This is a genomic window from Aquisalibacillus elongatus, assembly GCF_003843875.1.
In the GTDB taxonomy this organism is placed as follows: domain Bacteria; phylum Bacillota; class Bacilli; order Bacillales; family Alkalibacillaceae; genus Aquisalibacillus; species Aquisalibacillus elongatus.
Genome location: NZ_RKRF01000008.1, coordinates 346,030 through 461,372 on the forward strand (window position 1 = coordinate 346,030; position 115,343 = coordinate 461,372).

At 37.9% G+C, this 115,343-nt stretch carries 113 protein-coding genes and 1 riboswitch (2 of these 114 only partly in view); of the genes, 91 read left to right on the forward strand and 22 right to left on the reverse strand.

Going from position 1 to position 115,343, the window contains the following annotated elements:
* From EDC24_RS06840 to EDC24_RS06920, 17 genes are all read left to right on the forward strand, one after another.
* A protein-coding gene (locus EDC24_RS06840; protein WP_170158493.1) for a flippase crosses the window boundary here: on the forward strand, window positions 1-166 show its final stretch. The gene continues 1,124 nt to the left of window position 1, outside the view; the window shows 166 of its 1,290 coding nt (coding positions 1,125-1,290); its start codon lies beyond the left edge, outside the window; the stop codon is at window positions 164-166.
* Window positions 167-1,336, forward strand: coding sequence for a glycosyltransferase (locus EDC24_RS06845; protein WP_124221005.1), 1,170 nt, complete (start codon window positions 167-169; stop codon window positions 1,334-1,336).
* A 286-nt stretch (window positions 1,337-1,622) separates the two neighbouring features.
* A complete protein-coding gene (locus tag EDC24_RS06850) occupies window positions 1,623-2,606 on the forward strand; it encodes an O-antigen ligase family protein (protein ID WP_170158494.1) in 984 nt (327 codons plus the stop codon).
* Between the two features lie 21 nt (window positions 2,607-2,627).
* Window positions 2,628-3,719 (forward strand): glycosyltransferase family 4 protein, encoded by a 1,092-nt coding sequence (locus tag EDC24_RS06855; protein ID WP_124221009.1) that lies wholly within the window; start codon window positions 2,628-2,630, stop codon window positions 3,717-3,719.
* A 16-nt stretch (window positions 3,720-3,735) separates the two neighbouring features.
* Window positions 3,736-4,815 (forward strand): non-hydrolyzing UDP-N-acetylglucosamine 2-epimerase, encoded by a 1,080-nt coding sequence (wecB, locus tag EDC24_RS06860; protein ID WP_124221010.1) that lies wholly within the window; start codon window positions 3,736-3,738, stop codon window positions 4,813-4,815.
* Between the two features lie 15 nt (window positions 4,816-4,830).
* Window positions 4,831-6,081 carry a glycosyltransferase family 4 protein gene (locus EDC24_RS06865; RefSeq protein ID WP_124221012.1) on the forward strand — a complete coding sequence of 417 codons (1,251 nt, stop codon included), beginning with the start codon at window positions 4,831-4,833 and terminating at the stop codon, window positions 6,079-6,081.
* Window positions 6,082-6,094: 13 nt separating this feature from the next.
* Entirely contained in the window at window positions 6,095-6,670 is a 576-nt protein-coding gene (locus EDC24_RS06870; protein ID WP_124221014.1) for an N-acetyltransferase, read from the forward strand.
* 1 nt (window position 6,671) lies between these two features.
* Window positions 6,672-7,784 carry a DegT/DnrJ/EryC1/StrS family aminotransferase gene (locus EDC24_RS06875; RefSeq protein WP_211342343.1) on the forward strand — a complete coding sequence of 371 codons (1,113 nt, stop codon included), beginning with the start codon at window positions 6,672-6,674 and terminating at the stop codon, window positions 7,782-7,784.
* Window positions 7,777-8,364, forward strand: coding sequence for a sugar transferase (locus EDC24_RS06880; RefSeq protein WP_124221018.1), 588 nt, complete (start codon window positions 7,777-7,779; stop codon window positions 8,362-8,364). Before EDC24_RS06875 ends, EDC24_RS06880 begins: the two co-directional genes overlap by 8 nt.
* The gene (locus tag EDC24_RS06885) at window positions 8,357-8,881 is read left to right on the forward strand and encodes a GNAT family N-acetyltransferase (RefSeq protein ID WP_170158495.1); all 525 of its coding nucleotides are present in this window, start codon (window positions 8,357-8,359) and stop codon (window positions 8,879-8,881) included. The genes EDC24_RS06880 and EDC24_RS06885 overlap by 8 nt, the downstream gene beginning before the upstream one ends.
* Window positions 8,874-9,824, forward strand: coding sequence for a 1-aminocyclopropane-1-carboxylate deaminase/D-cysteine desulfhydrase (locus tag EDC24_RS06890; protein WP_124221022.1), 951 nt, complete (start codon window positions 8,874-8,876; stop codon window positions 9,822-9,824). Before EDC24_RS06885 ends, EDC24_RS06890 begins: the two co-directional genes overlap by 8 nt.
* Before the next feature lie 4 nt (window positions 9,825-9,828).
* A complete protein-coding gene (locus EDC24_RS06895) occupies window positions 9,829-10,797 on the forward strand; it encodes an ATP-grasp domain-containing protein (RefSeq protein WP_170158496.1) in 969 nt (322 codons plus the stop codon).
* Between the two features lie 18 nt (window positions 10,798-10,815).
* Window positions 10,816-11,952 (forward strand): aminotransferase class I/II-fold pyridoxal phosphate-dependent enzyme, encoded by a 1,137-nt coding sequence (locus tag EDC24_RS06900; protein ID WP_124221026.1) that lies wholly within the window; start codon window positions 10,816-10,818, stop codon window positions 11,950-11,952.
* Window positions 11,953-12,035: 83 nt separating this feature from the next.
* Window positions 12,036-14,525, forward strand: a complete 2,490-nt coding sequence (locus EDC24_RS06905; RefSeq protein ID WP_124221028.1) for a M14 family zinc carboxypeptidase — start codon at window positions 12,036-12,038, stop codon at window positions 14,523-14,525.
* A 112-nt stretch (window positions 14,526-14,637) separates the two neighbouring features.
* Window positions 14,638-15,516 (forward strand): UTP--glucose-1-phosphate uridylyltransferase GalU, encoded by an 879-nt coding sequence (gene galU, locus EDC24_RS06910; RefSeq protein ID WP_124221030.1) that lies wholly within the window; start codon window positions 14,638-14,640, stop codon window positions 15,514-15,516.
* 22 nt (window positions 15,517-15,538) lie between these two features.
* Window positions 15,539-17,260, forward strand: a complete 1,722-nt coding sequence (locus EDC24_RS06915) for a phospho-sugar mutase (protein WP_170158497.1) — start codon at window positions 15,539-15,541, stop codon at window positions 17,258-17,260.
* Window positions 17,261-17,425: 165 nt separating this feature from the next.
* Window positions 17,426-17,938, forward strand: a complete 513-nt coding sequence (locus EDC24_RS06920; RefSeq protein WP_124221032.1) for a DUF1643 domain-containing protein — start codon at window positions 17,426-17,428, stop codon at window positions 17,936-17,938.
* 138 nt (window positions 17,939-18,076) lie between these two features.
* On the opposite strand, the gene EDC24_RS06925 is transcribed toward EDC24_RS06920, so the two are convergent.
* Both EDC24_RS06925 and EDC24_RS06930 read right to left on the reverse strand, forming a co-directional pair.
* The gene (locus tag EDC24_RS06925) at window positions 18,077-19,603 is read right to left on the reverse strand and encodes a class I adenylate-forming enzyme family protein (RefSeq protein WP_124221034.1); all 1,527 of its coding nucleotides are present in this window, start codon (window positions 19,601-19,603) and stop codon (window positions 18,077-18,079) included.
* A 20-nt stretch (window positions 19,604-19,623) separates the two neighbouring features.
* Window positions 19,624-20,970, reverse strand: a complete 1,347-nt coding sequence (locus EDC24_RS06930; RefSeq protein ID WP_124221036.1) for a short-chain fatty acid transporter — start codon at window positions 20,968-20,970, stop codon at window positions 19,624-19,626.
* 107 nt (window positions 20,971-21,077) lie between these two features.
* Between EDC24_RS06930 and EDC24_RS06935 the strand changes: the two genes are divergently transcribed.
* Window positions 21,078-21,671, forward strand: a complete 594-nt coding sequence (locus tag EDC24_RS06935) for a TetR/AcrR family transcriptional regulator (RefSeq protein ID WP_124221038.1) — start codon at window positions 21,078-21,080, stop codon at window positions 21,669-21,671.
* 35 nt (window positions 21,672-21,706) lie between these two features.
* Here the strand turns inward: EDC24_RS06935 and EDC24_RS06940 are convergent, their stop codons facing one another.
* Window positions 21,707-22,201 (reverse strand): sigma-70 family RNA polymerase sigma factor, encoded by a 495-nt coding sequence (locus EDC24_RS06940; RefSeq protein ID WP_124221040.1) that lies wholly within the window; start codon window positions 22,199-22,201, stop codon window positions 21,707-21,709.
* Between the two features lie 228 nt (window positions 22,202-22,429).
* A complete protein-coding gene (locus EDC24_RS06945) occupies window positions 22,430-22,966 on the reverse strand; it encodes a ribonuclease H-like YkuK family protein (RefSeq protein WP_124221042.1) in 537 nt (178 codons plus the stop codon).
* Between the two features lie 221 nt (window positions 22,967-23,187).
* Here EDC24_RS06945 and EDC24_RS06950 point away from each other — a divergent pair, with 221 nt between their 5' ends.
* Window positions 23,188-24,303 carry a M20 peptidase aminoacylase family protein gene (locus EDC24_RS06950; RefSeq protein WP_124221044.1) on the forward strand — a complete coding sequence of 372 codons (1,116 nt, stop codon included), beginning with the start codon at window positions 23,188-23,190 and terminating at the stop codon, window positions 24,301-24,303.
* Window positions 24,304-24,349: 46 nt separating this feature from the next.
* On the opposite strand, the gene EDC24_RS06955 is transcribed toward EDC24_RS06950, so the two are convergent.
* The 4 genes from EDC24_RS06955 to EDC24_RS06970 all read right to left on the reverse strand — a co-directional run bounded on the left by EDC24_RS06955 (window position 24,350) and on the right by EDC24_RS06970 (window position 28,668).
* On the reverse strand, window positions 24,350-24,838 hold the full coding sequence (locus EDC24_RS06955) for an Lrp/AsnC family transcriptional regulator (protein WP_124221046.1): 489 nt from the start codon (window positions 24,836-24,838) through the stop codon (window positions 24,350-24,352).
* A 72-nt stretch (window positions 24,839-24,910) separates the two neighbouring features.
* A complete protein-coding gene (locus EDC24_RS06960; RefSeq protein WP_124221515.1) occupies window positions 24,911-25,945 on the reverse strand; it encodes a ketopantoate reductase family protein in 1,035 nt (344 codons plus the stop codon).
* An 18-nt stretch (window positions 25,946-25,963) separates the two neighbouring features.
* Complete coding sequence (locus tag EDC24_RS06965) at window positions 25,964-26,974, reverse strand: NADH:flavin oxidoreductase/NADH oxidase (protein WP_124221048.1); 1,011 nt, start codon at window positions 26,972-26,974, stop codon at window positions 25,964-25,966.
* A 14-nt stretch (window positions 26,975-26,988) separates the two neighbouring features.
* Window positions 26,989-28,668: a M28 family peptidase gene (locus EDC24_RS06970; RefSeq protein WP_124221050.1), complete on the reverse strand. Its 1,680-nt coding sequence runs from the start codon at window positions 28,666-28,668 to the stop codon at window positions 26,989-26,991.
* Between the two features lie 201 nt (window positions 28,669-28,869).
* On the opposite strand from EDC24_RS06970, the gene EDC24_RS15400 reads away from it, so the two are divergent.
* Entirely contained in the window at window positions 28,870-28,992 is a 123-nt protein-coding gene (locus tag EDC24_RS15400; protein ID WP_281274503.1) for a hypothetical protein, read from the forward strand.
* The gene (locus EDC24_RS06975; RefSeq protein ID WP_124221052.1) at window positions 28,992-30,464 is read left to right on the forward strand and encodes a sodium/proline symporter; all 1,473 of its coding nucleotides are present in this window, start codon (window positions 28,992-28,994) and stop codon (window positions 30,462-30,464) included. Before EDC24_RS15400 ends, EDC24_RS06975 begins: the two co-directional genes overlap by 1 nt.
* Before the next feature lie 89 nt (window positions 30,465-30,553).
* Here EDC24_RS06975 and EDC24_RS06980 read toward each other — a convergent pair whose 3' ends face one another.
* Window positions 30,554-31,594, reverse strand: coding sequence for an SDR family oxidoreductase (locus EDC24_RS06980; protein WP_124221053.1), 1,041 nt, complete (start codon window positions 31,592-31,594; stop codon window positions 30,554-30,556).
* 287 nt (window positions 31,595-31,881) lie between these two features.
* On the opposite strand from EDC24_RS06980, the gene EDC24_RS06985 reads away from it, so the two are divergent.
* The 4 genes from EDC24_RS06985 to EDC24_RS07000 all read left to right on the forward strand — a co-directional run bounded on the left by EDC24_RS06985 (window position 31,882) and on the right by EDC24_RS07000 (window position 35,475).
* Complete coding sequence (locus EDC24_RS06985) at window positions 31,882-33,015, forward strand: O-antigen ligase family protein (protein ID WP_170158498.1); 1,134 nt, start codon at window positions 31,882-31,884, stop codon at window positions 33,013-33,015.
* Between the two features lie 184 nt (window positions 33,016-33,199).
* Window positions 33,200-33,526 (forward strand): DUF2628 domain-containing protein, encoded by a 327-nt coding sequence (locus EDC24_RS06990; protein WP_124221057.1) that lies wholly within the window; start codon window positions 33,200-33,202, stop codon window positions 33,524-33,526.
* Window positions 33,527-33,714: 188 nt separating this feature from the next.
* A complete protein-coding gene (locus tag EDC24_RS06995) occupies window positions 33,715-34,698 on the forward strand; it encodes a Gfo/Idh/MocA family protein (RefSeq protein WP_124221059.1) in 984 nt (327 codons plus the stop codon).
* 492 nt (window positions 34,699-35,190) lie between these two features.
* A complete protein-coding gene (locus tag EDC24_RS07000) occupies window positions 35,191-35,475 on the forward strand; it encodes a DUF6241 domain-containing protein (RefSeq protein WP_170158499.1) in 285 nt (94 codons plus the stop codon).
* A gap of 49 nt (window positions 35,476-35,524) precedes the next feature.
* On the opposite strand, the gene EDC24_RS07005 is transcribed toward EDC24_RS07000, so the two are convergent.
* Window positions 35,525-36,301 (reverse strand): zinc ribbon domain-containing protein, encoded by a 777-nt coding sequence (locus EDC24_RS07005; RefSeq protein ID WP_124221063.1) that lies wholly within the window; start codon window positions 36,299-36,301, stop codon window positions 35,525-35,527.
* A gap of 140 nt (window positions 36,302-36,441) precedes the next feature.
* Here EDC24_RS07005 and EDC24_RS07010 point away from each other — a divergent pair, with 140 nt between their 5' ends.
* Window positions 36,442-37,356 (forward strand): DMT family transporter, encoded by a 915-nt coding sequence (locus tag EDC24_RS07010; RefSeq protein ID WP_124221065.1) that lies wholly within the window; start codon window positions 36,442-36,444, stop codon window positions 37,354-37,356.
* 157 nt (window positions 37,357-37,513) lie between these two features.
* Here the strand turns inward: EDC24_RS07010 and EDC24_RS07015 are convergent, their stop codons facing one another.
* Entirely contained in the window at window positions 37,514-38,503 is a 990-nt protein-coding gene (locus EDC24_RS07015; protein ID WP_124221067.1) for a nuclease-related domain-containing protein, read from the reverse strand.
* 369 nt (window positions 38,504-38,872) lie between these two features.
* Here EDC24_RS07015 and panD point away from each other — a divergent pair, with 369 nt between their 5' ends.
* The 21 genes from panD to nfsA all read left to right on the forward strand — a co-directional run bounded on the left by panD (window position 38,873) and on the right by nfsA (window position 57,294).
* Entirely contained in the window at window positions 38,873-39,268 is a 396-nt protein-coding gene (panD, locus tag EDC24_RS07020; protein WP_124221069.1) for an aspartate 1-decarboxylase, read from the forward strand.
* A 162-nt stretch (window positions 39,269-39,430) separates the two neighbouring features.
* A complete protein-coding gene (locus EDC24_RS07025; protein WP_124221071.1) occupies window positions 39,431-40,024 on the forward strand; it encodes a KpsF/GutQ family sugar-phosphate isomerase in 594 nt (197 codons plus the stop codon).
* Window positions 40,025-40,038: 14 nt separating this feature from the next.
* Complete coding sequence (rbsK, locus tag EDC24_RS07030) at window positions 40,039-40,980, forward strand: ribokinase (protein WP_245998009.1); 942 nt, start codon at window positions 40,039-40,041, stop codon at window positions 40,978-40,980.
* A 110-nt stretch (window positions 40,981-41,090) separates the two neighbouring features.
* Window positions 41,091-42,143 carry a sialic acid TRAP transporter substrate-binding protein SiaP gene (locus EDC24_RS07035; RefSeq protein ID WP_124221073.1) on the forward strand — a complete coding sequence of 351 codons (1,053 nt, stop codon included), beginning with the start codon at window positions 41,091-41,093 and terminating at the stop codon, window positions 42,141-42,143.
* A gap of 50 nt (window positions 42,144-42,193) precedes the next feature.
* Window positions 42,194-42,676, forward strand: a complete 483-nt coding sequence (locus tag EDC24_RS07040) for a TRAP transporter small permease (protein WP_124221075.1) — start codon at window positions 42,194-42,196, stop codon at window positions 42,674-42,676.
* Between the two features lie 33 nt (window positions 42,677-42,709).
* On the forward strand, window positions 42,710-43,993 hold the full coding sequence (locus EDC24_RS07045) for a TRAP transporter large permease (RefSeq protein ID WP_124221077.1): 1,284 nt from the start codon (window positions 42,710-42,712) through the stop codon (window positions 43,991-43,993).
* A gap of 13 nt (window positions 43,994-44,006) precedes the next feature.
* Entirely contained in the window at window positions 44,007-44,924 is a 918-nt protein-coding gene (locus tag EDC24_RS07050) for a dihydrodipicolinate synthase family protein (RefSeq protein WP_124221079.1), read from the forward strand.
* 26 nt (window positions 44,925-44,950) lie between these two features.
* Complete coding sequence (locus EDC24_RS07055; protein WP_124221081.1) at window positions 44,951-45,946, forward strand: LacI family DNA-binding transcriptional regulator; 996 nt, start codon at window positions 44,951-44,953, stop codon at window positions 45,944-45,946.
* 107 nt (window positions 45,947-46,053) lie between these two features.
* Entirely contained in the window at window positions 46,054-46,374 is a 321-nt protein-coding gene (locus EDC24_RS07060; protein WP_124221083.1) for a DUF3870 domain-containing protein, read from the forward strand.
* Between the two features lie 234 nt (window positions 46,375-46,608).
* The gene (locus EDC24_RS07065; protein WP_211342344.1) at window positions 46,609-47,481 is read left to right on the forward strand and encodes a 3-hydroxyacyl-CoA dehydrogenase NAD-binding domain-containing protein; all 873 of its coding nucleotides are present in this window, start codon (window positions 46,609-46,611) and stop codon (window positions 47,479-47,481) included.
* Window positions 47,482-47,499: 18 nt separating this feature from the next.
* Window positions 47,500-48,837 (forward strand): short-chain fatty acid transporter, encoded by a 1,338-nt coding sequence (locus EDC24_RS07070; protein WP_124221085.1) that lies wholly within the window; start codon window positions 47,500-47,502, stop codon window positions 48,835-48,837.
* 25 nt (window positions 48,838-48,862) lie between these two features.
* Window positions 48,863-49,549, forward strand: a complete 687-nt coding sequence (locus tag EDC24_RS07075) for a CoA transferase subunit A (RefSeq protein WP_124221087.1) — start codon at window positions 48,863-48,865, stop codon at window positions 49,547-49,549.
* A complete protein-coding gene (locus EDC24_RS07080; protein WP_124221089.1) occupies window positions 49,542-50,180 on the forward strand; it encodes a 3-oxoacid CoA-transferase subunit B in 639 nt (212 codons plus the stop codon). The genes EDC24_RS07075 and EDC24_RS07080 overlap by 8 nt, the downstream gene beginning before the upstream one ends.
* Window positions 50,181-50,190: 10 nt before the next feature.
* On the forward strand, window positions 50,191-51,390 hold the full coding sequence (locus tag EDC24_RS07085; RefSeq protein WP_124221091.1) for a thiolase family protein: 1,200 nt from the start codon (window positions 50,191-50,193) through the stop codon (window positions 51,388-51,390).
* A 17-nt stretch (window positions 51,391-51,407) separates the two neighbouring features.
* A complete protein-coding gene (locus EDC24_RS07090) occupies window positions 51,408-52,454 on the forward strand; it encodes a zinc-dependent alcohol dehydrogenase (RefSeq protein ID WP_124221093.1) in 1,047 nt (348 codons plus the stop codon).
* 13 nt (window positions 52,455-52,467) lie between these two features.
* The gene (locus tag EDC24_RS07095) at window positions 52,468-53,148 is read left to right on the forward strand and encodes a cyclase family protein (RefSeq protein ID WP_170158500.1); all 681 of its coding nucleotides are present in this window, start codon (window positions 52,468-52,470) and stop codon (window positions 53,146-53,148) included.
* 19 nt (window positions 53,149-53,167) lie between these two features.
* Window positions 53,168-53,893, forward strand: a complete 726-nt coding sequence (locus tag EDC24_RS07100) for a carboxymuconolactone decarboxylase family protein (protein ID WP_170158501.1) — start codon at window positions 53,168-53,170, stop codon at window positions 53,891-53,893.
* A gap of 24 nt (window positions 53,894-53,917) precedes the next feature.
* The gene (locus EDC24_RS07105) at window positions 53,918-54,385 is read left to right on the forward strand and encodes a DUF3237 domain-containing protein (protein WP_124221099.1); all 468 of its coding nucleotides are present in this window, start codon (window positions 53,918-53,920) and stop codon (window positions 54,383-54,385) included.
* A gap of 12 nt (window positions 54,386-54,397) precedes the next feature.
* Window positions 54,398-55,216 carry an alpha/beta hydrolase gene (locus EDC24_RS07110; RefSeq protein ID WP_124221101.1) on the forward strand — a complete coding sequence of 273 codons (819 nt, stop codon included), beginning with the start codon at window positions 54,398-54,400 and terminating at the stop codon, window positions 55,214-55,216.
* A gap of 80 nt (window positions 55,217-55,296) precedes the next feature.
* Window positions 55,297-56,385 carry a M14 family metallopeptidase gene (locus EDC24_RS07115; protein ID WP_170158502.1) on the forward strand — a complete coding sequence of 363 codons (1,089 nt, stop codon included), beginning with the start codon at window positions 55,297-55,299 and terminating at the stop codon, window positions 56,383-56,385.
* A 171-nt stretch (window positions 56,386-56,556) separates the two neighbouring features.
* Window positions 56,557-57,294 (forward strand): oxygen-insensitive NADPH nitroreductase, encoded by a 738-nt coding sequence (gene nfsA, locus EDC24_RS07120; protein WP_124221105.1) that lies wholly within the window; start codon window positions 56,557-56,559, stop codon window positions 57,292-57,294.
* Between the two features lie 370 nt (window positions 57,295-57,664).
* Here the strand turns inward: nfsA and EDC24_RS07125 are convergent, their stop codons facing one another.
* Both EDC24_RS07125 and EDC24_RS07130 read right to left on the reverse strand, forming a co-directional pair.
* Window positions 57,665-59,023: a hypothetical protein gene (locus EDC24_RS07125; RefSeq protein ID WP_124221107.1), complete on the reverse strand. Its 1,359-nt coding sequence runs from the start codon at window positions 59,021-59,023 to the stop codon at window positions 57,665-57,667.
* An 82-nt stretch (window positions 59,024-59,105) separates the two neighbouring features.
* Window positions 59,106-59,834, reverse strand: a complete 729-nt coding sequence (locus EDC24_RS07130; RefSeq protein WP_124221109.1) for a Crp/Fnr family transcriptional regulator — start codon at window positions 59,832-59,834, stop codon at window positions 59,106-59,108.
* Window positions 59,835-59,960: 126 nt separating this feature from the next.
* A riboswitch (cyclic di-GMP riboswitch) is annotated at window positions 59,961-60,049 on the forward strand.
* A 22-nt stretch (window positions 60,050-60,071) separates the two neighbouring features.
* Between EDC24_RS07130 and EDC24_RS07135 the strand changes: the two genes are divergently transcribed.
* From EDC24_RS07135 to EDC24_RS07145, 3 genes are all read left to right on the forward strand, one after another.
* Complete coding sequence (locus EDC24_RS07135; RefSeq protein WP_124221111.1) at window positions 60,072-60,197, forward strand: anti-repressor SinI family protein; 126 nt, start codon at window positions 60,072-60,074, stop codon at window positions 60,195-60,197.
* Window positions 60,198-60,286: 89 nt separating this feature from the next.
* A complete protein-coding gene (locus EDC24_RS07140; protein ID WP_124221113.1) occupies window positions 60,287-61,228 on the forward strand; it encodes a nucleoside hydrolase in 942 nt (313 codons plus the stop codon).
* Between the two features lie 73 nt (window positions 61,229-61,301).
* Window positions 61,302-61,823: a hypothetical protein gene (locus EDC24_RS07145; RefSeq protein ID WP_124221115.1), complete on the forward strand. Its 522-nt coding sequence runs from the start codon at window positions 61,302-61,304 to the stop codon at window positions 61,821-61,823.
* Window positions 61,824-61,990: 167 nt separating this feature from the next.
* On the opposite strand, the gene EDC24_RS07150 is transcribed toward EDC24_RS07145, so the two are convergent.
* Window positions 61,991-62,644, reverse strand: coding sequence for a peroxiredoxin (locus EDC24_RS07150; RefSeq protein WP_124221117.1), 654 nt, complete (start codon window positions 62,642-62,644; stop codon window positions 61,991-61,993).
* Window positions 62,645-62,829: 185 nt separating this feature from the next.
* Between EDC24_RS07150 and EDC24_RS07155 the strand changes: the two genes are divergently transcribed.
* Complete coding sequence (locus EDC24_RS07155) at window positions 62,830-63,081, forward strand: DUF2188 domain-containing protein (RefSeq protein ID WP_124221118.1); 252 nt, start codon at window positions 62,830-62,832, stop codon at window positions 63,079-63,081.
* Window positions 63,082-63,108: 27 nt separating this feature from the next.
* Here EDC24_RS07155 and EDC24_RS07160 read toward each other — a convergent pair whose 3' ends face one another.
* Window positions 63,109-63,312 (reverse strand): zinc ribbon domain-containing protein, encoded by a 204-nt coding sequence (locus EDC24_RS07160; protein ID WP_211342346.1) that lies wholly within the window; start codon window positions 63,310-63,312, stop codon window positions 63,109-63,111.
* Window positions 63,313-63,473: 161 nt separating this feature from the next.
* On the opposite strand from EDC24_RS07160, the gene EDC24_RS07165 reads away from it, so the two are divergent.
* From EDC24_RS07165 to EDC24_RS07185, 5 genes are all read left to right on the forward strand, one after another.
* On the forward strand, window positions 63,474-64,175 hold the full coding sequence (locus EDC24_RS07165; protein ID WP_124221121.1) for an N-acetylmannosamine-6-phosphate 2-epimerase: 702 nt from the start codon (window positions 63,474-63,476) through the stop codon (window positions 64,173-64,175).
* 27 nt (window positions 64,176-64,202) lie between these two features.
* Window positions 64,203-66,038: a glycoside hydrolase family protein gene (locus EDC24_RS07170; protein WP_124221123.1), complete on the forward strand. Its 1,836-nt coding sequence runs from the start codon at window positions 64,203-64,205 to the stop codon at window positions 66,036-66,038.
* A gap of 19 nt (window positions 66,039-66,057) precedes the next feature.
* Window positions 66,058-67,377 (forward strand): ABC transporter substrate-binding protein, encoded by a 1,320-nt coding sequence (locus EDC24_RS07175; protein ID WP_124221125.1) that lies wholly within the window; start codon window positions 66,058-66,060, stop codon window positions 67,375-67,377.
* 105 nt (window positions 67,378-67,482) lie between these two features.
* Window positions 67,483-68,361 (forward strand): carbohydrate ABC transporter permease, encoded by an 879-nt coding sequence (locus tag EDC24_RS07180; protein WP_170158503.1) that lies wholly within the window; start codon window positions 67,483-67,485, stop codon window positions 68,359-68,361.
* Complete coding sequence (locus tag EDC24_RS07185; RefSeq protein ID WP_124221129.1) at window positions 68,358-69,188, forward strand: carbohydrate ABC transporter permease; 831 nt, start codon at window positions 68,358-68,360, stop codon at window positions 69,186-69,188. Before EDC24_RS07180 ends, EDC24_RS07185 begins: the two co-directional genes overlap by 4 nt.
* Before the next feature lie 264 nt (window positions 69,189-69,452).
* On the opposite strand, the gene EDC24_RS07190 is transcribed toward EDC24_RS07185, so the two are convergent.
* On the reverse strand, window positions 69,453-70,100 hold the full coding sequence (locus EDC24_RS07190; RefSeq protein ID WP_124221131.1) for a YesL family protein: 648 nt from the start codon (window positions 70,098-70,100) through the stop codon (window positions 69,453-69,455).
* A gap of 304 nt (window positions 70,101-70,404) precedes the next feature.
* Here EDC24_RS07190 and EDC24_RS07195 point away from each other — a divergent pair, with 304 nt between their 5' ends.
* The 4 genes from EDC24_RS07195 (at window position 70,405) to EDC24_RS07210 (ending at window position 74,472) form a co-directional block, all read left to right on the forward strand.
* The gene (locus EDC24_RS07195) at window positions 70,405-71,712 is read left to right on the forward strand and encodes a sugar ABC transporter substrate-binding protein (RefSeq protein ID WP_124221134.1); all 1,308 of its coding nucleotides are present in this window, start codon (window positions 70,405-70,407) and stop codon (window positions 71,710-71,712) included.
* An 82-nt stretch (window positions 71,713-71,794) separates the two neighbouring features.
* Entirely contained in the window at window positions 71,795-72,751 is a 957-nt protein-coding gene (locus EDC24_RS07200; RefSeq protein WP_124221136.1) for a carbohydrate ABC transporter permease, read from the forward strand.
* 34 nt (window positions 72,752-72,785) lie between these two features.
* Complete coding sequence (locus EDC24_RS07205) at window positions 72,786-73,589, forward strand: carbohydrate ABC transporter permease (RefSeq protein ID WP_124221138.1); 804 nt, start codon at window positions 72,786-72,788, stop codon at window positions 73,587-73,589.
* Between the two features lie 19 nt (window positions 73,590-73,608).
* A complete protein-coding gene (locus EDC24_RS07210; RefSeq protein WP_124221139.1) occupies window positions 73,609-74,472 on the forward strand; it encodes a Gfo/Idh/MocA family protein in 864 nt (287 codons plus the stop codon).
* Between the two features lies 1 nt (window position 74,473).
* Here the strand turns inward: EDC24_RS07210 and EDC24_RS07215 are convergent, their stop codons facing one another.
* A complete protein-coding gene (locus tag EDC24_RS07215) occupies window positions 74,474-75,832 on the reverse strand; it encodes a helix-turn-helix domain-containing protein (RefSeq protein WP_124221141.1) in 1,359 nt (452 codons plus the stop codon).
* A 101-nt stretch (window positions 75,833-75,933) separates the two neighbouring features.
* Between EDC24_RS07215 and EDC24_RS07220 the strand changes: the two genes are divergently transcribed.
* The 15 genes from EDC24_RS07220 to EDC24_RS07290 are packed head-to-tail and all read left to right on the forward strand — an operon-like array spanning window position 75,934 to window position 90,929.
* Complete coding sequence (locus tag EDC24_RS07220) at window positions 75,934-76,950, forward strand: NAD-dependent epimerase/dehydratase family protein (RefSeq protein ID WP_124221143.1); 1,017 nt, start codon at window positions 75,934-75,936, stop codon at window positions 76,948-76,950.
* Window positions 76,951-78,003 carry a dihydrodipicolinate synthase family protein gene (locus EDC24_RS07225; RefSeq protein ID WP_211342347.1) on the forward strand — a complete coding sequence of 351 codons (1,053 nt, stop codon included), beginning with the start codon at window positions 76,951-76,953 and terminating at the stop codon, window positions 78,001-78,003.
* A gap of 22 nt (window positions 78,004-78,025) precedes the next feature.
* Window positions 78,026-79,018: a zinc-dependent alcohol dehydrogenase gene (locus tag EDC24_RS07230; RefSeq protein WP_124221145.1), complete on the forward strand. Its 993-nt coding sequence runs from the start codon at window positions 78,026-78,028 to the stop codon at window positions 79,016-79,018.
* A gap of 19 nt (window positions 79,019-79,037) precedes the next feature.
* Window positions 79,038-80,093 (forward strand): Gfo/Idh/MocA family protein, encoded by a 1,056-nt coding sequence (locus EDC24_RS07235; RefSeq protein ID WP_124221147.1) that lies wholly within the window; start codon window positions 79,038-79,040, stop codon window positions 80,091-80,093.
* A 38-nt stretch (window positions 80,094-80,131) separates the two neighbouring features.
* Window positions 80,132-81,190: a Gfo/Idh/MocA family protein gene (locus tag EDC24_RS07240; RefSeq protein ID WP_211342348.1), complete on the forward strand. Its 1,059-nt coding sequence runs from the start codon at window positions 80,132-80,134 to the stop codon at window positions 81,188-81,190.
* Window positions 81,190-82,779: an FAD-dependent oxidoreductase gene (locus EDC24_RS07245; protein WP_211342349.1), complete on the forward strand. Its 1,590-nt coding sequence runs from the start codon at window positions 81,190-81,192 to the stop codon at window positions 82,777-82,779. Before EDC24_RS07240 ends, EDC24_RS07245 begins: the two co-directional genes overlap by 1 nt.
* Window positions 82,763-83,596: a sugar phosphate isomerase/epimerase family protein gene (locus EDC24_RS07250; protein WP_124221153.1), complete on the forward strand. Its 834-nt coding sequence runs from the start codon at window positions 82,763-82,765 to the stop codon at window positions 83,594-83,596. The genes EDC24_RS07245 and EDC24_RS07250 overlap by 17 nt, the downstream gene beginning before the upstream one ends.
* Window positions 83,597-83,608: 12 nt before the next feature.
* Window positions 83,609-84,232: a hypothetical protein gene (locus tag EDC24_RS07255; protein WP_124221155.1), complete on the forward strand. Its 624-nt coding sequence runs from the start codon at window positions 83,609-83,611 to the stop codon at window positions 84,230-84,232.
* Window positions 84,229-85,215, forward strand: a complete 987-nt coding sequence (locus EDC24_RS07260; RefSeq protein WP_124221157.1) for a Gfo/Idh/MocA family protein — start codon at window positions 84,229-84,231, stop codon at window positions 85,213-85,215. Before EDC24_RS07255 ends, EDC24_RS07260 begins: the two co-directional genes overlap by 4 nt.
* Window positions 85,216-85,223: 8 nt before the next feature.
* A complete protein-coding gene (locus EDC24_RS07265; RefSeq protein WP_124221159.1) occupies window positions 85,224-86,090 on the forward strand; it encodes an ROK family protein in 867 nt (288 codons plus the stop codon).
* Between the two features lie 11 nt (window positions 86,091-86,101).
* Window positions 86,102-87,235: an N-acetylglucosamine-6-phosphate deacetylase gene (nagA, locus tag EDC24_RS07270; RefSeq protein WP_124221161.1), complete on the forward strand. Its 1,134-nt coding sequence runs from the start codon at window positions 86,102-86,104 to the stop codon at window positions 87,233-87,235.
* Between the two features lie 12 nt (window positions 87,236-87,247).
* The gene (locus EDC24_RS07275) at window positions 87,248-88,078 is read left to right on the forward strand and encodes a MurR/RpiR family transcriptional regulator (RefSeq protein ID WP_124221163.1); all 831 of its coding nucleotides are present in this window, start codon (window positions 87,248-87,250) and stop codon (window positions 88,076-88,078) included.
* Window positions 88,079-88,099: 21 nt separating this feature from the next.
* A complete protein-coding gene (gene nagA / locus EDC24_RS07280) occupies window positions 88,100-89,266 on the forward strand; it encodes an N-acetylglucosamine-6-phosphate deacetylase (protein WP_124221165.1) in 1,167 nt (388 codons plus the stop codon).
* Between the two features lie 8 nt (window positions 89,267-89,274).
* Window positions 89,275-90,015, forward strand: a complete 741-nt coding sequence (gene nagB, locus EDC24_RS07285) for a glucosamine-6-phosphate deaminase (RefSeq protein ID WP_124221166.1) — start codon at window positions 89,275-89,277, stop codon at window positions 90,013-90,015.
* 14 nt (window positions 90,016-90,029) lie between these two features.
* A complete protein-coding gene (locus EDC24_RS07290; protein WP_170158504.1) occupies window positions 90,030-90,929 on the forward strand; it encodes an ROK family protein in 900 nt (299 codons plus the stop codon).
* A 62-nt stretch (window positions 90,930-90,991) separates the two neighbouring features.
* Here the strand turns inward: EDC24_RS07290 and EDC24_RS07295 are convergent, their stop codons facing one another.
* Window positions 90,992-92,962 carry a WD40 repeat domain-containing protein gene (locus tag EDC24_RS07295; protein WP_124221169.1) on the reverse strand — a complete coding sequence of 657 codons (1,971 nt, stop codon included), beginning with the start codon at window positions 92,960-92,962 and terminating at the stop codon, window positions 90,992-90,994.
* A gap of 304 nt (window positions 92,963-93,266) precedes the next feature.
* Window positions 93,267-95,015 carry a glycoside hydrolase family 13 protein gene (locus EDC24_RS07300; protein ID WP_124221170.1) on the reverse strand — a complete coding sequence of 583 codons (1,749 nt, stop codon included), beginning with the start codon at window positions 95,013-95,015 and terminating at the stop codon, window positions 93,267-93,269.
* A 265-nt stretch (window positions 95,016-95,280) separates the two neighbouring features.
* Here EDC24_RS07300 and EDC24_RS07305 point away from each other — a divergent pair, with 265 nt between their 5' ends.
* From EDC24_RS07305 to EDC24_RS07360, 12 genes are all read left to right on the forward strand, one after another.
* On the forward strand, window positions 95,281-96,597 hold the full coding sequence (locus tag EDC24_RS07305; protein ID WP_124221171.1) for a sugar ABC transporter substrate-binding protein: 1,317 nt from the start codon (window positions 95,281-95,283) through the stop codon (window positions 96,595-96,597).
* 92 nt (window positions 96,598-96,689) lie between these two features.
* A complete protein-coding gene (locus tag EDC24_RS07310; RefSeq protein WP_124221173.1) occupies window positions 96,690-97,982 on the forward strand; it encodes a carbohydrate ABC transporter permease in 1,293 nt (430 codons plus the stop codon).
* 1 nt (window position 97,983) lies between these two features.
* Window positions 97,984-98,826 (forward strand): sugar ABC transporter permease, encoded by an 843-nt coding sequence (locus EDC24_RS07315; RefSeq protein WP_124221175.1) that lies wholly within the window; start codon window positions 97,984-97,986, stop codon window positions 98,824-98,826.
* An 81-nt stretch (window positions 98,827-98,907) separates the two neighbouring features.
* On the forward strand, window positions 98,908-101,268 hold the full coding sequence (locus EDC24_RS07320; protein WP_124221177.1) for a glycoside hydrolase family 31 protein: 2,361 nt from the start codon (window positions 98,908-98,910) through the stop codon (window positions 101,266-101,268).
* Window positions 101,269-101,287: 19 nt separating this feature from the next.
* Window positions 101,288-102,313 carry a LacI family DNA-binding transcriptional regulator gene (locus EDC24_RS07325; RefSeq protein WP_124221179.1) on the forward strand — a complete coding sequence of 342 codons (1,026 nt, stop codon included), beginning with the start codon at window positions 101,288-101,290 and terminating at the stop codon, window positions 102,311-102,313.
* 133 nt (window positions 102,314-102,446) lie between these two features.
* Complete coding sequence (locus tag EDC24_RS07330) at window positions 102,447-104,063, forward strand: gamma-glutamyltransferase family protein (protein ID WP_124221181.1); 1,617 nt, start codon at window positions 102,447-102,449, stop codon at window positions 104,061-104,063.
* A 157-nt stretch (window positions 104,064-104,220) separates the two neighbouring features.
* Window positions 104,221-105,237: a LacI family DNA-binding transcriptional regulator gene (locus tag EDC24_RS07335; protein ID WP_170158505.1), complete on the forward strand. Its 1,017-nt coding sequence runs from the start codon at window positions 104,221-104,223 to the stop codon at window positions 105,235-105,237.
* Window positions 105,221-105,910, forward strand: a complete 690-nt coding sequence (gene rpiA, locus EDC24_RS07340) for a ribose-5-phosphate isomerase RpiA (RefSeq protein WP_124221185.1) — start codon at window positions 105,221-105,223, stop codon at window positions 105,908-105,910. Before EDC24_RS07335 ends, rpiA begins: the two co-directional genes overlap by 17 nt.
* Window positions 105,907-106,872 (forward strand): sugar kinase, encoded by a 966-nt coding sequence (locus EDC24_RS07345; RefSeq protein ID WP_124221187.1) that lies wholly within the window; start codon window positions 105,907-105,909, stop codon window positions 106,870-106,872. Before rpiA ends, EDC24_RS07345 begins: the two co-directional genes overlap by 4 nt.
* Window positions 106,873-106,884: 12 nt before the next feature.
* Window positions 106,885-107,877: a C-terminal binding protein gene (locus tag EDC24_RS07350; RefSeq protein WP_124221189.1), complete on the forward strand. Its 993-nt coding sequence runs from the start codon at window positions 106,885-106,887 to the stop codon at window positions 107,875-107,877.
* A gap of 105 nt (window positions 107,878-107,982) precedes the next feature.
* Complete coding sequence (locus EDC24_RS07355) at window positions 107,983-108,546, forward strand: chromate transporter (RefSeq protein ID WP_124221191.1); 564 nt, start codon at window positions 107,983-107,985, stop codon at window positions 108,544-108,546.
* Window positions 108,543-109,076 carry a chromate transporter gene (locus EDC24_RS07360; RefSeq protein ID WP_124221193.1) on the forward strand — a complete coding sequence of 178 codons (534 nt, stop codon included), beginning with the start codon at window positions 108,543-108,545 and terminating at the stop codon, window positions 109,074-109,076. The genes EDC24_RS07355 and EDC24_RS07360 overlap by 4 nt, the downstream gene beginning before the upstream one ends.
* Window positions 109,077-109,118: 42 nt before the next feature.
* On the opposite strand, the gene EDC24_RS07365 is transcribed toward EDC24_RS07360, so the two are convergent.
* Window positions 109,119-109,502 (reverse strand): VOC family protein, encoded by a 384-nt coding sequence (locus tag EDC24_RS07365; RefSeq protein ID WP_124221195.1) that lies wholly within the window; start codon window positions 109,500-109,502, stop codon window positions 109,119-109,121.
* A gap of 90 nt (window positions 109,503-109,592) precedes the next feature.
* On the opposite strand from EDC24_RS07365, the gene EDC24_RS07370 reads away from it, so the two are divergent.
* The 3 genes from EDC24_RS07370 (at window position 109,593) to EDC24_RS07380 (ending at window position 112,121) form a co-directional block, all read left to right on the forward strand.
* A complete protein-coding gene (locus EDC24_RS07370; RefSeq protein ID WP_124221197.1) occupies window positions 109,593-110,258 on the forward strand; it encodes an RNA polymerase sigma factor in 666 nt (221 codons plus the stop codon).
* A 162-nt stretch (window positions 110,259-110,420) separates the two neighbouring features.
* Entirely contained in the window at window positions 110,421-111,248 is an 828-nt protein-coding gene (locus tag EDC24_RS07375; RefSeq protein WP_124221199.1) for an aldo/keto reductase, read from the forward strand.
* 24 nt (window positions 111,249-111,272) lie between these two features.
* Window positions 111,273-112,121 carry a fumarylacetoacetate hydrolase family protein gene (locus tag EDC24_RS07380; RefSeq protein ID WP_245998012.1) on the forward strand — a complete coding sequence of 283 codons (849 nt, stop codon included), beginning with the start codon at window positions 111,273-111,275 and terminating at the stop codon, window positions 112,119-112,121.
* Window positions 112,122-112,184: 63 nt separating this feature from the next.
* On the opposite strand, the gene EDC24_RS07385 is transcribed toward EDC24_RS07380, so the two are convergent.
* Window positions 112,185-113,651 carry a gluconokinase gene (locus EDC24_RS07385; protein WP_124221201.1) on the reverse strand — a complete coding sequence of 489 codons (1,467 nt, stop codon included), beginning with the start codon at window positions 113,649-113,651 and terminating at the stop codon, window positions 112,185-112,187.
* 12 nt (window positions 113,652-113,663) lie between these two features.
* Window positions 113,664-114,515: a MurR/RpiR family transcriptional regulator gene (locus tag EDC24_RS07390; protein ID WP_124221203.1), complete on the reverse strand. Its 852-nt coding sequence runs from the start codon at window positions 114,513-114,515 to the stop codon at window positions 113,664-113,666.
* A gap of 187 nt (window positions 114,516-114,702) precedes the next feature.
* Between EDC24_RS07390 and gnd the strand changes: the two genes are divergently transcribed.
* Window positions 114,703-115,343: the 5' portion of a phosphogluconate dehydrogenase (NAD(+)-dependent, decarboxylating) gene (gnd, locus tag EDC24_RS07395; RefSeq protein WP_124221205.1), read on the forward strand. Its footprint extends 259 nt past the window's final position; the window shows 641 of its 900 coding nt (coding positions 1-641); its start codon is at window positions 114,703-114,705; the stop codon falls past the right edge of the window.

Consider the following 115,343-nt stretch of genomic DNA (forward strand, 5'->3'; position numbering starts at 1 on the left):
TGGTGCTGCTGTAGCTACTTCTATTACTTACAGCATAAATTGGTTAGTGAAAATTGTAATTTTTAATAGAATTTCTAAGTTACCACTTAAAGAATTATTGCTCTTGAAAAAGTCAGATATCTTTCTTTTAATAAATTTCTTAAAAAGAGTAAGAAAGGTGAAGTAAATGCATGTATTCGTAATCCCATCATGGTATCCAACCAAGGAGAATCCAATTCGTGGCGTGTTTTTCAAGGAACAGTCACATGCGTTACAAAAAGAAGGTGTTGAAGTTACTGTACTTCACTCTGATTTGTTCAGCATAAAAAAAATTAGAAATAAATCATTACATAAAGGTACAAATAAAATTATTTATAATGATGAAGATGGCTTACCCACTTACCGTTATGATAGTTTTAATTTCTTACCTAGAATTCCATATTTTCAATTAATTAAACACTCAAAACAAATAAGGAAAGCTTATGATGAAGCGGTAAAAAAACATGGTAAACCTGATGTCATCCATGCTCACTCTTGTATTTGGGGTGGAATAGTAGCATCGAAAATTGCAGAAAAGGAAAATATTCCTTTAGTAATTACGGAGCATTCCACAGCTTTCTCGAGAGGTTTAATAAGAAAATATCAAAAGCCAATGATTAAATCTGCCCTTAATAAAGCTAAAGAAATAATAGCAGTGGGACCTGGTTTAAAAAAAGAATTATCACATTATATAGATGAAAATAAAATCAAAATAATTCCTAACATCGTTAATACCGAATTGTTTAAACCCAATACTACGCCTAATAAAGAAAAAGAGTATTTCACGTTTTTCTCTGTGGGGTTACTTACACACAAAAAAGGAATGGATTTATTAATTATAGCTTTTGCAAATGCTTTTGATGAAAAGGAAAATGTAAGACTAAGGATCGGAGGAGATGGAGAAGAACTTAATAATTTAAAAAACTTAGCAAAACAATTAAAAGTTGATCACAAAATAAGCTTCTTGGGCAGACTTGATAGAAATCAAGTTGTTGATGAAATGCAAAACTGTGATGTGTTCGCACTGGCTAGTCGTCATGAAACCTTTGGTGTTGTGTACATTGAAGCCTTGGCTTGTGGAAAGCCAATACTTGCAACGAAAAGTGGAGGTCCTGACTTTATTGTTAATGAAGAAAACGGCCTGTTATCAAACGTAGGAGATATTAATGAATTAGAGGGACATTTCAAGAGAATGTATTCAAATTATCCATATTATAGTTCAGATAAAATAAGAGAAAATTGCATTAATAATTACAGTGGACATGTTGTGGCGAAAAATATTCTTGCGATATATAGTAGTATAGGAAAGGTTAATTAACTATATGGTACAGCACAACATACGAGAGTATAAGACATTTAAAATATTCTTATATAGTATTATATTTTCATTACTGTTAACACCTTCGATCAGAATTCTCCCAATTGCTTTTAGATTTGAAGACCTTATCATAATTATATTTTTAGGTTATATTTTCATAAATTTAACTATAAAAAGAAGATATAATATTACTTTCAGTTCGCGCCACATATTATTATTTTCTTTCTATTTTTTTATTACGATCTCGATTAGTTTGGGTATTATTAAAGGGTATAGCAATTCATTAATGGAGTTTACTGAATTTGTGAAACTATTTAAATACATAATTATCTATACTATAGCATTTTCCTACTTTCAAATTGTAAAGGATTATGAAGGTGAGAAACAAAATACCTTTAATTTTATATTTAGCCTTTCTGTTATTTTATTCATTATCTCTCTACAACAATATTTTAATGTATTTAATTTAAACGAAATTTATATTAAGTCTGTAGCACCTACACAATTTGAAACACTGATTGATAATTACCCAAACCCAAGACCGGTAGGAATGGTAGGGAATCCAAATGAGCTGGGTTATTTATTTGTAATTATTTCCTTGTTAACATTATATATTTTGTTAAAAGGTAAATTTAGGTATATATATTTACTTTATTTTGGCTTAAATGTTTTAGGGGTTTTCTTAACTTTGTCACGTTCATCTCTGGTGGCTTTGTTAGTTGGAATTACAGTATTGATTTTTTTAATGGTTTTTAAAAATTATCTAATTTTAAATTTGTATAAGTTTAAAAGGTTAATAATGCTTTTCACAATTTCAATAATTATTTTAGTTATCACTATATTATTTACGGATTTTCAAGAAAAAATTTTATGGCGTTTTGGAGCATTATTGGAAATTTCTAATGATAATAGTTGGAATGCTAGGGTAGACCACTGGTCTGAAAATCTAAAACTACTTAAAGACAATGTTTTGTTAGGTGTGGGACCACTAAGTAGAGCGGAATTAAAATATGCAGCTGATAATGAGTGGTTACTTTTATTAAGATCTTATGGGGTTATAGGAACAATTTATTTTATTATGTTGTTTTTTGTTCCTCATATCAATAGTTATAAAACTGAATATAGAGCTTTAATTCTATCAATTTTATTATCAGCATCTGTATATATGTTACCTGTCGCTGTATTTAATTCTTTAGTAATTATGCCATTTGTATTAATAATTTTAAGTATAAATGATAAACCGGTTAAGAAATTAATAGTTAAAATTTAAATGTTATTGTGAGGTTATTATATGAAAGTATGCCATTTAACATCAGTGCATCAATATAACGACATTAGGATATCTATAAAAGAATGTAAATCATTAGTTGATTCAGGGTATAATGTCACTTTAATAGCACCAAATACAAAAGAAACTGATTTTCAAGGGATTAAGGTGCACGGTCTGACTAATTTTAGTAAAAGTAAAGTTAAAAGAATTAGAAATTTTACTAAAAAAGTTTTTCAGGCAGCGATAAATGTTGATGCTGATATATATCATTTTCATGATCCGGAATTAATACCAGTAGGTTTAAAGTTAAAGCGTAGAGGAAAAAAAGTTGTTTACGATGTTCACGAAGATGTCCCAAGACAAATTTTAACTAAGTATTGGATTCCTAAACTTTTACGGAGGCTACTATCTGTTATTTTTGAGAAATATGAAAATAAATCATCGAAGAAATTTGATGCATTAGTTACTGCTACACCTTTTATAGATAACAGATTTGATAAAATAGGCTGCAAAACTATAAATGTTAATAATTATCCTAAGTTAAATGAATTACATTCTCCAAGTAGCGAGTTACCAAAGGATATAGCAGTATCATATATTGGTGGTATAACTAAGAGTAGAGGGATAGAAATTATTGTATCAGGTATGGAAAATGTTAAGGGAAGCCTATTTTTAGCAGGTAATTTTAGTAATAATCAACTTTATGAAAGTATATCGAACTATAATGGATGGAGTAATGTAAATTATTTAGGTCAAATAGACAGAAATAAAGTGAAAGAGGTACTAAGTAAGTCTGTAGCTGGCCTTGTCTTGTTTGATCCTTCTCCAAATCATATTAATGCTCAACCTAATAAGATGTTCGAGTATATGTCAGCAGGGATTCCTGTTATAGCTTCAAACTTCCCACTTTGGAAAGAAATTATTGAAGAAAATAATTGTGGCATATGTGTTGATCCTCTAAATGTTAATCAAGTAGCTGAAGCTATTCAATGGGTTACTGATAATCCGACTCAGGCGAAACAAATGGGGATGAACGGGCGAGAGGCTATCGAAAAGTACTATAATTGGGAACAAGAATCAGAAAAACTGCTAGATCTTTATAATAATTTGTAGATTAGAAGGTGATAATATGAAGTTAGTAACAATAGCTGGAACTAGACCACAGTTAGTAAAAGTAGCAGCTGTTTCTAGGGAACTAAGAAAGACATTTAATGAAATTTTGGTAAATACAGGGCAACATTATGATTATAATATGGCTGGTATATTCTTTGAACAATTAGATATTCCTAAACCTGATTATGATTTAGGTGTTGGCTCTATGTCTCATGGGAAACAAACAGGGAATATGTTAATAAAAATTGAAGAGGCAATTGAAAAAGAAATACCGGATGGTGTGATTGTTTATGGTGATACTAACTCAACTATAGCAGGAGCTCTAGTCGCTAGTAAACTACACATACCTGTATTTCATATTGAGGCGGGATTAAGAAGCTATAATAAAAAAATGCCTGAAGAGATTAACAGAATTATGACGGATCATATCAGTAATCTACTATTTGCTCCAACATCTTCAGCTGTAGAGAATTTAGAAAAAGAAAATATATTAAGACATGTTCATCAAGTTGGTGATGTTATGTATGATGCTGTTTTATACAATATGGAAATTGCAGAACAACATCATTCAATAGAGCAATATGATCTGAAACCTAACCATTTTATTCTTGGCACCATACACAGGGCCGAAAACACAGATGATCGAGAGAGAATGCGAGGTATTATAAAGGGATTAATAAATTTAAACGATAAAGTTTTCTTACCTCTTCACCCTAGAACTAGAAAAAAATTAGAAGAATATGAATTAATGACAGAATTAGTTTCTGCAGAAAATGTCATCTTGTCAGAACCTGTTTCTTATTTAGAGATGCTATTATTAGAAAAACACGCTAAAGCAATTGTAACTGATTCTGGTGGTGTTCAAAAAGAAGCTTATTTTGCGAAAGTGCCATGTTATACCGTTAGAGATGAAACCGAATGGGTTGAAACTGTAGAAGCGGGTTGGAATCAGTTAGTTAATCCATCACAACAAGACTTGTCTCATTTAATTAACAATTTTAATTCAGTAAATTATAGAGGCGATTTGTATGGTGATGGTAATGCAAGTAAAAAAATCACTAAAGAAATACAAAATTATTTAAGAGAAATGTTATAGGATAGGTGTGAATTGATGAACTTATGGATTTTTAACCACCATGCAGGAGAAAGTGGAAGACATCCTAGTTTTTCTTATTATTTAAACAAAAAGGGTGTGAATGTAACTCTTTTTTCATCTAGTTTTATCCATAATTCTTATACTGAGATTAAAGAATATAATAGTCTTGAATATTTTAAAACTGAGGAAAAAGATGGTTATAAAAGAGTATATATTAAAACTCCAAGGTACCATAACAATGGGGCTAAAAGACTTTGGAATCAAATAATGTTTGCATATAGAAGCTTTAAAGCAAGTAAAGTTCTTTTAAAAAATAAAGATAAGCCTGAAGTTATAGTCGGGTCTTCAGTTCATTTATTTACTGGTTTAAGTGCTTATTACTTGTCCAGAAAAGTAGGTTCAAAATTTGTATTTGAAATTAGAGATGTTTGGCCTCAAACGTTAGTAGATCTGGGTGCATTAAAGGAAAAGTCACTAGTTACAAAAATATTTAGAAGTATAGAAAAGTTTTTATATAATAAAGCAGATAAAATAATTTCTGTACTACCTCATGGTTATAGACATATATCAAAGTATGGAATATCGAGAGATAAAGTCATTTATATTCCTAATGGGATTGATTTAAAATCTAGTAATAAGAAGGTTGGTTTTTTAGCCGAAGAGCCTAAGTCATTTTTTGAAAGCAATAGCAAGAAATTTATTATAACGTTTACTGGCGCACATGGACTTGCCAATGGTTTGAAAACTGTTGTAAGGGCGGCAAGTGAGCTAGAAAAAATGGAAGAAAATAAACATATTAAATCTCATATATTATTAGTAGGAGATGGCCCAGAAAAAAATAATCTTATTGAGTTAGCTAAGCAACTTAATTTGAAAAATATTACTTTCTTAAATAAAGTTAATAAAGATCAAGTTCCACATATTTTGCAACATTCAGATGTTTGTTTATTTCACTTAAAGTCTACTCCAGTATTTAAATATGGATTGAGTTCAAATAAGTTATTTGATTACATGAACAGTGGCAAACCAATGATTTTTGCGGCCGATACTAGCTATGATTTTGCTGAAGAAGCCCAGAATGGTATTAGTATACCCGCTGAATCCCCTAAACAAATAGCAGAAAGTATTCTTGAGTTGAAAAGAAAAATGCCAGAAGAGTTATATGAAATGGGGCAGAACGGAAAAAAGTTTGTTACTAGTAAACATGATTTAGAAAAGCTTGCTGACGGTGTATTAGAAGTCTGTGAAACAATTACTAGAAAATGAAGGGGGGTTAGGAATGTCTTATTTTATTCATGAATCAAGTTATTTAGATACTGGTGCTGAAGTAGGGGTTAATACTAAAGTATGGCATTATACACATATTATGTCACATGCTCATATAGGTGAAAATTGTAATCTCGGCCAAAACGTATTTATCGGTAATAATGTGAAAGTTGGAAACGGAGTGAAAATACAAAATAACGTTTCTATTTATGAAGGTGTCGAATTAGAAGACTATGTTTTTTGTGGTCCTAGTATGGTATTTACTAATGATATGAATCCTAGAGCCGCTTTTCCGAAGGATCCAAAAGAAGGGTATTTAAGAACATTAGTGAAAAAAGGCGCAAGCATTGGTGCAAATGCAACTGTCGTCTGTGGAAATACCATTGGAAAATGGGCGTTTATTGCAGCAGGAGCTGTGGTTAATAAGGATGTCCCGGATTTTGCGGTTATGGCAGGGGTACCTGCTAAACAAATTGGGTGGATGTGTAAATGTGGGACAAAAATAGATATTGATAATAACAGCCATTGTTCAGCTTGTAATAGAGAGTATGAGGTGGTTGATAATAGACTAGTTGAAAAGGGTGAATGAAATGAATATACCTTTGTTTACGACTGAAGAAGAAACTAAATTATTAAAAGAAGAAATCTTAAATGAAGTTGAAAGAGTAATAGATTCAGGCAAATTTATCATGGGACCTGATGTAACTGAATTTGAAAATGAAGTCTCAACATATTTAGGAATTAAGCATGCAATAGGTGTTAATTCGGGTACAGATGCGCTTGTCATTGGCCTCAAAGCAGCAGGGATAGGAGTAGGAGATGAAGTCATTACTACTTCTTTTACTTTTTTTGCAACTGCTGAAGCTATTTCACAGGTGGGTGCTAAACCTGTATTTGTAGATGTTGAAGAAGATTCTTATAATATTGATGTTTCATTAATTGAGAAGCAAGTTAATGAAAATACCAAAGCTGTCATACCAGTGCATTTATATGGTCATGCAGTAGATATGGATCCGTTAATGAATATTGCAGACAAGTATGACCTTAAAATAGTTGAAGATGTTGCACAGGCCTTTGGTTCGGATTATAAAGGAAGTAAGGTAGGTACTATAGGTGATGTTGGCTGTTTTTCATTTTTTCCCACTAAGAACTTAGGTGCGTACGGTGATGGAGGTCTAATTACTACTAATAGTGATGAGATTGCTGAGATAGCTAAAATGTTACGTGTTCATGGATCAAAGAAAAAGTATCATAATGAAATTCTTGGTTTTAATTCAAGGTTGGATTCAATACAAGCAGCAATTTTAAGGGTAAAGTTACGAAGAATTGATGAGTGGAATGAAGGTAGAAAGAGAGTTGCAAATAAATATATAGAAATTTTGGATGGTAATGAAAATGTTGTATTACCTAAAAGTAAATATTACACAAACCATGTATTTCACCAATTCACAATAAGGGTTAAGAATGGAATGAGGGATTCTCTGCAAAATCATTTAAAGGATGAAGGTATTTCTACTATGATTTATTATCCTGTGCCTGTACACGAGCTTCCACTGTATAATCATGATATCAACCTTCCAATCACAAATAAACTGAAGGACGATGCCTTAAGCTTGCCTATTTATCCGCATATGAGTGATGAAATAGTTGAAAAAGTTGTCTCGAAGATTATCAATTATTTGAGAAGTGATTCTTATGTATAGAAATTTCGGGAAAAGAGTATTTGACTCTTTCTTCTGTTTACTATTAATTATTCCAATTTCCTTGATTACAGTATTCATTTCAATTGCTATCAAAATAGACACAAAAGGCCCTGTTTTCTTTAAACAAGAAAGACTAGGATTAATGGGAAATGTTTTTAAAGTCTATAAATTCAGGACAATGGTACAAAATGCGGAGAGTATTGGAACGGGTATTTATACAAATGATCAAGATCCAAGAATTACAAAGATTGGACATATTCTTAGAAAAACAAGTTTGGATGAACTTCCGCAACTACTTAACATATTAAAAGGGGAAATGAGTTTCATTGGCCCAAGACCACCTGTACCTTACCACCCTTATAAGTATGAAGATTATTCTGAAATACAAAAGAAAAGGTTTGATGTTAAACCAGGAATTACAGGTATGGCCCAGGCATATGGTAGAAACTCATTAACCTGGGATGAGAGAATTGAGTATGATGTCGAGTATGTAAATAAGATGTCTTTGATTCTTGATTTGAAGATAATTTTAAAAACTTTTACATCTGTGGTTAGGAAAGAAGGGGTTTACCGTGGATAGAATTAAATTAAGGTATTTTAATAAATCTGATATAGATTTGAAAGTTAAATGGATCAATGATCCTGAGATAAATGAATATCTACATTATGATATTCCTTTATGTAAAGATAGAACCCTTAATTGGTATAATAAGATTATTGGAAACCAAACAAGAGAAGATTTTGTTTATGAAGTTGCTGATGAAACTGTAAATAAAACAATTGGTTTAATTGGACTATTAAATATTGATAATAAAAATGCTAAAGCAGAGTTTTATATAGTAAATGGAGAAAAAGAGTACTGGGGGAAAGGTCTGGCCCAAAAAGCTAGTAAGGAATTTTTAACGAAAATGTTTTTGAAACATAGACTTAATAAAATATATTTATACACAGAGGTTAACAATAAGGGTGCTCAAAAATTGTTTGAAAAGATTGGTTTTGTAAAAGAAGGATTACTAAAAGAAGACCTAATTTTTATGGGAGAAAAGGTTGATAGGTACACTTATTCTATATTTAGAAAGGACTTTCTAGATGGTTAAGGTAAAAACCCCTTCACCAATTGATTATCTGAATGCAATAAGTAGTAAAAATAACATTTATATTAAACGCGATGACTTAACTGATATTTCATTGGGCGGTAACAAAGCACGTAAATTGCAACTATTCATGAAAGATGCTATTGGTCAGCAATCTGATTGTATTGTAACCTATGGTGGCGCACAATCTAACCATTGCAGAATCACAGCCGCATTTGCTAGACAATGCGGTTTTAAAGTTGTATTAGTTTTATCTGAGCCTGCAGAAGAACAAAAATTTAATGGTAATTATTTTCTGTATGATTTATTTGACTCAGAAATTGTTTGGACAAAAGTTAATGAAGTCCCTGAAACAATTAAGAAAACTTTAGATGAATTAAAGGATAAAGGCTATCGACCATACTTTATTCAAGGTGGAGGACATGGCAATTTAGGTACTCATGCATACAAGCTAGCTTTTGATGAAATTGTTAGTTATGAAAGAGAACATAACTTAAGTTTTGATTACATATTTCATGCTTCTGGCACAGGGACCACACAAGCAGGATTAGAAGTTGGTAAATTATTATATGGACATCAAACACAAATAAGAGGAGTTAGTGTTGCGAGAAATAAAACAAGAGGAAATGATGTAATTATGAATAGTATTGCAGACTATTGTGATGCTTATAATATAGATAAAACCCTTATTTCCAAACATATAAATTTTGATGACAAATATGTTGGCAACGGGTATGCGGATATTTACCCTGAAATATTAAATACTATTAAAAAAGTAGCACAAGAAACTACAATACTATTAGATCCTGTTTATACTGGTAAAGCCTTTTACGGTATGTTGGATACTATAAAAAAAGAAAATCTAGAAAATAAGAATATATTATTTTTGCATACTGGAGGAACTCCTCTTCTGTTTAACTATGCACATTTGTTCAAGGAGATGTAGAGAGATGAATATATTAGCATCGAGCGCAGGAAGACGTGCGAAAGTTATAGATTATTTTAGACAAACTTTAGGTGTACAAGATAGTATCATTGCTGCAGATTGTGACATCAACGCTCCTGCACTGTATTTCGCTGATGATTACGAGATAATACCAAGAATAGATGACCCAAATTATTTGGACAAACTTATAGAGGTGTGCCAAAAACATCACATTGATGCAGTGTTCTCGTTAATTGATCCTGAATTAGAAGTACTAGCAAAAAATAAAGAAAAATTTGAAGAAATTAATGTAACTCTAATATTATCTCCGTTAGAAATGATTGTTAAAAGTTTTGATAAACAAAAGACTTATGATTATTTATCAGATGTCGGTGTTCCATCCGTTCCAACTTATAGTTCGATTGAAGAGGTTATTCAACAACTAGAATTCGGAAGAATTTGTTTCCCATTAGTTATTAAACCTGGTAAAGGTAGTGCAAGTATAGGTATTCAAACTGTGCATAATTTAGATGACTTGAATTTTATTTTCTCAAAAGAAAATGGTTTAATTATTCAGCCTTATTATAAACATAAGGAGTTTGGTGTAGATACATACGTCGATATGATTACAGGTGAATTAACTGATATTTTTATTAAAGAAAAAGTCAAAATGAGATCTGGTGAAACGGATAAATCAGTGTCTGTTAATAATCTTGATATTGTTGATCTAGTCAAGAATTTTGTTGAAAAGACAGATTTTATAGGTCCACTAGACCTTGATATCTTTGAATATGCTGATAGTTACTACATCTCTGAAATAAACCCTCGTTTTGGAGGTGGGTATCCTCATGCATATGAAATGGGATCTAACTTTCCGCAGTATATAATCAATAATGTATCTGGTAAAAGCAATAAGTCATTCAGTGAGTACCAATACGATCAAGGTTATACGCTGCTTAAATATGATGAAGTTATCTTAAAAAAGTTTTTATAAAAGTGAGTGAAAATGATTATGAGTAAAGTATATTTATCATCACCACACATGTCAGGTAATGAACAAAAATATATACAGGAAGCGTTTGATTTAAATTGGATTGCGCCGCTTGGGAATAATGTGAATGGTTTTGAGCGTGAGTTAGCTGAATATAATTCTATGGAACATGCTGCTGTTGTGTCTTCTGGGACAGCGGCTATTCATTTGGCATTGAGATTGTTAGATATAGGGCCATCTGACAATGTTTTTGTCTCTTCATTGACGTTTGTGGCGACGGTTAATCCCGTGTTATATGAGGGAGCAAACCCTGTATTTATTGATTCAGAGGCGGACACTTGGAATATGTCGCCTGAGGCGTTAAAGCGAGCTTTTGTTGATGCGGAAAGAGAAGGGACTCTACCGAAAGCTGTTATTGTTGTGAACCTATACGGTCAGAGTGCCAAAATGGATGAGATTATGGATATCTGTGATGAATATGGTGTTCCGGTTATTGAAGATGCAGCCGAGTCTTTAGGTAGTGAGTATAAAGGTCAGAAGAGTGGGACCTTTGGTAAGTTTGGGGTTTACTCATTTAATGGGAACAAAATTATTACGACTTCTGGGGGCGGTGCCCTAGTTTCAAATGATGATGAAGCGATTCAGAAGGCACGTTTTTTATCTACACAGGCACGTGATCCAGCGCCTCATTATGAGCATAGTGAAGTAGGATATAATTATCGAATGAGTAATATTGTTGCAGGTGTCGGACGTGGTCAGCTTGAGGTATTAGATGAGAGAGTGAATCAACGTCGAGCGGTTTTTGATAGATACTATGAAGCTTTCAAAGTTATTGATGGTTTTGAATTTCAGCCTGAATTAGAAGGCACGTTTTCTAATCGATGGTTAACAGCTTTGACTGTCGATCCTAAAAAGGCGGGGATTACTAGGGATGATATTATTAATGCGCTAGATGAACACAATATTGAAGCGCGCCCGGTTTGGAAGCCAATGCATTTGCAGCCTTTATTTGAAGGGTGTTCATACTATACTCATAACCAAGATGTATCTAAGCAGTTATTTGAGAATGGTTTATGTTTACCTTCTGGTTCAAATATGAGTCAAGACGTTCAAGAAAAAATTATTCAAATAATAAGAGATTTAATACCAGCTAACTAGTTTTTAGTTGGTATTTTTTGTATAACGCTGTAGAAAAAAGTTCGAATTTGTTTTACTATTAAATATAAAGGGGGGAAGTTTTATTGTATAAGAAATTAGGGGTTTTGTTTTCGGTTGTATTATGTGTCGTCATGCTAACATCTGTTGAACATACTTATTCAGAGAGTGAGTCGTTAGAGGGTGTCGCTTTAGAAGATCAGACTTATGTTTATCAGAATAAGAGTAAAGATTCGAAACAGTTAAAGGGGTATAACTCAGGTTCCATTTTGAAGTTTAAAAACCAAGAAGGTAATTGGTATACTGCTGTCGTTATACTTAACAACGAACGTGTTTCAGGTTATATACATAAAGAAGATGTTGATGTCATTACAACTGAGCAAAAGGATTTAACTGGTTATTCGGTTAATCATACGAAAGTCTATCAATCTCCTACTAAGAATGATGATCATTGGAAGAGTTATGCTAAGGGAGAGAAGTTGTATTATAAGACTTTCAGTGAACAATGGTACGAAGCAACGGTTTATGTGAATGGTGAACCTAAAACAGGCTATATTCATGTGGGTGATGTGGACGAGCCGACGCAAGAGCCGACATCGTTATCAGGTGTTGGGGTTAAAAAGCCTACGACAGTTTATGACTCACCTAATTCTAATTCTGATGCGTTAAAGACTTATCCATCTGGTAGTTTTCTTAAGTTTGAAACGTTTATTGAAGGTTGGTATAAGGCTACAGTATACTTGAATCATAAACCACACACAGGTTACATCAAGGCTTCGGATGTTGATTTTCCTACTGACCAGCCTGAAAATCTATCTGGTGTAGGTGTTAAAAGCCCAACCAAAGTCTATGCATTGCCAAATGCTAGTTCCGACGTCTTGAAGAGTTATCAGTCAGGCAGTATATTAAAGTATCAAACATTTATAGATGGATGGTACAAAGCTACTGTCTATTTGAATCATGAACCGCATACAGGGTATATTAAAGCATCTGATGTCGAAGAACCTGTTGATCAAGTAGAGGATTTAACCGGGTTTGTCGTAAAAAACCAAGCGCATGTATATTCTAAATTAAATCGTTCTAGTGATACTCTTAAAAGCTATGGACAGGGTGAAAAGTTATATTTTCAAACGTTTACTCAAAATTGGTATAAGGCAACAGTTTATTTAAACCACAAGGCACATACTGGGTATATTCATAAGAGTGATGTTGAGATACCAGTTGAAGATCAGAAGAACCTTAAGGGCTATGGATACGATGGTACGACTCATGTCTATTCGAAACCTAGTAAACAATCATCGCCTTTAAAATCGTATCGTGAAGGTAGTCTATTATACTATCGTTCATTTATGGATCAGTGGTATGAGGCAACAGTTTATTTAGACGGTCAAGCACATACTGGTTATATACATCGTCATGATGTTATTGATCACCAAGCGGAACAAGAGGATTTATCGGGTTATGCAATCAATGAATCTACTTACGTATACAAAGGAACATCTAGAAATTCTAAGAAACTAAAAGGCTACTCGTATGGTTCCAAACTAAAGTTTAAGTCGTTTACTAAGAATTGGTATGAAGCGACGGTCTATTTGAACCATGAACCACATACAGGTTATATCCACAAAAATGATGTCACATTAGGCGAGATCAATCCTAAGTCTGTAGTGAATCCTAAAACGAAGTATTCTTATCAACAGATGATTAAGGATATTAATGAGTTGGAGTCGATGTATCCTGGGTTAGTGAGTTCTAGTGTGATTGGTCAGTCATATGATGGTCGCGATCTTTATACTGTGAAAGTTGGTAACGGGTCGACAAAAGTACACATTAACGCATCGACTCATGCACGAGAATGGATGACGACGAATCTAGTGATGGATCAAATTGATACTTACAGTCAAGCCTATGTGAGGAATAGCAAAGTTGATGGTTACAATGTGAGGGATTTACTGAATAAGGTGAGTATCTACTATGTTCCGATGGTGAATCCAGATGGTGTAATGTTGGTTCAAGAAGGCGCTGGTGCTGTTAGCAATTCTTCTGAAGTGATTGATATTAATGGTGGTAGTAAGGACTTCTCAGCATGGAAAGCGAATGCAAGAGGAGTCGATTTAAATCGAAATTACACGAGTTTGTGGGATAATGTGAAGAACGACCCGGGTGAACCGTCACCTACGAATTTCAAAGGTTATGAGCCGATGAGTGAGCCTGAAGTTCAAGCGTTATCACAATATGTCGATTTGCAAAATTTTGATACAGCGATAGCGTATCATTCATCTGGTGAGATTATTTATTGGGACACGTTAGCAGAAGGTGAATTGAAAGAGGATTCGAGAGATATTGCGGATCGTTTAAGTGATAAGACAAGTTACCCTTTATCCATGACAGAAGGAGTTTCAGGTGGTCATTTTACCGATTGGTTCTTATTTAATGAATTTTCACCTAACTTCACGTTAGAGATTTCCCCATTTGTTGGGCCACAACCTGTACCGCTAAACAATTACGATCGAATTTGGGGACAGAATGATTCGGTTGGATTGATTTTGGCAGAGGAAGCTTTAAAGTTAGATTAAAACATTGATGCAACCGGTCATTAATTGGCCGGTTTTATTTATTTTAAGTTCTTGGTTATGGTAAAATTTGATTATGTAATGTACTTGGAAATGGATACGGAGGCGCACTAGCATGAAGAAAATTAGAAAAGCCATCATTCCTGCGGCTGGTTTAGGAACAAGATTTTTACCAGCGACCAAAGCGATGCCTAAAGAAATGTTACCAATTGTGGATAAACCCACCATACAATATATAGTGGAAGAAGCGATTGATTCTGGGATAGAAGATATAATTATTGTGACCGGTAAGGGTAAGAGAGCCATAGAAGATCATTTCGATAAGAATTATGAGCTGGAAAGTAACCTTATGCAGAAGGGGAAACATGAGTTGCTAAAGAAGGTCGAATACCCTTCGAATGTTGACATTCATTATATTCGACAGAAGGAACCGCTAGGCTTAGGTCATGCTGTTTGGTGTGCAAGGAAATTTATTGGAGAAGATCCTTTTGCGGTTCTATTAGGTGATGACATTGTACAAGCTGAAAAGCCGTGTTTGAAACAAATGATCGAACAGTATGAAGCTACTGAACGGTCAGTTATTGGTGTTCAGAATGTGCCTGTTGATGAAACACATCGTTATGGTATTGTGTCTTATTCTGAACAAGATGGTCGTCGGTATAAGGTGGACTCTTTAGTTGAGAAGCCTAAACCTGGCACGGCACCTTCTAATTTGGCTATTATGGGACGTTATATTTTAACACCTGAAATTTTTGGCTATCTTGATCAACAAGAACGTGGTGCAGGTGGGGAAATCCAATTAACTGATGCGATTCAGAAGATGAATGAAGAACAACCCATTTTAGCTTACGATTTTGAAGGCAAACGTTACGATGTGGGTGAGAAGTTAGGTTATATTAAAACGACCATTGATTTAGCGTTAGAGAATCCAGAGATCAAAGATGAGTTATACGATTATTTAAAGCACAAGCTTGATGTGAAAATGACGCCATAAATATTGAGAAGTAGGTGATTGGGTGAGTTGGGAAGAAGATTTTGAACGTTGGAATAACAAAGCTGATTTAGATTCAGCATTAAAACATAAATTATTAGACATGAAAGAGGATGAATTGGAAGAAGCTTTTCATAAAACGCTTGAATTCGGCACCGGCGGCATGCGTGGTGTACTTGGGCCTGGGACGAATCGGATGAACATTTATACAGTCCGGAAAGTGGCTAAAGGTTTAGCTTCGTACATTGAGTCGCAGTCTGGTGTTTTGAAAGAACAAGGTGTAGTTGTGGCTTATGATTCGCGTTATATGTCGAAGGAATTCGCGATTGAGACGGCTAAGGTTTTAGGTGTACATAATATTCCGACTTATGTGTTTACGTCGTTAAGACCAACGCCAGAGTTGTCGTTTGCGGTTCGTCATTTAGGGACAGCTGCTGGTGTAATGATTACGGCGAGTCATAATCCGCCTGAGTATAATGGGTATAAAGTTTATAACGAGACTGGTGGGCAACTGCCACCGAAGCAGGCGGATGAGATGATTGCGAAAGTGAATGCGGTTGAGGATGAGCTTGAGATTGATGTCGTTTCGCAGCAAGAGTTAGAAGATGCTGGGTTGTTGCGTTGGGTTGATGAAGGCGTGGATCAGGCTTATCTTGAAGAGTTGAAGTCAATAACTTTTAATTCAGATGTGATTCGTTCTCATGCTGACAAATTAGGTATTGTTTTCACACCATTACACGGAACAGCTAATGAGGTGGTTCAGGCAGGACTGAAGCAAGTTGGATTTAGTCAAGTTCATGTGGTTGAAGAGCAAGCGAAGGCAGATCCTGAGTTTTCAACGGTCAAGTCACCAAATCCTGAGGAACACCAAGCGTTTGAACTAGCAATTGAAAAAGGTGAAGCGGTTCAGGCGGATATTTTAGTTGGGACGGATCCAGATGCAGATCGATTAGGTGTTGCGGTTAAGGATGAGTCAGGAGAGTATAAGGTTTTAACAGGGAATCAATTAGGAGCTTTGATGTTGGATTATATTTTATCTAATCATGAAACCTTACCTGAGAATCCGATTATGATTAAGACGATTGTGACTTCAGAACTTGGACGAGCGGTAGCTGATGATTATGGTGTAGAAACGTTAGATGTATTGACTGGATTCAAGTTTATTAGTGAGAAGATTGAAGAGTTTAACCAACAGAAGACCTATCAGTTTATGTTTGGATATGAAGAGAGTTATGGTTATTTAATTAAGGATTTTTCACGTGATAAGGATGCTGTGCAGTCTACTGTATTGGCTTGTGAGATGGCGGCTTTTTATAGATCCCAAGGGAAGACATTATTTGATGCATTAGATGATTTGTATCAACGATTGGGGTATTATATTGAAGACTTGCATTCCTTGAAATTAGAGGGGCTAGAAGGCTCTAAGCAAATTGATAGTATTATGCAAGAATATCGAGAAAGTCGTCTTGAGGAAGTGGCAGGTCTTAACGTTAAGGCCTTTGAAGATTACGATGCTGGTAAAAGGACATTACTTCCGTCTGGAGAGACTGAAGATATTGATTTACCTAAGTCTAATGTGGTTAAGTTTAAGTTGGAACAAGATTGCTGGTTCTGTTTACGTCCTTCTGGTACTGAGCCAAAGTTGAAGTTTTATTTTGGGGTTAAAGGTGAGACATATCAAGATGCTGAAAAAATATTATCAAAGTTAAAAAGTGAAGTATTAGACAAAAATAATGTAACAACTTAGTTCTCATAGAGATTAATTGGTAATAACCTACTAGCCTTTTAAACGGTTGGTAGGTTTTTTGTGTTTCTAAAAGGTCATCAGTAGGGTGCAAACCAATTATACATTTATTCTACTCCTGGCTCATAACATTTAATATAGTTTCTTTAATGGGATGGAGTGGTTACTTTGAATAAGGAGTATAAAGTGTGTATAGAATCAAGTGCTGTATTTGATGAAGATGAAATGTATCGGTACAAGTTGTCGAGGGTGTGGGATGAGGAGAAACCGAGAGCGGTATTGGTATTATGGAATCCGAGCACTGCTGATCATTACAAAAATGATTTAACGGTTAATAGTTGTATAAACTATTTTATTGATCATGGCTATGGATCGATGGATTTAGTGAACTTGTTTGCTGCTAGGTGTACGAAACCGAATCAATTGAAAAGTTTTAACGACCCAATCGGAGTTGATAATAATTATTATATCAGTGAAAGCTTAAAGCAAGCTGACTTGATTCTGCTAGGTTGGGGAAGTTGTACTGGTAGTCAGATGAAAAAGAAACGTGCTGTGGAAGTATTGCAAATGATTAGACCTTATAAGGACATATGTTATTGTTTTGGATTTGTAGGTGATCATGACCCTAAACATCCTAAAATTATTGCTAAAGAGGATTATTTGCAAGGATATTTTTCATAGATGGTTTTAAAATCGAATTGTATGAGTTTTCCTTTTTTTGTTTTAATAGTCTTGAAAATCTACGGTATAGTCAGGGATTTTCAAAACCATAAAAGGGTCCCAAGTGATTAACACTCACTTGGGACGTAATAAGTCGCGTTAGCGATTTTGTTCTTTATTTCTAAGTAAATGTTTCTGTATCTTTCCAATCGAAGTTCTTGGAAAATCATCCACAAAAAGTATTTCTTCTGGGATTTTAAATTCGGCTAATCTTTCTTTAGAGAATTCGATAATATCCTCTTTAGTTAGGTTTTGGTTTTCAGTTTGTATATAGGCTACGACTTTTTCCTCTCTAATTTCATCTGGTTCACCAATGACGGCGCAGTGCACAATGTCAGGATATTCGTAAAGTTGGTTTTCAATTTCGACAGATGATATGTTTTCACCCGCTCGTTTTATTAAGTCTTTATTTCGATCGACAAACCAAATAAAACCTTCTTCATTCATGTAGCCATAATCACCCGTATAAAGCCATCCATTTCGAAGACTTCTATCTGTTTCCTCTTTGTTTTTATAATAGCCTTTCATAAGGGAAGGGCTTTTGATGACGATTTCACCTACTTCGTAAGCCTCACATTCATATCCTTCTTGATGAATAATCTTTACTTCTTGACCGAGTCCAGGTTTACCAATCGATAGAATTCCGGTATTTGGGTCTACAGGCATTTCTTCGTATAGGGGTGTCGTGATGTTGGTTGTGATGGATTCAGTCATGCCATACCATTGGAACAGTTTAATATTAAAACGTTCTTGGAACTCATCAATTTCATTTTTATTAACAAAAAGCCCGTAGCCTATTTGTCTGATGTTATGTTGTTCTTCGGCAGGGTGTTTTGGTAACCTTAATAGAATTTTTATGATGGTAGCTACAAAACTTGAGACGGTTGGATTGTATTTTTGTACCGTATCCCAAAATGTATTGGCGCTAAATTTCTCAAGAAGTATGATTGATCCCCCAACGACTAACGTCGCCATGGATGTATAGTATTGGGAGTTAACGTGAAACAATGGAAGAAAAATCAAATATCGGTCATCACTTGTTAATTGCTGATAAAGTACAGAAGAATGACCGGCATATAAATAATTTTCATGTGTAATTAATACACCCTTTGGTTTTGAAGTCGTTCCAGATGTATAACAGATTGAACATACATCGTGCGCGTTCACTTCATCATTATGATTTTCTTCACTTTCTAACGAAATATCCTCAGTTAGGTTTTTATTATTTTCATGGTAAAAATATAAATGTTGCTTTTCCATGACATTAAGGTGATCAGAATCAACCAAATCAGAATCATAGAATATCCCCTTGCTTTCAGAGTGCTCAAGGAAGTACTCTAGTTCTCTTGGTGTTGATGCTGTATTGATTGGTAGTAGAATTGCCCCAATGGCTGCACAACCAAACCATACATCATAAAAGAACGGTTGGTTCTTTAACATAACGGCTACGACATCGCCTTTTTGAATGTCTTGTTTTTTGAACCAAGAAGCTAATTGATTGGCTCTTTTTAACATGTCTGAATAGGAGATGATTTGATCTTCATAATAAAGAAATGTCTTTGCTTCGTACTTTTTAGCTTGCTTATTTAAGTAATCATAGATAGATAAATTTCCGTGAGTTAACATTTAGACTCCTCCTTGACTTTTTAGTAAAGAAAGATAGGAAGAACAGTGACAATTATTGAAGTTACAATAAATAAGAGAATCATTGATACTAAACAATAGCCCCAAATATCTTTTAATCCTAACTTAGCTAAACCTAAAGCTGGTAAAACGAAAAATGGCTGTAATAAGTTCGTTGTGACGTCTCCAATTGAGACGGTATTAACGACTACTTCGGCTGGTAAATTAAATGTTTGTAATGCTTCTACTAAAATAGGACCTTGAATTTGCCATTGTCCGCCAGCAGAAGGGACAAATACATTTACAATTGCTGCCGATAAGAAACTAAAGAATGGGAATGTCACACCATTAGCTATAGAAGCAAAGCTTTCAGCAATAACGGTAATTAACCCAGAACCGATCATCATTCCCATAATCCCTGCATAAAAAGGGAACTGTAGTAAAATTCCTGAAGCGGAAGGCATCCCGTCAGTAATCGCATTCATATAACTAGCTGGTGTTCCGTGTAAGGCTAAACCAAGCATGATGAATGTAAAGTTCATGATATTTAATTCTAAATTAAACCCACCGTTATTAATCATATATAGGATAAGCCACAAAAAGCCTAGTAACACTAACGCATAGTTAATGATTCTACTGTTATTCAATTTATCTGCAAATGTGGTATGGGTAGTTGTTGCACTTATTTCTTCTAAAGATTCTTCATCTTCTTTATTATGTTGATAAGGAACGACATCTTCTTTCTTAGGTGCCATTTTTATATAGGCAAATAATACAACAGCTAGACCAATAAAGGCAGTCAATAACATCATTGGGCTAAATGTAGTTTGTGAAAGTGGGATAAGACCAATTTCATCTTGAAGTGAGTGATCTGGGGTGTTGACAAGTAGCGGCGCTGTTAAGGAAATGCTTGCTGGTAAAATGGCAATAGTACCTGTATAAGCTGCAGCTATTAAGATACGAAAGTCGGCTTCTTGTACACGCTTGGCAACTTCAATAGCGAATAATGTACCAAATACAAAGCCTAGCCCCCAACTTAAATAACCTGTTGCGGCTGCTGCTAAAATAACCGTTATAATGGCTGATTTTTGGGTTTTAGGTTTTGAGGCTAGTTTAATTAATAGATTATGAACTAAAGGAGCCTTTACAAGAGCATAACCAGTAATTAAAATTAGAATCATCTGAGTCGTAAATGCTAAAAAATCCCAAAAACCACCGTACCAGTATGTAGTCATGTCAAATAAGTTTTCCCCGGTGACTGTCATACCTAGGATTAAAGTTATAAATGTGAGTAAGATAGCAAAGATAAAAGCACTAGGTAAATAGTTTTCAATACCTACTTTAAATTTTTGAGAGATGGATCTTAACATAATAATTTTCTCCTTTCCTGTTAACGCTTACATAATTATTAATTAATATTCTACAGACTATAGTCTCTTTGTCAATATGTTTATAATATTCTGAAAAGGGTGATGTTATGAATCGTCGTCAGCACAAGGCAAGTTTAACGAAAAAGAAAATTTCTGATGCAGCCATTAAATTGTTTGAAGAAAAAGGTTTTCGTAATGTAACAGTGGATGAAATTGTTCAAGTCACAGGAACGTCAAAGGGAGCATTTTACACACATTTTAAGAGTAAGCACGAAGTTTTCTTTGATAAATTTAAAGAAATCGACCGTTATTATGAAGAGGTTTTACTAGATTTTGTTAAAGAAGAGGAATTTAGTATAGAAAAGCTTAGGATATTTCTAAGATTACAAATGAAATATATTCAAGAAGATTTAGGGTGGGATGTTACTAGAACTATTTATGAAAATGAGCTAGATCCATCACGTAAGAGTTACTTTTTAATGGAGGATCGGCCTTTATATAGGATTCTGACCAATATCTTTGATGAAGGGCAAAAAAACGGAGAGTTCAGAAATGATATTAGCACAGAAAAAATGGTGATGGTTTGTTTAAGGGTGATGAGAGGGATCCTTTATGATTGGAGTATTAATGAAGGAGCTTATTCTTTAGAAGAAGAACAGGAATTGTTGTTTTCTACAATGATAAATGGGTTAGAGGCTTAGTCTATTTCGGCGGGGAGTAATCCCCGCCGTTTGTTTCATCTATAGTTAACTAATAAAGTTTTTAACTTTTTCTTCACTCCTCTACTCCAACCTTTTACGGTGTCTATGTTTGTGCATTCTTCTTGGGCGATCATTTTAATAGTTTTACTTTCGATAAAGCGCTTTTGAACATATGTCCATTCATGATCCTTTAAGTGGTTACGTATTGATTGCCACAAATAAGGATCAAAATGTTCGAACTCAGATGGTGTGTAGCTGTAGTCGTAGATGTCGTCCCACACCACTTCGTTTTCTATGACTCGGGAGCGTTTTCTAACTTCATCAATTAGGCGGCTTTTGATGGTAATGTACGCGAGTTTACCAAACGTGTCTCGGTCATTGTATTTCCGGTAAGTTTCATATAAAGCATCCAACCCAATTTGGTAGAATTCGCCTTCCTTGTCACGAATGTTTAATCGGTGGATTAAATGATAGATCATTGGATTGTATTGATCTATGACTTTACTGAAATCATGATCGGTTGTATACAATTTCTCTCCCCCTCAAATCAAAGGGGCCGGCCCGTAAAAAGGATAGAACGTTCATCCAATTACTATTATAAAACTTTTCTGACATTTGTCATCTAAAATTTACAAAAAATATAAAAATTTAATTGTTTTTACCCGGAATATTGCTATGTGTTCGTTGTGGTTATAAGAAAAAATTGTGAAAACACTAAATGTTTTTGGAGAATTACTAGAAATTTTTTATATGTAATTTTATTTCGTATACCGATTCGCATAACTACTCGCCACAAACGCATCTGGTTTGATCTTAGGCTCAGCGCCCATGGATTCTATGCGTGCAACCATTTCATTAATGAAGCGTCTTGTTTTATTACGTTTGCCGGCGCCGATATCGATGTGACCTTCAATGGTGAACGTTGCGCCCTTGTCGACATAAGGGAGGACGATCTCATACATTGCGTCTTTACGCTCTTGGGTGAACATTGTGAATATGGTTTCCGTGAATGAGGTTTCGAAGGAAATTTTTTCGTGTAGGTTGGTGATTTTTCGTGGGATGACGTTCTTCTGATAGCACGCCCATACGCCTTTGCCTTCACATTGAATGACGATGCCTGTGATAAAGGATGTGTAGCCTTGGTGAACCTGTGAGTCGGTTCCGATGATGAGTTTGAAGTTGCCATCAGGATTCCGTCGCATGAATTTCAGGATGTGATTAAAGACTTGTTCAAATGTCATGTGTTGTTCTTTGAGGTTTTTGAATGTGTAGTTATGGAGCTGGTAGTTAAACATAACGAACGACCTTTCTCAACAGAGGTTTGTCATTATTATAAACGGTTATTAATATTTTATGAAGACAGATCGAAAGGTTGTAGGCAAAGTTAATAATGTATCGAAAGCAACGTAATATTGATGTTTTTGAAATATAAATTGTTTATTTTTTAAATTTTATAATTTATTCGTTTTCAGTTACAATAATAGAAATACTTCTTAGAAGAAAGGGTCTTTCTATAATGGAAAAAGAAAATTTTACTCAAAAGCTTAATGATATTTTTAATCATCTTCATCAAAATGCTGAAATTAGTCATGAGGAAACTGAAACGACGCAATTTATCTATAATCAGTTAAAACAGTATGATTGTAGGATTACTACATTTGAGAATCAAACGGGTCTGTATGCTGATATTGGTCAAGGTTCACCTGTTGTTGCCGTTCGAGCTGATATTGATGCTCTTTGGCAAGAGATTAATGGTCAATTCCAGGCTAATCACTCTTGTGGGCATGATGCTCATATGACGATTGTGCTTGGGACCTTTATGCAATTAGTGGATCAACAGGATCAGTTGAATGGAACGGTCCGTTTTATTTTTCAACCAGCTGAGGAGAAGGGGACGGGTGCCCTGCAAATGGTTGAACAGTCAGCGGTTGATGGTGTTGATTATTTGTATGGCATGCATTTGCGACCAATACAAGAGTTAACAAATGGCCGATATGCGCCGGCGATTCGTCATGGGGCTTCGCGTTTTGTTTCTGGTGTGATCACGGGAGAGGATGCACATGGTGCTAGGCCTCATTTAAATTCAAATGCCATTCAAATTGGCGCGGAATTAGTTCAGTTAATCAATAATATTCATTTAGATCCGATGATTCCTCATTCTATGAAAGTTACATCGTTTCATAGTGGGGGCAAGAGTACAAACATTATTCCTGGTAAAGCGGAGTTTTCAATTGATATGAGGGCTCAATCGAACGAGTTAATGGACGAGATGCAACAACAATTGGAGTCCACGGTGTCATCACTTGCTAAATTACGTAATGTTGGTATCGATTTGTCTATTGGAGCCAATCTACCAGCAGCGTTAATTAATGATGATGCCCATGATCATATGGAAAAAGCTATTGCCGACGTTGTGGGGGAAGAGCATCTCCATCCGATGATTACAACGACAGGCGGGGATGATTTTCATTTTTACAGTATTAAACGTCCGGAATTAAAAGCGACAATGCTAGCGATTGGGTGTGACCTTAAGCCAGGATTGCATCATCCATATATGACGTTTAATCATGATGTGATTCCTGAAGCGTCTGATATTTTAACTCGAGCTATTTTGAATACTTTAGGAGAATAATAAAACTCCCTAGGCAATTGAATGTTGCCTAGGGAGTTTTTGCTTACTACTCATTAAGGTTAACGCCAGTACCCCAATCGTAAGTTTGTTTATGAATTTCGAATAACATGTGTGTATCTAAGGATTCCACACCATCGATCACGCCGATTTGTTTACGTAGTATGTCATAGAATTCTGTGTTAGTAGGGGTGATCACTTGAACGAATAGATCGTATTTACCACCGGAACCTGCGATGAATCGTGCTTCTGGTATTTGTTTTATTTTTTCCACGATGGAATCATAATGATTAAAGTCGATGGAAAGGCCGACGAAGGCAACGGTTCCCATTCCCGTCATGAATGGATTGACGACACCGACTACTTTAATAAAATTTTGGTCGGTTAATCGTTGGATTCGGTTTCGTACTGTACTAGCTGTCGTATCTAATTGGTCTGCTAATTCCGTATAAGACACACGCCCGTCTCGTTGCAAGGCTTTTACGATTTGGTTATCTAATTCATCTAATGTGAATTCTTCACTGATTTCTCCGAACATGTAAAAACTCCTTACATTCTTGTTTTATCTTGTTACCTTTATTTTACAACATCCTTTGGGCGAATACGATGGCTATTTTTGTTTGGATAGAGATTTTAACGTATCAATATTCTCCCAGCTCATCTCGCGGCGGCCTTCTTCTAAGTCAATAATCGTATCTAGTACTTTCTGAGTTAGGGTCATGTCGATTCCGCAAGCTTCCCCTTGTTCAATGACAGGAGATAAGTGAAATGGAACTTCAGTTTTCCGTTTACGAACTGCCAGATCTCTCCAAATACCACTCTTGACTTTCTTATAAGTTCTAAGTCTAGCTACAAGTCTATCAAATTGTTCATGAATCGCTTCCCAATCTCGATTTTCATTACCTGGGTAAACCGTCTTTGGCTCCCAGTTGTCAAAAGGCATTGGTTCAATATCTAGTTGTTGTGCAACGCGAAGTACTTCAGATGCCAATTCAACGAACATCTCACGGTTATCATGTGGATCAATGATGTCTGCCATTTTCTCATCAACGGTGGCAGTAGCGGTTAGAATTGCACCATAAGCAAGCTTACTCCATAGGTATCCCCAGATGTTGTCTGTAATCTGTGCATCGCCCCATGCTAGAAGGCGTTGTTGAATTTCTTTGATCCTTGGCGTTGTTTCACCGTTTAGTTCACCGATATACATACTGCCAACGCCACCATATTGAATTAGGCCAGGTTCTTGGTAGTCTGCGAATAAATTGACGAAACTCCCGATGGTCCGTTCTTGTCCGATTTTTTCTGAGATTACTTCTTCAGTTAGTCCATTTTGCATCGAGATGACGACAGATTGATCTGTTAATAGTGATTTGAAACTATCGACAGCTTGAGCCGTGTGTTGAGCTTTCACTGCTAAAATGACCACATCTAAAGGCTCTTGGCGATCGACTAATTCATCGACTGTCAAAGCTTTCACTTCGGTGTTAAATTCACTTTCGACGGTTTCAATGGTTAGTCCGTTTTGTTTCATCACATTAATGTGGTCTTCGTTAATATCAACTAAAGTGACGTCTTCACCTGCTTTGGCAAGATAAGCGCCAACGACACCACCAATAGCTCCAGCTCCAATGATTGTAAATTTCATCATTCATTCTCCTCTCAATTAATAACCAACATTATAGACGCCTGGAAGGTTAAAGTCATAGCCTAATTGTTCGGCTGCTTCTTTCGGCCAGTATGGTTGACGTAACAAGCCTCGGCCGATTGCGACCATATCAGCTTGTTCGTTTTTAATGACATTGTTCGCTAGTTCAGGGTCTTCTAAGGCTCCAACACTGATGACAGGGATTTGGAACTCTTTACGAATAGTCTCTGCGTACTCAATCTGATAACCAGGATACGTCTCAGGGCGATTCGGTGAATTTCCGCCTGTACTCACATCAAACGCATCTACACCTGCTTCAATGAAAGTAGGGATAAATTGCTTGATGTGGTCAAAATCATAGCCATCTTCGCCGTATTCAACTGCTGAGATTCTTAGGATGAGAGGCATGGATTCTGGCATATTAGCTCTGACTTCACGAATGACTTCTAATGGAAAGCGATCGTATGCACCATATTCGTCATCGCGATGATTACTACGCGGCGATAAAAATTGATGCAATAGATAACCATGAGCGCCGTGAAGTTCAATGACATCAAATCCAGCGTCAACAGCTAGTTGGGTACTTTGACCGAACTTTTTAACCAATTCTTTAACTTCATTGGTCGTTAATTCTCTAGGGACTGGAGTGTCTTCGGAGAATGGAACCGGACTAGGTCCTACAATGTCCTCATCTTCAATTTTTGATTTACGTCCTGCGTGTGCTATTTGAATGGCACTTTTAGAACCGTATCGCTTAATGGATTGGTTGATTTGTTGATAAGCCTTTACGTGATTGTCATTCCAAAGGCCAAGGCAATTTTCAGTAATGCGGCCATTGGATTCAATGTTCGTCATCTCATAACAAACCAGGCCTACACCGCCGACAGCTCGACTAGTTAAGTGAACGTGATGCCAATCGTCTGGTGTCCCATCATTGGTTTGAACTTGGTACTGACACATTGGTGAAAGCATCACGCGGTTTGGGATTGTCACGCCTTTTAATTCAATTGGGTCGAATAAATTGTTCATGTTAATCTCTCCTTTTAATGAAAGCTATTGATGATTGTTTCTACTTCTTTTAATTGAAATTCTAGTTCATTTATAATTCTTTGAACTTTTGTTTTTGAAAAGAAATACTCGTTTGAACTAGGGTCGAGTGTGATCAGTCGATCAACCTCGAGTAATGCAGGCACCTTTGGTAAAGAAAATAGGGTGTCATAATCAAATACGGATGATTGTACATAATTGAATGGTACTAGTTTTCTAGACAGTTTCATATTTAATTGATTATATTGATCGACTGAAAGCTCTTCTTGTTCTACTTTTAATCGTTCTTCTATTTTGCAGAGTTTCTTTACTAAGTGTTGTAGACTAATAGAGCTTTGCAATTTCTCAGACCATGTCTGTAGTCCGTCTCTAATATCCTCAATCGCAGCCAACTGATTAATGGGCAGTTTTGGTTTCGTCAATAATTGGTGAATGGAATGAACATACACTTGGCAGTCACGCTCTAAAAAGGCTGGATCAATTTTATCCACTAAGTCTTCGGGTGTGTGCCACCACCAGCCAAAGCCTGTTGATTTTCCAGATTGGCCAAACATTTCTTCGTGTACAGTCATGTTAGAACTGTCAGTAGGTGGTTGCTCTGATAACCCCATATATAATGAAGGGATACCAATGCCCCAAAATGATTGGTCGCCAGCTTTTCCGTATCGTTTTCCTTCGAATTGTTGACCTGTTAATTCGCCAACAGAATGAGTGGCAATATCTTTTGTTTCTGCCATGCAGTTTGCTTGTGTTAAAACAGTGGCATTCTGACCGCCAACTGAGTCTATATTGACGTGGGCTACGCAATGCTCATATAGCTCTAGCCAATGTTGGTCCGCGTAATAAGCACTTCCGGCATAACGGCCGTGCGAGTGTCCTGACCAAAAGGCAAGTCTGAGGTTTCGCTTGAGTTCATCTCGATGTTCGTTCGTAATTCTTGCGACTTCTAACATGGTGGCATTAGCGGTACCATTATCCATTGCACCATAATGCCAAGAGTCGACATGTCCACTGAATAGAATAAAGTCTTCTTGATCTCCTTTAGATTCTATATCTACCGTTAATAGTGGAATTTTTCTAATTCTTGTATCGACTTGGGTTTGCAAATAGGCTTCGTGATTGGAATCTGCAAGTTGGATTAATCGTTCGCCAGTTTCTTTAGTTACTGAAATAACTGGTATCGTAGGAAAATCATCCATTTTCTCAGGCGTCGGATTTCCCCAAACGGGTGATACAATCATTTCGTATGTGAGTGAAGTGTTAATAAAAATGGCTGCAGCAAACCCTAGTTTTTGCAAGTTTCTGACCGTACCAGGAGCAGCTAGCCCATGGATGATCGCAATTTTCCCATTTTGATCGTCTAGGGAAGATAGTTGGTTCTTGTTAATAAATTTTAAAGGAGCTGTTAATCCAGGCTCACTTGGTGCCATTGAATGCGTGATGCATTGGAACTCCTCGCCGTTTACAACTAAATTTGCACTCTTCGGCAGGCTAATGAACGCATCGTGTTCGATTAGTTCTGGCTTTAAGCCATAAGAGGATAATGTTTCATATATATATTGGAAAGCTTTTAACTCTTCGCGTGTACCAGATAACCGCTCATATTGGGCAATCTGTCGTGTGTGTTCCATTAAGTCGTCTTGTTGAACACTCTCTACCCATTCAGTAACTGACATAAGCTCATCCCCTTCTAAAAAAAGTAATTATTTAGCTATTATTTTTTGTATTCTATCATATAATTTGCAAAAAATTAATGATTTTGAAATTAATTATAATATTTTTGATAAAATTTAAAATTTATAGTTTACATTGCAAAATTTTCTGATTATAATGAAAATCAATTCGACAAATAATGGACAAGAAAGGGCTGAGGACATATGTTAGGTTGGACATTTACTGCATGGCTAGTCGTGTTCATCATTCCAGCGTTAATTACTGGATTTTCGATTGTATATTATGTGCTAGGAAAAAATGAGCAGCAAGAGGAGGATGAATCCTGATGGATTGGATGATCATTCTACCTATCGTTGTTTATGTTCTGATCTTAGTTGGAATTGGAGCTTATTCTTATAAATTCACCGGAACACGTGAAGGTTTCCACTTAGGTGGAAGGGAAATCGGGAGCTGGGTAACCGCTATTAGTTATGCGTTCTCTGGTATGAGTGCTTTTGTATTAATCGGATTTGTTGGTATGGTCTATGCACTTGGGCCATCATCATTTTACACATTAATTGGTTATAATATCGGGTTTGCATTTTCTTATATCGTGATTGCGAAACGTCTTCGTAACTATTCGGAGATCCTAGATGCTTACACTTATACGGATTATTTCGTTAAACGTGTAAGAGGGAACCCTCACTTAATCAGAGCGATTTCTGCTATTTCGATTCTTGTGTTTATGTCAGTATATGTTGGTTCTCAACTAGCAGCAGGTGGTATGACGATTGAGACAGTGTTTAATTTTGAGCCAACAACAGCTATTATCATTGCAGGAATTGTGGTCACGGCTTACTGTTTATTTGGAGGTTTTGCCGGTGTTTCCATCACGGACTACTTCCAAGGGATCATTGTAGTAATAGGTACAGCTATTTTAGGTATTTATATGATTAATTACGCTGGCGGATGGTCCGCTGTAGTAGAAGAAGTTAAAAATCAAGATCCAGCATTGGTAACAGGCGGGCTAGGTGCGACTGGTTCGACATTATTAGGGCTGATTTTTGGTTATCTAACACTAGGTGTAGCCATTATTGGTCGTCCTCATGATACGATTCGTTTCTTTGCGATTAGCAGTTCATCCGAAGTTAGAAAGTCATTTGCGATTACATTGACGGCTCTAACGATTACCTATTGGGGAGCATTCCTTGTGGGTTATGCTGGACGCGTCATCTACCCAGCGATTGATAACCCAGAATATATTTTCCCGATGGCGTTAGTTGATCTAACGCACCCGCTTTTTGGAGGATTTATGATTGCGGTCTTCTTAGGACTTTTAATGTCAACTTCTGATTCGCAGTTATTATCTTCAGGTTCAACTTTCGGGGAAGACGTCTACAGAAAATACATTAATAAGAATGCTTCAGATCGACAAATTTTGATTGTGACGCGTTTGTTTATAGCAATCGTTGGGCTTCTATCAACTGTGGTCGCAGTGACAAGTTCTGAGTCCATTTTCTGGATTACGGTTTATGCCTCAGCAGGACTCGCGGCAACATTCGCACCTGTATTAGTCTTCTCTCTATACTGGGATAAACTGACGAATGCCGGTGCTGTAGCTGGGATGCTATCAGGGTTCTTGACAGTCGTATTGTGGGACAATCTAGCGCCAGATTTACCATTTATTATGACTGAAGCGGTACCTGCTGTTGTCATTTCGTCTATCTTAATCTATGTTGTAAGTAAGTTGACTCATCAGCCCGAAATAGAAACGGTACAAAAAGAGTTGAAAGAAGCGAAGAAGGTTTGGAAGAAATAAAGAGAAACTAGATAAAAAGAAGTGTCAAATAACCGTTAAAATAAAAAATCGTGGGGCATTAGTTAGCTCCACGATTTTTTCTATTTAACTTAACTATTAATAAACCCTTTAACAATCCGTTCCAGCATTTCTCGATCCATGTTGAGCGGCTCATATCCATTCTCTTGGAACAGGTTCTGAGTGTTGCGGTCTTGAAATGTGACCGAGTTGTTCAAGTACTCCTTAAACACTTCAATCGGCTTGTTCATGTTGACCTCTTCTTGCGTGAGCAGGTGCTCATCTTCGTAAGGGATGAGTTCGATCTGATCGAAGTCAAGGCTTTTGACAATGGCTTCGAAAGTGGTTTTGTTTTTGGGTGGATCTGGGTTTGTGATGTTGTATACAGTCTCGGGCTCACCGTGTTGTAAGCCTAAATAGAGAGCGCTCACCACATAATCCACTGGGACCAAGTTTGATACGGCGTCTTCGTTAAGAAGTAGCCTGTATTTTTGATTGGTTTTGCTGCGCTGGGCCTTTTTCTTTAATATTTGGATTGTACGAATGATGCCGTATAAGCCGAACGTCGAATTGGCCTCGCCAGTCGATGAGTCGCCGATGATGATCGATGGTCGCATGATGAGAACGTCGAATTCGTTTTTATATGACATGACGGCGTGTTCGGCCTTGGCTTTTGTTTCTTCGTATGAGTTGCGGAACTCCTGGGTTTCAGGGTACAGTTCCTCGACGCCAGTTTCTCTTGTGCCTAGTGTGTAGGCGGTGCTGACGTGGATGAAGCGTTTGACGTTAATTTTTTTTGCGAAATTCAGGGCGTTTTTTGTGCCGTTTACGTTGATGTGAAATAGGTCCTCCCGTATTGATTCGTCAAAAGACAGCAGAGCTGCGGTATGATAAATAGCGTCAATTTTGCCTGTTAATGCTTGTCGAGTTTCGTTTGATAAGCCTAGTTTTTCCTCTGTAAGTTCCCCAATTAAGAAGTTGATTTGGTTTTTATAGGAATTTAGGTTTTCTAATAATGTATCAGCTTTGGCCTCACTCCGCACAAGTAAATCGAGCTCGTGTCCGTCTTGGAGAAGCTTTTCGGCTAATTTTTCACCTAAAAATCCAGTTGACCCTGTAATTAAAATGCGCATAAGATCTCTCCCGTAGATGGTTTGCTGTGATAATTATAACGAGTCGTGGAAGGTTGTACAATTAAAAACTAGTAGAGTATCGTGGTATATTGAATTATTAGACAATTAGGAATAAAATATGGTTAGGACTAAAGGGGGAGATTGAGGTGTATAGTCGCTGGTTTACGTGGATTTTGACGGGTTTTCTCGTACTATTCCCGTTGATGGTTTGGCCTTATTTTAATATTACATACTCGACATTACTTAAATACTTGTACTTATTGGGACTTGTGTTCGTGTTTTGGGTCGTGATTGGTGTTAAATCACTGTTTAGAACGATTGATGTGCCAGTGTTTAGAAGCAGGGCAGAGCAGTTGGCGTTGCTGTTTTTGCTGTTGGCTGGCGTGGCGACTTACTTCTCGGTCGAACCCGTGCCATCGATTGTTGGACAGGAGTATAAGTTTTTAGGGTTGTTTGCGTGGGTTAGTTTTATTTCGGTTTTTGTTTTTGTGTATCATTTTATTCCTGCGGAGAATCACCTACGATTGATTCAGTTGATTGTGGTGGCTTCAATCCCCGTTGCGTTGTACGGCATTTTTCAGCATTTTTGGATTAACTTGTTGTTGGAAGAGCCTATTGAAAGCACGTTTATTAAAAGCTGGGCGTTTTTCGACAATAGTAATCATTTTGGGACGTATGCCATGCTGATGTTGATGCTGTTGTTTGTTGTATATATGTTGAGTCAAAAACGCGTGTCTTCGGTCATGTGGATTGTCGTGGGTGTCGTGATTTTTGTTGCTCTGTTATATTCAGGTTCTAGGTCTGGTTGGTTAGGGTTGTTTGCTGGCGCCTTGTTGATCACGGGACATCTCGTATTTCGGATGAAGTATTTGCTTAAGCGCTGGGTTGTAATGATGGCTGTCCTGTTCGTGACGATGCTTGTGGTTAATTTTTCCGAGGGGAATTTTATTTTAGATCGGTTTATCAGTATCGGGGAAGAGGCTCAGCAGATTGTCGAACCAGACGAAGAGCAGGAGCCACCTGCTAGATGGAGTTTTTGGACAACTTCTGTTGGCCTGATGGGTGAGAATTTCTGGACAGGTACTGGGCCAAGTACGTTTAATACCGTTTACTATGATGCAATTGGCGTAGAAGATGGCCTTCATGATAACTCGCACAATGAGTTTGTCGAGATTGGATTGACGTTAGGTGTCCCGGCGCTGGTTGTTTACCTGATGTTTATTGGACTCGTTTTGTGGCGTGGTGTTCAGTACGTTCGGACGGCAGAGGGTTCGGAGAAGATTCTGGTCGTCTTGTTGCTGGCCGCGGTTGTGGCTTATTTGGTTAAGGTGATGTTTAATGTGAGTGTGATTCCTGTTGCGCCGTTTTTCTTTGTGGTGTTGGGGGTTGTTTGGAGGAGGAGTGTTTTTGGAAAAGAGTGACCAAATTATTGAGGAACTTTTATTATAGCCAAATCGACTTCGTATATGGGGATTCCTAAGGTAGATTACAACTAATTTTAAAGATTGTTCTTAAAGTTTCGACAATAACATACATTTTCTTGAAAACGTTAAAATTTACTAGTAAAATAGACTTAATCAAATTTAATAGTAGGAGGTGGGACTTATGCACGGCATTTTAGAGAATGATAAAGGTTTACAAAAAGAAGTTAAAATAGGATTTAGCTGGACAACATTGTTCTTTGGTTTTTTCCCTGCTCTTTTTAGAGGGGATTTAAAGTGGGGAGCTATTATATTTCTTACTAGTCTATTCATCGGAATTATAACAATGGGTATTGGAACATGGGTGCCAGGAGTAGTTTTTGCATTTATTTATAATAAGCTCTACATAAAAGAGTTAATTGAAAAAGATTACGTTCCTGCTAATGAACAAACTAGACAGGCATTAGTTTCTAATGGGATCATTACACAAACCGCTCAAGAAACTGCTTAACCAATGATGATCAAAGCATGAGTACATTTTTCCGTACTCGTGCTTTTTTATTTGATAGTTTGATAAGAAATTTGACATGTACTATAAGCATCAGGTTTATAAGATTAATGAAATTTTACCTTCAGAAGTGGAATTTTCAGCATAATCTAGTAAAATTTTATCTAATAGAACTTTAGGAAGGTGATTATATGGTTAAGTTTGGAATTATCAGCACAGCAAATATTGCACGGAAGGCCTTGATCCCAGCAATGATGCGAGCAGAACATGCTGAGGTTGTGGCAATCTCGAGCGGTAGCGGTAAGGCTCAAGCGGTGGCGGACGAGTTCGGGATTCCGAAGGCGTATGATCGGTATGAGGGTGTGCTTGAGGATCCTGATGTAGAAGCGGTTTATATTCCGTTGCCGAATCATTTGCATAAGGAGTGGGTGTTCAAGGCTGCTGAGGCTGGCAAGCATATTTTATGTGAGAAGCCGGCTGGGTTGAATGCGGATGAGATGGTTGAGATGGAAGCGGCTTGTGAGAAACATGGTGTGAAGTTCATGGAGGCATTTATGTATCAGTTCCACGCGCAGCACGAGCGGGTGAAGGAGCTTGTGGCAGCTGGTGAGATTGGCGACGTGAAACTGATGCGAGCGAGCTTTTCGTTTCCGCTTAGGAATCCGGATGGGAATATTCGAGTGGATGCGGAAAAAGGAGGCGGCAGCGTGTATGACGTCGGGAGCTATTGCTTGCATACGTTTCAGAACATTTTAGATGATGAGGTTGCTGACGTGTTTGTGCAGGGCGATGTGAGCCCGGAGTTCAAGGTGGACATGTCAGCTCGGGGATTGGTTAATATGCGAAGCGGTGTTCGCGCGATGTTTGACAGTGGTTTTGAGACGGAGATGCGTCATGAGTATGAAGTCGTTGGGACGCATGGGTCGATTAAGGTGCCACGCGCTTATCGGCCAGATGCATTTGGCCATGAAGGACAGGTTATCGTTGAGAAAGGTAACGAGAAGCGAGTTGAACGAATTTATAGTGATCAGTATAAAGAAGAGGTTGAGCATTTTGCGGATGTCGTGTTGAATGACGTGAGCCCGCGAAATAGTTACGAAATGTCGAAGAAAAATATGCGCGTGATTGACGCGTGTTATGAATCGATGCGAACAGGTGCAACGGTTACATTATAGGTGAATCCGCTGGGTGGCCCAGCGGATTTTTTTGTGATTATGGTGTGGAATTTCAGGATCGTAGGTAGAGATTTCAGTTTATGAAACGAGAATTTCAGCTTCCAAAAGCAAAATTTCATCTTCTGCAATCAAAATTTCAGCATAGGCTTTACAAATTTCAACTTGAACTTTAAAAGGGATTTAATTTCTAATATATGGTAAAATTAAACATAGGAAATTAACGCAAAAGGGGAAGGTTAGCTTTGAAATCTCTACTTAAATGGCTGCTGGGGATTGTGGTAGTAGTAGGCATTGGTGTTGGCGTGCTTTTTGGGATAGCTTATTATATGGAAAATCAGTTTTAGGACGAGAAAGTTGTGGAGAGTGACTCAGAAGAGAAGAGAGTGAGAGAATTATCCGAGGAAAAATTCGAGAAGAGTAATAATGCGGAGGAGTTAAATCCCTTCGGCGATAAAGTCAAACAGGAGCAGTTGACTGATTCCCAGACACAAAATGTCGCATCAAAAAGTCCGCGCGAGTGAGAAGTGGGGCTTTTACTTGTTTGCAGATGAACGGTTTGCGTGGTTAAAAGAAGGCGTTGAGACTGTTCAGGAAAATTTGACACATGATCAAGTTTATCTAGCGATCTTGAATCGGTGGGAAAACGGTGACTTTTCTAAAGCTGATAGGGATCACAACACGATCTGGGAGCTTCAAGGTGGAACCGTGGGCCGTGCGTCGGGTGTCTTGAGACCTGAAGAAGAGGAAGAAAATATTGATAGCGCTTATGAGAATTAGATCGCTTAGAAAGAAAGAGCACCTAGGCCCGCGACCTAAGTGCTCATTCTTAATACATAATTTGATCAATCTGGTTTAACGTACTTTCAAGATAAATTCTAAATAGAATATAAATGATTAAATTCGTTAGCAAGAAGCTTCCAATGCTTAAGTAAACGTATTGGACTTTTTCACCGAGCTGACTTAAGTGATGGAAACTGATTATCACCGGAGCCAAGGAAATAAAGGCGATGAAGCCGATGAAAAATAGAATGAGTGTTAATTGTGGTGCTGTTGCTAGGCCGGTCAGGATCGTTAGCGCTGATACGGCCGTGAATGGTACCGAAAAAGCACCGTACTGAGCGAGCGCTTCTTGAAAGCTGACGTCAGCCTTGCCGATTTTTAAGACTGCTACTAGTGCTACTAATCCTGCTAGGATGATTAGTAGCAGTGAAAATGCCATTCGGAAGAAGAAGCTAAAGAATGGAAGGGTAGATGGTTCCCCCATGTAGCCTCCGAATGTTTGTTTGTAAAATCCGTTGATTAACAAATAAAAACCTAATGATAGCACGATTGCCATTAAGACAAGGGTGATGATTCCGTTGATAAATGAGCTTTTTGGTTGGTTAAGACTCATCGTTGGATTTTTGATTAAGCTTACGACATAATCGAGATAGTTTTTCGTGTGATACTTAATGTTGTCCATTTGGTTGTTTTGGGACTCTGCGCTCGTTGTGGCTGCTGTTTCCTCCTGAGAATTATGTACGTCGGAAGTGAGCGGGGTTCCGCAATTTTCGCAGAAGTTGCCACTATCTTGCTGGTGTTGACAATTTTCGCAAACTAACAATAAAAACGCCTCCTTTTTATAGTAAATTAGACTTATAAATCTATTGTATCAGTTTTTGGAAAATTTTATAGTAAGATTTGATAGAAAACGCTTTCGTTTGTTAGAGTTAGAGAATCAATTTTGGAGAAACAGGTGAGAATATGGTTAAAATTTATATCCTGCTGCTAGGCGTGATGTTGATGTGGGGATTGAACGTTTCGGCGCTAAAGGTGCTCGTAACGGCGATAGATCCTGTTTTACTAACATCGTTTCGAATTCTGACAGCAGGCATTGCGGTGTTGATTATATGTCGAGTTATGGGGATTTTTAGGCTTCCGTATAAACACGAGTGGATCGTAATTTTTTCTATAGCGGTGTTTAATGTGATTTTACACCACTCGTTGGTTGCAGTCGGACTTGAAATGACGTCTGGGGTTAATGCAAGCTTGATTTTAGGGATGATGCCGCTTGTGACTGTCGTAATGGCAGTTATTTTCTTGAGACAACGCGTGACATGGGTCCGCGTGCTCGGGTTTGTGTTAGGTTTTGTTGGTGTCGCCGTGACCACGTTGACTGGCGAGGGCGGCCCTGCAGCCATATCTACGGGCGACTTGATCGTGTTCCTAGGTGTGCTTGTGCAAGGCTTTAGCTTTGTGCTGATTAGTAAATTAAAGCCTACGTTCGACCCACGCTTGGCGACAGGCTATATGATGATTGTCGGATCGGTGTTTATTTTTGGATTGAGCCAGGCTTTCGGCGCAGAAGTTAGTGAAATTGCCGGATTAGTTGATTGGAAATTGGCCGGTGTGTTCTTATTTAGCGCACTGTTTGCATCAGCCTTTGGCCACATGACCTATAATTTTGCTATTAAAAAAGTCGGTCCGGCCGAGTCTGCAATTTTCATAAATTTGAATACCCTGTTTGCAATTACCGGGGCCGCAGTGTTTTTGAATGAAGTCATTACCATGAACCACGTGTTTGGATTTTTATTGATTCTAAGTGGTGTGTTTATAGGAACCGGCGCGTTTGAATATCTGTTGGTTAAGAGGAGGAAAGGGAGTCAATCAAACGTTTGATTGGTTTTTCTTCTGAGTTTTTCATTTATTTCTAATTCTCGAAATTGGTTAACCAATTCCCGAATACGAGGGTTTTATTCCCGCAAAGCAGTTTCTATTCTTGAAAGCGGAAGTCCAATTCTCGAAAACTGCCATTCTATTCCCGAATGCAGAAGCTCTATTCCCTAAAGTTCAGTTTATCAAAGTAGTCTAATAGATAGCGACCATCTTGTTGTAGGTTGTAGTTAAGATGGTATATCCGGTGGCGGTGTTCGCCTATGTGGGGGAGGCCGCTGCTCATAAGTAATCTTGAAGCTGTTTTAATAGATTCAATGTTACATAGTTTTCTAAATTGCCGGTTAGTGATCTGAGAATTAAATAACAGTTGGTATTCAAACAGACTTCTCAAATGGGCAGTATGACTTTTGATTTGGCACTTTGGGCAAAACCAATGACCATGTTTTCTGATCATATGTAGGTGCTGGCAGCTTGGGCAAATGACACCTAACTTTAGGTTTTGTGGAAGGATTCCAAGTTGTTTGAACATATCAGATTGAAGTGGTTTGTTTTGTGTGATGAGTTGATTAGCTATTGCGTTTAATTGAGGCATTTGGATGAAGGACGTTTGATTCTCATTCGATAGCTCCTCGAATTTCTGCAAAAGTTGATGACTATAAATAACTCTCTCATCCTTTTCTTCAGATAATATAGCCTTCGGATTCGTGAACACCACAAGAAACTTCACAGGCATATCTCGAATGCCAAGTTTGTGCAAGGATGACTTTAGTTGATGAACCTGCGCTTGAGCTTGACCAACTGGATCCTCGTATTTTTTATCACCCTGGTACATCACCCCGTTTTTGTGGTCAAATCTAATAAAATTTGCATGATTTTTTACTTCTAAAATTAAAAAGAATGTCTGAATCATCATGAGAGTGTCGATTTGGTAGTAGGATTTAATGTAGGGTAATCGGAGGTCATGGAGTATCAAGTTCGATTGATCGTTAATGAATTTGAGGTAGTAATCTAGGGACAATTCACCCTTATATCCGGAATAATAGTTTAATGCTTCTTGTCTTATCCTTGGATGATCATTTCGCATCCGCATACCAATTAAAGATAATAGATTAATTGGAATTTCGTGATTTTTTATAATCAGTTTAATCACCTTCCTCTTATTTTCTAAAATATAAGTTTAATGAAAAACTCGTTTTTGTCAAAAAGTGACATAATGAGATTTTGATTCGTTATTTGGTGAGGGTGAGGCAAAATGTATGAGATAATTTAATTTTCTTGTGTATTTTGGTTAAAAATCGGTTTGAAAATAATTTTCTCCAATTCTCGAAAAGTAACTATCAATTCCCGAACTCAGCTGCTCTATTCCCGAAATCGTGTATTCAATTCTCGATTTCTAGAACTCTATTCTCGAAAGCAGACATTCTATTCTCGAATACAATTCGTCTATTCCCGAAAAGTGGATTTCTATTCCCGAATAGGTCTAACACTATGATAAAATATTATAAAAGGAGGTTTTCACATGCAACGCAAGATGTGCAAAGGAAAAATACATAGAGCGACAGTGACGGAAGCGGATTTGGATTATGTTGGCAGCGTGACGATTGATTATAAGTTGATGAAAGAGGCGAATATTAAGCCTCATGAGATGGTGCAGATCACGAGTCTTCGGAATGCGACGCTATGGAAGACGTATGCGATTCCGGCGCCGGAGGGTTCTGGGAAGATTTGTCTGAATGGGCCGCCTGCTCATTTGTTCTCGCCTGGTGATATTGTGATTATTCTAAGCATGGGGCTTTACACGGACGAGGAGATCGATGACTTGAAGCCTAAAGTGGTTTTCGTGGATGAGGAAAATCAGATTACGAGTATTGAAGAGCATAACCTGCACTGGCCTGAGGGTGTGGAGGTAGAGTAACTGACCAACGTTTGTTGGTCAGTTTTTTTTATGAACAGACATTAGAGCATTAGCTAGAATATAATTTTAAATATTTATAAAATTAATAAAAATGTGTTGATTTTTAATAATTAAATATGTATCATATGTGTAAACGTTTACATATGTGAGGGGGTGAACTATTTGCAAGGAGTAGAATTTGCTAAAGACTTAATCCAAAAAGAAATCAGAGGGTTAGAACTACTTTTTCAGAGTTTAGATGAAGATGAAAAATTTAATGAAGCGTTACAAGTGATGTCTAATGTTAAAGGTAAAGTTATTGTTACAGCAGTTGGAAAATCAGGCCATGTTGGCAAAAAAATAGCAGCCTCGTTAGCAAGTACAGGTACGCCTTCATTCTTTATTCACTCTACTGAAGGAGTACATGGAGATCTAGGGATGGTTGAACAGGAAGATGTTGTAATAATGATTTCTAATAGTGGTGAGACTCTGGAGGTGCTAAATTTGCTTCCAACCTTAAAAAAGATAGGCGTCACTACAATTTCCATTACCAGAGATAAAGAATCAACCTTAGCTCAAGCGTCTGATATAGCCTTGTCATATACTTATGAAGAAGAAGCGGATCATTTAAATTTAGCTCCTACTACTAGTTCTACTATATGCTTAGTTATAGGAGATGCACTAGCTTGCGCGTTATCAAACAAGAAAGATTTCACAAAAGAAGATTTTCATTTGTACCATCCTGGCGGAAGTTTAGGAAGGAATTTATCAACATAAGATAGGTGGTTTTATTGAATAATTTAGAAGGTGGTTCTGAAGTTTTAGTCATTGGTAGTTTTATGATGGATTTAGTATTCAAATCTAGTAGAGCCCCTAAAGATGGAGAAACAGTCATAGGTGAAAGTTTTAAACGTTATCCAGGGGGGAAAGGTGCAAATCAAGCAGTAGCTGCCCAACAACTAGGTGCAAGTGTAACAATGGCAGGAAAACTCGGAGCTGACCTTTATGGGGAAGAGATACTAAAGGTTCTACATCAAAAACAAATTAATACTGGGAAAATAATAATTGACTCTAACGAAACTACAGGTGTTGCATCAATAAATGTTGACGCCAAAGGAAATAACAGAATCACAATCGTTCCTGGGGCCAATCATGCTTTTACAGAAAACGATTTGCTGAAAATCAAAAATATGCTTTTTAAGCATAAGGTTTTAGTGCTGCAAATGGAATTGAACTTAAATGTAACTTTTAAAGCAGTAGAGTTAGCGCATGAAGTTGGAATTCCAGTTATTTTAAATCCTGCTCCAGCAGCTATCATACCTGAAAAAGTTTTAAGTAAAATAACTTATTTAACTCCAAATGAATCAGAAGTTGAATTACTTACTGGACTAAAAATATTTGATATTGAAGATGCTTATCAGGCTGGTGAAATACTAATTAATAAAGGTGTAAAAAATGTCATTATAACCTTGGGGAGTAAAGGTGCTGTTATTGTTAATGAAGAGTTGAAAGAATTTGTTCCCGGTTTTAAAGTTAAAGCTATAGATACCGTAGCTGCAGGAGATACTTTTAATGGCGCATTGGCGATGAAAATATCAAAAGAAATAGAATTAGAGAAATGCGTTCAGTTTGCTAATGCATCGGCTGCGTTATCTGTTACAAAAGATGGAGCGATTCCATCAATTCCAACCGAATCTGAAGTACAAAATTTTCTATTAAAATATCAAAATTAATTTCAAGAATTTTAGTATTATTTTGAAATGTAATTTACAAGATAATGCTTTTATTGTACAATTTGTGTAAACGTTTTCATATTTAAGTAAATAAACTTAAGGGGGATATTATGAAGTTAAAAAAAATCTTATTTGTATTATTATTTGTGGGTTTTGTAACGCTAGTGGCGTGTTCTGACTCCAGTGATGATCAAAGTTCTGATGAGAATGAAGGAAACAATGGGGATGGGACGGAAGAAACTTTTGAGTTAAATTTTTCAACTGCAAGTGTACCAAATGATGCACACACAGAAGGTCTAAATGTGATGAAAGATTATATTGAAGAAAATACAGATGGTAACGTTACTGTAAATGTACACCATTCGGGTTCTTTATATAGTCAAGATAATGAGGCGCAAGCATTAATGCGTGGCAACTTAGAAATGGCCTACGTATCAGCACCGTGGGTATCAGAACATATACCTTCTATGTCTATGTTCACTTCAGGGTACTTATTTAAAGATTATGATCACATGACAAATACATTTAATGGTGAAATCGGAGAGCAGGTTTTTGAGGATGTTGTTGATGAACTAGGAGTAAGACCTTTAGGGGCCTTTTACCTAGGCTCAAGACAGTTGAACTACCGTGATATAGGGAAAGAAATTAGAACTCCTGAAGATTTAGAAGGGGTAACACTAAGAATGCCAAATACGGATTCGTGGTTATTTTTAGGGGAGGCATTAGGGGCTAATCCTACGCCGGTTGATTTCTCTGAGCTTTATATGGCTTTAAATACTGGAACGGTCCAAGCTCAAGATAATCCACTTCCAACAGTGAAAAATGCAGCATTTCATGAAGTAACTGATTATATTACTATTACAGATCATGTTATTGATACGGTATGGCCTACAATTAATGAAGAAGTTTGGCAATCGCTACCCTCTGAATATCAAGAAGTAATCTTAGAGTCTGTAGAAGAAGCTAGGAAGTATGTTGATGAAACAAATCTAGATGCAGAATCTGAGTTAGTTGAGTTTTTTGAATCGGAAGGTCTAACAGTAATTGAAGCAGACAAAGATGCATTTATGGAAAGGGTTCAAGCCGAGTATTTAAACAATGAAGAGATGACTAGTTCATGGGACATGGACCTGTATGAACGAATTCAGGAAATGGCTGAATAAATTACCATGGCCCTACAAATTGTAGGGCCTCTATATTTTGGGGTGTTTCAATGAAGTGGCTTAAAAATATTTTAATTTATTTAAGGAACACAATTGAAATTGTGATACCTGCAATTGCATTTTCATTAATGTTTATTGCATTTGTGATTCAGGTTTATTACAGGTATATACTGGATGATCCATTAGCATGGACTTATGAGGTCACAGTGGTTGGGTTCGTCTGGACGTTAATATTTGGTGCTATTTATGCACGACGTAAAGATGAGCACGTTGCATTCAGTTATATATATGATTTAGTACCTGAAAAAGTTCAATTCGCTTTTAGAGTAATTGGAAACCTATTAGTAATTGTACTGATTGCGATTGCTTTTAAACCAACATATGAATTTATACAATTTATGGAAATGTCTGAAACGACTACTTTTAACATTCCATATAATATTGTATACTTTCCGTTTTTAATCTTAATGGTAATGCTAGTGTTTTATTCAGTAAAAGATATTATTGTAGATTTAAAGAATATTAAAAACTAGTAAAAGGAACTTACCGTGATTTGGGGGATTTTGATGGATCAAGTATTATTAATTACGATTATTTTGTTTATAATCACGTTCATAATACGAATACCTGTAGCCATAGGAATGATTCTAACATCTATTTTTTACTTTAATGCAAAGGGCCAAGATATTAGTTTAGTTGCAGATACTATTCTCTCAAATCTTATGTCTACATATGTAATTTTAGTTGTCCCACTCTTTATTTTTACTGCTGCCGTTATGAACACAGGGCTTGTTACAGATAAAATATTTTCATTTGCAAATGCATTGGTTGGCAGATATAAAGGTGGAATGGGGCATGTAAATGTAGTAGCTTCTTGCGTGTTCTCTGGTATGTCAGGCTCAGCAGTTGCAGACGCATCTGGTTTAGGAAAAATGGAGATTGAATCCATGAGGAGACAAGGTTATGATGATGGATTTAGTTCGGCCATAACTGCAGCTTCTTCTACTATAGGTCCTATATTTCCACCTAGTATCCCTATGGTTATATATGCAATGTTATCAGGAGCGTCTGTGGGAGCACTTTTCATTGCGGGGATTATCCCAGGATTACTATTGGCTGTGGCATTAATGATATATATTGTCTTTGTAGCTAGAAAAAGGGACTATCCAAGTGGTCCGAGGTATACATTTAAAAAATTTGTGATTTTTACATTTCAGGCTTTTCCAGCTTTGTTAACACCAGTTATTTTATTAATTGGTATTTACTCGGGTATTATCACGCCTACTGAGGCGGGAGCCGCGGCTGCGTTATATGCTTTATTAGTTTCTGTAATTGTATACAGAACAATGGGTGTTAATCAGCTAAAAGATGTATTCAAAGATACTGTTGTGACTACTGGGAATTTAGGGTTAATTGTTGGAGCGGCCTATTGTTTTTCATATATTGTGGCTTATGAACAGATCCCTGCAGTTATTTCTGACTTTATGTTAGATTTTACGGACAATAAATATGTTATGCTGTTAATTATTAACATATTCTTTCTTATTATGGGGATGTTTGTGGATACAATGGTCATGACTTTAGTTTTTATTCCGATGGTTCTTCCTTTTATCGATGCATTGGGGATTGATCCTGTGCATTTTGGAGTGCTTATCGTTCTTAACATGATGATTGGTTTATCGACACCACCATTTGGAATGTTACTGTTTATTGTTTCAGGAATTGCAAAAATTCCGATTAATAAAGTGATTAAAGAAGTTTGGCCAATGATATTAGTTATGTTGTTTGTTTTAGGTCTTGTAACTTATATACCCGAAATTTCACTATTTTTACCAAATATATTAGAATAAAAGAGGTGTAAATATGAATGATTTAATACCGAATGGCGTTTGGCCAACTATGATAACACCATTTAAAGATAATGGTGATATTGATTATGATTCACTGGAAAATTTAATAGAATGGTACATCAACTCTGGGGTTAATGGTTTGTTTGCAGTATGTCAATCTAGCGAAATGTATGAGTTATCATTATCAGAGAGGTTACAACTAGCTGAGTTTGTGGTAGATAAGACAAACAATCGTATTCCAGTTATAGCGACAGGTAACGTGTCTTTTTCTATTGATGATCAAATAGAAGAAATAAAGGCAATGTATTCAACAGGGGTTGATGCAATTGTATTATTAACAAATAGGTTAGCTAAAAAAGACCAATCTGATGATGTTATAGTTGAAAGTGTAAACAAAATTTTGGATAATACTGAAAACATTCAATTTGGATTATATGAATGCCCGTTGCCTTATAAAAGACTTTTTAGTCCTGAGTTGTTGAAATGGTTTGCATCTACAGAGAGATTCAGATTTTTAAAAGACACCTCTTGTGATATCGAATTAATTACTAATAAAATAAGGGCAGTGGAAGGAACAAATCTAAAAGTTTTTAATGCTAATGCTCCTACCTTACTTGATTCATTAAAAACGGGCGGAGATGGTTACAGCGGAATAATGTGCAACTTTCATCCAGATTTATATGTGAAACTATATAATGATTTTTTAACTAATGAAGTTAAATCTCAAAAGATTCAAGACTTCGTTGGTTTAGCCTCCACTATCGAAAGGCAAATGTATCCAATGAACTCAAAATATTATTTGACCTTGGAAGGTGTTTTAAATACCTATCAATGTCGTAATAGCAATAAAGAAGACTTTATTAATGCATTCAAGAGTGAAATTGAACAAATGAGAAACTTAACTAAATCGTTAAATTTTAGCTCTACTTAATAAACTCTTGTTTTAGAGGTGTAGTTATGAAAGTGACAATTAAAGATGTAGCAAGAGAATCAGGAGTGTCTATAGCTACTGTTTCAAGAGTAATTAATAATAATGGCTACGTGAGTGACGAAATAAAAGAAAAAGTAGAAAATACTATTGTTTCTCTTAATTATCAAGTTAATGGTTTGGCAAAAAGCTTGAAAGAAGAAAAAACGAATATGATCGGGATAATAATACCTGATATTTCGAATCCATATTTTATGCAAATTGCCAAAGGCTTAGAAGATGAGTTAGAAAGTGAAAGGTACAATCTTATTTTTTCATCATCGAATGAAGATCCAGTTAAGGAAACAAAGCTGATTAATTTATTGTTAGAAAAACGAGTTGAGGTCATAATTATTGCCACCACTGGAGGAAATGAAGAATTAATAAAGAATGTGGAAAAAAATGGAACAAAAGTAATATTGATAGATCGTTATTTAGACAGAGATAGCGGCAGTTTTCATTTGATTTTAGAAAATAACTTTCTAGGTGGTTATAAATTAACTCAATCTATTATAAATCAAGGTCACAAAAAGATTGGCGTAGTTAATGGCTCCTTTGACGTAAATACTGGTTCAGATCGGTATAAGGGATTTGAGAAAGCTATAGAAGATTATAAAATCCAAAGGTCTAATGAGTTAATTTATAATGGAGAGTTCAGAGAAAGTTGTGGATTTAAAGCTGTAAATAAATTTATCAAAAGTGGAGAAATCCCATCAGGTATTATAGCCTTTAATAACCTAATGGCTATAGGGGTAATTAAACGTTTATATGAGTTGGGTTATAATGTTCCTGATGATGTCTGTGTTGCATCTTATGGTGAGCTTGATACTATGGGTTTACTTAACAATTTGAAGATAAACTTTATTAAGCAAAAGCCATATGAAATGGGGATAGAGACTGGTAAAGTTTTGAAAAGAATGGTAGATGAAAACTTAATTGAACCTCACATTTCAGTTTATGAACCTGAATTATGTATTGAACGCTAATGTTTTACATTGGCGTTTTTGTTTGCCTGTCATGCCAATTTGCTAAGTTAATGTAAGCCTCAATGAAATTTGATAAAATAACTATTAATGACTAGGGAGGTATTTGGATGGATAATATGGACACTGTATTAGTAACAGGTTATGCTAAGGCTCCTCAGGGCACTGCAATGTATGAAACTTCTAAGTATGCGGGGATTGTTCTTGAGATTGACAAAACGACTAATAAAATAGTTGATGCAGAATTTACATTTATTACTGATTTGGCAAAGAATTTTCTAAGGCGAAAAACAATTGGTTATGATTTTAGCGATGGATTGGATGGATTAATTTCAATTATTGAAAAAAGTTACTTTGCCCCATCAGAAAATTCCATTATTACTGCTTTAAAGTCAGCGTATAATCGATACTTTGAAAATTGTCTGAATTAAAAAAATATTATTGACATTTTTTAAATGCTTTGGTTTAATTATAAATAACAATTTAATGAAGATTCTTTACAATGAAAAACTTAAATTTTAAATGGGGGAAACGCAACCCGTTTCTCTGATTAATTTAAAATGCTCAGTTTTTCCATTAGTAACAAGCTACATCCATGGGATTAGTATGGGTGCTTGTACCAGTGGAAAAACTGAGTTTTTTTGTTTAGAAAGGAGGATGCTAAATTGAGTAAAAATATTGCTGTAATTGGTGCAGGGACTATGGGGAGAGCCATTACAAGTCTTTTATTAGAACATGATGAAAACGTTACCATCATAGAATTGAGTGATTCAGTTCTAAACCAAGCACAAGAAGAATTTCAATCTAAGAAAGTTCATTTTTATAATCATTATCCTGATAACTTAGATGTAGATATGGTTATTGAGGCTGTACCAGAGGAACTCGATATTAAAAGAGCTGTCCTTCAAAAGGTCGAAAATCATGTGCCATCAGATACAGTGTTATGTACGAACACTTCAGGTTTACCGATAACTCAAATCGGATCAAACCTTAAATTACCTGAACGTTTAGTTGGGACACATTTCTTTACTCCTGCAGAACACATTCCACTTGTTGAAGTAATTAAAGGAGAAAAAACTAAGGATGAAGTGGCAGAGTATGTAATAGAATTTTTGCAAAACAGAGGCAAGTTACCAGTATTGGTACAAAAAGATATACCAGGGTTTATTTGTAACCGCATTCAACATGCAATTGCTAGAGAAGCTATTTATTTAAATGAAATGGGTGTTGCTTCTGTAGAAGATATTGACCAAGCCGTTAAATGGAGCATCGGATTGAGACTTGCATTAACAGGTCCATTTGAACAGAGGGATATTAATGGTATTGATACTCATTACCACATTGCCTCTTACTTATATAAAGATTTAAATAATTCTACTCATCCTTCGCAAATTCTAAAGGATAAGGTTGAGTCTAATGAATTGGGGGTGAAAAATGGCAAAGGGTTTTATAACTGGTCAAACACTAATATAAATAAATTTTTAACTAACAAGAATAATAGCTTAAAAGAACTTATTCATTTTATTAAAAACTATTAAATTTAGGGGGATAAAAATATGAGACGAATGACGAACTTTTTTACAAATTTAATGAACAAGTATTTGCCAGATCCATTTGTAATTGCTGTTATTTTAACTGCGGCTGCAATTGTATTAGGAATGGTGATAGAAGGAGCAGGTTTCATAGAAACAACGGAGTATTGGGGGAATGGTTTTTGGGATTTATTAGGCTTTACCATGCAAATGACCTTGATTCTCTTAACTGGGTATGTACTGGCTAAAACTCCATTAGTAGATAATTTAATTAATAAATCTATTTCTGGAATAAGAAATCCTAAAACAGCTGTTATTACAGCGACTCTATTTAGTGGTATTGGTAGTTTATTAAACTGGGGATTCGGTTTAATTATTGGTGGTATAGTAGCACAAAAGTTAGCAATTCAGGTTAAAGGTGTACATTATCCGTTAATTATAGCTGCTGGTTACAGTGGTTTCTCACTTTATGGTTTAGGTTTATCAGGTACTGTTCCTGTAACCATTGCTACTCCAGATCATTTCTTAGCAGAACAAATTGGAGTTATTCCTGTATCAGAAACGATTTTCTCTTTACCAATAATCTTAACAGTGCTAGCTGTATTAATCTCATTACCGATAGTAAATGCTTTCCTACACCCTAAAAAAGATGAAGAAGTGACAGAAATTAACCCTGATATTGTCAAACAAGTTGAGGAAGAGAAAGCAGAGGTTGTGGAAGAAAAATCGGATACACTAGCTAGTCGTTTGAACAATAGTCATGTAGTTGGTGTTGGGATTGGTATTATTGGAATGATTTATATCATTCGTCACTTTACTACTGGCGGTGCTTTAGAGTTAAACACGATGAACTTCTTAATGCTATTTTTAGGGATCTTACTAATGGGAACACCAGCTCGATACCTAGATGTAGTAAACAAAGGTATTAAGACAGTAGCTGGAATTGTACTACAGTACCCTTTCTATGCAGGTATAATGGCAATTCTAGTAGGTACAGGTCTTGTAACCACTTTTGCAAACTCATTTGTTAGTTTCTCAACTGCCGAAACACTTCCGTTCTGGTCAATGGTGAGTGCCTTCTTTATTAACATATTGGCTCCATCGGGTGGTGGACAATGGGCTGTACAAGGTCCGATTATGCTAGAAGCTGCAAGTGAATTAGGTACCTCAGTTAAACAAACGGCGTTGGCTGTACAAATTGGTGATGGTTGGAATAATGTCGTTCAGCCTTTCTGGATATTACCTGTCCTAGCAATCTCTAAGTTAAAACTTAAAGATGTCATGGGTTATCTTGTTGTAATGATGATTTGGTTAGGTTTAGTGTTTGGTACATCTGTATTATTAACAGGTTTCTTAGGCTAGTATTAATTAACGAGGTGAGAAGTTCATGGATAAACTTAAGACAGCTAAAGAAGCAATTCAGCAAGTTCAAACTGGAAATACAGTTATGGTTGGAGGATTCGGCTTAGTCGGAGCCCCTCTGACCATGATTGAAGAACTAACAAAACATGAAGCCTACGATTTAACAATCGTTAGTAATAACGTAGGTGAGGAAGGTAAAGGGTTAGGTAAGGTATTAAGGCAAGGAAAGATCAAAAAAGCAATTGGATCTTATTTTACGAGTAATAGAGAAGTAGGAACCTTATATAATGAAGGAAAAATTGATGTTCAGTTAGTGCCTCAAGGAACGTTTTCAGAATCAATTCGTGCAGGCGGTGCTGGTATAGGTGGATATTATACTAAAACAGGTGCTGGAACTAAGCTTGCTGAAGGTAAAGAAGAGAAAATTATGAACGGTGAAAAATACGTTCTTGAAGAAGCCATAAAAGGTAACGTTGCAATTATAAAAGCTGATAAAGCAGATACACTTGGCAACCTGCAGTATTATAAAACTGCTAGAAACTTTAATCCAGTCATGGCCACAGCAGCTGACTTTGTTATAGCAGAAGTAGATGAAATTGTTGATGTTGGTGAGCTAGATCCAGAAAGCATTGTCACTCCACATTTATATGTTGATGTCGTTGTAAGGAGTCGGTATCAACTAACAAAGGAAGGGGTTGTTGAACTTGGATAAAAGAGAAATTATAGCTAAGAGAGCAGCAGAAGAGTTGAAGCCTGGATCCATTATAAATTTGGGTATCGGTATTCCTACGTTAGTGACGAAGTTCATCAATCCCGACGACTTTTTTATTCATACAGAAAATGGGTTATTAGGTATGAAAGAATTAGAGAGTGATGAAGAGTTTGATCCACTTATTGTTAACGCTGGCAAAATGGCTGTGGGGGAAGAAATAGGTGCGTCTTACTTTGATAGTGCAACTTCGTTTAGCATGATTCGAGGCGGACATGTTGATGTTGCGATTTTAGGGGCATTGCAAGTTGATGAAAACGGACAAATAGCTAACTGGGCTATTCCAGGTAAAAACATTTTAGGTGTCGGTGGCGCAATGGATTTATTAAGTGGTGCCAAGAAAGTGATTGTGTCTATTACACATACTGCAAAAGATGGTCGAATTAAATTGGTTAAAGAATGCGATTATCCAATTACTTCTTTACGTGCTGTGGATGCGATTGTTACTGATTTAGGCTTTTTTGAACGAGTTGATCATGAATGGGTATTAAAAGAGATTATGCCTAATTCTAGTTTAGAAGAAATAACTAAGAATACAGAATTTCATTTTAAAGTCGATCAGGATATAAACTAGGAGGATTAGAATGAATCAAAAAGCTTATGTTGTCTATGCTAAACGAACAGCTGTCGGAAGGATGGGTGGAACTCTTAAGAATATCGAACCAGATGACTTACTTATGCCTTTATTAGAAGATTTTAAATCTGAGAATTTAATTCCAAATGAGGAATTAACAGAACTAGTAATAGGTCAGGCTAAACAAACACAAGATCATTCTAATATTGCTAGAAAAGTATTATTAAAAACTGGTCTTCCTGAGACATTACCTGGCTATACCGTTCACCGAGCGTGTGGATCTGGAATGCAATCTATCCACAATGCATTAATGGGTATACGTTCAGGACTCGGTCAGGCGTATTTAGTAGGGGGAGTTGAGAGTATGAGCACAGCTCCTTATTACGTTAATGGCGCGCGTTTTGGTTTAATGTCAGGTAGTACTGAGTTTAAAGATCCAAATAGATCAAGTCAGCCTGGTTCACAACCGCTGGAAATGTACGGAAACCTTAATATGGGAGAGACTGCAGAGAATTTAGCAGAACAGTATAATATTAGCCGAAGTGAACAGGATGAGTTTGCTCGTAGTAGTCAAGAAAAGGCTAAGAAAGCTATAGAGAGTAGTCGATTCAAAGAAGAAATAGTACCTGTAAAAGTCCCTCAGCGCAAAAAGGAACCATTATTGTTTGATACTGATGAGCATCCTCGAGATACTAGTCTTGAAAAACTTGGAAAGTTACCACCTGCATTTAGAAAAAATGGCACGGTTACGGCGGGGAATTCCTCTGGTCTAAATGATGGAGCTTCCCTTATGTTAGTTGTTTCAGAGGAGATGGTTAAGAAGTACAATTTAAATGTAATGGCTGAGGTTGTCTCTATTGGACTGTCAGGCGTGAACCCGAAAATTATGGGGATAGGTCCTGTAGATGCTTCAAAAAAAGCTCTAGAATCTATTGATTTATCGATAGATTCAATGGATCTAGTTGAATTAAATGAAGCTTTTGCAGCTCAAAGCCTTGCAGTCATTAATGATTTAAATATAGATCCTGATAAATTAAATGTTAACGGAGGGGCCATCGCTCTAGGTCACCCAATTGGAAATAGTGGTACGAGAATCAGTGTAACGCTCGTTCATGAAATGATGAAGCGAAACAGTAAGTATGGCTTGGCAACATTGTGTATAGCAGGAGGCCAAGGTATTGCAACAGTCTTTAAGAGCTTTGATGGATAAATAAGGTGGTGGACTAAATGAAAGCAGTAGTTAAACATTCAAATCAACCCGGAGATTTATCTGTTAAAAACATACCTTTAAAAGATAGAAGTAAAGATGAAGTTCTAGTCAAGATTAATATGGCTAGTATTTGCGGTAGTGACCTTCATATGTATGCTGGACATAGCGGATATGATTGGATCACATACCCACTTGTTTTAGGACACGAAATGACAGGTGAGGTAGAGGATGCTGAAGATGCTAGTTTAATTGGTCGATGTGTTGTTATTAATCCTTATATTCCATGTGGAAAATGTGAACACTGCCTTGATGGAAGAGAGAATCAGTGTGACAATGGCCAGTTTTTTAGTAAAAAAGTTGCTCCGGCGTCATTAAATTATGGTTTTAGAGAAAATGGTGGAATGGCTGAATATATTGTCGTTCCGAATGAAAATATTATGTTGTTACCAGAAAAAGTACCAAATGAAGTGGCTGCAATTTCAGAAGCACTTGCAGTTGGTTTGACTGCCATTGAAAAAGTAAAAGACGTTCAAGGTAAATCGTTTGTCGTATTTGGTCCAGGTCCTATTGGGTTAGGTATTGCCAGTTTATTAAAAGGACTTGGTGCAGGGAAAATCATCATGATAGGAATTCCAGGAGATGAGAAGCGTTTAGAAACAGCTGAGCAGGTAGGGGTAGATGAAACAGTAATTTCTGATGAAGCACTTACTGACCAGCTACTACAATTAAGCAATGGGTATGATGTAATTTTCGATTGTTCAGGTCACCATTCTGTTCCTAATCAAGCTGTTAAACTCCTTAAAAAAGGAGGCGAGTTGGTTTTAGTTGGAATATCAACTCAAGAGTTTCAATTACAAATGGACCAAATTGTAAGAGGTGAAATTTCAGTATACGGCAGTTATGGTATAACTAGAAGTACGTTTAATAGAGTTCTAGAGTATGCAACAGATTCTGCCTTTCCATTTAATCAGCTAATATCTAAGGTGTATAGTTTTGAAGATGCAAAAGAAGCATTTGATTTTGCTCAGAATCAGGCAAATGGTAAAGTCATACTTCAATTTTAATGGAGGGGATTGTATGAAGATAGTAGATCTAACATTAGAAATTTATGATGGATTAGAGACTTTTAAGAGTCACCCGTCTATATCCATTAAAGAACACTCAACATTTGAAAATACAAAAGATCGTTACTTACCACCTAGTGAAGGTTTTGAGTCTAGATTACTTTCCTTTTCTGATCATAGCGGGACACATATTGATGCTCCTCTACATTTCATTCGTGATGGTGAATCAACAAGTGAAATGAAATTAGAAAAAACAATGGGAAGAGCAGTGTTTTTGGATCTCTCCGATATTAAATCACCAGATGAACCCGTCACAGCTGATATGCTTGATCAAATTGAACAATCTCAAGGTGTTCAGGTGGAAAAAGATGATATAGTACTTGTTCGCACAAGAAAAGGTGAGTGGGGAGACGACACTTTTTTTTCGGATAAAGCATTTGCAAAAAGTGCAGGTGAATGGTTAACCTCGAAAAAAGTGAAATCAGTAGGTCTTGATTTAGCTAATATTGATGTCAACGATAATATGCGACGAGAAGTACACATGGAAGTTCTTGGGCATAATACCTATATCATTGAGAATATGGTTAACTTAGAGAAACTGCCAACTGATCGTAAATTTACGTTCCATGCAACGCCTTTGAAACTGAAAAATGCAACCGCCTCTCCAGTTCGTGCTTTGGCAATTTTAGATTAAAGGATCGGTGATGTCATCAATGGTTGAACTTAAACACTTGCAACAACTTAATGCTCAAGTTACAAGTGATATTGAAAAGTTAAATGAACATTATCCAGAAATTCAAAAATCCTATTTGCAACTACAAGATGATGTTTTGGAAGATGGGTATGTTTCGAGGAAAGACAAAGAGCTTATATTAGTAGGTATTAATGCTGCTAGACGTTATGAAAAAGGTATGATTCATCATACAAAACGTGCGATCGATTCTGGAGCGACAATACACGAATTAGTTGAGACTTTAACACCATGCATTTTATCTCGAGGCATACCGGCATGGTTAGAAGGAATTAAAGCTATAGATTATGCACAAGATTATTTAGGAGAGAAAGATGTGAACCTTGAGCACCCTGGTGAGGTAAGTGATATATCAACCATTCAGGAAGCTTTGGATTATTTCAAAACGGAGGCGAATGGTCAAAAGCCCAATTGGGTTAGTCTATTACAAAGTGAAGCCGAGCATGTATTATTACATTATGGTCAATTGAGGTCTTCTATTCTTAAAGACGGTTACTTGGAAAGAAAAATGAAAGAGTTTACTTTAATTGGTATTAATGTAGCGGAACAGTATGAAGAAGGTGTAAGGTTACATGTGAATGCAGCGAAGAAACTAGGGGCAACACCCGAAGAGTTGGCAGAAGTCGCTTTAACCGCCACTTTAACAGCTGGCATACCAGCATGGTTTGAGATTTCAGAGTACTTGTAAAAGCAAGGGAAGGAAGTGCATAGAATGGAACATTTTGAAGCACCTAATCTAGAGTTTTTATTTGACCTTGAATTGTTTGTTGAAAGTCCTCATTTGCCTGGGAAGACTCCTATTGGTAACAGAAGAGTTATTCGTGTGACAGGTGGCTCATTTGAAGGTGAGCAATTAAAAGGGGTAGTTGTTCCAGGCGGAGATGATTGGATTACCGTGAGAGAAGATGGAACAATTATTCAAGACGTACGAATTTTACTTCAAACTAATGACGATGAATTAATTTTGATGACTTATCGAGGAATTCGAACGGGACCTAAAGAAGTTTTAGATCGATTAGATGCTAATGAGGAAGTTGACATTAGTGAATATTATTTCAGTACACAACCTGTTTTTGAAACATCGTCTAAGAAATATGACTGGTTAAATAAACGAATTTTCGTTTCACGCGGTAAGCGTTTGGAAGGAAAAGTGAATTACTCAATCTACGAAGTTAATTGAGGAGTGGGTATCATGCTACAAAGAATCGAGCTGCAAGATGGTAGGACTTTAACAATTAATGATCCTAATAATGATAAACAACCTGTGGTCTCTGTTCATGGTTTAACAGGTAATCATATGCAGTTAAAGTATTTTCAGGATTATTTTAAAGACGATCGATTTATCACATATGATTTGAGTGGTCGTGGTCAAAGTGATTTTAATTCACAGACATCTATAAGTCATCATGCCAATGATTTGTTAGAGTTATTAGATATACTTAGCCTGAATGATGTTATTTTAGTTGGATATTCAATAGGTGCATATATATGTGCTGAAGCTGCAGCTAAGAGTGATAAAGTAGGGAAGTTAGTTTTATTAGATGGTGCGGGGTATGCTGATGATGATCAACAAGTTATGATTTCTAATTCATTGTTAAGGTTAAGCAAATCCTATAATTCTCAAGAAGATTATATAAATGAAACAAAAATTTCATTTGAGAAAGCCGGGATTGAGTGGACTGAGCATCATAGAAAGTTTGCAGAATATGAGTCCAACAAGACATCAAATGGTTGGGAAAGCAAAATGGATGTTAAGTTACTAAAACAGGATTATGATACATTTTTTTACTTTCAACATTCAAAGATTTTGTCAGAAATAAATGTTCCGACGTTATTGATCATTGCCAAAGGGAATATGGGACAACGTCCATTATTTTTAGAAGAATCCTTTAATGTTGTTGAAGATAATATAACTAACTTACAAGTTGAAGAAACTTCTGCCAATCACTTAACATTAGTGTTTAATCAGCAGCCAGAAGTTTTTAAGCAAATTGAAAAGTTTATTAAGTAAATTTTATAATTTTTAACATGGTCCCTCAAAGAATTGATATGATTATGATAGTCATATATTGTGATTTGGGGGCGTTTTTATTGAAAACACATCGAAACTTTTGGATATTTGGTTTAATTAGTTTAGTTATATTTGTTGGTGTGTTTATTAATTTAAGTGGAGAAAAAACAACAACAAACTTAAAGGATTTTGATTTTGTTTTAAAAGAAAAAGTTATAAATGATAACAATAAATTCATAACTGAGTCCGATGTAAAACATACTGACCCCATCGTCAACCCCCACACCCACTATACATACAACCAAATGATCGAGGATCTGCAAGCTTTAGATGATAATTATCAGAGCCTTGTTTCAACTGAAGTGATTGGTCAGTCGGTGGATGGCCGGGATTTGTACGCGGCTCGGTTGGGTTATGGTGATACAGAGTATTTGATTCACGCGGCGACTCATGCCAGGGAGTATATGACGACGAATGTCGTGATGAATCAGCTGGATACGTATAGTCGAGCGTTTGTTCAGAATGAGAAGATTGATGGTTTTTCGGCTCGGGAGCTGTTGAAGGAAGTTTCAATTTATTATGTACCGATGGTGAATCCGGATGGCGTGACGCTTGTGCAGGAAGGGGCTGAGGCGCTTCAGAATTCGGAGGAGCTTTTGGCGATGAATAATGGTGATACGGACTTTTCGCATTGGAAAGCGAATGCGCGCGGCGTTGATTTGAATCGGAATTTTTCAACGGGTTGGGAAGATGCGCATGCGGATACGGGCGAGCCTGGGTTTCAAAATTACAAAGGGCCTGAGCCGATGAGTGAGCCGGAAGTTCAAGCGCTGGCTGGTTTAATCAGAGAGCATGATTTTGAGTTGGCGCTTGCTTATCATTCATCGGGTGAAATTATTTACTACGGTCAGCTGTTGCCTGATGAATTGGAGCGAGAGTCGATTGAGTTGGCGCAGTTGATGAGTGAGTATACGGGTTATCCTATTGATACGGGGGGCTATGGTGGCATGTTTTCGGATTGGTTTGTTGAAGAGACGAATCGACCGAACTTGACGCCTGAGATCTCGCCGTTCGTCGGACCGGGTCCTGTGCCGATAGAAAATTTCGACTGGATCTGGGAGCAGCATAAATCAATAGGGTTATTGTTCGCACAAGAATTATTAAAGTAAAAAGGCGTCCGGTTTTAGCCGGACGCCTTCTTATATAATTAAGGGGGAGATTGAGTGTCTTCTTATATGGTTCCCCATTGTTTGGAACTTTAAACATAAACAGATTAATTGAAATAAGCGTGGTTTTTAGATACATTTTTATACAACAACGTAAAGAAAGGTGATCTCACAATGAATGACACAATGGATTTACTTAAACGACACGTTTCGATTCGGAAATATAAAGATACTGAAATCGCGAATGAGGATCTGCATGAATTGATTGACGCAGCGCAACATGCGGCGAGCTCGAATTTTGTACAAGCTTACTCGATTGTTCGCGTGACGGATGCTGAAAAACGAGAGGCGCTTGCTGAGTTAAGCCGTAATGAGCAACAGATTATGTCAGCGCCGGTCGTGTTACTATTTTGCGTGGACTTTAAGCGTTTAGAATATGCGCTAAAGAAAAATGGTGAGGAGCTTGACATGACGGGTCTAGAAAACTTCCTAGTTGGCACGACGGACACGTCATTGTTCGCTCAAAACTTTGCAGTAGCCGCTGAGTCGAAAGGTTATGGCATTTGTTATATCGGTGGCGTAAGGAATAATCCTGAACAAATTAGTGAGTTGGTCTCGCTGCCTGATCATGTGTTTCCGTTGTTCGGTATGACGATTGGTGTGCCGGATGAGACGCAGTATGTGAAGCCGAGACTTCCGGTTGAAGCTATTTTGCATGAGAATGAATATGACGAAGAAAAGTATCCAAGCATTATAGAGAAGTACGATGAGGACATGGCTGAGTATTATCAATCAAGGTTGACGAACCGCCGAGTGGGAACATGGTCAGAGACGATGGCGAAAATGCTGAAAGCACCACGTCGACTGCACATGCGAGAGTTTGTGTTGTCGAAAGGATTTTCGTTGGATTAATTTATATGGGTGTGGAACGGGCCCGCTGGAAGGTTGAACAGGCTCGGTGGAGGAGCGAACGTACCCGCTGGAAGGTTGAACAGGCTCGGTGGAGGGATGAACAGGCTCGGTGGAAGAGTGAACATACCCGCAGGAGAGAGAAACAGGCCCGCTGGAGGGATGAACAGGCTCGGTGGAAGAGTGAACAGGCCTGCTGGAGAGTGAAACTTACCCGATAGAAGAGCAAACACACCCGGTGGGGGGGGCAATACTCACCTGCTGGAGGGCAAAACAGACCTGTTGGAATGACGAACACACCCGATAGAAAAACCACTCTACAATTCCACATAAAACCAAAACGCCTCAGAAGCACGCGCTTCTGAGGCGTTTCTTATACTCCAATAAAATATAACCCCGCAATAATCGCATACAACAAGGCATACAGGATCAACGCATACTTCCAGTTCATTTTTAACCCGACGTGGACGGAGTTGGTATTGGTTAAATTTCCGACCATCAAGTTCGTGGCGGAAAAAGGTGATACTAGAATCGTCATCATCCAGCCGATCAACAACCCAAGGCTCAATAGCAGGTGGTCGCCTTCAAAGATTGGCGAGGAGCTTAGCGTAATTGCGAGTGCGGTATTGGTGATAATCGGGTGAATGCCGACGAACGATAATCCGTTTACGATTAACGCCAAAATCGGCAGTAAAATTAGCATATGGGTGATGCCGGTGGATTCGATAAAGTAAATGATCCACTCGCTTGCGCCTGCGTTTAAAATGGCCAAGCCAAAGGTTCCGGCTGCGATAAATAATGAAAGTTCGTTACCCATTTTCGGAAGCCGGTTCTGTGTATAGTCATAGAGGTCCTTAACATATTCGCCCGGACTTTGGAAAAAGAGCGACCAGATTGTTGAAGCCACGATCGCAATAATTGGGATGATCGTTAAGACTGACAAATCGACGTAATGCTCAATGGTCATCGTAAGTGCGGTCATGACGACAATGATGAGCACGAGTTCAACGAGTTTTCGTTTGGCTTTTTGAATGGAGACGTCATGGTCTTTTTCGACAATATCAATCTGTTCGTTCACTTTTCCCATCATCAAAAACCCTAGCAAAATTCCGATTAACGCAAATGTAAATCCATACGGAAACAGTTCAAACCAGGTCACGTCAAAATAAGATAAAATAAGTGCGATCGAAATAAAGTACGGTGACCATAAAAACGACATCGCAAAACCGCGAATGAGCGCACGCAACCTCGTATCTTCATAATCTTTAAATGACGGTGTGCTCGTTAAATGATACATAATCGGGATTGTCCCGAGGTTCATGACTGAGCCAATCCCCATCAGTGACACTTTCAAATAGGCATAGAGCTGACGTGATGTTTTGATATAATAATTAAAAATGATATCCATATAATCGAGATACTGCCCGTTTCGAATCGGGAGTGAAATGAGCGGAACGAATATAAAAATCGCAAGTAATCCGACGTTTTCACGGACACCGCGAAACATCTCGGTCAGCCCTTCTCCCATTAAAAATAAAGCAGCCGACAAAATGAGCAAACCACTAATTAAAATCATTGGTGTTTTGCTTAAATAAGGGATGAATGAAATGATCGTGATTGTTGCAAACAAACTAATGAGTGTTGGCAACACGGGATGCTCGATAAATTGTGCGATTAAATAGGTAAAGCCCATTAATAGCGCGGCAATGGGCCGGATGTAGATCCGTTTCATGGTGACGCTCCTTTTGACAAAATCTACATCCATTATAGAGTGATTGGTGGAATTTGTCATATAAAAATGGCTAACTGTCGCGTTAGCCATTTTCAATAAATAAGTTTCGAATGTAACTTGGATTAGGGTCTTCTTTGATGATCGAGTCGTGAACGTCAATGCGTTTGCGCTTCGGAAAACGGACTAAGCCTTCTTCTGCTAGTTCTCGCAAAATTGTCGAGACCACCTCGCGCGTTGAGCCGACCATATTCGCAATTTCTTGTTGGGTTAGAGGAAAATGAATTGAATGATATTGTTGGTTTGGTCTAGGTTCATAATAACGGTTATGAAGGGTTTGGAGTAGATGAATAATTCGGTCGCGTACATGGTCTAACGCTAAGCTTTTTAACATTTCCTCACGTTCTTCTAAGCGAAAACTCAATTCTTGGAGTGCCTTCTGTAAAAGTGTGGGGTGTTTCTCGGATAGTTTTAGGAAGGTTTCTTCATTGACTGAACAAAAATGCGTATCATCAACTGCTTGTACATAGGACTCTTGAACGTTGAGCGAGAAGGTTTTCATTTTACCGAATGTGCTTCCTGGGCCAAGTAAGCTGTAGGTAAATTCTTTTCCTTTGTGGTTCACGGTAAAAATTCTAACGCAACCTGTTTTGATGAAACAAAGCTCGTCCCGAAATGTCTCTGGCGTCCGAATAATCTCGCCCCGCCTGTAGTCAGTGTGTTGGATACAGTCGACGACATCGTTACTCGCTGATTCTGGAACCCCGTCTAAAAAGCCAATTTTCGACAAATACCATAGTTTACTGAACTCCATAATACCTCTCCTAAAAAAAATTTATTTAATGTGAGTTATCTAACAGATTTTTTTAATAGTTTAAAATATTATAACAATTAATAAGACTTTTGGCTATAAAAGGTGGTGAGTCTAATAACTTTTTCTTGTTAGAAAAGGCAAACCTTTTTGAAAAGAAGGGACGCAAAGCCGGTGGTCTAAGGGCTTAACAGGCCTAAGATAGCACAGCTGCCTCATACTAAATGGGGGAGGATATTCATGTTACTGTTAAAATGTGAAACGCAAGTAACAGAATTAGATCGGGAGTGGGTCGAGTTAATCAAAGAAGCGAAAAATATTGGATTAACTCAAGATGAGGTCAAGGAATTTTTAAGACAGAAATAACATTTTTTACCTCATTATGAAAAAATCATAACATTTGGGGAGGCCTTCAATAAAATAAAGTAAGTACTTATTTTATTGGGGGTTTTTTTATGGCCAAAATTCCAGTCATCATCGATACGGACCCTGGAATTGATGATTTGATGATGCTACTTGTTGCGATCACGCATGAAAATTTGGACGTTAGACTAATTACGACTGTGGCAGGGAATCAAACGCAGGATTTGACGCATCAAAATGCGGTAAACTTTGTGAATTATTTAGGTAAAAATGTAAGGGTAGCTCGCGGGCTTGAAAAGCCGATCTTCAAAGAGTTAGAAACGGCGGCTGATTTTCACGGGGAGACCGGAACAGGTCCTGTTGAGTTTCCGAATGTGGAGATTGAATTTAGTGAGAAGGCGATTGACGCCATGCGTGATGTCATTATGACTTCCGATGAGCCGGTTACGATTGTGACAGGGGGTCCGCTTACTAACATAGCCGCATTAATGCTTGCGCATCCTGAAGTTAAATCAAACATAAGAAAGATTTCCATCATGGGTGGTGCGGCAACCGGTGGAAACGTTATTCCGACGGCGGAGTTTAATATGTACGTGGACCCTGATGCAGCGGAAATTGTGTTCCGGTCAGGCGTTCCGATTATTTTATCCAGTTTGGATGTGACGAGACAGGCTTATTTAACGAATGAGGAGTTAGAAGAGATTAAAGAAATCGGGACGGATTTATCGGATAAAGTGTATGACATGTTGAAATTTTACCAAGAAGCGGCTGTTGGCACGCCTTTTCATGAGCCCTATTTTGAAGAAGTGGTTCGGCTTCATGATGTGTGTGCTGTCGCGTATGTGATTGATCCTATGTTATTTAGTGGGAATTTTTACTATGTCACGATTGAACGAGGGGCTTCTGTGACGAGTGGCACAACAGTTGTAGACTATGTCGATGCTTTGGGGATGCCGCCAAACGCCTACGTACTATATGATGTCAATCGCGATTCGTTGGTGGACTTATTTATTGAAGCTATTCACAAAGTTTAGGTAATTGCAAGGTTGCTCTTTCTCTAGTATAATCGCGCAATATGTTTGAGTTTTTTTAAGGAAGGAGCATTCGATGAGTTTTTCTAAATTATTGGAGCTTGAGTCAGGCTCAATTAGCCCTGAGGAACGTCAGGAAGAGCTTGAGGATATGGAGTTTCAGGTCTTTCGAATGCGTGAAAATATGAAAGAAATCTCGAAAAAGTACGAGGTCATCGGAATTGATCAAACGAAGCACGACCACTGGGTCATCGTCTTTAAGCATGAAGATCAAGGGTCAGCGCAAATTATGATTAACGATTGTCGAGGTGCTTACCGTGGGGAGTGGGATTCTTGCTTGCAACTTGAATACCGCAAGGAGAGCACGGTACACATTAATGATATAAAAGGACGAGAAGATCAAGGCTATGGCTCGATTTTAATGAATCATTTGAAAGAGCATGTACGAACGTACAATTATCAATATATTAAAGGCGACTTAGTCGAGCGAGACTGGGATCATTTAAATCGCCTCACGTATTTTTATAAAAAACACCACTTTTATGTTGAAGTGGATGATGTTGAGCAAAAAGGTGAGATTGTTTGGGCAGGAGAGTAATAAGTGCTCAAATGGCATAGCTAAGTACTCAAAACAGGTGGCTGACTGCTCAAAAGACGAAATTGAGTGCTCAAAACAAGCTGTTGAGTGCTCAAAACGCTGAGCTAACTGCTCAAAACAATTCTATAAAAAAACTAAGGAGTGAGCCGCAGCTCACTCCTTTTTCTTTATAGCTCTTTCTTCGCTAAGTACCAGTCGATGACTTCGTAGCTGTCGTCATTTGCGCGTTCGTCAGCTTCTTTTTGGGATGCTGGTGGTGGCACAACGACTTTGTCACCAGGTGTCCAGTTGGCTGGCGTTGATACTTGGTTGTCTGCTGTTGTTTGTAACGCTTGAACTAAGCGAACGATCTCTTCCATATTACGACCAGTCGTTAATGGGTAGTAAATGATGGCTTTAATCGTTAGTTTGTCGTCTATAACAAATACAGCACGGCTAGCTTCAGTTCCGCTTTCGTTTGGGTGAATCATGCCGTATTTTTGTGCAACCTCTTTATTTAAGTCTGCAATGACTGGAAATTCAATTTTGATATTGAAATTTTCCTCAATATTGCGTACCCACGCGATGTGTGACTGATTACTGTCGATGCTAAGACCTAGTAATTCCGTGTTTAGTTCGCGAAGTCTTGGATAAATTTCTTGAAACGCGACAAATTCTGTTGTGCAAACTGGCGTGAAATCGGCTGGGTGAGAGAATAAGACAAGCCATTTTCCTTTGTAGTCTTCTAAGCTCACCTCACCGTGGTTTGTTTTAGCTGTAAACGAAGGTGCTGAGTCTCCGATTCGTGGTAAGCTGATTGGATTTTGATTTTCTTCAGTCATTCAAAATTCCTCCTTAACATATAATCCCCATAAGATTACTATGTTTTATTATATTCTTATCATAGCAAAAATGAACCGACTATGAAAAATATTTTGCTTATTTTTTAAAAAATTAATCGTCGTCCAAAAGTTTTTCATAAAAATAGGGAACTTTTCGCATATTAAAAGTGGAGGAGGCGATAGTCATGAGTGAAGAAAAAAGTCAGCATGGGGGCGGTCGTCCTGAAATGGTCGAAAACGGCGTCATTGTTAAGCGGAAAGGTGATGACTGGATCGTTTATTTAGTGGGGCAAGAAGATGATTACGAAACATTTGAAACGGACAAGGAAGCCTTGAGAAGGGCAGATGAGATCTCGGATGAGTATGAATCGTACGTTCAGATGGTAGATGAAGATGGCGATATCGATGAGAATATGTCATATGATGATGTGAAGTAAAAGGCAGTGGCGCCCGCCACTGCCTTTTTATCCGCCGAAGAAAAAGTCGATCACATTGCCTGCTGCAGAGGTATTTTTGTTATAAAACTCTGAGTACCCGCAGTTGTTACAATACACGACGGTAAATTTATTATGCTGCACATCAAACATTTTTGATAAGCCTGAACCTGTCATGGACACGTCCTTTTGTCCAACATCATTTTGTCCACATTTAATGCAACCATCTGCCATAATATCCCTCCTTGAATTTATTGTAACTGAAAAGCATTCTTGAACATAGCTGCATTTTTTATGGATTAAAACTACATTTTTTAGAAAAAAAGTGGATTATTTCTCCTTTTTATTATATAATTAGAATTAATTTGAATATTTTTTAAATTCGGGGTGTTCAGATGGAACAGATTCTAAGAAAATTAGAGAAGGGTTTAATTGTGTCTTGCCAAGCGTTGCCGCATGAACCTTTGTATGGTTCAGATATCATGGCAAAAATGGCAATTGCCGCTGAAGAGGGAGGAGCTGTCGGTATAAGGGCTAATACGCCGTGGGACATAAAAGAAATTAAGAAACATGTCAGTTTGCCGGTCATTGGTTTATATAAAAAGCGTTATGCGGATAGTGATATTTATATTACTCCTACAATTGATGATGTTCGTGAGATTGTTAAAGCAGGTGCTGATATCGTGGCCTTTGATGCAACTTATCGGAAGAGACCAGATGACCAACCGCTGGATGCATTTGTGAGACAAATCAGACAGGAGTATCCAGGTTTGCCGTTAATGGCAGATATCTCTACCTTTGAGGAAGCAGTTGTTGCGGATGAGCTCGAAGTAGACGTTATCTCGACTACACTAGCAGGATATACAGAAGATACGAAGCATTTAAGGGGCTTTGATGAAGTTTTACTGTCTGAAATATTAAGAGCTTGTCAAAAGCCGGTTATTGCAGAAGGAAGAGTCCATTCACCTGACATTGCAAAAAAATGTCTGGAACAAGGAGCATATGCTGTAGTCGTTGGGGCGGCAATAACACGACCGCAAGAGATTACGAAACGTTTTGTCTCGGAAATGATGGCCGTTAGTTATAAAGAGACTTGAAAACGCATTCATAAGGGAGGTGCTAACGTGATCGCAGTTTTTGGACAAGTTCATTCAGTGCGATTTGAAGAAAATAAAGTCGATTATTTTGAACTAAATGAATTATCTTCTATTGATTTATATACATATGAGCAAGTTTTAATTAATGGACTAACCGACCATCAACCGGCCGTATTGGACTATTCAGTATTAGACAAGTTATGGAAGTACGTGGAAAATGGCGGGATGTTATACGGTGAAATGATTAATTGTGATGATTTTCCGTCTTCTAGGCTATTTGGATTTAAACAAGACTTTCCATTAACTTATAGACGTTTAGAAAAATTGAGGGTAACTGATCATCTCACATCGCTTCAGACAGGGCAACTGTTTGAGATGAATGGCCCTTTTCTTACGGGTTTTAGCTTTGATTCAAAAGTTTATGTAGATATGGGATTGTTTACAGAGACGCATGTAACGGAATCAGAAGGTCAATTCCCGGTTATTATAGGACACTCTTTAGGTCGTGGGAAAACTATTTTTTCAACTGTCCCGATAATCGGCAATCAAGAGCCGTGGACGTTAAGACCGAATTGGGTTTGGGATTGTATTCTAAACAACTTATCGGTTGAGTCAGGTCTTGCAAAAATGGAGCGAATAAAAGTAATAGATTCCGAACCGAAATCGACAGAGGAAACGATTCATCGAGGCGTACGTTGGTTTTTCGACTCCGGCATTATGCCAAAAGTTGACGGTAGTCTAGGAATCTATGAAAATATACACGCTTTTCGAGGCACCGTTAGTCAGGATATTCGACCAGATTGTAATGCTCAATCAGCTTTAATGTTTTATTTATATGGTGAATACAGTGGAAATGATCGTTATAAGGATACCTCTCACAATATTTTAAAGTACCTTTTAGAGAGTGGTTATCAAGATCTTGATCCAGAATCGCTGACTTATGGTTTCTGGAAGTGGTTCAAGTTTCCGTCTGATAAACCTGATCAAATGTTCACAGATGATAATAGCTGGGTTGCCTTAGTTTTACTATATTTATATCGAAAAACGGGGCACAGTGATTACAAACGTCGAGGACTTCTTACGATAGAGGCGATGTACCGAACTCAAAATCATTTGGGGTTACGTGTTGAAGCGATTAGGCGTCATGAGTTGCTGGAGCATGGAGCTAATCATTTTAAGGAGTCAAATGAGTGTAGTATGAACCCTCATTTTGAGAGCATTGCCCACGCTGCATACTTACAGGCCTACCTTGTCACCAAGGATCAAACGTATTTAGATGTCGCTAGCAAGGGGACAAGGCATTTATTAGAGAATATGGATCAGTTGAAATTTATGTATAGTAAAACATCAGGATTCAGTCGATTTTTATTGGCATTAAGTGAAGTGTATCAATTAACGAATTATGATGTTTTCTTAAAAGGCATTCAAGAGGTTGTGGATTATTTAAGAACACACCAGCATGAGCTGGGTGGCATTGAAGAAGCTGATAATCCGGACCCAGACCGTTATGGAAAGGAAGACACAGGTGTCTTTCGTTTTAACAACGAAGGGATTGGCGATCAATTATATACGAATAATTTCTTACTGCTTAATAGTTTTGAAGCTTATAGAAGTACTGGAAATCAAGAATACCTTGAATTTCATAAAAGAATTAAAGCTTTTATTCAGCAGATTCAAATTACGTCTGAAAGAGACGTATTTCATGGTGGCTGGATGCGAGCTTACCACTTACAACAGCAAGAATACTTCGGAAATAATGGCGACACAGGATGGGGGGCTTATTGTATAGAAAGTGGATGGACGAATGCATTAACGATAGCGGGTCTTATTATGAGTGAGCAACATGTTACATTTTTAGATTAATAAAAAAGGAGAGTTAAGCATGAAAAAAATACTATGGACGTTAGTATTATTATTAGTCGTTGTCGCGGGATGTACAGATGAAAGTGACAACGATGATGGTGAGACGACAGTTGAAGTGATGATGTTTGAAGGTGGTTTTGGTTCCGAATGGGTTAAAGACTCAGCAGAAAGCTATATGGAGATGAATGAGGGTGTTACGATTGACGTTACATCAAGTCCCGACATACATCAACAATTGCAAACACGTTTCTTATCTGATGATGTGCCGGATTTAATCGTTCCGGGTCCAAGCTTTGATATCCAAGGTGTTATACGTGAAGGTATGATTGCTCCATTGGATGATTATTTGGATGAGAATGCTTATGAAAGTGATCAAGCTTGGGTTGATACATTTGAGGAAGGCCAATTCAATCTGAAGAAAGATGGGAATACATATGGTATTCCTACAGTTTTCGCCTCAGGTTACTTATGGTGGTATGATGAAAAGTTATTTAATGATCAAGGTTGGGAAGTCCCACAAACACAGGAAGAATTATATGAACTAGCCGATCAGGCTGAAGAACAAGGTAAAGCTGTCTTTGCTATCCCTGGTGTACATCCGAGTTATTATTTCTATGGTATTTATCTCCCACTAGTTGAAAGATTTGGTGGAGAAGAGGCTCTATTAAATGCTTACAATTTAGAAGAAGGAGCTTGGCAGTCTGATGCTATTTTGAAAGCTGCACAAGAGTCACAAAAAATGGTTGAAGAAGGATTGTTTATGGAAGGAACGTTCGGCATCAACCATACAGAAGCGCAAACGTTTTTCTTCCAGCGAGATGCTTTATTCGCAATGGCTGGTACATGGTTAGAAGGTGAAATGGCAGACGTTATACCGGAAGATTTCAAATTGCGTGCCTTAAATCAACCAGCTGTAGCTAATGGAGATGGTGAACAATTAGCGCCTATTTCAACAGGTTGGGGTGGTGCTTGGTATATCCCAGAAGATGCTAACCAGAAGGACGCAGCCATCGAATTCCTAAAATATCTATCTAGTGAAGCAGAAGTAGAGAAAATGGTTGAGTCTAAAGGTTTGGCTAGTGTAGTTAAAAATACAGATGATGCAATTCAATCGGATGCTTTAGCTAGTGCTTTAGGCGTTTTACAGGAATCCTCAGGTTCATATGCACCAACGGCTATCAATGATACTTACCCTGAGTTAGCTGGAAATATTGTGGATCTATACCAAAGCTTAATGTTAGGTGATATAACGCCTGAGGAATTTGCAGAAGAAGCAGAGGCTTTTGCTGAACAAACAAGAAATAATGATAATGTAGAGAAAGTTGATATCTCCTGGTAACTTTAGTTAATAAGTTCAACGGTCAGTGCATTTGTAGCTGGCCGTTAAACTTATTTTAGTTAAACAAGACCGAGTTAAACTTCTCCAGTTGAAAGGATGAACAACGTGCAACATAGAAATGAAAAATGGGCTATCATTATATTTTTATTACCGGCCACTGTCTTATATTTTTTATTTGTCATTTACCCTTCAATTGAAGCTCTTAGAATGAGTTTTTATAACTGGAGAGGGTTAGGAACAAAAGAGTGGATTGGTTTCGATCACTATAAATACATGTTTGTAGATTCAAGTTTTATTAATGCGTTTCTTGTGACGGGAAAGTATATATTGTTCCTGATGCCAATTGTCCTTTTGGTTTCAATTATTATAGCCTTATCCATTGCTAAATTAATTCGAACAAGATGGTTCAATCTCTATCGTGCCATAACCTTTTTCCCGTATATTTTACCTGCTGTTGCGATCGCTATGTTATGGGCGACGATTTTCAATCCGGTGAGTGGTATGTTAAATGGAATTTTAGAAGCGGTTGGATTGGAAGAATGGACTCGAGAGTGGCTTGGTCGAGAAAGTACAGCCTTTGGTAGTGTTGTATTTGTCACGGCTTGGCAAATGGTCGGTTTTTATAGTGTCCTTATTTTATCGTCAATTTTGAACATCCCAGAAGAGTTACTAGAAGCGGCGGATATAGACGGGGCCTCTAGGTTCCAGAAAAATATTTATGTAATTTTACCGATGTTAAAAGACATTTTACAAGTTGTGTTGATTTTTACGTTAATTAATACGTTAAAAGTATTTGAAATGCCACAGTTAATGACAGGTGGTGGGCCGAATGGGTCAACAGAACCGATCTCATTATACATGTATGAACAGGCCTTTTCTAATTTTAATTTCGGCTATGCCTCGGCCATTGGTGTTGTCTTTTTAATCTTAACCCTAATCGCATCAGTTCTAACGCTTAGAATCACAAGGGGAGATCGCTCATGATGAAAATATTAAATCAAATACGTCAGCATATATTTTTAGTTATTGTCTCAATATTAGTTATCATCCCAGTCATTTGGGTGTTCGTTAACTCAGTTAAGCCCTCATCCGAAATACTACTTGCACCACTATCTTTTCCATCGAAAATTGATTTCGGAAACTACGTAAGTGCGTGGAGTGATGCTGGTTTAGGTGTCGGTTTTGTAAATAGTTTGATTGTGACTTCTATTAGTATTATATTAATTGTTTTCTTATCTGCGATGGTGGCGTTCGTCTTAAGTAAAAAGCAATTTCGTTTTAAAAAGACAATCCAACTATCGTTCTTATTAGGTCTTATGCTACCTACATTTTTAGCGATGGCTCCATTATTTCTACTAATGAATAAGTTGGATCTTGTGAATAGTTTAGTAGGATTAGTCTTGGTATATGTGGCTTACTCGTTATCCTTTACGATTTTTATATTAATTGCTTTCTTTAATCAGGTTCCTGATTCTTTAGAAGAGGCTGCTGTTATTGATGGTTGTGGACCATTTCGTGTCTTTTGGAATGTGATGCTGCCACTAGTTAAACCGGGGTTAATCTCAGCAGCTATCTTTAATTTTGTTGGGATATGGAATGAATATATTTTAGCGCTTATTTTAATTAGCGATGATAGTATGAAGACGTTACCTTTACAGTTAGCGAACATCATGATGATACAGCAATATCACACGGATTGGGGAGCGTTGTACGCTGGACTTGTGTTATCCATAATCCCAGTCACGATTTTTTTCTTAATTTTCCAGAGACGTTTAATAGAAGGATCAACTGCAGGCTCGATTAAAGGCTAAAGGGGAACTTAACAGTGAAGGTACGATTTAAAGCTGACAGTCAAGTTCTAGCATTTGCAAGTCGCGAGTTAAAAAAGTTTTGTGATGCACAGCATGGCTTTCAAGAGGTTAACTTTGATAGACTGGTGAGCTAAAAACCATTTAAATGAGTTATTTTTTGCGTTCTTAACTCAAATCGTTCAATTTTACGAAAAACAATTATTAAAGGAATGATTTCACAAAAAGATCCGAACACTAATCAGTCGTTCGGATCTTTTTAAATCACTAAAATTTATAAAAGGGTTCTTCTTTGGCGAAGTTTTTTTGTTGTTTTATTTTTATTCGTTCTATTGAATGATTCGTCAAATAGGTCGTGACGAAGGCCATTACGCTTCCTGTGAATAATGGAACGATTCCAGGTAGTAAGAAGGCAACAATTCCTAATGCAGTTAGGCTCATGATGATCATGACGAAATGTAATGGTGATGCCATCGCGATTAAGAAAGATTGTTTAATGTACTGTGTTCGTTTTAGTTGAAAGTTAACGTAAACAGGAAAGAAAAACGTCAATGTCGCTACATACATAAAAGCTAATAAGATGAAAACGGGGTACAGGTAATTGACCCACCCATCCGCCAAAATCAAAAATATAAAGTCAATGTATAAGATATATGCGCAAATGATAAATGCTATTGCGAAGACATTTGTTTTTATAAATTCAGCTTTATAGATTCTCCAAAACTTCTTAAAAACCCTTAAGGATAAGTCCTTTTCGACCAACCACTGTCTTGAAATGTGAAACATAGCTACTGTAGCGGGGAAGATTCCAAAAAATACGGCTCCTAATAATGTGAAGATCATCCATAAAAAGTTTAAGTAAATGGCTCTTAGTAACCAATAAGCTGCTTCGTTAAATCGATTCCATGCTGTCATGTCATTCACTCCTTATTTGTAACTATACTTAATTTTCAGTCACATGCCAATCATAAAAATGCAGTTTTTTAAATTTTTCAACATTTTCATTTTAAGACACATTATAGACTTGTCTTTTGAAGAAAAAAACCATAATATTAAAAATAAATGGAGAATATTTTTAAAAGTAAGACATTTTGCGTTATCAAATTTATTCCACTACATACTTAATCTTTTTGGTAACGCTTTCAAATAAAAGGGGGGATGTACTTTAGGCGTTTCGAGTTAAGGAGTGGCAATTTATTATTTTGAAAGGGGATCATTTATGAGAAAGAAAGCATTTTTATTAATGTTAGTACTGTTTTTAGGAATATTTTTAGTGGCCTGTAATTCTGATGGAGAGGGCGACTCAGAAGATCAAGATGATACAAACAGTGAAGATCAAGAGCAAGATGATGAGGAAGCTTCAAATGACGAAGAATCATCCTTATCTGGGGAGATAACGGTTTGGGCACACCCATTCACGGGCGAAGGTGACGCTGAACAAGAAATGTGGGATGAGATCACGACTTCATATGAAGAAGAATACGGTGTAACAGTTAATTTTGAACAAATTCCATGGTCTAACCGTGACCAAAAAATCTTAACTGCTTTAGCCGCGAACAATGGTCCAGATGTTTTCTATGCGATTCCAGACCAAATGCCTCAATATGCGGATGAAGGTATGCTTCTAGAACTAGATCCGTATTTAGAAGACCATGACATGGATGACTTTGTAGAATCAAGTCTTGTGTCGGTACAGTGGCAAGATAAAACGTATGGACTACCAATCTTACAAGAAGCCTATACGTTATTTTATAACTTAGATGTGGTTCGTGACATTGGTGAAGATCCAGATAACCTTCCAGAAACTTGGGAGGAATTTGAAGAATGGGCTGTTAAAGCTAAGGAAAACGATTATTATGCAACAGCGTTTTCTTTTGGTGGCTCGATGAATGGTACATTATACCCTTATATCTGGCAAGCAGGCGGAGAAATCTTAACTCAAGATGATGAAGTTAAAATTAACGATGAAAAATCAGTTGAAGCTTTTGAATACGTTAATAAGCTTTACGAAGACGGCCATGTGCCTGAAGACTCAATCACAGCCCAGGAACATAATGAAATGTGGGATAGCGGTCAAATCATGGCCTCGATGGGATCGGGAATCAATCTTCAGATTCTACAAGAAAAAGACGAAATTGACTTCGGTATTGCTCCACCAATGAAAAATGAGCAGCAACAAACTTATGGAACAACAGGTATGTTTGTCGTACCTTCCAATACTGAAAACCCAGATGCTGCCGCAGAGTTCGTCAAACACATGACAAATTCTGAAAATCAACGAAAGTTTAATAGCGTAACGAAGTATATTCCAACTCGAGAATCGGCTAAAGATATCTTTGATGACCAACCTTATTTAAGCCAGTTGGCATCGTACACTCAATATGCATTACCAGGTGTTATTCACCCAGCAGGAAGATCAATTATGCCGTTCATTCAAGCTGAACTGCAAGCGATGCTTGAAGGTGAGAAGTCACCTCAAGAAGCGGCAGATGCTGCTGCAGAAAGAATCGCGAACGAGATTAATTAGTATTTGTTGTAGAGAGCGTTAATCTTAACGCTCTCTGCTAATTAATATGTGCATTGTTTATTGAAGTAAGGGAGGATTTAACATGCAAAACAATCAAGAATTACATGAACAATCACACAATCAAAAGCAACAAAAACAAAAACTCCCATTTAAAACACGACTAAAAAAGAACTGGGAAAAATATGCGATTATATACATATTTTTTGTGCCGATTTTTATTCACTTCCTAATATTTCAAGTCTTTCCATTCATGTTCAGTTTAGTTCTGACATTTATGGATTGGAAGGTAATCGGCGAATCGGAATTTGTAGGCCTTGAACATTGGAAGCGTTTCTTTGAAGATGACTTAGCTCATAGAGCCATATGGAATACTGTATTATTCTCAATTTATTATATTATTCCGACGATGGCTCTAGGGTTAATATTGGCGCTAATTATTAATTCAGGCGTTCGATTTGCTGGTTTTTTTAAAGGTATATTTTTCCTACCAGTTGTTACTTCATTTGTCATCATCGCTGGAATATGGGGTTGGATGTTCCAAGGTACAGCAGATGGAATGGTCAACATTATATTAGGTTTTTTTGGGATTGAACCACAATTGTTTTTGTCGGATTCAGATCAAGCTTTAATGGTTCTCGCAGGTCTTAGTATATTAAAGGTCAGTGGAAGTACGATGATTTATTATTATGCGGGATTACAATCTATTCCGAATCAATTATATGAGGCGGCTCGAATAGATGGCGCAAACTCACTTAAAATGTTTTGGAATATCACGTTTCCGTTGCTAAAACCGATTCACTTTTACGTTGCTATTATTACGACGATTGGTTCATTCCAAATCTTTGATTCTACCTTCTTATTAACGGGTGGGGGACCTAACTATTCAACGACGACGATTGTTTATTACCTTTATGAACAAGGTTTCACATCTTTAAACCTTAGTTATGCGGCTGTTCTATCATATATTTTATTTTTCATCATACTAGTCATTTCCCTAATCCAAAGAAAATACCTAGGGAAAGATACACAAATTTACTAACATTAAGTCACATATCAGATAAGAGGGGATGAAATTGAAAAAAATAATAGCTTATATAGGTTTATTTTTCTTCGCTGCATGTTTCTTAATGCCATTTGTCATTATGTTGTTTGGTTCTTTTAGAGATATGCAATATGCGTTGTTAAGTCCAGCGTTTTGGTTTTCTGATAACTTTCAGTTGGTCAACTACCAATATATTTTACAAGATGGCATATTTTTAAGGTGGATCTTTAACTCAACGGTCATTACCATCGCGCCAGTTGTCAGTCAAATGTTCTTTTGTACCGTGGTTGGTTATATTTTTGCGAAAAAAGTATTCCCAGGTCGAGATATTATTTTCTGGGTGTTTATGGCCGTCATCATGATTCCACAACAGCTACTAATTATTCCAAAATATATTATGTTTGCTAACTTCGGTTGGATTAACTCGTATGAGGCTATGATTGTACCTGAGATCTGGGGGATTATGGGTGTGTTCCTAATACGACAGTATCTACAAAGTATCCCTAATGACTTTGAAGAAGCAGCTAAGATTGATGGTGCAGGGGATTTTCAAATATTCTTAAAAATTATTTTCCCGCTTACAATTCCAGTCGTGGCAACTGTTGGGACATTTTCATTTATTCAGAACTGGAATGACTTATTCCAGCCTTTAATCTATATGACTGAGGAAAAAATGTTCCCTGTAACAGTTGGTTTAGCGTCTATGTTAAGTAAAGAAGGGCATTTTGGAATTGAAATGGCAGGTTCGACATTATCCTTTATACCGACCTTCTTAATATTCCTATTCTTCCAGAAATATTTTACCGAAGGCATTCAGTTATCAGGACTGAAATAAGGATTATAGGTGGGGTTCCATGTTAAAAGTAGGGATCATTGGAGTCGATACATCTCATGCCATTGCTTTTACTCAATTATTGAATGATTCAAAGCAGGTTCAAGGTGCAACAGTTGTAAGTGCATACCCAGGAGGGTCACCTGACTTTCCTTTAAGTATTAATAGAGTGCCTAAGAATCAAGAGAAGCTTAGTAAAGAATTTGGTGTGGAGATTAGAGACTCCATTCAAGAAGTTGCTGAAGAAGCGGATGCTATTTTACTTGAATCATCTGACGGGAGGGTTCATTTAGAGCAATTTAGGCAGCTTGTTAACTATCGCAAGCCTGTATTTATTGATAAGCCTTTGGCATTGTCTGTCCCTGAAGCAAAGGAAATCTATCAGCTTGCAGAAACTTATCAAGTGCCTATTATGAGTTGTTCAACCCTACGGTATTCAGATTGTATTCATAAGGTTAAGGAGTCTGATGAAGAATTGATGGGTCTAGATGTATTTGGACCTTTGGAGTTTCAAGAGACTCAGGATGGTTACTTTTGGTATGGTATTCACTTAGTTGAAATGATGGTAAGTGTTATGGGAACTAATGTAAAGAGCGTATCCGTACAGAAAACTGATGAACATGAAATAGTTATATTTCAATACGATGATGGAAGGATAGGGTCCATAAGGGCTAATAAAAGAGGAAGTTATGAGTTTGGAGCTACAGGACACTTCCTAGATTACTCGCAATTCGTTACGACGAAAGATGATACCAACCCATTTTACGCCAATTTATTAAATGAGGTTGTGTCATTCTTTTACGCTAAACAGACCCCTATAGCTCCAAGTGAGACATTACAAGTTATTGCTTTAATAGAAACTATTAATCAAGCAAGAGAAGGATAGTCTACTGAACAACTTCTTCATCAACAAAGTTTAATCTATAAATTCGACGCGGTCGGCCCTTGTGAGTATGTTTTTCTTCACCGATTATTCTAACGAGTTCAGCGTCTAGCCATTTTAGAAGAATGCGGTGAGCGCTTCTGATTGTAATGTTTAAAGTCGTAGCTAGTTCTTGGGCCGTGTAGTCAATCTTTTGATGTCGTGAAACGCGAGCCATTAATTTAGTCATATACGTCGCAGACATTCCAGCTTTTTCAGCTCGTTCTAGTAACGATGAGTCAGTGATTGATAAGTTATATTGTTCATAATGACTTTCTGATGTGACTTCTACAGGACCTATGACACTTCGATCTTCACGGACTATATAGCACACATTACCACCAGTATCTTTCGATTGACTTAAAGCTAAGCGAGCGTGGTTGCCAGCTTCTGAAGCGGATTGGCCAAAACCGACACCTATACTTAAACTGACGCCAATATGTTTTTTAGCGTCATAAAGGAGTGGGATATATTTATAGCCTCTCGTTTCACGTTCAAATGTCCCTCGAGTGGTGATAAATAAATATTCGCTACCTAGATTAATCAAATGACCATCGATTTGTTTTATATAATCTAGTAACATTTGTTGGATTTTTAATTTAAGTAACTGAACGTCATGTTCTGAATCATACTTTTCAGTAACTTTTCTAAATTCGTCTAAATTAATTAACCCTAGTACTATTTGAGATTCTTTATTCCTTCTGGTTTCAGTTGCTAATAACGCTCGTTCTAATGCAACAATCATATCTTGATTGGTCGGAATGACGCGTTCATAAGGAATACCTAGTTGTTTTAATCTAAGTGCAATCTCAGACATACCTGTTAAGGCAACAGAATGATGTTTCCGGAAAGTTTTTATATGAAAATCAATCACTTCATCAAATGGTGTTATAGAAGAGTGGTCTTCAGCAAAGATAGAATACTTATTTTCATTTAATTCATTTAGTACTTGTTTGACATAATCCAAACTGATCGTATCAATGGAAATGTTCTTCGTTTTATATTTGCTATTAATTAAGAATAATGATCGATATAAGCCAGTACTGGCCAAAGGAATATGATGAATAGGAATGTTTAAGTTTAATTGATTTCTAGCCGCTTGGTAGAAATGGCTTTCTAAGAACATTAGAGCATCTACACTATTTTTCAGATTGGATGCAGTCTCCAATGCTAAGTCGTAAGTAGTTGCAACGTAGAAATACGGCTGAAAACTCGGGAATGTTTTTAAAACGGGTTTGATTTTTTGAATGAGATCTTCAGGTCCGATAATACCTAAATTAATTTCTGGTTTGGGATCAAATCGATTATTTAGTGTATGTGGCACTGTTTCACGCTCCTTTGTAGACACATTAAAGACATGTCTTTAATTATAGTAAAGTGTAGATGGATAAAAGTCAAAATTTTTAAAAAGTTGGAGGTTTTATCATGAAAACGGTTGAAGAATTAGAGGCATTTATGACGTCGCCTTCTGAAGAGTTAGTGGAAGATCTGCGACATTTATATGGTGATTTAATGATATTAGGTGTTGGCGGTAAAATGGGGCCAACCTTAGCTAAACTCGCAAAACGAGCATTTGATCAACTGGATAGTCAACAGAAAGTTATAGGTGTATCCCGTTTTTCCTCTGGGAATTTAAAAGAGGAATTAGAAGCAGAAGGCATAGAAACCATTTCGTGTGATTTGCTAGATGATCAAGCACTGCAAGACCTTCCAGATGTTACAAATGTTGTTTATATGGCTGGTAACAAGTTTGGAACAGTCGGCAATGAGCATTTTACATGGGCAATGAATGCGTACTTGCCTGGTAGAGTAGCTGAGAAATACTCTAATTCTCGTATCGTAGCTTTCTCAACTGGCAACGTTTACCCCCTTACTAAAGTGACAACAAATGGGTGCTCCGAGAATCATCCCGTGAACCCAGTTGGAGAATATGCGCAATCATGTCTGGGGCGAGAACGAGTGTTGACCCACTTTTCACATAAAAATAAGACTGAAATGCTAATGTTCAGATTAAATTATGCGATTGATTTACGTTATGGTGTGTTATTGGAATTAGCGAAGCAAGTTTATCAAGGTCAACCTGTAGATTTAACGATGGGGAATGTTAATGTCATCTGGCAAGGTGATGCCAATGAATATGCCTTACGTTCATTACTTCACGTAGAAAGTCCAGCCAAAGTGCTTAATGTTACGGGGCCAGAAACACTTTCAGTCCGTTGGTTGGCTAAAGAGTTTGGAAAATTATTTGAGAAAGACGTTCAGTTTGTGTCTGAGGAATCAGATGAAGCGTTACTCAATAACGCTTCGGAATCTCACCGTTTATTTGGCTATCCTAAAGTATCTGTAAGGGAAATGATCGAAATGATTGCTGAATGGGTTAAACACGACGGAGACACACATGATAAACCGACACACTTCCAAGAGCGTGAAGGAGCGTTTTAAATGATTAAGGAACCAATCAAACAATTATTAGAAGAAGGCACCGTTATACCAGCACATCCACTAGCTTTAAATGAAGATAAAATGTTAGACGAAGCAGGGCAGCGAGCGTTAACGAGGTATTATATTGACGCTGGTACTGGTGGGGTTGCAGTTGGGGTTCATACGACACAATTTGAGATTCGCGATCCGAAATTTAATTTATACGAAAAAGTGTTAAAGCTTGCTATGGAAGAAATAGAAGCTGCTGGCATTACTGATTCTTTTATAAAAGTCGCTGGCATTGCTGGTCCCACAGAGCAAGCTGTTCAAGAAGCACGTTATGCTAAATCTTTAGGTTATGACTTAGGGTTGCTTAGTATGGGTGGCTTAGATCATTTATCTGAAGATGAGATTTTAGAACGGGCTAGGAAAGTGGCAGCTGAAATTCCGTTATTTGGATTTTACTTACAGCCTGCTGTTGGTGGTCGTGTATTTTCATATGACTTCTGGCGACAATTCGCTGATATTGAACATATGTATGCAATTAAAATGGCACCGTTTAATCGCTACTACACATTGGATGTCGTTCGTGCTGTTAGTCATTCAAAACGTCGCGAGGATATTTCGCTTTACACGGGTAACGATGACAATATAATTAATGATTTACTTACGACCTATCGAGTGTCAGTAGATGGTCAGCCATATTACAAACCAATTGTCGGAGGCTTACTTGGTCACTGGTCGGTTTGGACAAAAGAAGTTGTTAAGTTGTTTGACGAAATTAAGCGGGCTAGAGAGGAAGGCGTCTTTTCTCAAGAATTATTAACGAAGGCTCAAGAAGTTACTGACTGCAATGCTGCATTTTTTGATGCTGCTAATCAATTTAAAGGCAGTATTGCTGGAATTAATGAAGTACTCGCTAGACAAGGGTTGCTTAAGGGAAATTGGTGCCTGATGGATCATGAACAATTAAGTGCTGGTCAAAAGGCTGAAATTGATCGCGTTTATCAGGAATACCCTCATTTAAATGATGATGAATTTGTTAAACAACGACTAGATCAGTGGTTTAGTTGAGGATAGAAAAGGAGCGTTATTCATGAAAAAAGTTGTGGCAGAAAATCATGAAATTAAAATCGTGGAAGATGATAAGCCAGAGGTTCAACCGAATTATCTTTTGATTAAAACGGAAGTATCTGCTATATCACCAGGGACTGAGATGACAGCTTTAAATACTAGCGAAAGTCGGTCCTTAACACTTGGTTATAGTGCGATGGGGACTGTTGAAGCTTGTGGTGAAGATATCGAAGGATTTAAAGAAGGTGACCAAGTAAGTTGTTATGGAGCGCCATATGTAAAACACGCTCAATACTTATTAGTTCCAAAAACGTTATGTTCAAAAGTTCCGAGCTCTGTCACCTCAGAAGAAGCTGCCTTAGGTGGTATTGGTGCTATTGCGATTCACGCACTGCGGACAGCCAAACTGCAGTTTGGTGAGACGGTTGCGATTGTTGGGTTAGGTTTATTAGGCCAGATGATTGCTAGAATCGCTCATGCTGCATCATATCAAGTTGTTGCTTGTGATCTGGATGAAAAACGTGTGAACATGGTTCGGAAAGAAGGGATTCAGGCCCATTTGTCTACCGATGATTTATATAAAGACGTATTAAGTATGACTGAGGATCATGGTGCGGATGCTGTGTTGCTCTGCACTGGCGGAAAGAAATCGCCGTTAACACACGAGAGCTTAAATTGGATTCGTGACCGAGGCAAAGTGGTCATCGTAGGAGATGTTGAACCAGATTTTCCTCGAAATCTCATGTTTGTCAAAGAAGCGGAACTATTAATCTCAAGAGCTGGAGGCCCTGGGCGGTATGATGCGAGTTTCGAAAAGGACGCTGTGGACTATCCGTACGGTTTTGTGAGGTGGACAGAAGGACGAAATGTGAGTGAATATTTAAGGTTAGTTGCAGAAAAACGTATTAATGTTCAGCCATTTTTAGAAGGTCAAGTGACGGTTGATAATGCAGCGGATGCGTATCAGCGCCTTAACGACCACTCAGATGTCTTAACGTATTTAATTAAACATTGATATTAAAGGAGTCGAGTATATGACCAGTCAAATTAAGCTAGCCATAATTGGAGCCGGAGCTATAGTCGAAGAGGCACATTTAAGTCATTTGCTTAATCGCGATGACGTTATAGTCAAAGCCATTGTAGATATTAATTTGGAAAGGTGTCAGTATCTATCTGATACTTATCAAATACCACATTACTTTGAGACAGTTGATGAGCTTATTGATCAGGTAGACGTAGATGGTGTCATGATTTGCACCCCTAATTCCACTCATATTCCAATTGCAATACAATGTGCCAAACATGGCATACATATCTTTTTAGAGAAACCGATAGGGGTTAACTTAGAAGAAGTTGAAGAGTACATAGAGGTTGCCAAAGCGCACCATGTCCATACGATGATTGGAATGACACATCGTTTTAGAGATGATGTTGCTACTCTAAAATCATATATTGATCATGGTGAATTAGGTGACATTCATTATGTGAAAGCGAAAATGTTTAGACGTCGCGGTACTCCGTTAGGTTGGTTTACGAATTATTCGTTAGCAGGTGGTGGGGCCTTGTTAGATATCGGTGTTCATACACTGGATTTAGCGTGGACCTTAATAGGTGAACCGAACGTTCAATCTATTACCGGTAAAGCGCTCAATACGATGGGCAAATATGGTGTGAATCAAACACCGGGTTGGAAATCTACAAATCAAACGTTAAATGGAACTGAAGTCTTTGATGTCGATGATTTTGTGACGTCATGGATCAGGTTCGACAATGGTACGGTGCTTTCATTAGAGGTAGCATGGGCGTCGAATGGTGATGAGGGTTCAGGGATGAAAATAGATCTCTTCGGTGATCGTGGTGGTGCAACACTAAGCCCACTCACCGTTTATAAAGAAGAATTTGGAACTTTAGTTGAAACAAAGCCTGTTGTTCAAGCGAAGGATCCCTTTAAATATGAGTTAAATCATTTTATTGAATGTTTAAAGAATGGGGAACAACCGCTAGTTAACGAGCAACATGGCTATGACATTTTAAGAATGTTAGTTGGGATTTACGAATCTTCAAAACAAAATCGTGAAATCGTTTTTTAGAGTCATCTTTGATAAAATTTGGTGTAATAAAAGGAGCGATGAAAATGTTGAAGGTCGGAGTTATTGGTGTTGGTTCGATTTCAGAGCTTCATTTAGATTCCTATAAGGAGCATGAAGAGGTAACAATCACTGCATTATGTGATTTGAATGAAACACGTTTGCAGGAGAAGGGATCTAAATATGGTGTTAGTCAGCTTTACACGTCTTATCAAGAACTACTTGATCAAAGCGATGTTGATGCTGTTAGCATTTGTACGTGGAATAATTCGCATGCAGAAATAGCAATTGCTGCATTATTAGCAGGTAAACACGTTTTAGTCGAAAAACCGTTAAGTATGACAGTGGATGAGGCAGAAGCTATTCAGGCAACTGCGAATCAATCAAATAAAGTGATACAGGTTGGATTTGTTAGACGACACGGCGATAATGTGAAGCTATTGAAAGAGTTCATAGATCAAAATGAGTTAGGCTATCTTTATTATGCCAAAGCGAGCATTTTAAGACGGTTAGGTAATCCTGGCGGCTGGTTTAGTGATTCAAAGCGCTCAGGTGGTGGTCCGTTAATAGATATAGGTGTTCATATGATTGATCTATGCTGGTATTTGATGGGTAAGCCAAAACCTGTTTCAGTTTCAGGGAACACCTATCATGTTTTAGGTAATCGCAGTCACATTAATAATCTATCATTCTATAAAGCTGCTGATTATGATCCGTCCTTGAATGATGTTGAAGATTTAACGAATGCCTTAATTCGTTTTGATAATGGTGCTTCATTATTTGTCGACGTGAGTTTCACATTAAATGCTAAACAAGATGAGGTCAGATGCCAGCTATTTGGCGATCAAGGAGGAGCTGAGATAGAACCTGAGTTATCTCTAGTTAGTGAAAAACACAATACTATTTTAAATCTAGAGCCTCAAATCGATCAGTTAAGCTTTGATTTTAACAGTGCTTTTCAAAACGAAATCAACCATTTTATTCAACAAATAAAAGGTGAAGAATCCAATATGGCACCAGTAGAAGACGGGGTAGAAGTGATGCGCATGCTTCGTGCCGTCTATGAATCTGCTGAATCTGGTAAGGAGGTAACTTTATAATGCATCACGAACAAGTCGATCTAGTTATCATTGGAGGAGGACTAGGTGGAGTAGCCGCAGCATTAGCCGCTTGTGAACAAGGATTAAACGTCTTCATGTCCGAAGAAACGGATTGGATAGGTGGTCAGGTGACGTCACAAGGGGTTCCGCCAGATGAACACAAATGGATCGAATCTTTTGGTCGAACGAAACGTTATCAAAACTATCGGGAATCTGTTAGAGAAACGTACTTACAAATGCTAAATGTTAAAGCCGGAGACACTCCATTTAACCCTGGGAATGGATTAGTCAGCCAAATTTGTCATGATCCAAGAGTGACGCTGAAAGTATTAAATGACCAGCTACTACCTTATTCAATTACGGGCCAGCTAAACATTCATTATCATACAAAAGTTGAAGAGGTTAAAAGCGGTCCTTCCACAATAGAAGAAACAGTATTCAAACATACGCAGTCAGGTGATTTAACTTCGGTTTCAGCTCCTTTCGTGATTGATGCTAGTGAAGAAGGCAGTTTATTACCTATTGCAAATATGGACTACGTCGTTGGGGCGGAGTCAAAAGCGGATACGTGTGAACCACATGCTCGGGCTGAAGCTGACCGTAATGATATTCAAGCCATTACAAATGTACTGGGAATGGAGTATCGAAGTGGTGAGGACCATACAATCGAAAAACCTTATATGTACGATTTCTGGAAACAATTCAAACCTGATTTTTGGCCGGATCAATACTTGAGTCTTTACGCACCACACCCTGTAACGAAAGAAAAACGTCAATACACTCTATTTAAAGAAGAGACAGGTTTTCCGCTTTGGGAATACAGACGTATTTATGATGCATCTAAGTATGAATCAAATTACACAGCTGGTGACGTCACACTGATGAATTGGCCAATGAATGATTACTTTTTAGGTAATGTCTATGAAGTATCGGAGGGTGAAAAACAGAAGCATATTGAGCAATCTAAGCAGTTAAGTTTATCTCTACTATATTGGCTGCAAACTGAAGCGCCACGGCCGGATGGCGGCCAAGGTTATCCTGGCTTAATGCTTAGACGGGATTTATTCGGGACAAGTGACGGGTTAGCGAAGTATCCATATATTCGTGAGTCACGCCGCATCAAAGCGGAATATACGATAGTAGAACAAGATGTGTCACCAGAGTATCAGCCACTAAAAGTAGGAAAAAGCTACGAAGATTCGGTTGGAATAGGTTCATATAGTATAGATTTACATCCGAGTATGGGAGGACACAACTATTTAGATATCCCAGCTTTACCGTTTCATATTCCATTAGGTGCTTTGTTGCCACAAGATATGGAAAATGTTGTAGCAGGTTCTAAGAACATTGGGACAACGCATATTACCAATGGCTGTTATCGACTTCACCCTGTTGAATGGAATATAGGAGAAGCAAGCGGAGAGTTGATTGCATTTTGCCTAAAACATCAAGTTCAACCGAAGGAAGTGAGAAGGGAGCCGCAATTATTGAAGTCATTTCAAAATCAACTTCGATCAAATGGATTCGAATTAGAATGGCCAGCGGAATTTTACGAAAAACAGGAGGTAGAATATGAAAGTAAGCATTAGTATGTACAGTTTGAATAGCACGATTCAGAAAGAAGGATGGGGCATTAAGGAGTTTTTGGATTTTGCTAAAGAATCCAATGTAGATGGCGTCGAATTATTAGATATATATTGGGACAATGAAGATGAAGAGATCGATTGGGCTTACGACTATGTAAAAAAACAAAATTTAGTCGTATCAGCCTATGATATTACGAATGACTTTGTAAAAGATTCAGAGAGAGAGCGTCAGCAAGAAGTTCAAAAGGTAATTGATAGTGTGTTCACGGCTAAAAAATTAGGCACTAACGTCGTTAGGGTGTTTTGCGGTGATTTAAAAGAAGGTTACACGTATGAAGACGGAAAAGATTGGATTATAGATGGCTTAAAAGAGGCAGCAAAAGTCGCTGAGAAAGAACAAGTATATCTCGCCATTGAAAATCACGGATTACTAGCAGGGAGAAGTGAACAAGTTCAAGAAATTATAAAATCAGTCGATAGTCATTATGTTAGGTCTACTTTTGATACCGGAAATTTTCTATTAGTGCATGAATCACCAACAGAAGCTTTCAAACGACTTAAACAAGATATTGTACACGTTCATTTCAAAGATTTTAGAACGAAGGCCGAGGGCGAAGATATTAAAGGTTTTAAATCCTTAGAAGGTGTTGAGTTAATTGGTGTCGTCCCTGGCGATGGGCAAGTTGATTTAGATGAAATTGTAAGTGGATTAAAAGAAAATCAATATGATGGTTGGTTGTCCATTGAGTATGAAGGAAAAGACGACGCTAAAGAATCCAACTTGGAAGCTGTTCGTCGTTTAAGACAATTATTACAATAGGGGGTTATATGTGTGAGTCCTATTATTGTTGGTGATAGAAGAAAAATCACATCGAATAATGAAATGATCGTCGATGATAGTGATTTCAAAGACCAAAATGAAGTTTATTATTTACCGACAGAAAGAGTTGTTGAAAATTTGGCGAATCACAATGTCTATGTATATCACGACTTATCTTTATATGCCCCATTTCAGAAAATGAAGCATTATATAAAGGAAGAAACTTCTTTAAAAGGCGTCTTTCGAATGAGGCGTTTGTTGAATCACGTCGACGATCCTCAGTTTGTGATCGGAGCTGATTTATTTGAGTTAGAAAGCCTGTTTGGAAAACCTGAGAAAATCTATTTAAAATCAACGCAAAATCATTCGATCGTGTCAGTGAGATACGTAGATGGAACAATGGCTCATGTGGATTATACGTTTCAAACGAAAGACTATTTGTCGATCGAGTGGAGTGGACTTAAGTATATTTTGGAGTTTGACCAACATGATATGTCCCCATTTGATGAACATAATTACTTTGAGAGTTTTCAGATTGATGTTGATCATTTGTTGAATGAAGCTTATCCACTTGAACGCTTAACTAACTATATTAGTAGATTAGACTTGGCTGAGTTAGGGGTGAATGGATCATGAAAATCGGCATGATGAGTTTTGCACATATGCATGCACATAGTTATGCTGACTGTTTGAATGAAATTGAACACGTCGAGTTGGCAGCGATTTTTGATGATGATCGTGAACGTGCTGATCAAATTGCTAAACAATATGATGTTGAGGCTTACACAACCTACGAAGAATTTTTTGAACAAGATCTCGATGCTGTTATTATTTGTTCTGAGAATAATCGCCATAAGGAAATGGTGCTGGAAGCTGCTAAACATCAAAAGCATATTCTATGCGAAAAGCCGATTGCAACTAACATTGAAGATGCTCAAGTGATGATTAACTATTGTGAGGAACAAAATGTTATTTTACAAATCGCATTCCCTGTTCGTTTTAGTTCACCTATTATGGAATTGAAAGTACGAATCGACCAAGGTGAGTTAGGTGACATTGTGGCGTTTCGATCAACAAATCGAGGGCAGAATCCGGGTGGCTGGTTCGTTGATGAACACTACTCAGGAGGCGGTGCTGTACTAGATCATACGGTGCATATGGTAGATATTATGAGATGGTTTTTAAGTGATGAGGTAAAAGACGTTCACGCTTATGTTGATTCATTTTTTCATGACGTCGAGATTGATGATGCCGGCATTTTAACAATGGAGTTTAATAACGGTGTCATTGCCTCACATGATGCGAGTTGGTCGCGTTACGTTGACTACCCAACGTGGGGTGATGTCACGTTAGAAGTTATTGGTACTAAGAAAAATGTTGTGGTGGACGCTTTTAAAGAACACATAAACGTCTATCCAAAACAAGGTCCTAATCATTTAACTTTTGATTTTGTAGGTCATAATATGGACTTAGCGCTGATTAAAGACTTTATTCAATGTGTTGAAGAGAAACGCCAGCCATTTATTTCTGGACATGATGGGTTAAAAGCTTTGCAAGTGGCGTTATGTGCTTATCAATCTAATGACATCGGTCAATCTGTTCGATGTCATGAAGGGTGAAATCACTCATGACAACTTTAGGAGTAGATATTGGAGGCACCACCATCAAAATGGCGATGTTTGATGGTCAAATGAACATCATAACTGAAAAAGTCATACCGACACCGAAAGCTGAATTCTTGGACCATCTCATAGAAGCGGTTGAACATCACTTTGACCTTAATAACCTTGCGGGGATTGGAATTGCGACTGCTGGTTTAGTCAATGTCGAAAAACGATTAGTTATAAGTGCGGCAAATTTAAGCGTACTAGAAGGCGTTCCAATTTGTGATGAACTTGAACAGCATTTTAACATACCAGTTGCTATTAATAATGATGCGAATTGTGCCGCACTTTCTGAAGCAATCGAAGGAGCTGCGAGTGATGTTCCCACATCACTTTGTGTCACGATTGGAACGGGTATTGGCGGTGGTTTTGTAAAAAACGGTCGACCACTAAGTGGTGCTAATGGCTATGCAGTGGAAGTTGGTCATATGGTGGTACAAGCTGGTGGCAGAAGTTGTGGTTGTGGACGAAACGGTTGCTGGGAAGCCTATGCTTCAGGTACAGCTATACAGATGTATATTAACGAAGACGATCAATTGTCTAATCGTCGCTTGTCGCCAGAGGATGTATTCAATCAATATGATGAAGATGCTAATTGTCATCATATTGTGAAACGTTTTATTCAGTTTCTTGCTTCAGGTATCGTGAATCTACAGTATTTGTATGACCCTCATAAAATAGTCATTGGTGGTGGTGTCATTGATTCAGCCCATGTGTGGTGGACGTTATTAGAAACAGAGCTGGAAAAGTCCAACTTACCTATTTCTATTGTTCAGGCAAAGTATCGCAATCGCGCAGGTGTGATCGGTGCTGCATTATTAGTGAAGTGAGGAATTAGCATATGTATTATTTATTTGGCGATGTCATAACCAATGGTAAAGTCTTACCTAATTACTACGTAGGAATAGATGGTGAATATATCACGGAAGTTGGCACGGAACCACGTTTTAAACAAGCGCCTGTGTATTATGAGGAAGGTAATTATATTTGCCCAGGGCTTATAGATGTCCATATACATGGTGTGCATGGGTTGGATTTTATGGATGTTGATCAACCTAAACGGTTTTCAACGATGGCCAGTCATCTAGCTCGACATGGAGTGACGTCATTTCTGGCTACGTCTAGAACTTCCTCTATGGAAGACCTTCTACTTTTTTTAGATGAAGTTAGTCATTTTGATCATCAAAATAGTCAAATTCTCGGAGTCCATTTGGAAGGTCCGTGGATATCTGAAAAATATCGAGGTGCTCAACCAACGTCATATATCAGACCATTTTCGGAAGACGATTTATCGACTATTATTAAGCCCTATCATTCATTAATAAAAAAAATAACGTTGGCTCCTGAATTAGTTGAGCATACATCAAGGATACAAGAGGTTGAAGAACTAGGGATTCGTTTATCGATGGGGCATACAGATGCGTCTTTTGATACTGTTCAACACGTTACAGAACAGGGCGTACACCATATGACGCATACCTTTAATGCGATGAGTCCTTTCCATCACCGAACGCCTGGTGCTGCAGCAGCGGCTTTATATTTTAAGGATATTAACACTGAAATCATAGCGGATAGCCTGCACGTTCATCCAGCAATCATTAAATTACTATATAACACAAAAGGGAAAGATTATGTCGTCGTTGTATCAGATTGTACAGGCTATGATCATTTAGAAGACGGCACCTATCACATGAGAGGGAAAACCCTTATTAAGCGTGGAAAAGGAATTTATTTGGAACAAGGTAATCTAGCCGGAAGTTCATTATTATTAATACAAATGTTAAAGGTGTTAGTCGAACAATGTAACATTCCGATTGAAGACGTCATTTATATGATGACTCAAACGCCGATTAAGACTCTTACAGTCAATCAGAAGGTCGGACAGTTAAAAAAGGGTTACCGAGCTAATGCCATTGTTTTAGACCATACATATCAATTGAAATATACCATTGTAAATGGAGCTGTCGTTAACTAAGGAGGTTATATGATGAAAAAACCAATAGTAGAAGTCATCAATAGTTATTACCCGTCACTGACAAACTCAGAACAAAAAGTAGCACAATATGTTTTAGACCATTTAGACCAAATTATGTATTATTCGGTTAATGATTTAGCTGACGAAGCCGATGTTGGTGAGACAACTGTCTTACGTTTTTGTAGAAAAATAGGATTAAAAGGTTACCAAGAGTTCAAGCTTAACATTGCCCAGACCGTAGCTGATACAAAAAATGGTACAAAAGAAAAAAGTGATTCGAGTCTATCGCAAATGGTTCTATCTAATACTTTAGAAGCTTTAGAACGTACTGAATCTATGATTACAGACGATGATTTGAATGAGGCAATCCAGCTACTCAAGCGAGCAGAACGTATTCATTTTTTTGGTGTCGGAACATCTGGAATCACGGCAATGGATGCCAAAAGCCGCTTTTTACGAATTGGTAAGATGGTTGAATTTATTCAAGATTCACACCTTCAAGCCATGCAGGCTTCTACCTTAAATGAACAAGATGTCGTCGTAGGGTTAAGTATTTCAGGAAGTACGAGAGATACGTTAGAGTCTTTAAAAATTGCCAAGGATAATGGGGCAAAAGTGATCGCCATTACGTATTTCTCACGATCCCCGATTACAAAATTTGCGGACTTAGTATTATTAGGTGGTGCAAAAGAATCCCCATTAGAGGGCGGTTCCTTAACTGCAAAAATATCCCAGCTTTACGTCATTGATTTATTATGTACTGGGCTTGCGTTAGAAGAAAAAGAACAGTCATTAGACATGAAACAAAAAACGGCAGAAGCCGTCGTTAATAAAATTTACTAGACATAGAAAGCGTGATGCAGATTGGAACAGACATTACTCATTAAAGGTGGTCAGATTATAACGCCCGAACGCTATCTATCGAACGGTTGGCTATATATAAAAGATGGTGTTATTCAAGATATAGGAAGCGAAGACCAAATCCCCCTGTATGAAGCAGGAAATACGATTCACTTGCAACAGGGTGAATATGTGTTTCCTGGGTTTATAGATATACATATTCATGGTGCGTCTGGTTACGATTTTATGGATGGTCAAGAAGCTGTTGAATCCATTGCTCATGTTCTACCACAAGAAGGAACAACGAGTTTTTTAGCGACGACAATTACATCAGATGAAAACACCACAATAAAAGCCTTAGAGGGGATTGCTGCTTACGCTAAACGACCATCAAAAGGGGCAGAACTTTTAGGAGTGCACCTTGAAGGGCCGTTTATCAATCCAGTTTTTGCAGGTGCCCAACCTATTTCAGCTATTCAAGTCCCCAATATAGAACAGTTTAAGTATTGGAATGAAGTAGCAGACCAACTAATTAAGGTCGTTACCCTTGCATCTGAACAACCAAACGGTAATTCGTTAATAGATTTCCTTCATAACCAACGCATTGTCCCGTCAATTGGACACTCAAATGCGACTTTTGAAGAGGTTCAATTAGCTATAGAAAGCGGTTTGAAGCATGCCACTCATTTTTATAATGCGATGAGTAAACTACATCACCGTGAACCAGGCGTGGTTGGCTCCGTTTTACTTTCGGACCTCTATGCTGAGATTATTTTTGACGGTATTCATGTACGCGATGAAATGGTTGAACTAGCGGTACGCATGAAAACGTCAGACCGTATGATTTTAATAACTGATTCCATGAGAGGAAAAAATTTATCAAACGGTTCTTATGACTTAGGAGGTCAGCAAGTTACATTAAATAACGGTGAAGCTAGATTAAATGATGGTACCTTAGCAGGAAGTGTTCTGAAAATGAATGAAGCGGTCCGTCACATGAGTCAGATTAACGATGTGTCTTTAATTGACTTAGCCAAAATGAGTTCTATGAATGCCGCCCAGTCATTAGGACTAACGTCGAAAGGAAGCCTTGATGTTGGAAAAGATGCTGATGTCGTCATCATGGATCGCCAATTTAATGTCAACCAAACAATTGTAGATGGCAACGTGGTATATGAAGTAGAGGAGTGACTTTGAACATGAAAGTTATGGTAGTAGAGAATTATAAAGAACTAAGTCAGAAAAGTGCTCAAATGTTTTATCAATCAATTATTAATAAACGAGCCATTAATTTAGGACTCGCAACTGGTGGCACTCCCGTCGGCTTCTACCAGGAGCTTGTTAAGTTTTTAAAAGGTCATGATATGACAGAATGTATTAGAACGTTTAATTTAGACGAATATATTGGTCTTTCCAAAGGAAACCCCAATAGTTTCTACACGTTTATGAATGATCATTTTTATAAACCGTTAAATCTTTCAGATGATCAAACGTTTATTCCTAATGGAAAAGCGGATGATTTAGAAGATGAGTCTAGTCAATATGAAACATTAATTCAATCGTATGGTGGGATAGATTTGCAACTACTAGGTGTTGGTGAAAATGGACATATTGGCTTCAATGAACCGGGTAGTCATTTTGAACAGAGAACGCATGTCGTTAACTTAAAGCCTTCGACGGTTCAGGCTAATGCTAGATTCTTTAATTCTATTAAAGATGTTCCGAAAAAAGCCATTACGATGGGAATCGGTACGATATTAGATGCTAAAGAAATTATCGTGATTGCCAATGGAGAACATAAAGCTGAAGCCATTTACCAATTAGTCCATGGAGAGAAATCAAGAAATTGGCCAATTACGGCATTAAAAGGTCATTCAAATGTAACGGTGATTCTAGATGAAGCAGCTGCAAACAAAGTTAAACTCAGACAGGCTACATAGAGGAGGAGCACGTTTTGAAAACAGTTGGTATTGATATTGGTGGTACCAAAATATTGGGTGTTGTTTTGAATGAACATGGACAAGTATTAGAACAAAAAGAAATTCCTACCTCTATCGAAGCAGGGAAAGAATCAATCTTAAATAGTTTAGTAGAGTTAACGGAGCAACTAATGCTAGATCAAACAGTTCAAGGGATAGGTATAGGAAGTGCCGGTAGAATTGATGTGGATGAGGGTAGTGTTTATTATGCAACGCCTAACTTACCAGACTGGACTGGTGTTAATCTTAAAAAACGTATAGAAGAAACGTTTCAACTTCCGGTGACGGTTGATAATGATGTGAATGTAGCAAGCATTTCAGAGAAGTGGATCGGAGCGGCACAAGATCTTGAATCCTTTGTCTTAATTACCATTGGTACGGGAATCGCAGCATCCGTTTGGGTTAAAGGAGAATTACTACACGGTCAGCATTGGAGTTCTGGTGAAATCGGACATATGATCTTATACCCAAATGGAATTCTATGTAACTGTGGCCAAAAAGGTTGTCTTGAACAATATGTGAGTGGAAGCGCCCTTCATAAGCTTTATAACTCGCAATCAATGAAACAAGTTCAAAATGGGAGAGAGTTTTTTGAACAACTAGACGAAGGAGACCTGCAAGCTCAAGCTGTTTTGGATCAATTTGTTGAAGATTTCTCCGTGGCCTTGATCAATTTAAGTCACACATTTGATCCTGAAGCGTTTATCATAGGTGGCGGATTAATCAAAACGAAAGATTATTGGTGGCATAGATTAATTGAACAATTCGAGCAAAACAGTAGTTCAAGTTTTAAAACCATTAATCTACGAGAGACAAGACTTGGAACGATGTCGAGTGCTGTAGGTGCAGCGAAGATGGTGATGAGTAACATATAGAAAAATACCCCTAGTCGTGATGGTTTCACATCATGACTGGGGGTATATTTTTAAAAGGAAAGTTATTCTGTGATATATTTAAATAGTTTATAGTCTCTTGCGAAGTATACGTCACCATAATTGTCCTGTGCAAAGAGCAAAGCATCTTCTGCTAACGTTTCATGTTCTAGTGTTTCCGGATTAAGTTTGAATACCTCGCCGTGAGTTTGACCATAAATTTGGCCGTCGTCGTTAAACGAAATGAATCCGCCGCGCCAAGAATGGCTAACAGAATCCCAATTCATTGGGTAGAGCTCCACTGATTCAACTACTTGTTGAGACTCCACATCAAATTTAAATACTTTACCTGATGTTAATCCCCATAAATAGCCTTCATCATCGAAAGTCAGTGAAGTAATGGCTTTTTCACCTTCAATTGGTGTCATTTCATATAATTTTTCCTTAGTATTTACATCATAGGCAAATAATTTAGCGTTTTCTTCGGTCGGCTCTATACCTAAACCGCCCCAAACCGTTGTTCCACCATATACAATATCGTCATCTTTACTAGCTAAAGAAGCAATGCTTTGGTTTTGGACAACGTGTCGTTCGGACGTGTATTCGTCAGTAGATGGATCGTAGAGTGCTAATACGCCTCCAAGTTTTCCGTAATCGGGGATTGTCCCGACTGCGAGTAAATCACCAACAGATGTCAAGGCAAATGGTCGATCTTGTTCTTGGTCTTTTAAGTCGAAAACCTTTTGTGGATTGGTGCCATATTCATAAGGTTGTGAAGGGTCATAAGAAAAGATTTCTGCACCAGTATAGACGCCCATGTAAAGATTATCTTGGTGAGTCGTCATCCCTTCTATTTGTCCCATACCCTTAAATTCAGTTAGCTTGTCTTCCTCAACATCGTATTGAGCTAATCCACCTGAGAAATAACCACCTACATATATGTTACCATCTGGGCCTTGGGCTAGAGATTGAATGTCCACAGGCTCACCAGCGATTTGTCCGGGTGTAACTTCCACATTACCTGTAATCGGATTATATTTATTGATGTTACCGTTCCATTCTGTTGTCACAAGTGTTTTGCCAGGGAATTCCTTCGTATCAAATTCAAACCAGCCAAACCCTCTAGCTCGTGGAAAATCAACACCTGTATCGGTGAGTTCTAATGAGTTTAGGTTGTACTCATGTAATTTTCCTCCGCGAACCATATACACATTATTTTTAGGACCAGCAGGTGAAATATCTAGTCCGTCAACACCCTCAATTTCATCAACGATTTCCATCGTCTTAAGGTCGTATACAAGTGTTGTAGCAACACCTGTTACACGTGCAAATAATTTGTTTCTTACAACATCCATATCATAGACGTTTGTTTGATCATCAAACTTTTCAGGTAAATCGATGATGGTTTTCTCACCTGTTTTTAAATCTAACTCAACTAAGTTTGGTCCATTTGTACCGACACCTACATATGCCTTATCTTTGTAAATATCAATACTTCTAGCATATTGTTGTCCCTCGACCATTGAACCATAGTCATGGAATTCATCTGTGTCGGGATCATATTTAACGACTTTTGCATTCGGATAAGTACCACTATAAATGTTACCGTCACTGTCGGAGGCAATTCTCCAAATAAAGCTTTCTCCCGGAATGTTACCTAAATGTTCAAGTTCACCAGAGCCTGGAACATAGCGGTAAAGTCCTGCGTTAGAGTATGTTCCAACGTAAGCATTTCCATCAGGGTCCACAGTAACTCCCCAAGAGCTGCTTGCTCCTTCTAAGTCAAAGCTATCTACCAAATCTCCTGTATCGGCATTTACGACGTTAAACTTCCCTGGAGAACCGCCGGCTACTGCATATACATAATTTTCGCCATCAGGACCTTGGCCATATGCAGCTCCAGGGATTGATACCGCATTAATTGCAGTACCTAGCTCCTTCTCCCGGTCTTCATCTGCATTCGAATTCAATGTTGAAAAAGTAATAACTGTTAAACCTAGAATCATAGAAAGAATAACTAATAGTTTCTTAGACATTAAACCACCCTTATAATAGATTTTCAGTAAATCTTTAGGTGCTATTTTGTAACCGGTTACAATTCTAATTTTAATAGGTTGTCGTTTGAAGACAAGTCTATAATGTGTCTATAAGTCTGTATTTCAAAAATCGTTGAATAGTCCTAAAAATATAGTTTTATATGTCATTTTAGTCAAATACATAGGGATTGTTTTATATTTCGACGATATAGGTGGAGATGTGGACATAAATGAAAGGAAGACCCCTTGGATAATGGGATCTTCCTTAGATTCGGGTTACAAAATAATAGACAACACTTACCAGTTAACCACGAGCCATCTTCAAAATCGAAAACCCATATGGATCTAAGGAAAGTGCACCATCTTGTGGTTTCTCAAACAGCATATATTCTGCGTTCTGGTAAGCATCTGCTAACTTGAAGTCAACTTGTTCATCTTGGTTATTGATGACGACGATAATTTTTTGATTTTGATCAAGACGTTCGTACATCACGATGTTTCCTTCCGTTTTAACAAACTTAAACGAGCCTTCGCCACGGAGTAATGGCTCCTCTTGTCTGAGGCGGATTAAGTTTTGGAAAAAGGATATTAATTCGTGATCCTGCTCATCAGCATCCCATGGCATACATTTCCGGCATCCGGGATCGTCATCTCCAGTTAAACCGATCTCATCGCCATAGTAAATGCACGGTGTTCCAATAAACGTGAGCTCAAATAAGTACATCAACTTAACAAGTCGTTTGTCATCACCTGCTTGGGTTAAAACGCGTGCCGTGTCATGGCTTCCGAGTAAGTTAAATGCGACTTCATTGACGTTTTCTGGATAAGCGGCTAATACTTGATTGATCTGATTTTTAAATTGCTCAGCGTTGATTGTGCGTCTGGCAAAAAAGTTGAGTGTTGCTTCCGTAAATGGGTAATTCATAACGGCGTCAAACTGATCCCCTTGAAGCCATGGCATGGAATCATGCCAAATTTCGCCGAGGATATAAACGTCTGGTTTTACAGCTTTCACCGCTTGTCTAAATTCCCGCCAAAACTGATGATCAATTTCGTTCGCAACGTCTAAGCGCCAGCCGTCGATATCAAATTCTTCGATCCAGTAAGTCGCAACATCTAATAAGTACTGCTTGACCTCAGAATTCTCAGTGTTTAATTTTGGCATCTTAGGTTCGTAAGCGAAGGTGTCGTAATTCGGTTTTGGTTCATACGCAATCGGAAACTCATGAATATGGAACCAGTCTTTATACTTTGAGTTCTCACCGTGTTCAAGCACGTCTTGAAAAGGCTCAAAGTAATAACCACTATGGTTAAACACAGCATCTAACATCACACGAATGCCTCGTTCATGGCATTTCGTAACCAACTCACGGAACTTCTCTTTATCCCCAAATTGCGGATCTATTTCAAAGTAATCAATTGTATCGTATTTGTGGTTCGATTTGGCTTTGAAAATTGGCGTAAAATAAATGCCGTTGATGCCAAGGTCTTGCAGGTATTCTAAGTGATCGATCACACCTTGAAAATCACCGCCAAAGAAATTGGTAGGGGAGGGAGGTGAACTGTTCCAATCAAGAGCGCCTTCAGGGTCGTTGCTGGTATCGCCATTCGCAAAACGTTCAGGGAAGATTTGATACCAAGTTGTGTCTTTAACCCAATTCGGTGCATTAAAAACATCAATTGGATTTAAAAACGGAACCTTGAAAAAGCAAGGTGGACAGTCTTCAGGTACCGAATCAAAATAGCCACGTTCTGAAAAAATAACAGGGGAATCCTCGCTTGAATCTTCTAATTTAAAGACATAGTGGGTGCGTCTTCGAACAGTCTTGATCGCTGCAAACCAATAATCATACAGGTCATCTTGATAAGCGACTTCCATGCTAGATTCATAGAAATTCGGCCGTTCGTTCGTCCAATCAAATGGATCGCCGTAAATTAAGGTAACTCGTTCAAGGTCATTCTTTTTGGTTCGTAACTTTATATGTAATGTTTCATCATCGTATGGGTAAGCATAGTTGTTTTTCGGGCGATGGTCGATCGCTTCTTTTAACATGAGTAAAACTCCTTTCGTGCAATCGTTTTCATTTCCGACTATCATGACACATGATGCATAAATGCGCAAGGATTATAAAGTTTTTTAATAAAAATTTAAAAAATTTTCTTGCAATTAATAGTGATAGGTGATTATAATTAGAGGTAAGTTATGCAAACGTTTTCATTACATAAACTAGCATTTGAAATCGCTTCCTTTTATTTTTGGCTCGTAATGCAAACGATTGCATAGATGTTATTAAAGTTTATTAAGGGGGATATTTTTCATGAAGAAACGTTTGATTTTATTCATGGCTTTAATGTTATCACTTACGTTAGTGTTAGCAGCTTGTGGTCCTGATCGTGATTCGTCTGATGGTGAATCGGATGACGACCAAACAGAAGATACGAATAACGATGATGAGGGTAATGAATCAGAAGGTGATTCAGACAAACCTGAAGAATTGTTAGTTTGGGCAGATGAGGATAAAAGCGAAGGTATTGAAGAAGCAGTAACGGCTTTTGAAGAAGAGCATGGGATTGAAGTTAAAGTTGAAGAATTAGAAATGGCGACAAAACAAAGAGAACAACTAAGATTAGACGGTCCAGCTGGTACAGGTCCTGATGTTATTACGGTTCCGCATGACCAAATTGGACAGTTAGTCAACGAAGGTCTAGTAGCACCGTTAGAGGTTGAAAAATCTGTACTAGATCGTTACACTGAGTCATCTTTAGACGCGGTAACGTATGAAGGTGAAGTTTACGGTTTACCGAAAGCAACTGAAACTCCAGTATTCTTCTATAATAAAGAGCATTTAGATGAAGCACCTGAAACATTTGATGAGCTTTACGAATTCTCGACTGATTTCACAGATGGTGATCAGTTTGGTTTCTTAGCACTGTGGGATAACTATTACTTCTCTCATGGTATTTTATCGACTTACGGTGGTTACGTATTTAATGAATCAGACGGCGTTATGGATTCTAGTGACGTTGGTTTAAATAACGAAGGCGCGATTGAAGGTGCGCAGTACATCCAGAAATGGTATGAAGAAGGATTGTTCCCTGAAGGTATCATTGGTGAAAATGGTGGATCAGCTATGGAAGGACTATTTAATGACGGTCAAGTAGCCGCAAAAATGGACGGTCCATGGTCTGTATCTAGTATGAATGAAGAAGGAATCGATTTTGGCGTTTCACCAATGCCTAAGCTACAGAACGGTGAATATGCTCAAACATTCGTTGGTATTAAATCTTGGAACGTCAGTAACTATTCTGAGAATCAAGAATGGGCAACTGAATTAATCTCATTCTTATCGAACGAAGAAAATAGTAAGAAACGTTTTGAGATTACGAACGAGATTCCACCAGTTAAAGCATTGATTGAGGACCCGATTATTGCTGATGACCCTGTAGCTGAAGCAGTTGCTATTCAGTCTCAGCGTGGTGTACCAATGCCAAACATTCCTGAAATGAGTCAGGTTTGGGAGCCAATGGCAACAGCACTTCAGTTAATTGCAATGGGTGAACAAGACGCAGAGCCAGCATTAAATGATGCGGTTAAAGCAATCGAAGAAAATATTCAATTAAGTCAAGAAGAGTAAGGTTTTATAGAACAGGCGGCGCAACAAATGGCTGCCTGTTCACCTATACATAATTTATGTTCCCTAGATAGATGAGAAAGGGAGTTTTTCATATGGACAAGAAAGAAATAAATTCAAATACCAATCATCGAAAAATTGCCATGTATTTGTCCGTCGTGCCTGGCGCAGGTCAGTTTTATAATAAGCAATACTTGAAAGGGTTGCTTTTTTTAATTTTAGGTGTTGTGTTTATTTCGGCTTTTAAAGATGTTATTAATATTGGACTTTGGGGGATTGTCACATTAGGTGAAATCCCAATGGAAGACCATTCGATCTTTCTATTAGTTCAAGGGATTGTTGCCTTGATCGTTATAGCACTCGGGTTAGTTATCTATTTTATTAATCTAAGAGATGCTTATAAAAATGGTAAGCGAAGAGATATGGGCTTAGAGAAGCATTCAATCCGTAAACAGTATCAAAACTTAATTGATACAGGTTTTCCATACTTAATGTTAACGCCAGGGTTTTTCTTATTAATATTCGTTGTTATTTTTCCAATTCTATTTGTGATTTTGCTATCATTTACGAATTATAGCCTTAACAACTCACCGCCTGCGAATCTAGTTGAATGGGTCGGTTTTAAAAACTATCAAGATATCTTCCAATTAGATATGTGGCGTAACACGTTCTTTAATGTGTTTAAATGGACCATTATTTGGACGTTCCTAGCGACGACATTGCAAGTTGCGGTTGGTATGTTCTTAGCGGTATTAGTGAATCAGAAGGAATTAAAATTCAAGAAAATCATCAGAACGATTTTTATCTTACCTTGGGCTGTTCCAGCGTTCGTATCTATTTTGGTATTCGCTGGAATGTTCAACAATTCATTTGGCACGATTAACCAAGACATTTTAGGGTTCTTCGGCGTTGATGGCATTCCTTGGTTGACGGAACCATTCTGGACGAAGTTTGCGCTCATCATGATTCAATCCTGGCTTGGCTTTCCGTTTATTTTTGTCATGGTAACAGGTGTTCTGCAGTCTATTCCGAATGACTTGTACGAAGCGGCAACCATCGACGGCGCGGGTATTTGGCAAAAATTCAAATCGATTACGTTCCCGATTGTGATGTACGCAACGGCGCCGATCATGATTACGCAGTATACGTTTAACTTTAATAATTTTAATGTCATTTTCTTATTTAACGGTGGTGGCCCGTCAGTTGTCGGTCAGAATGGAGCAGGCGCTACGGATATCTTAATATCTTGGATTTATAAATTGACGTTAGAAGTCGGTCAGTACGGTAAAGCAGCAGCGATTACGATGATGTTATCACTGATTGTCATAGCTGTAGCGCTTTGGCAGTTTAGGAGAACAAGAGCATTCCAAGAAGAGGATATGATGTAATATGAATATGAAAACTCAAAAACTCATTCGATTAACGTTAACGTACTTTATGGTGGCGATTGTGTTTGTCATCATTTTATATCCGGTTATCTGGATTATTGGTTCTTCCTTAAATCCCGGAAATAGTTTAAGCGGTTCTAGCATGATCCCTGATGACGCGACATTTAAACATTATAAGGAACTGTTTAATCTTGAAGAGAGTAACTACTTACGATGGTATTGGAACACGCTAAAGATTTGTTTCTTAACGATGATTATTACGGTTTCGATGATCGCGTTAATGGCGTATTCATTCTCAAGATACCGTTTCGTTGGGCGTAAATATGGCCTTATGACGTTTTTAATCTTGCAAATGATCCCGAACTTCGCAGCGCTTATTGCCATTTATGTCCTAGCGTCTATGACTGGATTAATTGATACGCACTTCGCGTTAATTTTAATCTATGTCGGTGGTTTACTGCCGATGAATACGTGGTTGGCTAAAGGTTATTTCGAGACGATTCCGAAAGAGTTGGATGAATCAGCAAAAATGGACGGAGCAGGACACTTCCGTATATTTTGGAGCATCATCTTACCATTAGTTAAGCCAATCTTAGCGGTCATTGCGTTGTTTGCGTTTATTACACCGTTTACGGATTTCATTTTAGCCAAAGTTATTCTAAGAACACCGGAGAACTACACTTTAGCAGTTGGTTTATATGATCTGGTTGCGAATAACTTCGGAGCGGAGTTTACGAAATTCGCAGCAGGTGCTGTTTTAATTGCGATTCCAATTTCAATTGTGTTCCTATCATTACAGCGTTACCTCATTTCTGGGCTAACGTCTGGAGGGACGAAAGGATAATAGTCAACTAGACATTTAAAGATCCCGGCTAGCCGGGGTCTCCTATTTTTTAGGTAGAACAAACAAAGAGTAGGTGAGAACATGCAGGATACGAGTTTTGCAATCCATCCAGGTAAGAAGAAATCTTTAAAACATGCAACTTATCAAGATATTGGACGTTTAATAGATTATGATCAAGACGGCCATCAGTTACATATTCGAGCTGAGCATGGTTTTGTGACGGTTTTATTTTATGACGACAAAATCGTGCGCGTGGTGATGAACCCGTATGAAAAGCCGGCTCTAGATGAGAGTTTTGCTGTAGAAATCGAGCCAAAGCGTGACGCTATAAAGGTCATTGATGAAGGTGAAACGCTTCAACTTGTAGCTGAGGATGTTCAAGTTCACATCCAGAAAGCTCCATTACGTCTGTCGGTTACAGATCATCAAGGCCAGGTGATTGTCTCTGAGTCGGAACAAGGGATGGCTTATAACAATGACGGTCACGTGATTTGTTTTAAAGATGCACTTCAAGACGATCATTATTATGGATTTGGTGAGAAAACAGGTTTTCTCGATAAACGTGGCGAAAAGTATACGATGTGGAATACAGACGTTTATGCTCCGCACAATCCAGAGACGGACCCTCTCTATGAATCTATTCCATTTTTTATGACACTTAGAAATGGCAAGGCTTCGGGCGTTTTCTTTGATAATACGTTTAAAACAACGTTTGATATGCGTGTTGATCAGACCGATGTATATAGCTTTAAAGCCGAGGGTGGCCAGTTGGATTATTATATTTGTGCTGGACCAGGACCCAAGGATGTTTTAGAGCAGTACACAAATCTGACTGGGAAAGCTCCGTTACCACCGAAGTGGGGGTTAGGTTATCATCAGTCACGTTATAGCTATGAGACAGAAGATGAAGTACGTGAGCTAGTGAAACAATTTACGGAACGCGAAATCCCAGTTGATGCGATTCATTTTGATATTCATTATATGAATGGTTATCGGGTGTTTACGTTTGATGAGGATCGTTTTTCGAATCCGAAACAATTAATTACAGATATGAAGGAAAAGGGAATTCGTACGGTTCCTATTGTAGACCCTGGCGTTAAAGTAGACGCGGAGTATTCCATTTATCATGAAGGCGTTACAAACGATTTATTTTGTAAGTATTTAGAAGGGAATATCTTTTTTGGCGATGTTTGGCCAGGAAAGAGTGCTTTCCCGGATTTCACGAAAGACGCGGCCCGTAAGTGGTGGGCTGAAAAGCATGAATTTTATACGGAAAAGGGCATCGAAGGTATTTGGAATGACATGAACGAACCTGCCGTCTTCAATGAATCGAAGACGATGGACCTTGAGGTCATGCATGACAATGATGGCAATCCTAAAACGCACCGTGAGCTGCATAATGTGTATGGTTATTTAATGGGGAAAGCGACTTACGAAGGCATGAAGTCATTGTTAGATGACAAGCGCCCATTTTTACTAACACGTGCGGGATACGCTGGTGTTCAGAAGTATGCGGCAGTTTGGACTGGAGATAACCGGAGTTTCTGGGAGCATTTAGAGATGGCGATTCCGATGTGCTTAAACCTTGGAATGTCCGGTGTGAACTACACGGGGCCTGATGTTGGAGGATTCGCGCACGATTCGAACGGCGAGCTTCTAACTCGTTGGACGCAATTAGGTGCTTTTACGCCATTTTTCCGTAACCATAGTGCGATTGAGTTCGTTTATCAAGAGCCATGGCAATTTGGCGAAACGTATGAAGCTATTATAAAAGAATATATTAGACTGCGTTATAAATGGCTTCCGCATTTGTATAAATTGTTTAAAGAAGCATCGGAGACAGGTGTTCCGATGATGAGGCCGTTATTTTTAGAGTATCCGGATGACGAAGAGACGTATCAATTATCGGATCAGTTTTTAATTGGTCGTAACGTATTAATCGCGCCGGTTATTCGTCCGGGTGTGAAGCATCGTTTAGTTTATTTACCAGAAGGTGTTTGGTATAACTATTGGTCTGGTGAAAAGTATGAAGGTAATCAGCGAATCATCGTTCAAGCTGAAATTGACACGTTGCCGATTTTTGTAAAACAAGGTGCAATGATTCCGGAAGCGAACGTAAAACCATCAACGGCCTATGATGTCGATGAGATGACGCTTCATATTTATCCAGACGATGAGACATCATCATATGAACTGTATGACGATGATGGTGAAACGTTTAGTTATGAACGTGGCGAATATTTTGAGATGGATGTGAAGGTGAAGCGTGATGGGACGCTCGTAACGATTGATGCATCTATTCAGAATGATCGTTATCAGCCTGCTTGGGAAACGGTTAAGTATTGCATTCATGATGTTTCATCAGATGTTGAAGTGGTATATAATGGTGAAAAACTGGAGCATATTTCATTTGAAAATAGAACGATAACCTTTGAACGTTAACCTTAGGAGAGTATAGACCATGACGCCAACGATAAAAGATGTGGCTAAACTTGCGAACGTGTCGCCTTCGACCGTTTCGCGTGTCATAGCGAATAATCCGAATATCAGTCCAAAGACGAAAGAAGTCGTTCGAGAAGCAATGAATGATCTTGGCTATCACCCGAACTATACGGCGAGGAGCCTTGTGAGCCGTAACACACAAACGATTGGACTTGTGATGCCAAGCTCTGGGGATAAAGTATTCCAAAACCCTTTCTTCCCGGAAGTCATTCGTGGAATTAGTACGATATCGCATGATAAAAACTTCGGCATTTACATGACGACGGGGAATTCTGAAGAAGAGATTGAACAAGGGGTTTACGATATTGTTCAAGGACGACGCGTCGACGGATTAATCGTGTTATCTTCAAAAGTGGAAGATCCAATTATTCATTATTTAATAGATAAAAACTTTCCTTTTACCGTAATTGGGAAGCCTTATAATTTAGAGTCTCAGGTGACGTTTGTCGATAATGATAATGTGAAGGCAGCTTTTGATGCGACGGAGCACTTAATTCGACTAGGACATAAGCGCATCGCGTTTGTCGGTGGTGGCATGGAATTAGTGGTCACGATGGATCGTTTAAACGGCTATTTACAAGCTTTAGACGATTCAGGAATCAAACAGCGCGATGAGTACATTGTTCACCATGAATTTTTACGCGAAGGTGGACGTGATGCGGTCTATGAATTGATGTCGCTTGATACGCCGCCGACAGGGCTAGTCGTCACAGACGATGTGATGGCCTTTGGAATCGTGAATACCCTTGAGCAAATGGGTAAAAAAGTCCAACGCGATATATCGATGGTTAGCTTTAACAATGTCATCTTTTCGGAGTTAGCCAATCCATCGTTAACGTCGGTTGATATCAATATTTTTCAGTTGGGATACGAAGCGGCTCAAAGTTTGTTTGACCAAGTTGATAACCCAAATCTATTACCACGTCGCGTGACGATTCCTCATCAGTTAATCGTACGCGATTCATGCGGCAACCCGCCTACCTAAGATTGGTAGGCTTTTTTTCTTGAGTTTAAAAACTAAAAAATTTTTTGAAATACTAGACAACGAGTATCTTCAAGTTGAGCCTGACATGATATAATGTACAAAAACTTCATAAAATGATGAGAGGGGTTCCTAGATGACACAGCAGTTTGATAGTTTATATTACCCTTATGCTTCCAGACGAAATGCCGTTTATAGCCGAAAGGGCATGGTGGCAACGTCTCAGCCTTTAGCAGCTGAGGCGGGGATTGAAATGTTAAGAAAAGGCGGTAATGCGGTTGATGCCGCAATTGCGACTGCAGCGGCATTAACGGTCGTTGAACCGACGTCTAATGGTATTGGCTCGGATGCGTTTGCGATCGTATGGATTGATGGCAACATTCATGGCCTAAATGCAAGTGGTTATGCACCTCAGCATATGTCGATTGATTCGCTAAATGAAGCCGGTTATGAGGAAATGCCGACTTTCGGCAAAATTCCGGTGACAGTACCTGGGACGCCAGCGGCTTGGGCTGAGCTATCGGAGAAATTCGGAAAACTTCCGTTTGAGGAGCTGTTTGTGCCGGCGATTCGTTATGCGGAAGAAGGGTTTCCATTAAGTCCGACATTAGCCTTTCACTGGCAGTCAGCTTATCGTAAATTCAAAGAAATTTTAACGGATTCGATATTTGACCATTGGTTTGAAACGTTTGCGCCAGATGGGAAGGCACCGCAAGCAGGTGACTTATGGAAATCACCAGGTCATGCCAAGGCGTTACGTGAAATTGCAAAAACGAAGGCGCAGTCGTTCTACACAGGTGATTTGGCAGATGAAATTGATGCATTTTTCAAGAAGCATGATGGTTATTTAACTAAAGATGATCTCGCCAATTATCAACCTCAATGGGTCAACCCGATTAAAGTGAATTATCGTGGGTATGATGTTTGGGAGATCCCACCGAATGGTCAAGGAATCATTGCGCTCATGGCATTAAACATTTTAAATGGTTATACGTTCCATGAAAAAGAGTCAGTGGATACGTATCATAAACAGATTGAAGCCGTGAAATTAGCGTTCGCCGATGGTTTGGAGTATATTACGGACCAAACAAAAATGGATGTATCGGTTGAGGAGCTATTGTCACAGGACTATGCTGATAAGCGCCGTGAATTAATCGGAGATGAAGCCGTTGATCCATCGCCAGGCGAACCACAGCGTGGTGGTACGGTTTATTTATCGACAGCTGATGGCGATGGCAATATGGTCTCGTTCATTCAAAGTAACTATATGGGATTCGGCTCTGGCATTGTCATTCCGGGTACAGGTATTGCTATGCAAAACCGTGGCCACACATTCTCACTCGACCCGAATCACGTAAATGCTTTAAAACCTGGCAAGCAAACGTATCATACGATTATTCCGGGCTTTTTATCTAAAGATGGCGAAGCAGTAGGGCCATTTGGTGTGATGGGTGGCTTTATGCAGCCGCAAGGACACGTACAAGTGATGATGAATACGATCGATTTTGCGTTAAACCCGCAAGCCTCATTAGATGCGCCGAGGTGGCAGTGGATGAAGGAAAAGGTTGTTCATGTGGATCCATCCTTCCCTGAACATATTGCGCAAGCCTTACAGCGAAAAGGTCATAATGTAAAGCGCAGCCTATATCACAGTGAGTTTGGCCGAGGCCAAATCATTTGGCGCGACCCAGATACCGGTGTGCTTTGTGGTGGTACAGAGCCTCGTACGGATGGACATATTGCGGTTTTATAAAACAATTATGAGGTTTACGAAATCAAAAATTCATTGTTTACTAAGTAATTTTCAAGTAAAATAAACCTATCTAATAGGCTTGATGTTATTCATCAGGCCTATTATTACAAAAGTTACGTAAACGATTACGTAACGAGAAAATAATGGTGGTATGCCAATGGTAAAAATCACAATCAAAGAAATTGCAAATATACTTAATGTATCAACAGCTACTGTTTCTAGAGTATTAAACAACGCTGGTGGCTATTCAGAGGAAACGAAAACTCGTGTGCTGGATGTTTTGGATCAGTATAATTATCAGACAAATGCCTTGGCTAAGGGCTTAAGAACTAATCGCACCAATAGTATCGGTGTAGTTCTGCCAGATATGACCAATGAGTATTTTGCTAAGATTGCTATTAGTATTGAAGAGTTTTTTGTTTCTAAGGGTTATACGATCAATATTTATAACGTAAACGAAGATGCTAATAAGGAAAAGCTAATGATGAGAGACCTCGATTCAAGAGGTGTCGATGGTCTGATTTACGTATCTGGAAACTTGAACACCGCTTTGAATATTTATGAAAAAAACATTCCTATTGTAGCTGTTAATCAGTTGCAATCGTTAGATGATCAATTACCAGTTGTTGAATCAGACAACCTAATGGGAGGCTATCTTGCAACGAAAACGTTACTGGAACGTGGATCTAAACGGATTATATTATTGCGAGATGAACGTGATATTCAGCCTATTAATCAGCGTCATCACGGATTTAGCAAAGCGCTTCAGGAATTTGGATATGATTCTGACTTATTTGTACACCATATTCCATTCAACGTGGAAAGAGCCGAATCGAACGTTCAGCAATTAATTGAACGTGGTATAAATTTTGATGGGATTTTTGCTAGTTCTGATTTATTGGCTATTGGTGCCTTAAAAGCCCTTCATCGAAGTGGTATTCAAATCCCTGATGAAGTCCAAGTGATAGGTTTTGATAATATTACGTTTAGTCAGTATAGTTATCCTACTTTATCGACGATTCATCAAGATACGAGAGCTTTAGGGATGAAAGCTGCTGAGTTATTACTGAAGAGCATGGAATGTCGTCAAAAGAAACCAATCTCAACCATGGTCATACCAGTGACATTAATGGAACGAGAATCAACGAGGTGTTTAGATGGGAAACAGTTCTAATAAAAAAAGAAAAGTTGCGCAAAAAGCAATCGAATATGTGAAAGATGGAATGGTGTTAGGACTTGGTTCAGGCTCAACGATGTATTGGGTTCTTGAAGAATTAGGTCAAAGAGTCCAAAGTGGTTTAAACATTCAAGGTATTCCTTCGTCCGTTAAAACACAAAAGCTGGCCAAGGAATTTGGAATTCCATTAACGGATTTTTCTCATGTTCAGGAACTAGATTTAGCAATTGATGGAGCAGATGAGATTGATCCTGAATTTCGCTTGATTAAAGGCGGTGGCGGCTCTTTATTACGTGAAAAAATCGTTGATGTCGCAGCGAATAAGTTTATAGTTGTCGCGGACGATACTAAATTGGTAAATCAATTAGGATCTTATCCATTACCTATAGAAGTCGTAAGGTTTGGCTGGGAGACAACGAAAGATCGAGTGGAGTCGTTAGGTTGCAAGGCATTGTTACGAGAAGAAAATGGAGAACCATTTGTGACTAATAATCATCAATATATTTTAGACTGTCATTTTAATCAAATCGAAAAGCCGCATACACTACACAACCAGCTAAAATCAATGGTAGGTGTTATTGAGACTGGTTTATTTTTAGATATGGTGGACCTCGTCATTGTAGGTCGCGAACAAGAGGTAACCGTATTAGAAAAGGAGGAATTAATATGAGTCAAATTGATGTGTTTACTTTAGGGGAGACGATGGTGTTATTTCAACCAGATCAACATGCCCCTTTAGATTATGTACATACATTTCCGAAAAAAATTGGTGGTGCTGAGTCAAATGTCGCGATTGGCTTATCACGATTAGGTCATACAGTAAGTTGGTTCAGTCAATTAGGTGAAGACCCGTTTGGACGTTATATTTTAAAGACTATTCGTGGTGAAGGAGTAAATGTTTCAACTTGTCAGTTCACGAATGAAGCTCCGACCGGTTTATTATTTAAAGAACAATTGTCTGCTGAAGACGTAAATGTTTATTATTACCGTCATCAATCAGCGGCGAGTTTTATGAAACCAGAACAGCTTCAAGAGGATTCAATTGCAAATGCAAAGGTGCTACATATTACAGGTATAACACCGGCCTTAAGTGAATCTGCTTATGCTACAGTGATGAAAGCTATTGAGATTGCTAAGAAAAACAATGTGAGCGTCTCGTTCGATCCGAATTTACGACTAAAACTTTGGTCAGAAGAACGAGCAAAGGAAGTGTTAAGTGAAATTGTAAAGATGGCTGATATTATTTTACCAGGCATGGATGAGGGTGAATTTTTAACTGGCCAAACACAACCTGAAGCGATCTCAGAAGCATTAGATCCTCATAAAGAAAAAACCATTATAATTAAGCTTGGTGATGAAGGAGCTTATTATTCTTCTGAGAATGAAGAAGGTTATGTGCCAGGTTATTCCGTCAAACAAGTTGTCGACCCTGTAGGTGCAGGTGATGGATTTGCTGCTGGCATTATTAGTGGTATTTTGCGAAAGGAACCTATTGATCAAGTCGTCAGACGTGCTAATGCGATTGGTGCTATGGTCGTCAGTATGACAGGGGATATTGAAGGGTTGCCGTCAGATGAAGCTGTTAAGCGCTTTATGTCACCTGATCAAGAGAACCGAGATGTTAAAAGGTAAGGAGTGTATCAAATGAGTCAATTTAAAGTTTATGTTACGGATTATAATTACAATACCTTTGAACCGGAAAGGCAAGTATTCGACGAAATAGGGGTTGAATTCATATTAGAACAATGTAAAACGGAAGATGAAATTATAGAAAAATGCCAGGATGCTGATGCTTTATTAAATCAATATGGTCCTATTTCAAGACGCGTGATTGAAGCTTTGGACAACCTTAAAGTAGTGGCGAGATATGGGATTGGATTTAATACTGTAGATATTGATGCAGCAACGGAAAACGGCGTTGTCGTTAGCAATGTGACGGACTACTGCTTAGATGAAGTCTCTGATCACACAATGGCTCTATTATTATCCAGTGTAAGGAAAATCACACAAATGAATAATGCTGTTAAAGCGGGTAATTGGGATTATAAGGTCTCCGTTCCGGTTTATCGTATGCGAAGCTGTACTTTAGGCCTTGTTGGCTTTGGAAATATTCCACAAACGTTAACGAAAAAAGCACAGGCGTTTGGTGTGAATGTCATGGCCTATGATCCATTTGTTCCTAAAGAAGTAGCGGATGAATTGAACGTTACTCTCGTTGAATTGGATGAACTCTATGCACAGTCAGACTATATTTCAGTTCACTTACCGTTAAACAAACAAACTGAAAAACTTATAAGCCATGAAGCTTTTCGAAAAATGAAATCAACGGCATTTATCATTAATACATCTAGAGGTGGCGTTATTGAGGAACAAGCTCTCATCCAGGCCCTTCAGGAGAATGAACTGGCAGGTGCCGGGTTAGATGTGTTGGAAACAGAGCCCATACCGGATGGTCATCCATTCTTAAATATGGATCAAGTTTTACTTAACCCACATTCTGCTTTCTATTCAGTAGAGGCAGAAGCTGAGTTAAAACGTAAATCAGCCCAAAACGTAGCAGATGTTTTACAAGGATATTTCCCAACTTATATCGTTAATCAAGTCGTTAAAGAACGCATTGATTTAATAGAAAAATAAGAGGCTACCCCTAGTGGGTGGCTTTATTTATTTAACGATACGTTTTCAAGATATTAATATATAAGATAAACCGTGATATAATGTTTTAGAATGAGGTGAACTTCTATGAATTGGACGCTACAAAAAGACATATTTGTTAGTTTTTTTAGGTCAAGCATGCTTGGTTACGGTGGCGGACCGTCCACGATTCCGTTAGTTTACAAAGAAGTGGTTGATACATATGGTTGGATGACGGAAGAGGAATTCAGTGATACCTTAGCACTGACGAACACGTTACCTGGCCCGATGTTAACGAAAATGGCTGGGTATATTGGTTATCGTGTCGGTGGAGTTTTAGGTATGCTTTGTGCTCTTATTTCGGTTGTATTGCCGACGGTTTTAATCATGATATTTCTAATTGGCTTTTTAATCCGCTTTCGAGACTCCTCAATTGTGCAAGGAATGACTGCGGCGATCACTCCAGTTGTAGGTGTGCTATTACTGCAGTTAACGTACTCTTTTGCGAAAAAGTCTAAACATGACCTTGGTTGGGTGTATGCGCTATTGCTTATTATTGTAAGCGCAGTGCTCTACATTTTGTTTGGGGTCCACCCGGCGCTTATTATTGTTGCCTTAATCCTTTTCGCTTTAGTGAAAAAATCACCTAAGAAGGAGGGTGATCAGGCATGAGAGAGCTATGGGAATTACTTGTCGCATTCTTTATCCCTGGTGTCGTAGGTTACGGCGGTGGCCCCGCGTCGATTCCACTAATAGAGCATGAAGTGGTGAAAAAATACGAGTTTATGTCGACGAATGAGTTTGGGGAAGTGCTCGCCTTAGCCAATTCACTCCCTGGTCCAATCGCAACAAAAATGGCCGGTTATATTGGGTTTGAAGTGGCTGGCACGTTGGGATCCATCGTCGCATTATCCGCAACGATTGTCCCGTCACTCGCTGCGATGCTCGCGCTACTAGGACTTCTTAATAAATATAAAGATTCGCCTAAAGTTAAACGAATTAGTGCTTACGTCCGACCGACCATTGCTGTACTGATGGGTGTACTGACTTTTCAATTTTTCGATTCATCGGTCGTTACGGCAGGATGGATCCAAACAATTTTATTAGTTGTCGTAAGCTTACTATTATTAGAAAAATTCAAAGTGCATCCTGCTTTTGTCGTAGCCGGATCACTTGTTTACGGTGCTATCTTTCTATCGTAATGGTTAAAAACAAAGCGCCTTTCAGTAGGCGCTTTTGTTTTATCATTCCTCTTCACTAATCACACTAAACGGGTTGCCGTCTAGGTCAAAGAAGTCAAATCCTTTCATTGGACCGTAATCATGAATATCCGTTAATTCAACACCATTGTTTTTTAAATGATTGAAAGCGTCGTATATATCATCGACTTCAAAGTTGTAATAAGCATTTTTACGATTACCTTTTATCGTAAATTCAGTCGCTTGAGGCTTGTCCACTTTGATTAACGTGAGTCCAGTTGTATCATTTTGGAATAGATAATCCACGCCATGATCCTCACCATCTTCCTGCCATTCATCAAATTTCTTAACACCTAAATTTTGTTCATACCATTTTTGGGATTTTTCTAAATCCGTTACCGGTATAAAAATGCCACCAATTTTAAACATAATAATCACCTTCCTAATTTTTATTTCGTATACAAACGTATATAATTAAAGGAAAGTTACATATTTTTTAAAATTTTTTTGGGGGAAATTATGGGGGAAAACACAGAGAATTTAGAAACCGTCACTCATAAATTGTATAACTACTGTTTACAGTTAACGAACTCAAAGTGGCATGCGGAAGACTTAGTTCAAGATACACTATATAAATATATAAAATTGAAAAAAGAAGAACCACACAGAGAGTTTAATCTAACATACTTATATACAATGGCTAGGAATCTAATGATTGATGAAAAACGGAAAACAAAAGAGGTCTTTATAGATTATGACGAATGGATTATATCTGATCATGGTTTTTCAGAATGGGAAAGTTTATTAGAATTATTATACACGACGCTTCCACTGCGTCAGGCCATGATAGTGACATTGAAAGATGTTTTTAAATACAAATCAGAAGAAATTGCAGAAATGCTTAGGGTAAGTAATGAATCTATAAAAACAGCTTTGCATAGAGCGCGTATTAAACTAAAACTTAATCACAATGAACAGAGTGCTGTTCCTAATGAATCTATGCTAATCAAGAAATTCTCTGATGCTGTAAAACATGAACAGCCTCACAAGTTGTTTTATTACTATCGTCTATTAGAAACACAGAATTACGAAGTCAAATCCAAGAGGAATCAAGGTGTTCAAACTTTCTTTATATCAGACCCAGATGGAAATGTACTTCAGATACATCACAAGCGTCCTTCATAAAGTGGATTATTTAGTAAGAGCCTGTCGAAAACATTCGTCCAATTTTCTACAATATTTCCACGGAAATATTCCAAAATTCTTCATGAAGTCGACATAGGCAAGCTATCTTTTTAAATATAGCCGATGTTTCGATATAATAGGATAAACAAGGAGGGCATACATATGATTCGCAACTTACAAGATCGGATAAAGTTGAACAACGGTGTCGAAATGCCAGGTTTTGGCCTTGGTGTGTATAAGGCTGAAGAGGGTAGGGAAGTTGTCGAAGCTGTTCGAACAGCGGTAGATCATGGTTATCGTTTGATAGATACGGCTTCGTTTTATAAAAATGAAGAAGGTGTCGGTGAAGGGATTCGTGAATCGAGCGTTCCTCGCAATGATTTATTTGTGACGACTAAAGTATGGAATGATGAGCAAGGCTATGATGAGACACTGAGAGCTTTTGAACGTAGTATGGATCGTTTAGGCCTTGATGTTTTAGACCTTTATTTAATTCATTGGCCCGTTAAAGGTCAGTTTCAAGATACATGGCGTGCGATGGAGCGGTTGTATGAAGAAGGCGTGATTAAGGCCATTGGGGTAAGCAATTTTCACGTTCATCATTTGCAGAAGTTGTTTACTAAAGCTAACGTTAAACCGGTTGTGAATCAAATTGAATATCATCCGCATTTAACGCAAGAAGAGGTGAAAGCTTTTTGTGAGCAGGAAAACATTCAAATGGAAGCATGGTCACCGATGAAAAAGGGCCACTTATTTGATGACCCAACGATTACGGAGATTGCTGAGAAACATAATAAAACTCCAGCACAAGTCATTTTACGATGGGACGTCCAAAATCATGTGGTTACCATTCCAAAGTCGGTTACGCCTAGTCGAATTAAAGATAATGTTGATATTTTTGACTTTGAATTGACGAACGAAGATATAAAACGCATTGATGATATGAACACAAATGAACGGACGGGAATGAATCCGAACGACTTAGACTAAACCGATTAAAAGGAGGAGCGTATTTTGAAGTTATTAACATTTCGATTTAATGAGATTGATTATTGGGGAATTTTAAAAGATGATGGATTTTATTATTCTGATCAGCTCATGACTTATTTTCCTAATTTATTGTCGGTGATTGAAAATATTGATCATCTTAATTTAGAAAAAGATTTAAATAAGTTTGCTGATTTTGATCAATGCAAGATTTTAGCTCCTCTGAAATCTCGAAAGAATATTATGTGTATTGGTAAAAATTATCGGGATCATGCGATGGAGATGACGAATGATCCATCATCTTTACCTGAACATCCCGTTATCTTTACAAAAGCGCCTAGTACCGTGATTGGTCACAAGAATACGATTCACGCGCATTCAAATGTGACCAAGCAGTTAGATTATGAAGGTGAGCTTGCGGTCATTATTGGTCAAAAAGGTGTTAATATTAAGCGGGAAAACGCCATGGATCATGTATTTGGCTATACGATTTTGAATGATGTGACGGCTCGCGATTTGCAAAAACGTCATCAACAATTTTTCAAAGGAAAATCATTGGATACCTTTGCACCGATGGGCCCGTATATTGTAACAAAAGATGAAATTCATGATGTTCATCATTTAAATATTAAAACTTACGTGAATGATGAACTCCGTCAGGATGGCAATACGAAGGATATGATTTTTTCGATAGCAGAATTAATAGAAGTCTTGTCGGATGGAATGACTCTTGAACCAGGGGATATCATCGCAACAGGTACGCCAAGTGGTGTTGGAAAAGGCTTTGATCCACCGAAGTTTTTAAATGAAGGTGATGAAGTTAGGGTTGAAGTTGAACAAATCGGAACATTATCCAATCAAGTCAGTTCATCATAAATGACTTAATTCAAAAAACACGCAACTTTTTTATAAGAGGTTGCGTGTTCTCTCTATCATCATCTATGAGAGCTCATGAAAGGTGTCCTTAAGCTGATAGTATAACTTCTGATAGACTGAGAATATTTTCTGATACTGTTTGTGATGACTGTTTTGGGGTTCGATTTCATGGCTCATCGGAATGGAATCCTTAATGTCCTCAAGTTGATATTTTTCAATACCGCAAAGTGCTAACCACGCAGCCCCCCAAGCTGAGCTTTGGTGACTGTTAGGAATTTTGACGGGCTTGCCAAATGTGTCGGCTAGAATTTGAAGCCAAAGTTCTGATCGTGCAAAGCCTCCGCTTGCATATATTACGTCGTGTTGATTTCCTAATCGTTCTAAAGCATGACCAATATGATATATCGAGTAGATCACGCCTTCCATACTAGCTCGGATAAGGTGTGATTTGTTATGTGAAGGTGTTAATCCGATAAAACTACCTTTTGCCTTACCATCCCAAAATGGTGCGCGTTCTCCATTTAAATACGGTAAGAAAACTAATTGTTCAGCTCCAGGTGAGACGGATGAAGCTAATTGGTTTAATTCATCCATAGAATATTCATAGTGTTCGTTTGAAACCACTTCTTGAATCCATTTCAGTACAATGCCACCGTTATTAGTAGGACCACCCGTAATCCATAAATCCTCTGTGAAACTATAAGAGAATATTTCTTGCTTTGTATCTAATAGTGGTTCGCGTGAAAACTGGCGTATCGCACCACTCGTTCCAATCGTAATTGCTGTTTCGCCAGGGTTGATGGCACCGATTCCTAAATTAGCTAATGGTCCATCGCTACCTCCGATGACAATAGGAGTTTTAACTGAGATGTTCATTCGTTTAGCTATATTTGAATCTATATCTTGTAAAATAGTTTCGGGTGGTTTAGGTTCAAACAATTGAGAAGTTGTAATGCCAGCTGCACGTAGAGCCTGATCATCCCAATTTAGCCTATGGATATTGAATAACCCTGTTGCGGCAGCCATCGAATAATCGACCACCTTTTCTCCAAACCAACGATAAAGTAGATACTCTTTAATAGAAACGAAATAGCTTGCTTCATGATATTCTTGTGCATCCTGATTTTTCATCCACGTTAATTTTGATAGAGGGCTCATAGGATGAAGGGGTGTACCAGTTGATAAATATATGGACGAATCAAGTTGTTCAGATTCGTTTGAACTTCTTGTATCAGCCCAAATGATGGCATTTGAAAGAGCAGTTCCATCTTCATTTATACAAATCAAAGAATGCATTGCGGTCGAAAGACCAATACCGATTAATTGATGTTGATTAATGTGCGTCATGACTTGATTGACGGCATGAATGGTCGCTTCTTCTATTTGAGTTGGAACTTGCTCAGCCCAACCGTTTTTAGGATTCAAAATGGGGTACGGCTGTTCATTCTCTGCTACGACTGTACCATCTAATTGAAATAAAACGGCTTTTGCACTTGTTGTTCCAATGTCTAATCCTAGAAGGTTCGTCATGTTTAACACCCTTTATAAACGTTTTTTAGATATAGCTCGACGCATTTCAGATACAGCATTTTTAGCTTGTTCAAGATTTTGAATATGATAATTAACATATAAAGCATCAATGATACTCAATTCAGCAATTCGGGATGATATGGCTTCCGTTCGATATTTTGTTTCGTCCGAAAGCGTATATAGTGCAATATCAACCGCTTTTGATAGGGGGGACTTGGCATAATTGGTAATTGCAATTGTAAAAGCACCTTTTTCTTTAGCAACTTCCACTACATCTAAAATGTCAACATTAGCCCCTGTATGTGAGATGAAAAAAGCCACACATTGATTATTTAATTGCGATGCTGACATTAACTGTAAATGGGAATCCATATAAGCGTGAGCATTGATGCCCAGTCTAATAAATTTGTGTTGTGCATCTTGAGCGACGATACCAGAGCCACCGTTTCCGTAAAAATAGACATTCTTCGTTTCCGTTAATTTGTCAATGACAGTTTTGATGGATTCCTCGTTTTGTATCTCGTTCGTTCGCTCGATCGCCTTAATATTTGAGTGAAAAACTTTGTCTGTTACTTCAATCGGCGAGTCATCCTCACTAATTTCTTCATGAATGTCCACAACCGTTTCCACAACTTCAGAAGCTAAGGCAATTTTTAATGCTTGATACCCTTTGAACCCCAGTCGTCTACAGAATCGAAAGACCGTTGCTTCTGCAATATCTAAATCATCTGCTACTTGATTAATGGTCGTGTGAATAATTAATTGAGGGTTCCTAAGAATATATCTAGCAATCTTTTGCTCTTTATCGCTGAATTGTGACATGGATCCTCGAATTAAATTCAAGACCTGTTTTGTTTCAGTCATTATAATCACTCCGATTAAAATTAGCGTCTATCATTAGTTTATATGAAAAAAAATTTAAACTGAAGTAATTTGTACGAAAAAAATTTCACAAAAGATATTGTAATGAAAAAAATTTTATGTATAATCAAAATTAAGAAAAATAATTTCATTGAATTTTTCTAATTTACTTCAAGGAAGGAGTTACCAGATGCAAATTGGATTAGTTGGTCTTGGGAAAATGGGATATAATTTAGCACTTAATCTCATGGACCATGGACACCAAGTTATAGCAAATGATGTGAATAAAGACCAAGTCCAAGGTATTGCTGAAGAAGGAGCAACTCCTGCTTACAGTTTGGACGAGCTGGTAAATCAGCTAGAAACCCCAAGAACTGTTTGGGTAATGGTCCCAGCTGGGCACGTTACCGAGCAAGTTGTAAAGGATCTAGGTGAAGTGTTAGGTGAAGGGGATCGAATCATAGATGGTGGTAACTCCAACTATAAAGAAAGCCTTCGTCTAAGTGAGCATCTACAAGAAAAAGGGATTTACTTTTTCGATTGTGGAACTAGCGGTGGAACAGATGGTGCACGACATGGTGCCAATTACATGATCGGTGGGGAAGAGAAGGAATTCAGAAAAATTGAAACGTTATTTGAAGACACCGCTGTTGAAAACGGTTACCTTTACACAGGTAAAAATGGTAGTGGCCATTTTCTAAAAATGGTGCATAACGGCATTGAATATGGCATGATGCAAGCTATTGCAGAAGGATTTGAAATCTTAGAAAAAAGCCCTTTTGACTATGATTATGAAGCTGTATCGAAAGTATGGAATAATGGGTCTGTTAT

Excerpts from the sequence above, each read along its gene's own strand:
- EDC24_RS06845 (WP_124221005.1), top strand. The coding sequence starts at position 167 with ATGCATGTATTCGTAATCCCATCATGGTATCCAACCAAGGAGAATCCA.
- EDC24_RS06850 (WP_170158494.1), top strand. The coding sequence starts at position 1,623 with ATGGAGTTTACTGAATTTGTGAAACTATTTAAATACATAATTATCTAT.
- EDC24_RS06855 (WP_124221009.1), top strand. The coding sequence starts at position 2,628 with ATGAAAGTATGCCATTTAACATCAGTGCATCAATATAACGACATTAGG.
- wecB (WP_124221010.1), top strand. The coding sequence starts at position 3,736 with ATGAAGTTAGTAACAATAGCTGGAACTAGACCACAGTTAGTAAAAGTA.
- EDC24_RS06865 (WP_124221012.1), top strand. The coding sequence starts at position 4,831 with ATGAACTTATGGATTTTTAACCACCATGCAGGAGAAAGTGGAAGACAT.
- EDC24_RS06870 (WP_124221014.1), top strand. The coding sequence starts at position 6,095 with ATGTCTTATTTTATTCATGAATCAAGTTATTTAGATACTGGTGCTGAA.
- EDC24_RS06875 (WP_211342343.1), top strand. The coding sequence starts at position 6,672 with ATGAATATACCTTTGTTTACGACTGAAGAAGAAACTAAATTATTAAAA.
- EDC24_RS06880 (WP_124221018.1), top strand. The coding sequence starts at position 7,777 with ATGTATAGAAATTTCGGGAAAAGAGTATTTGACTCTTTCTTCTGTTTA.
- EDC24_RS06890 (WP_124221022.1), top strand. The coding sequence starts at position 8,874 with ATGGTTAAGGTAAAAACCCCTTCACCAATTGATTATCTGAATGCAATA.
- EDC24_RS06895 (WP_170158496.1), top strand. The coding sequence starts at position 9,829 with ATGAATATATTAGCATCGAGCGCAGGAAGACGTGCGAAAGTTATAGAT.
- EDC24_RS06900 (WP_124221026.1), top strand. The coding sequence starts at position 10,816 with ATGAGTAAAGTATATTTATCATCACCACACATGTCAGGTAATGAACAA.
- galU (WP_124221030.1), top strand. The coding sequence starts at position 14,638 with ATGAAGAAAATTAGAAAAGCCATCATTCCTGCGGCTGGTTTAGGAACA.
- EDC24_RS06925 (WP_124221034.1), bottom strand. The coding sequence starts at position 19,603 with ATGTTAACTCACGGAAATTTATCTATCTATGATTACTTAAATAAGCAA.
- EDC24_RS06930 (WP_124221036.1), bottom strand. The coding sequence starts at position 20,970 with ATGTTAAGATCCATCTCTCAAAAATTTAAAGTAGGTATTGAAAACTAT.
- EDC24_RS06935 (WP_124221038.1), top strand. The coding sequence starts at position 21,078 with ATGAATCGTCGTCAGCACAAGGCAAGTTTAACGAAAAAGAAAATTTCT.
- EDC24_RS06945 (WP_124221042.1), bottom strand. The coding sequence starts at position 22,966 with ATGTTTAACTACCAGCTCCATAACTACACATTCAAAAACCTCAAAGAA.
- EDC24_RS06950 (WP_124221044.1), top strand. The coding sequence starts at position 23,188 with ATGGAAAAAGAAAATTTTACTCAAAAGCTTAATGATATTTTTAATCAT.
- EDC24_RS06955 (WP_124221046.1), bottom strand. The coding sequence starts at position 24,838 with ATGTTCGGAGAAATCAGTGAAGAATTCACATTAGATGAATTAGATAAC.
- EDC24_RS06960 (WP_124221515.1), bottom strand. The coding sequence starts at position 25,945 with ATGAAATTTACAATCATTGGAGCTGGAGCTATTGGTGGTGTCGTTGGC.
- EDC24_RS06965 (WP_124221048.1), bottom strand. The coding sequence starts at position 26,974 with ATGAACAATTTATTCGACCCAATTGAATTAAAAGGCGTGACAATCCCA.
- EDC24_RS06970 (WP_124221050.1), bottom strand. The coding sequence starts at position 28,668 with ATGTCAGTTACTGAATGGGTAGAGAGTGTTCAACAAGACGACTTAATG.
- EDC24_RS15400 (WP_281274503.1), top strand. The coding sequence starts at position 28,870 with ATGTTAGGTTGGACATTTACTGCATGGCTAGTCGTGTTCATCATTCCA.
- EDC24_RS06975 (WP_124221052.1), top strand. The coding sequence starts at position 28,992 with ATGGATTGGATGATCATTCTACCTATCGTTGTTTATGTTCTGATCTTA.
- EDC24_RS06980 (WP_124221053.1), bottom strand. The coding sequence starts at position 31,594 with ATGCGCATTTTAATTACAGGGTCAACTGGATTTTTAGGTGAAAAATTA.
- EDC24_RS06990 (WP_124221057.1), top strand. The coding sequence starts at position 33,200 with ATGCACGGCATTTTAGAGAATGATAAAGGTTTACAAAAAGAAGTTAAA.
- EDC24_RS06995 (WP_124221059.1), top strand. The coding sequence starts at position 33,715 with ATGGTTAAGTTTGGAATTATCAGCACAGCAAATATTGCACGGAAGGCC.
- EDC24_RS07000 (WP_170158499.1), top strand. The coding sequence starts at position 35,191 with ATGTCGCATCAAAAAGTCCGCGCGAGTGAGAAGTGGGGCTTTTACTTG.
- EDC24_RS07010 (WP_124221065.1), top strand. The coding sequence starts at position 36,442 with ATGGTTAAAATTTATATCCTGCTGCTAGGCGTGATGTTGATGTGGGGA.
- panD (WP_124221069.1), top strand. The coding sequence starts at position 38,873 with ATGCAACGCAAGATGTGCAAAGGAAAAATACATAGAGCGACAGTGACG.
- EDC24_RS07035 (WP_124221073.1), top strand. The coding sequence starts at position 41,091 with ATGAAGTTAAAAAAAATCTTATTTGTATTATTATTTGTGGGTTTTGTA.
- EDC24_RS07040 (WP_124221075.1), top strand. The coding sequence starts at position 42,194 with ATGAAGTGGCTTAAAAATATTTTAATTTATTTAAGGAACACAATTGAA.
- EDC24_RS07045 (WP_124221077.1), top strand. The coding sequence starts at position 42,710 with ATGGATCAAGTATTATTAATTACGATTATTTTGTTTATAATCACGTTC.
- EDC24_RS07050 (WP_124221079.1), top strand. The coding sequence starts at position 44,007 with ATGAATGATTTAATACCGAATGGCGTTTGGCCAACTATGATAACACCA.
- EDC24_RS07055 (WP_124221081.1), top strand. The coding sequence starts at position 44,951 with ATGAAAGTGACAATTAAAGATGTAGCAAGAGAATCAGGAGTGTCTATA.
- EDC24_RS07060 (WP_124221083.1), top strand. The coding sequence starts at position 46,054 with ATGGATAATATGGACACTGTATTAGTAACAGGTTATGCTAAGGCTCCT.
- EDC24_RS07070 (WP_124221085.1), top strand. The coding sequence starts at position 47,500 with ATGAGACGAATGACGAACTTTTTTACAAATTTAATGAACAAGTATTTG.
- EDC24_RS07075 (WP_124221087.1), top strand. The coding sequence starts at position 48,863 with ATGGATAAACTTAAGACAGCTAAAGAAGCAATTCAGCAAGTTCAAACT.
- EDC24_RS07085 (WP_124221091.1), top strand. The coding sequence starts at position 50,191 with ATGAATCAAAAAGCTTATGTTGTCTATGCTAAACGAACAGCTGTCGGA.
- EDC24_RS07090 (WP_124221093.1), top strand. The coding sequence starts at position 51,408 with ATGAAAGCAGTAGTTAAACATTCAAATCAACCCGGAGATTTATCTGTT.
- EDC24_RS07095 (WP_170158500.1), top strand. The coding sequence starts at position 52,468 with ATGAAGATAGTAGATCTAACATTAGAAATTTATGATGGATTAGAGACT.
- EDC24_RS07100 (WP_170158501.1), top strand. The coding sequence starts at position 53,168 with ATGGTTGAACTTAAACACTTGCAACAACTTAATGCTCAAGTTACAAGT.
- EDC24_RS07105 (WP_124221099.1), top strand. The coding sequence starts at position 53,918 with ATGGAACATTTTGAAGCACCTAATCTAGAGTTTTTATTTGACCTTGAA.
- EDC24_RS07110 (WP_124221101.1), top strand. The coding sequence starts at position 54,398 with ATGCTACAAAGAATCGAGCTGCAAGATGGTAGGACTTTAACAATTAAT.
- nfsA (WP_124221105.1), top strand. The coding sequence starts at position 56,557 with ATGAATGACACAATGGATTTACTTAAACGACACGTTTCGATTCGGAAA.
- EDC24_RS07125 (WP_124221107.1), bottom strand. The coding sequence starts at position 59,023 with ATGAAACGGATCTACATCCGGCCCATTGCCGCGCTATTAATGGGCTTT.
- EDC24_RS07130 (WP_124221109.1), bottom strand. The coding sequence starts at position 59,834 with ATGGAGTTCAGTAAACTATGGTATTTGTCGAAAATTGGCTTTTTAGAC.
- EDC24_RS07135 (WP_124221111.1), top strand. The coding sequence starts at position 60,072 with ATGTTACTGTTAAAATGTGAAACGCAAGTAACAGAATTAGATCGGGAG.
- EDC24_RS07140 (WP_124221113.1), top strand. The coding sequence starts at position 60,287 with ATGGCCAAAATTCCAGTCATCATCGATACGGACCCTGGAATTGATGAT.
- EDC24_RS07145 (WP_124221115.1), top strand. The coding sequence starts at position 61,302 with ATGAGTTTTTCTAAATTATTGGAGCTTGAGTCAGGCTCAATTAGCCCT.
- EDC24_RS07150 (WP_124221117.1), bottom strand. The coding sequence starts at position 62,644 with ATGACTGAAGAAAATCAAAATCCAATCAGCTTACCACGAATCGGAGAC.
- EDC24_RS07155 (WP_124221118.1), top strand. The coding sequence starts at position 62,830 with ATGAGTGAAGAAAAAAGTCAGCATGGGGGCGGTCGTCCTGAAATGGTC.
- EDC24_RS07160 (WP_211342346.1), bottom strand. The coding sequence starts at position 63,312 with ATGGCAGATGGTTGCATTAAATGTGGACAAAATGATGTTGGACAAAAG.
- EDC24_RS07165 (WP_124221121.1), top strand. The coding sequence starts at position 63,474 with ATGGAACAGATTCTAAGAAAATTAGAGAAGGGTTTAATTGTGTCTTGC.
- EDC24_RS07175 (WP_124221125.1), top strand. The coding sequence starts at position 66,058 with ATGAAAAAAATACTATGGACGTTAGTATTATTATTAGTCGTTGTCGCG.
- EDC24_RS07185 (WP_124221129.1), top strand. The coding sequence starts at position 68,358 with ATGATGAAAATATTAAATCAAATACGTCAGCATATATTTTTAGTTATT.
- EDC24_RS07190 (WP_124221131.1), bottom strand. The coding sequence starts at position 70,100 with ATGACAGCATGGAATCGATTTAACGAAGCAGCTTATTGGTTACTAAGA.
- EDC24_RS07195 (WP_124221134.1), top strand. The coding sequence starts at position 70,405 with ATGAGAAAGAAAGCATTTTTATTAATGTTAGTACTGTTTTTAGGAATA.
- EDC24_RS07200 (WP_124221136.1), top strand. The coding sequence starts at position 71,795 with ATGCAAAACAATCAAGAATTACATGAACAATCACACAATCAAAAGCAA.
- EDC24_RS07210 (WP_124221139.1), top strand. The coding sequence starts at position 73,609 with ATGTTAAAAGTAGGGATCATTGGAGTCGATACATCTCATGCCATTGCT.
- EDC24_RS07220 (WP_124221143.1), top strand. The coding sequence starts at position 75,934 with ATGAAAACGGTTGAAGAATTAGAGGCATTTATGACGTCGCCTTCTGAA.
- EDC24_RS07225 (WP_211342347.1), top strand. The coding sequence starts at position 76,951 with ATGATTAAGGAACCAATCAAACAATTATTAGAAGAAGGCACCGTTATA.
- EDC24_RS07230 (WP_124221145.1), top strand. The coding sequence starts at position 78,026 with ATGAAAAAAGTTGTGGCAGAAAATCATGAAATTAAAATCGTGGAAGAT.
- EDC24_RS07235 (WP_124221147.1), top strand. The coding sequence starts at position 79,038 with ATGACCAGTCAAATTAAGCTAGCCATAATTGGAGCCGGAGCTATAGTC.
- EDC24_RS07240 (WP_211342348.1), top strand. The coding sequence starts at position 80,132 with ATGAAAATGTTGAAGGTCGGAGTTATTGGTGTTGGTTCGATTTCAGAG.
- EDC24_RS07245 (WP_211342349.1), top strand. The coding sequence starts at position 81,190 with ATGCATCACGAACAAGTCGATCTAGTTATCATTGGAGGAGGACTAGGT.
- EDC24_RS07250 (WP_124221153.1), top strand. The coding sequence starts at position 82,763 with ATGAAAGTAAGCATTAGTATGTACAGTTTGAATAGCACGATTCAGAAA.
- EDC24_RS07260 (WP_124221157.1), top strand. The coding sequence starts at position 84,229 with ATGAAAATCGGCATGATGAGTTTTGCACATATGCATGCACATAGTTAT.
- EDC24_RS07265 (WP_124221159.1), top strand. The coding sequence starts at position 85,224 with ATGACAACTTTAGGAGTAGATATTGGAGGCACCACCATCAAAATGGCG.
- nagA (WP_124221161.1), top strand. The coding sequence starts at position 86,102 with ATGTATTATTTATTTGGCGATGTCATAACCAATGGTAAAGTCTTACCT.
- EDC24_RS07275 (WP_124221163.1), top strand. The coding sequence starts at position 87,248 with ATGAAAAAACCAATAGTAGAAGTCATCAATAGTTATTACCCGTCACTG.
- nagB (WP_124221166.1), top strand. The coding sequence starts at position 89,275 with ATGAAAGTTATGGTAGTAGAGAATTATAAAGAACTAAGTCAGAAAAGT.
- EDC24_RS07295 (WP_124221169.1), bottom strand. The coding sequence starts at position 92,962 with ATGTCTAAGAAACTATTAGTTATTCTTTCTATGATTCTAGGTTTAACA.
- EDC24_RS07300 (WP_124221170.1), bottom strand. The coding sequence starts at position 95,015 with ATGTTAAAAGAAGCGATCGACCATCGCCCGAAAAACAACTATGCTTAC.
- EDC24_RS07305 (WP_124221171.1), top strand. The coding sequence starts at position 95,281 with ATGAAGAAACGTTTGATTTTATTCATGGCTTTAATGTTATCACTTACG.
- EDC24_RS07310 (WP_124221173.1), top strand. The coding sequence starts at position 96,690 with ATGGACAAGAAAGAAATAAATTCAAATACCAATCATCGAAAAATTGCC.
- EDC24_RS07315 (WP_124221175.1), top strand. The coding sequence starts at position 97,984 with ATGAATATGAAAACTCAAAAACTCATTCGATTAACGTTAACGTACTTT.
- EDC24_RS07320 (WP_124221177.1), top strand. The coding sequence starts at position 98,908 with ATGCAGGATACGAGTTTTGCAATCCATCCAGGTAAGAAGAAATCTTTA.
- EDC24_RS07325 (WP_124221179.1), top strand. The coding sequence starts at position 101,288 with ATGACGCCAACGATAAAAGATGTGGCTAAACTTGCGAACGTGTCGCCT.
- EDC24_RS07330 (WP_124221181.1), top strand. The coding sequence starts at position 102,447 with ATGACACAGCAGTTTGATAGTTTATATTACCCTTATGCTTCCAGACGA.
- EDC24_RS07335 (WP_170158505.1), top strand. The coding sequence starts at position 104,221 with ATGGTAAAAATCACAATCAAAGAAATTGCAAATATACTTAATGTATCA.
- rpiA (WP_124221185.1), top strand. The coding sequence starts at position 105,221 with ATGGGAAACAGTTCTAATAAAAAAAGAAAAGTTGCGCAAAAAGCAATC.
- EDC24_RS07345 (WP_124221187.1), top strand. The coding sequence starts at position 105,907 with ATGAGTCAAATTGATGTGTTTACTTTAGGGGAGACGATGGTGTTATTT.
- EDC24_RS07350 (WP_124221189.1), top strand. The coding sequence starts at position 106,885 with ATGAGTCAATTTAAAGTTTATGTTACGGATTATAATTACAATACCTTT.
- EDC24_RS07355 (WP_124221191.1), top strand. The coding sequence starts at position 107,983 with ATGAATTGGACGCTACAAAAAGACATATTTGTTAGTTTTTTTAGGTCA.
- EDC24_RS07360 (WP_124221193.1), top strand. The coding sequence starts at position 108,543 with ATGAGAGAGCTATGGGAATTACTTGTCGCATTCTTTATCCCTGGTGTC.
- EDC24_RS07365 (WP_124221195.1), bottom strand. The coding sequence starts at position 109,502 with ATGTTTAAAATTGGTGGCATTTTTATACCGGTAACGGATTTAGAAAAA.
- EDC24_RS07370 (WP_124221197.1), top strand. The coding sequence starts at position 109,593 with ATGGGGGAAAACACAGAGAATTTAGAAACCGTCACTCATAAATTGTAT.
- EDC24_RS07375 (WP_124221199.1), top strand. The coding sequence starts at position 110,421 with ATGATTCGCAACTTACAAGATCGGATAAAGTTGAACAACGGTGTCGAA.
- EDC24_RS07385 (WP_124221201.1), bottom strand. The coding sequence starts at position 113,651 with ATGACGAACCTTCTAGGATTAGACATTGGAACAACAAGTGCAAAAGCC.
- EDC24_RS07390 (WP_124221203.1), bottom strand. The coding sequence starts at position 114,515 with ATGACTGAAACAAAACAGGTCTTGAATTTAATTCGAGGATCCATGTCA.